Source organism: Nocardioides sp. BP30 (assembly GCF_029873215.1).
Taxonomy (GTDB): domain Bacteria; phylum Actinomycetota; class Actinomycetes; order Propionibacteriales; family Nocardioidaceae; genus Nocardioides.
Genome location: NZ_CP123620.1, coordinates 1,588,020 through 1,701,465, shown reverse-complemented (window position 1 = coordinate 1,701,465; position 113,446 = coordinate 1,588,020). Strand labels below are relative to the sequence as shown.

Genomic DNA, 113,446 nt, shown 5'->3' with positions numbered 1-113,446 from the left:
CGGTGATGGCGAAGGCGCCGATGACGCCGTCGAAGGAGAAGCTGGCGTCGAGTACCTGCAGGTAGACGAACAACGAGAAGGCGGCCGTGCCGGTGGCGAGGGCCAGCTGGGCGCCCTCCCCCACGCCCGCGAAGAGATGCGCGCCGCCGTTCACGACCAGGTAGCACAGCAGGCCGGCGAGGCCGGCGGCGAGGATCTGGCCGTCGTGCTCGCGGTAGATCGCGGCGAACGCGAGCACGACGCCGAGCGCGATCATCACCGCCGCCTTGTCGACCAGACCGAGCCGCTGGATGCCACGCTCGATCGGGCCGAGCCAGTGCAGCGACTTGTGCTGGTCCAGCAGGAAGTCGAGGAAGATCATCAGCAGGAAGACGCCGCCGAAGGCAGCGATCGCCGGATGGGCATCGCGCAACAGGTAGCCGTAGGACCCCGGTTCCTCGGCATCGCCGCGCTCCAGGGCGAGCCGCCAGGCCCGCCACGGCGAGATGTGCGCTGTCGCGCCGACCACCAGCAGGGGGAAGACCAGACGCATCCCGAAGACGGCGATGACCATCCCGAGGGTCAGGAAGAGCCGCTGCCAGTAGGCCGACATCCGCGCCAGGACGCGCGCGTTCACCACGGCGTTGTCGAAGGAGAGCGAGACCTCCAGCACGACCAGGATCGCGGTGATCACCAGCGCGTGGCCGCCGCCGTAGAGCAGCGCCGCCACCAGGCCCGCGATCGTCAGGGCGAAGGACCAGCCGAAGGTGCGCAGGATCACGGGCGAACCCTAACCGGGACCCGGTGATGCTCCCCCACCGCGGCCGGCGGCACGCAGCCTGAACGGACCCTGACGGCGAAGCGGCCGGTCGGCCTCAGTCCAGCAGGGCGCGGGTGCGGTCGACGTCGGCACCCATCTGCGCGATCAGCGCGTCGATCGACTCGAACGCGACCATGCCGCGCAGGTGCTCGGCGAAGGCGACGTCGACCTCGACGCCGTACAGGTCCAGGTCGGTGCGGTCCAACACGTAGGACTCGACGCGACGACCCACCACCCCGTCGAAGGTCGGATTGGTGCCCACGCTGATCGCCGCGGGGAACGTCTCGCCGGTGTCGCGCCGGGTCAGCCACCCGGCGTAGACGCCGTCCGGCGGGACAGCGCATGCCCCGGTGGCCGGCACGTTGGCTGTCGGGTAGCCCAGCTCGCGTCCGCGCTGATCGCCCTTCACGACCACGCCGCGGATGCTGTAGGGCCGGCCGAGCGCCTCGGCCGCACCCGCGACGTCACCCGATGCCAGGCAGGTCCGCACGTACGTCGACGACCACACCTGCGGACCGCCGTCGAGCGCGATGCCCTCCACGACGAAGTCGTGCTGGGCCCCGTAGTCGCTCAGGCACGCCACGTCGCCGGCGGCGCGGTTGCCGTAGCGGAAGTTGGCGCCCACCACCACGACGGCCGCGTGCAGCCGGCTGACCAGGACCCGCTCGGCGAACTCGTCGGGCGTCCAGGCCGCCACGTCCCGATCGAAGGGCAGTGCCAGCACGGCGTCGGCCCCGGCGTCGGCGAGCAGCTCGGCACGCTGCTCCAGGGTGGTCAGCATGACCGGCGCGTGCTCGGGCCGCAGCACGGCCATCGGGTGCGGCGCGAAGGTGACCGCGACCAGGGTCAGGTCCCGCTCGGCAGCCAGCTCGTGGGCGCGCCGTACGACGTGCTGGTGGCCGCGATGGACGCCGTCGAAGTTGCCGATGACGACAGCGGTGCGACCCAGGTCCTCGGGCACCTCGGAGAGGCTTCGCCACAGCTTCACCACGAGGATCACCCTAGACGACCCCGCCAGGCCCGGTTCACCCGCCGTGCCACCGTCGGGACGCCGGCCCGCTCAGACGAAGACGGCCGTCGGCTTCGCCCGTACGGCGCCGGCCGGCTCGTAGAGCGCGAGGAACTCGCCGTCGGGGGCGAACACGGCGCTGAGGTGCTCCAGGCCGAGCTTGAGCGGCCGGCCGTAACGCACCTCCTGCGCCTGCTCCTCGGTGAGCTCGAGCACCGGGAACGCGCGTCGTGCCGCCGCTGCGAGCGGGAGCACGGCGAAGTCCTCCGACAGCTTCTCCAGCGTGTGGGCGACCTCGAGGCCGTAGGGGCCGACGGCCGTACGACGCAGCGCTGTCAGGTGCCCGCCCACGCCGAGGGACTGGCCCACGTCGCGCGCGATCGCACGGATGTAGGTCCCGCTGGAGCAGCGCACCGAGACGTCGACGTCGACGTACAGCTCCCCGCCGGGGCCGCCGCGGTCGCGACGCAGCCGGTGCACCACGAGCTCGTGGACCTTGACCGGCCGTGCCTTCAGCTCCACCTGCTCGCCCTCGCGCACCCGCTGGTAGGCCCGCTTGCCGTCGACCTTGATCGCGCTGACGGCGCTCGGCACCTGCAGCAGGTCACCGACCTGCTCGGCGAACGCGGCCCTGACCTGGTCCTCGTCGAGGGTGGCGGTGCTCCACATCCCGACGAACTCGCCCTCGGCGTCGTCGGTGCTCGTGGTGACGCCGAGGCGCACCGTCGCGTCGTACCTCTTCTCGGTGAGCATGAGGTGCCCGAGGAGCCGGGTCGCCCGCTCCACACCCACGATCAGGACGCCGGTGGCCATCGGGTCGAGCGTGCCGGCGTGGCCGACCTTGCGGGTGCCGGCCAGTCGGCGGACCCGGGCGACCACGTCGTGCGACGTCATCCCGCCGGCCTTGTCGACGACGACCAGGCCGGACTCGGCGGGCATCAGTCGTCGTCCCCCTGGTCGGCCTCATCCCCGTCGTCCCAGTCGTCGAGGTCTTCCTCCTCGCGCGGCTTCTTGTACGGGTCCTCGCCGCCGGCGTAGTCGCTGCCCCGCGATGCCGCCACCGCCTCGTCCTGCGCGCGCGCCTTGGCCAGCACCTCGTCGAGGTGGCGGGCGGTCTCGGGCAGCGCGTCGTGGACGAACTCCAGCGACGGGGCGTGCCGCATCCCCAGCTGCTTGGCGACCTCCGAGCGGATCAGCCCCTTGGCCGACTCCAGTGCTGTGGCCGTCCCGGCGAGCTCGGCGGGAGTGTCAGCGCCCAGGACGGTGTAGAACACGGTCGCCTGCTGGGTGTCCCCCGACACCCGCACGTCGGTGACGGTGGTGAAGCCGAGCCGCGGGTCCTTGATCCGGCGCTCCAGCATCTGCGCGACGATCACCTTGATCCGGTCGGCGATCTTGCGCACGCGCGGGTTGCTCATGTCTCTTCTCCTCGTTGAGAGGTCACTTCTTGCGGGTCGAGAAGTCAGTTTCGGCGCGGCAAGAGGTCAGTTCCTGCAGATCATCGTGGCACTTGGTGACCACTCGACCCACAGAAACTGACCTCTCGGCGTTGATCAGCTCCGCGGAATCTCGACCATCTCGAAGGCCTCGACGACGTCGCCTTCCTTGATGTCCTGGAAGTTGCGCAGCACCAGACCGCACTCGAAGCCCTCGCGGACCTCGGCGGCGTCGTCCTTCTCCCGCTTGAGCGAGGCCAGGTCGAGGTTGTCGGCGACGGTCTTCCCGTCGCGGATGACCCTGACCTTGGCGTTGCGCCGGATGAGGCCGTTGGTGACGTAGCAACCGGCGATGTTGCCGACCCGGGAGCTGCGGAAGATCGCGCGGATCTCCGCCTGGCCCAGGGTCCGCTCCTCGTACTCCGGCTTGAGCATGCCCTTGAGCGCTGCCTCGATCTCCTCGATGGCCTGGTAGATGACGGTGTAGTACCGGATCTCCACGCCCTCCTTCTCGGCCATCTCGGTCGCCTTGCCCTGCGGGCGGACGTTGAAGCCGATGATGATGGCGTCGGAGGCGGCGGCCAGGTCGACGTTGGTCTCGGTGATCGCACCGACACCACGGTCGATGACGCGGATGGAGACCTCGTCGCCGCCCACGTCGATCTTCGACAGGGCGTCCTCGAGCGCCTCGACCGAGCCGGACACATCGCCCTTGAGGATGAGGTTGAGCTCCTGGCTCTCGCCCTTCTCCATGGAGGCCATGAAGTCCTCGAGCGTACGGCGGACGCGGCGCTTGGCCTGCATGGCAGCACGCTCGCGCGCCTCGCGCTTCTCGGCGATCTGGCGGGCCATCCGGTCGTCCTCGACGACCAGGAAGTTCTGCCCCGCACCCGGGACCGCCGACAGGCCCAGCACCATCGCCGGCCGGGCCGGCATGGCCTCGGACAGCTCGTTGCCGTACTCGTCGAGCATCGCTCGGACACGGCCGAAGGCCGGGCCGGCGACGATCGAGTCGCCCACCCGCAGGGTGCCGCGCTGGACCAGCACCGTGGCCACCGGACCGCGACCGCGGTCCAGGTGGGCCTCGATGACCAGACCCTGGGCGTCCTGCGTCGGGTTGGCCCGCAGGTCGAGCGAGGCGTCGGCCGTCAGGACGATGGCCTCGAGGAGCTTGTCGAGGTTGAGGTTCGACTTCGCCGAGACGTCGACGAACATCGCGTCGCCGCCGTACTCCTCGGGCACCAGGCCGTACTCGGTCAGCTGGCCGCGGACCTTGGTGGGGTCCGCCTCCGGCTTGTCGATCTTGTTGACAGCGACCACGATCGGGACGCCGGCGGCCTTGGCGTGGTTGAGCGCCTCGACCGTCTGCGGCATCACGCCGTCGTCCGCCGCGACCACCAGGACCGCGATGTCGGAGGACTGCGAACCGCGGGCACGCATGGCGGTGAACGCCTCGTGACCCGGGGTGTCGATGAAGGTGATCTTGCGGTCCTCGCCACCGACCTCGGTGGTGACCTGGTAGGCACCGATGTGCTGGGTGATGCCACCGGCCTCGCCCGCGACCACGTTCGCGTTGCGCAGCGCGTCGAGCAGCTTGGTCTTACCGTGGTCGACGTGACCCATCACGGTCACGACCGGCGGGCGCACGACCCACTCGGACTCGTCGCCCTCGTCCTCGCCGAACTCGATGTCGAAGGACTCGAGCAGCTCGCGGTCCTCGTCCTCGGGCGAGACGACCTGCACCACGTAGTTGAGCTCCTCGCCGAGCAGCTCGAGGGTCTCGTCGCCCACGGACTGGGTGGCGGTCACCATCTCGCCCAGGCTGAACAGCATCTGGACGAGCTGAGCGGCGTCGACGTTGATCTTCTCGGCGAAGTCGGTCAGCGAGGCGCCGCGCGGCAGGCGAACGGTCTCGCCGTTGCCCTTGCGGACGCGGATGCCGCCGATCGTCGGGGCCTCCATGGCCTCGAACTCCTGGCGACGGGCCCGCTTCGACTTGCGGCCACGGCGCGAGGGACCACCGGGACGACCGAAGGCGCCCTGGGTGGAGCCGCGCTGACCGGGACGGCCACCGCCGCCACCGGGACGACCACCGCCGGCGGGACCACCGGCGCCGGCACCGGCCGGAGCACCGAAGCGGTTACCGCCACCGCCGGGAGCACCACCGCGACCGGGGGCGCCGCCGGGACGACCGGCACCGCCCGGACCCGGGCGACCCGGAGCTCCGGGACGGCCGGGGGCCCCACCGGGGCGGGACCCGAAGGCGGCCGGCGACTTCGGCATCATCGCCGGGTTGGGACGCGGCATGCCCGGACGCGGCGCGGCGCCACCGTCACGAGCCGCCGGCGGACGCGGCGGGCGCTGGTCGCCCGGCGTACCGCTCGTCGGTGCACCGGCACCACCATCACGCGGCCCGGGCGCAGCGGGCCGACGGCCCATGCCCTGGCTGGAGGAGAACGGGTTGTTGCCCGGGCGCGGCGCGCCGGGTCGGCCGACGGGACGCGGGCCCGGCGAGGGAGCCTTCGGGGACGGCGCCTTGGGCGCCGGCCTGGCCGGGCTAGCCGACCCGGCCGACGCGGCGGGCGCCGCCGGCGTGGCCGGGGTGGGCTTGGGTGCCGCAGGCGCGGGGGCCTCGGCGCGAGGGCCCGGCTTGGGGCCCGGGCGCGGGCCTGCCGGGGCGGACGGCGCCGACGGGGCCGCGGCCGCCGGGGCGGACGGCGCCGAAGCGGGCCGCTCGGAGGCCGCGGGGGCCGGTGCCGGCTGCGCCGCCTCAGCGGGCTTGTCGGCAGGCTTGTCGGCGACCTTCTCGGCCGGCTTCTCGGCCGGCGTGGCGGCAGGCGCCGGCGCAGCCTTCGGCTTCTCCGGTGCCTGCTGGGACAGCTCGGCGGCGTACGTCGCCTCGAACTTCTTCACCGCCGGCAGCTCGATGCTGGAGGAGGCAGTCTTGGCGAACTCGCCGATAGCGCTCAGCTTCTCCAGCGCTTCCTTGCTGGTGATGCCGTACTGCTTCGCGAGTTCGGAAACTCGGGTCTTGGCCACAATTCTCCTTCTGGCCTCAAGACCCGGGTCGGGTGTTCCTCGAGACCGTTAGTGGTTGTTGCTGTGTGAACAGCGGAGGGGGCTCATCGCGAGATACTCATCGAGTGCTCATGAGCTGTTGCTCCAGTTCCTGGTCGGATCCATCACGGTCGTCGAGTCGAGGTACTCACCCACGGCCGCCGCACTGATCCCGCCCTCGCACCGCAGTGCTCGGGGGAACGCCTTGCGCCGTACCGCGAGGTCGTAACACTCGGTGCTGGGGTGCAGATGCGCCCCGCGGCCGGGTGCGGTGCCCGTCGGATCAGGGAGGACGGCCTTCCGGCCGCCCACGAGACCCACGCTCACCCGCAACAACTCGCGTTTGGCGGCCCGGACCCGACAACCCACGCACGTCCGGACGGGTCCGGGCATGATCGTGTCGTCAGGGAGTGCCACCGAGGAGAAACTCTACCGCTTCGGGCCAGCCGATACCGAACCGGGACCGCCGTGGCCCCGGTTCGGGGGTGCTGCCGGGGCCGCTCAGGCCCCGGCGCCCTCCTCGTCGCTGCGGATGTCGATGCGCCAACCGGTCAGCCGAGCGGCCAGGCGGGCGTTCTGTCCCTCCTTGCCGATGGCCAGCGAGAGCTGGTAGTCGGGTACGACGACGCGCGCGGACTTGGTGGCCGCATCGACGATCTCGACCGAGTTCACCCGGGCCGGCGAGAGCGCGCTGGCGACCATCGCCGCGGGGTCCTCCGACCAGTCCACGATGTCGATCTTCTCGCCGTGCAGCTCGGTCATGATCTGTCGGACGCGCTGGCCCATGGGACCGATGCAGGCGCCCTTGGCGTTGACGCCCGGTGCGGTGGCCCGCACCGCGATCTTGGTGCGATGGCCGGCCTCGCGCGCGATGGCGGCGATCTCCACCGACCCGTCGGCGATCTCGGGGACCTCGAACGCGAACAGCTTCTTGACCAGGTTGGGGTGGCTGCGCGAGAGCGTGATCTGCGGACCGCGCATGCCCTTGCGCACGCTCATCACCAGGCACTTGATCCGGGTGCCGTGCTCGTAGCGCTCACCGGGGACGCGCTCGCTGACCGGGAGCAGCGCCTCCAGCTTGCCGAGATCGACCATCACGTCGTCGGGGTTGCGGCCCTGCTGGATCACCCCGGAGACGATGTCGCCCTCCTTGCCGGAGAACTCGCCGAACCGCACCTCGTCCTCGGCGTCGCGCAGGCGCTGGAGCACGATCTGCCGCGCCGTGGTGGCGGCGATGCGACCGAAGCCGTCGGGCGTGTCGTCGTACTCGCCGATCTGGTTGCCCTCGTCGTCGAGCTCCGCGGCCAGGACGCGCACGTGCCCGCTCTTGCGGTCCAGCTCGACGCGCGCACGCTGCTGGGCGCCCGCGCTCTTGTGGTAGGCCGTGAGCAGGCCCTGCTCGATCGCCTCGACGAGCACGTCGAAGGAGATCTCGCGCTCCCGCTCCAGCATGCGCAGGATGCTCAGGTCGATGTCCATCAGTCGTCTTCCTCGATCTTCTTGAACTCGATCTGCACCAGCGCCTTCGCGATGTCCGCGTACGCCACCGGCCGCTCCTCACCCTCGATCTCGAGGGTGACCTTGTCCTCGTCGGACCCACCGATCCGGCCGGTCACCGCGCCGCCCTCGACCAGCGTGACCTTGACCAGGCGACCCCGGTTGCGCCGCCAGTGTCGCGGCAGGGTCAGCGGCCGGTCGACGCCGCGCGAGGTCACCTCGAGGGTGTAGGGCAGCTCGCCCATCACGCTCGCGTTGGCCGGGTCGTCGAGGATCTCGTTGATCGTACGGGTCGCGTCCGCGACGTCGTCCAGGGTGAGCCCGCCGTCCTTGTCCACGGCGATCCGCAGCACGCGCCGCTTGCCGGCCGGGGTGAGCTCGATCGCCTCGATGTCGAGGCCCAGGGCTCGCAGCTGGTCGGCGAGGGCGGCTTCGATCCGCGACGGGGTCGCGCCGGGTCCACTCATGGGTCATCCCTCCCGATCCTGTTGTGGGGTGCAGTTGTGAGGCATCACCCTACCGGGTCCGCAGGGGGTGCGACCGCTAGGCTCGACGGCGTGACGCCGCCCCCCTCCGCCCTGTCCCGGCGGGCGACCCTGGGCCTGGCAGCGGCGCCGCTGGCCCTGCTGCTCAGCGGCTGTTCGCGTGACCAGGTCGAGGACCGGCTCGACTCCGGGGCGGACCGGCTGCGGGCTCCGCGCAGCACCCCTCCGGCCCCCGCCAATCCCGACCAGCCCCTCGTCGACGACGCCGTACGGGCGATCGCTGACCTGCGTGCCTCGCTGCTCCCCCATCGGGAGGCCGACCCGCTGATCGCGGATCTGGTCCGCATGCACGCTCGTCACCTGCAGGCGCTCGACGCCGCGTCCGCCGCCGGGTCCGCCGTCGCCCTCGGTGCCGGGCCCCTGCTCGCGGCGGTCGATGCCCGCGAGCGCGCCCTCGCCGCCGCGCTGGTAGCTCGGGCCGCGTCCGCGCAGGACGGCGACCTGGCCCGGCTCCTGGGCGCGATGAGCGCGGCGATCGCGCAACGCACCGCAGGTGCTGCGGCATGAGCGACACCCTGGTCGCGCGGCTGCGCACCGCGCTGGCGGCCGAGCACGCGGCTGTCTACGTGCTCGCCGCCTTGAGCACCCGTACGTCACCCGGCGCGCTCGCCGACGCGCTGCGCGCCTCCTACGACTTCCACCGGGCGGCCCGCGACGCGTTGGCCGAGCGACTGGCGGCCCTGGGTGACATCGCTCCCCCGGGCGCCGCACCCGCCTACGACCTGCCCGCCGGCCTCGGCACGTCGGCCGGGGTCAGCGCGGCGGCGCTCGCCCTCGAGCAGGCCTCGGCTGTCGGGTACGGCGACCTGGTCGCGGCTACCACGGGGTCGGACCGCACCCGGTCGATCGGCTGGCTGAGCGCCACCGCCGTACGGCAACTCGGCTTCGGCGGCAAGCCGTCCGACCTGCCCGGCATCGTCTGAGCGATCGCCGCGCGGCCCACCGATCGGGGCACGAACGCGAGGCTCGCGCGTCGGTTGGCCACGAGGAACTCCCGAGACGTCCCCCGGGGCCAACCGGCGCGCGAGCGCCATCTCAGGCCTGGACACGTGGGCCTGGCGGAGCTCCGCCGACTTCGGAGTGTGGGGGATCTGCGTCGCCCCGCATGCATAATTGTGCAAGGAGCAGCGGTGCCGCGGAAGGGTGCAGCCGGTTCACCTCTGTGCACTGCACAAAGTTGCAAATCCCTCGGCGTCAGCCGAGCGGGGCCGGCGTCAGCCGTTCACCAGGGCGGTGAGTCGTGCGACGGCGTCGGCGGTCGCCACGTCGGTCTTCTCACCGCTGCGCCGGTCCTTGACCTCGATGAGACCGTCGGCCAGGCCGCGCCCCACCGTCACGATGGTGGGCACGCCGATCAGCTCGGCGTCCTTGAACTTCACGCCGGGGCTGACCTTCTCACGGTCGTCGTACAGCACGTCCAGCCCTGCGGCGGTGAGCTCGTCGGCCAGCCGGGCCGCGGCCTCGAAGACCGCCTGGTCCTTGCCGGTCGCGACCAGGTGCAGGTCGTAGGGCGCGATGTGGCGCGGCCAGCACAGCCCGATCTCGTCGAGGGTGCCCTCGGCGATGGCCGCCACCGCGCGGGTGACGCCGATGCCGTAGGAGCCCATCGTGACCGTCTGCAGCTTGCCGTTGACGTCGAGCACCTGCAGGCCGAGAGCCTCGGCGTACTTCTTCCCGAGCTGGAACACGTGGCCCATCTCGATGCCCTTGGCGGTCTCCAGGGTGCCCTCGTCGCAATGCGGGCAGGCATCGCCATCGCGGACGTCGGCCGCCTCGATGGTGCCGTCGGGGCCGAAGTCGCGCCCCACGACCAGGTCGAGCACGTGCTTGCCGGCCTCGTTGGCGCCGGTGACCCAGGCGGTGCCCGTCACGACCCGCGGGTCCACGAGGTAGCGGATCCCACTCGCGGACTCCTCGCCGAGCACCTCGGGGCCGATGTAGCCCTTGACCAGAGCCGGGTGCTTGGCGAACTCCTCCTCGGTCATCGGGGCGACCTCGATCGGCTCGAGCTGCCCCTCCAGCCGCTTGGTGTCGACCTCCCGGTCCCCCGGCAGCCCGATGGCCAGGGGCTCGGTGGTGCCGTCGGGGTGCTTGAGCGTGAGCAGGACGTTCTTCAGGGTGTCACCGGCCGCCCACGGCCGGTCCGCCCGCGGGTGCTTCTCGTTGAGCAGCGCCACCAGCGACTCGATGGTCGGCGTGGACGGGGTGTCCTCGACGTGCGCGGCCGCGAGACCCTCGACGCTGCGTGCCGCAGGAGCCCGGACGGCTACGGCCTCCACGTTGGCCGCGTAGTCGCAGTGCGTGCACCGGACGTAGGTGTCCTCGCCGACGTCCGCCTTGGCGAGGAACTCCTCGGACTTCGAGCCGCCCATCGCGCCGGCCGTGGCCTTGACGATCGCGTAGTCGAAGCCGAGCTGGTCGAAGATCCGGACGTAGGCGTCGCGGTGCGCCTGGTAGGAGGCCTCCAGGCCGGCCGCGTCGATGTCGAAGGAGTAGGAGTCCTTCATGGTGAACTCGCGTCCGCGCAGCAGGCCGGCGCGCGGCCGGGCCTCGTCACGGTACTTGGTCTGGATCTGGTAGAGGCTCAGCGGCAGATCCTTGTAGGAGCTGTACATGTCCTTGACCAGGAGGGTGAACATCTCCTCGTGGGTCGGCCCGAGCAGGTAGTCGGCGTCCTTACGGTCCTTGAGCCGGAAGATGCCGTCGCCGTACTCGGTCCAGCGGTTGGTCGCCTCGTAGGGCTCGCGCGGCAGCAGCGCGGGGAACGAGACCTCCTGGGCACCGATCCGGTCCATCTCCGTGCGGATGATGTCCTCGACCCGGCGCAGCACCCGCAGGCCCAACGGCAGCCAGGTGTAGATGCCGGGCGCGGCGCGGCGGATGTAGCCGGCGCGGACGAGCAGCCGGTGGCTGGGCACCTCGGCGTCGGCCGGGTCCTCCCGCAGGGTCCGCAGGAACAGGGTCGACATCCGGGCCAGCATGGGCAGAAGGCTACTGGCGGCGCCGTACCCCGCGCGAACCGGTTGCCCGCTGCTCAGCGGCCGGCACGCAGGGCGCCGCGGATCAGCGGCAGCTGAAGGGGCAGCCGGGCCACGGTCGCGGCCTGGCGGGCCGGCGTGCCGCGACGGCGGGCGTCGAGCGCCATCTTGACGTTGCCGGGGAAGACGCCGACCAGGAGCGCGGCGCTGGCGTAGCCCGCCCAGCGTCGCGTCGCCGGCAGGGCCAGTCCGGCCGCACAGACCAGCTCGGCGACGCCGCTGGCCACGATGATCTCGCGATGGGCCGGCAGCTGGCGCGGGATCAGCGGCTTGAACACCTCCGGCTTGACCAGGTGGACGATGCCGCTGACGGTGAAGGCACCGAGGACGATCTTGGCGTCGAGGGGGAGGCTCATGTCGTGAGGGTAGCCAGCGCTCGAAGCAGGGCTGCCGCAGCATCGACCGGAGTGGTTCACGGACCGAGGCCCACGGCAGCGCCGGCCCCGCCACCGGCGGCCTCGGAGGATCGCCGGGCGATGCGGGCTCAGAACATCACTGTCGCGAAGGTGGCCGTCTGGCGGAAGCCCACCCGCTCGTACGCCGCCTTGGCCGGTGCGTTCCAGTCGTTGACGTAGAGCGAGACGGCGGGCGCGATCTCGCGCCGCACGATGTCGGCGACAGCTGCCATGCCACGGGTGGCCAGCCCCTCGCCGCGTCGGTCGGGGACCACGAAGACGCCCTGGATCTGGGCCGCGTACGGCGAGGCGCACGCCACCTCGGCCTTGAACACCAGCCGGCCCTCCTCGAACCGCACGAACGACCAGCCGCGGCTGATCAGCTGCAGGACGCGCGCTCGGTACAGCTCTCCCCCGCCGCCGATCTCGGGCGACACCCCGACCTCCTCGGTGTACATGGCGACGCAGGCCGGGTAGAGGTCGTCGAAGTCAGCACGGGTCGAGCGACGTACGAGGCCGTCGGGCTCGACGGCCGGCGGCCCGGCGAGGACCATGTGGGGCTGCACCCAACGCTGCTCCCGAGGACGGCCCCACGAGGCGGCGACGGTGTCCCAGAAGGCGCGCACGGGTGCCGCCGGTCCCACCAGTGTCGACACCGTCCGGCCCCGGGTCAGGGCTCGCTCGGCGAACGCGCGCGCGTCCTCCTCGGTCGCCGCGATCGGCACGAGGTTCGCGCCGACGTGGCAGGCCGCCACCAGGTCGCCGCCGACCCACCGGCCCCAGACCTCACCGCCGAGCCAGCGCGGCTCGAGGCTGGTGGTGCGGGCGCGGTAGTCCGCGAAGACGTTGACCACCGGATCGCCCGAGGTCAGCTCGAGGAACGCGTCCAGGTCGGCCGGACCCAGCGGCCTGATCCCCTGGCGCATGGTGAGCATGCGCCAGACTCTAGCCCGCGCTCACGAGGCGCCGGTGCTGCCCTCGGCTCAGGAGACGCTGACCTGCGCGCCGGCGCCCTCGACCGGCTCCATCTCCTCGGCCAGCCGCATGGCCTCCTCGATCAGGGTCTCGACGATCTTGGACTCCGGGACGGTCTTGATGACCTCGCCCTTGACGAAGATCTGACCCTTGCCGTTGCCCGACGCGACGCCGAGGTCGGCCTCGCGGGCCTCCCCCGGGCCGTTGACGACGCAGCCCATCACGGCGACGCGCAGCGGCACCTCGAGGCCGTCGAGCCCGGCGGTGACCTGCTCGGCGAGGGTGTAGACGTCGACCTGCGCACGACCGCACGAAGGACACGAGACGATCTCGAGGCGGCGGGGGCGCAGGTTGAGCGACTCCAGGATCTGGAGGCCGACCTTGACCTCCTCGACCGGCGGAGCACTCAGCGAGACCCGGATCGTGTCGCCGATGCCCTTGGAGAGCAGCGCACCGAAGGCGGTCGCCGACTTGATCGTGCCCTGGAAGGCCGGGCCGGCCTCGGTGACCCCGAGGTGCAGCGGCCAGTCGCCACGCTCGGCGAGCATCTCATAGGCACGCACCATCACGACCGGGTCGTTGTGCTTGACCGAGATCTTGAAGTCGTGGAAGTCGTGCTCCTCGAACAGGCTCGCCTCCCACACGGCGCTCTCCACGAGCGCCTCGGGCGTGGCCTTGCCGTACTTCTGCAGCAGCCGCTTGTCGAGCGAACCGGCGTTGACGCCGATCCGGATGGACGTGCCGTGGTCGCGCGCGGCCGCCGCGATCTCCTTGACCTGGTCGTCGAAGGCGCGGATGTTGCCCGGGTTGACCCGTACGGCGGCGCAGCCGGCCTCGATCGCGGCGAAGACGTACTTCGGCTGGAAGTGGATGTCGGCGATGACCGGGATCTGCGAGTGCGTCGCGATCTGCGGCAGCGCGTCGGCGTCGTCCTGGCTGGGACAGGCGACGCGCACGATGTCGCAACCGGCGGCGGTGAGCTGGGCGATCTGCTGCAGGGTGCTGTTGACGTCGGAGGTCAACGTCGTGGTCATCGACTGCACCGAGATCGGGTAGTCGCTGCCGACACCGACCTTGCCGACCTTGATCTGACGCGTCTTGCGCCGCGGGGCGAGGACCGGCGCGGGGGCCTCGGGCATGCCCAGGGAAGTCATGTTCGCAGGCTATCCGTTCACTGTGACAGGGGATGAAGCGGGACGACGAGATCGCCGATGATGAGCACCACACCCATCACCAGCAGGAAGCTGGCCACGACGTACGCGACCGGGAGCAGCTTGGCGGCGTCGACGTAGCCGGGATCGGGACGGCGGCGCAGCCGGGCGAAGCCGCGGCGGACCGCCTCCCACAAGGCGGAGGCGATGTGGCCGCCGTCGAGCGGCAGCAGCGGGATGAAGTTGAACAGCCCGATGAACAGGTTGAAGCCGCCCACGAGCATGAGCAGCCCGGCGATCTTGTCGCCGAGCGGGAAGCCCTTGGCGGAGATCTCCTCGCCGGCGATGCGGCCGCCGCCGACGATGCTGACGGGGCTGTCGGCCGCACGCTCCTTGACCCCGACGATGGCCTCGGCCACACCCCAGACCCGGACGGGCAGGTGGACCAGGGAGACCACCGAGTCCTTGGTCATCGTGCCCATCTGGCGCAGCGTGTAGATCGGGCCGCCGTGGGTGACCTGGATGTGGCTGGCCGGCGAGACGCCGAGGAAGCCGACCTGCTTGAGGGTCTGGTCGTCCGGATCGTCACTGCTGGGCCGCGCCTCGACGGTGGTGGTGGTCTGGCCGGTCATCGCGGTGCCGTCGCGGGTGTAGCCGATCACCGCGTGGCCCGACAGGTTGTGCTGGATCAGCGTGCGGAGCTGGGCCCAGTCGGTCACCGCGGTGCCGTTGAAGGAGGTGACCCGGTCCCCCGGCCGCAGTCCGGCCTGGTACGCCGGGGCCACCGGGTCGGTGCTCCTGCACGCGCGGCCCGACTCGGCGTACGGGATGACGCACTTGCTGACGCTGTCGATGACGGGCGGTCCGCCGTCGGCGACCACCTCGTGCGAGCCGTAGATCCCGAAGACGCCGAGGAAGACGAAGAACGCGATCAGGAGGTTGACCGTCGGGCCACCGGCCATCACGATCACCTTCTTCCACCAGGCCAGCCGGTAGAAGAGGCGCGGCGCGTCCTCGGGCTGGATGGTCTCCCACTCCGCCGCGCGGGCGTCGGAGATGAGCTGGGTGAACATCCCGGTGTTGGAGCGGCGCACCATCACCTCGCCGGTCGCAGCGCCCGCGGCAGAACCCGCCGAGCCCGTGCGCGAACCCGCGACGGAGCCCGCGGAGAGGCCGCTGCGAGAGGTCGCGGCGTCGGCCTGCCGAGCGTGGGCCTGACCCTGGCCGGGCCCCGGCGGCAGCATGCCGACGATCTTCACGTAGCCGCCGAGCGGGACGCCCTTGACGCCGTACTCGGTCTCGCCCTTCTTCTTCGACCACACCGTCGGGCCGAAGCCGATGAAGTACTGCGTCACCTTGGCCCCGAACGCCTTCGCCGGGATCATGTGGCCGAGCTCGTGCAGGCCGATCGAGGCCAGGATCGCGGCCACGAACAGGACGACCCCGAGAAGGTAGAAGACGGCGGTCAACAGCGTTCCGATCAGGCTGGGCGGATGAGGTCGGAGGCGGCGGCGCGGGCCCAGGCGTCGGCCGCCAGGACGTCGTCGACGGACAGCGTCCCCCTCGAGGGTACGTCGCCATGCCCAGCGACGACCCTCTCGACGGTGTCCACGATGTCGGTGAAGCGGATCCGGCCGTCGTGGAAGGCGTCCACGCAGACCTCGTTGGCGGCGTTGTAGACGGCCGGGAACGTGCCACCGCGCTCGCCCACGTGACGGGCCAGCCGAACCGCCGGGAAGGCCTCGTCGTCGAGCGGGAAGAACTCCCAGCTCTGCGCCCGGGTCCAGTCGACGCCCGGTGCCGTGTCCGGGACCCGGTCGGGCCAGGCGAGGCCGAGCGCGATCGGCACGAGCATCGTCGGCGGCCCGGCCTGCGCCAGGGTCGAGCCGTCGGTGAACTCGACCATGGAGTGGACGTAGGACGTCGGGTGCACGACCACGTCGATGCGGTCGAAGGGGATGCCGAAGAGCAGGTGCGCCTCGATCACCTCCAGGCCCTTGTTGACCAGCGTGGCGGAGTTGGTGGTGACCACCCGGCCCATGTCCCAGGTCGGGTGCGCGAGCGCCTGCGCCGGGGTGACCTCGTGGAGCTCCTCGCGGCTGCGGCCGCGGAAGGGTCCCCCGCTGGCGGTCAGGACGAGCCTGCGGACCTCGTTCGGCGCACCGCCGCGCAGGCATTGCGCGATCGCCGAGTGCTCGGAGTCCACGGGCACGATCTGTCCGGGCGCGGCGCGCTCGAGGACGATCGGGCCGCCGATGATCAGCGACTCCTTGTTGGCCAGGGCGAGGGTGTTGCCGGCGTCGAGCGCGGCCAGCGTCGGACGCAGCCCGACAGCGCCCGTGATGCCGTTGAGCACCACGTCGGCGGACAGCCCTGCGGCCTCGCTGCTCGCCTCCTCGCCGAGTCCGCTGAAGGTCGGCCGGAACTCGGCGACCTGCCGCTCGAACAGCTCGGGCTGGCCGCCGCCGGCGGTCAGGCCGACGACCCGGAAGCGCTCCGGGTTGCGGCGTACGAGCTCCAGGGCCTGGGTCCCGATCGATCCGGTCGATCCGAGTATCACCACATCGCGCACGCCCGCATCCTTCCAGGCGATGGGGCCGGGGTCGGCCTCGCCATGCCTAGGCTGTCCAGATGGGCGCGTACGTCGACATCCACGGCCATCCGACCTGGCTCCACGATCCGGGCGGCTCCGGGGAGACCGTGCTCCTCCTCCACGGCGGGCTGAGCTGCAGTGACGAGCTCCTCGCCGCGCTGGAGGCACCACTCGCGGCGGACTACCGGGTGGTCGCCTTCGACCGCCGCGGGCACGGCTACACCAGCGACAGTCACGAGCCGTTCCACTACGCCGCGATGGCCGCCGAGGTGACCGGAGTGATCGAGCACCTCGGCGGCCCGGTCCACCTGGTCGGCTGGAGCGACGGCGGGATCGCCGCGCTGCTGGCCAGCCGCGAGCGGCCCGACCTGGTCACCCGTCAGGTGCTGATCGGAGCGAACTTCCACCACGACGGCATCGAGTGGGGCGTGGACCTGGGCGAGGACTCAACGATCGGCCAGGCGACGGCGCGGGCCTACGCCGAGCGCTCCCCCGACGGCCCGGAGCACCTGCCGGTCGTGACCGCCAAGTTCGACACGATGGCGCGCAGCGAGCCGACCCTCACGGTCGAGGACCTGCACGGCGTCACCACCCCCACCCTGGTGCTGGCCGGCGACGACGACATGGTGCGGCTCGACCACACAGCGGCGCTCTACCAGGCCCTGCCCGCCGCCCAGCTCGCCGTCGTGCCCGGCGCCTCGCACGCCGTACCGGTGGAGAAGCCGGCGCTCGTCGCCGGGCTGATCCGCGACTTCCTGGGCGGTCCGGTGCCGCCGCTCACCGCCCTGCCGGTGCGGCGAGCACGCTGCGCCCACTAGGTTTTGACCGGATCCGTCGTCCCCGGCGCTTCCGACCGCTGATCTCGTCGCCGTAGGCTGGATGCACAGCCCGGAACCTCAGAACTGGAGATATCTCGTGAGCACGCAGACACCGCCGTACCAGGTCACCGATCCCGCGACCGGTGAGGTCGTGGAGAGGTTCCCGTTCGCGACCGACGCCGAGGTCGAGCAGGCCGTCGCCGGCGCGACCGCGGCCTACGAGGAGTGGCGCAAGCGGTCGGTCGAGGACCGCGCCGCGATCGTGAAGCGGATCGCCGAGCTCTTCACCGAGCGCGCCGAGGAGTTGGGCAACCTCATCACCACCGAGATGGGCAAGCGCCCCAGCGCCGCGAAGGGCGAGGCCGAGTTCTGCACCGAGATCTTCGGCTACTACGCGGACAACGGCCCCCAGCTCCTGGCCGACAAGCCGCTGCCGGGGCACGACGACGCCCGCATCGAGTACCTGCCTGTCGGCCCGATCGTCGGCGTGATGCCGTGGAACTACCCCTACTACCAGGTGGCCCGCTTCGCCGCACCCAACCTGATCGCCGGCAACGTCGTGCTGCTCAAGCACGCCGAGAACTGCCCGACCTCCGCGCTGGCCATCGCGCAGATCATGAAGGACGCGGGCGTACCCGAGGGTGTCTACACCAACCTGTTCGCCACCCACGAGCAGATCGCCGCGATGATCGCCGACAAGCGCATCCACGGCGTCTCGCTGACCGGCTCGGAGCGGGCCGGCACCGCGGTGGCCGAGCAGGCCGGCCGCAACCTGAAGAAGGTCGTCCTCGAGCTCGGCGGCTCCGACCCCTACATCATCCTCGACACCGCCGACGTGGACGAGGCCGCCGAGACCGCCTGGAACACCCGGATGGAGAACGTCGGCCAGGCCTGCAACTCCAACAAGCGGATGATCGTGATGAACGAGGTGTACGACGACTTCGTCAGCGCGCTGACGAAGCGGGCCAGCGCGATGCGGCCGCGCACCGCCGGCGCCGACGGCGACGACCTCTACTCCCCGATGGTCTCCCGCAAGGCCGCCGAGGGTCTGGCCGCCCAGGTCCAGGACGCGGTCGACAAGGGCGCCACCCTGCACGCCGGCGGCACGCTCGGCGACGGCGCCTACTTCGCCCCGGCCGTCCTCACCGGCGTCACGCCCGAGATGCGCGCCTACTCCGAGGAGCTCTTCGGGCCGGTGGCGGTCGTGTACAAGGTCGACAGCGACGAGGAGGCCGTCGAGCTGGCCAACGCCGTCGAGTTCGGCCTGGGCGGCGCTGTGTGGAGCACCGACGAGGAGCGGGCCGTAAAGGTGGCTCGCCAGCTCGAGGTCGGCATGGCCAACGTCAACACCCCCGCCGGCGAGGGAGCAGACCTGCCCTTCGGCGGCACCAAGCGCTCCGGCTTCGGCCGCGAGCTCGGCCCCCTCGGCATCGACGAGTTCGTCAACAAGCGCCTCTTCTACGTCCAGAAGTAGGCCACGCCTCAGACGGGCTCGACGACCTCGAACGACAGGTCGTCGAGCCCGTGCCGGCGTACCGCTGTGCCCGCCTCGAGAAGGTCCCCGCAGACGTAGCGGCCGGAGTTGCTGCACAGCACCCGGTCGCCGTCGTTGACCACGACGTAGGTTCCCGGCAGCCGCCGCAGGACCGGCAGGAGCTCGCGCTCGGCGGTGACGGCGCGGATGTCGCAGGCGGCGACGCCGACGAAGCGCCCCCCGACGACGACCGGCTGTGAGAACGTCAGCGTGAGGTCCTCGGTGCACAGGTAGTCCACGAACGGCCCGATGACGTGACGCCGCCCGTCGGCCTCGGGCTCGCGGAACCAGCGCGTGGTCGTGTAGTCGTAGAAGCCCAGCTGCGTCGGCTCCATCGGTACCTGGAGTCGCTGCACGGCCGCGCCCTCGCGCACGAACCACTCCAACCACCAGGCGTGGTCCTCGAAGAGGCCGACCGCGGCGACGAATCCGGCGCCGACCACACGAGCACCCGGGGCGCTCAGCCTCTCCTCGAGGACGGCCCGCAGACCGCCGATGGCGCTCGCGCGCGGGCCGACGCCCGCCGGGTGCGCGTCCGTCAGCGCGGCCAGATGCTCGGTGATGAAGGCGTCCACCACAGCCGTCAGGCCGAAAGCCTCCCGCGCCACCGCCTCGATCACCTCCAGCGCCGGGTTCGGGGTGAGCCTCGTCATCGGTCCTCCTTGCTGAGCCGGTGGTCGATCAGTCGAGCCGTCGCGTCGCGCACGCGCCGCTCCGCCGCCCTCCGCGCATCGTCGCTGCGTCGGGCCTCGACGGCGTCGAGGATGTCGGTGCAGCACGCCAGCTCCTCATCGTGGGTGCAGGCGTCGAAGCCCAGCCACAGCAGCGTGCCCACCTCGGCCTGCAGGTCGATCTCGGCACGGTAGAGCCGTGGCGACTGCGCCGCGACGGCGATCAGGACGCGGAAGCGGGCGTCGGCGCGCCGCCAGGCGCCCGCATCGATGGCCGCCGCCAGCTCGTCACGCGTCGCGCGCAGCATCCGGACGTCGTCGTCGGAGGCACGCGCCGCCGCCAGCGCGGCGGCACCCCCGGAGGCGATGGCGTACAGGTCCCCCATGTCGCGCAGCTCCATCACGCTGTGCGCGGCCAACCGGCGGCGCGACAGGTCGCTGGGACCGCCGACGGGCGTCGTGACGAAGCTGCCGCCACCGCGACCTCGCCGGGTGTGGATGAGTCCCATGCGGCGCAGGTCGGCGAGCGCCTCGCGGATGGTGACGGTGGCGACGCCGAAGGTCGCGGCCAGTTCGATCTCACCGGGGAGCTGGCTCCCGTCGGTGAGCAGCTCCAGCTCGATGGCGTCGGCGAGCCTGCGACTGACCAGCTCGGCACGGCCCAACGGCTCCAGCGGCGCGAAGACGACAGCGGTGCCGTGGCCGTAATAGTGCCGCATGAGGGTCACTACGCCCTTCCCCGTCGAAAAGTTCCTGGATTCCGTTGCGGTTTGAAAACTTGTTCCATAGTTTTACGCCATGGCACCCCCCACCACCAGGCCCGCTGATGGATCGGTCACCTTGCGCGGCATCCGCAAGACGTTCGCGAGCACCGTCGCGGTCGACGACGTCGACCTCGAGGTGGCCGACGGTGAGTTCTTCGCGATGCTCGGTCCCTCCGGCTCCGGCAAGACGACCGTGCTGCGGATGATCGCCGGGTTCGAGCAGCCCACCGAGGGCACCGTGCTGCTCGGCGGCTCCGACGTCACCGCGGTGCCCCCGCACCGCCGGGACGTGACCACCGTCTTCCAGGACTACGCGCTCTTCCCGCACATGACGCTGCGCGAGAACGTCGAGTACGGCCTGCGCGCCCGCAACGTCGCCACGGCCGAGCGGCGACGCCGGGCCGGTGATGCCTTGGCCATGGTCCGCCTCGACCACGTCGCCGACCGCAAGCCCGCCCAGCTCTCCGGCGGCCAGCGCCAGCGGGTGGCACTGGCACGCTCCCTGGCCGTGCGCCCGAAGGTGCTGCTCCTCGACGAGCCGCTCGGTGCCCTCGATCTCAAGCTGCGCGAGGAGATGCAGGTCGAGCTCAAGGCGATCCAGCGCGAGGTCGGCATCACCTTCGTCTTCGTCACCCACGACCAGGACGAGGCGCTCACCCTCTGCGACCGCCTGGCGGTGTTCAACGAGGGCCGGATCGAGCAGGTCGGCTCGGCCCGTGCCGTCTACGAGGAGCCGGTGAACCGGTTCGTGGCCGGCTTCGTCGGCACCTCCAACATCCTCTCCGGCGAGACCGCCCAGCAGGTGGTGGGGCGCTCCGGGACCTGGGCCGTGCGCCCCGAGAAGATCGGCGTCCTGGCCGACACGGCTCCCGCACCGGCCGGCGCCACCGTGCGCGAGGGCTCGGTCACCGAGGTCGTCTACGCCGGCGCGAGCACGCGCGTGCTCGCCGACCTCGGACCGGTGACCGTCACCATCACCAGCCTCAACACCGCCGCCGCGAGCATCGTGCAGCGCGGCGACCGCATCCGCCTGGCGTGGACCGACGAGGCCCTGCACCAGCTGACCGACTGACCGCACCGCCCGAACGGCTCGTCACACATCCCGAGGAGACACCCGCATGAAGATCCGCCTCCAGGGCGCCGCCGCGATCGTCGGCGCCGCCGTGCTCGCCCTGAGCGCCTGCTCGTCCTCGACCACCACCACCAGCAGTAACGGCACCCAGGGGGTGAAGCCGCCCAAGATCGCCGAGGCCTCCAAGCTCGGCTCGGGCGAGGGCAAGCTCAACCTCGTCGTCTGGGCCGGCTACGCCGAGGACGGCTCCGACGACAAGTCGGTCGACTGGGTCCACCCCTTCGAGCAGAAGACCGGCTGCCAGGTCAACGCCAAGGTCGCCGGCACGTCCGACGAGATGGTCCAGCTCATGCGGACCGGTCAGTACGACGGCGTCTCCGCCTCCGGCGACGCGACGCTGCGCCTGATCTACGCGGGCAACGTCGCACCGGTCAACACCGACCTGGTGCCGAACTACAAGACCATCTCCGACTTCCTCAAGGACAAGCCCTGGAACTCGGTCGACGGCCAGATGTACGGCGTTCCGCACGGCTGGGGCGCGAACGTGCTGGCCTGGAACAAGGCCGCCGTGAAGACCGCGCCCACGTCGTGGGCCTCGGTGTTCGACGCGAGCTCGCCCTACCACGGCAAGGTCACCGCCTACGACTCCCCGATCTACATCGCCGACGCGGCGCTGTACCTGTCGAAGACCAAGCCCGAGCTCGGCATCAAGGACCCCTACTCCCTGACCGAGAAGCAGCTCGACGCGGCCGTGGCGCTGCTCAAGCAGCAGAACGCCAACGTCGGCGAGTACTGGTCGGACTACACCAAGGCGGTGCAGTCCTTCGAGTCCGGCTCCAGCGTCATCGGCACCTCCTGGCAGGTCATCGCGAACCTGATCAACTCCGACAAGAAGGTCCAGGTGGGCACCACCGTGCCGACCGAGGGCGCCACCGGCTGGTCGGACACCTGGATGCTGGCCGCGAAGGCGGCCCACCCCAACTGCATGTACGAGTGGATGGACTGGATCACCTCGCCGAAGGTGAACGCCGAGGTGGCGGAGTGGTTCGGTGAGGCGCCCGCGCAGACGCTGTCGTGCGCCCAGACCAGCGACAAGGACTTCTGCAACACCTACCACGCGACCGATGCCGCCTACGCCTCGCAGATCCACTACTGGACCACCCCGCAGAAGCAGTGCGTCGACGGCTCCGGCACCACCTGCACCGACTACGCCGAGTGGGTCACCAAGTGGCAGCAGATGAAGGGCTGACGTGACCTCCCTGGTTCCCACGGAGAACCTGCGTGCGGGACGGCGCTCCAACCGCCGTCCCGCACTGCGCGGCTACCTCCTGCTCCTGCCGCCGATGGCGTGGCTGGTCATCGCCTACCTCGGCTCGATGGCGGTGCTGCTGATCAGCGCGTTCTGGAGCGTCGACTCCTTCACCGGCCAGGTCGTCCACGTCACCACGACGGGCAACTTCGGCGCCGTCTTCCACGACTCGCTGTTCCGCACCGTCACCCTGCGCACGGTCGGCGTCGCGCTCGGCGTGACAGTGATCGACGCGGTCCTCGCCGTACCGCTCGCGCTGTTCATGGCGAAGGTGGCCGGCCCGACGATGCGCATCGCCCTCATGGTGGCGGTGACGACGCCGCTGTGGGCGTCCTACCTGGTCAAGGCGTACGCCTGGCGCGGCCTGCTCGCGCCGAACGGTCCCCTGGACTGGATCACCGGTGGGCACAGCATCGGCTACGGCCTGCCGGCCACCGTGATCACGCTGTCCTACCTGTGGCTGCCGTACATGATCCTGCCGGTCTACGCCGCTTTCACCCGGGTCCCGCACTCGATGTGGGAGGCGAGCGCCGACCTCGGTGCCACCAGTGCGACCACGCTGCGCCGCATCGCCGCACCGCTGGCCTTCCCCGGCATCGCGGCCGGCTCGATCTTCACCTTCTCGCTCTCGCTGGGCGACTACATCGCCGTGCAGATCGTCGGCGGCAAGACCCAGCTGCTGGGCAACGTCATCTACGGCCAGCTCGTGACCGCGAACGACCAGCCGCTCGCGGCGGCACTCTCGTTCGTGCCGCTGGTGGTCGTCCTCGTCTACCTGTTCGCCCTGCGGGCGACCGGCTCCCTGGAACAGGAGTCCCGATGAGACTCTCCGCCGGATTCCGGCGCTTCGCCGGCGCCTGGACCGTGCTGGTCCTGGTCTTCCTCTACGTGCCGCTGCTCTTCGTCGTCCTCAACTCGTTCAACTCCTCGCGGACGTTCGCGTTCCCGCCCACCGGTCTGACGCTGAACTGGTGGCAGGCCGCGGCACACAACAGCGGCGCTTGGCACGCCCTGGGCGCCACCGCGATCGTGGGCGTGTGCGCTGCCGCGCTCGCGCTCGTGCTCGGCACCTGCGCCGCCTTCGCCCTGCAGCGCTACCCGGTGTGGGGCAAGCAGCCGATCAGCCTGCTCATCACCATGCCGATCACGCTGCCCGGCATCGTCACCGGCATCGCGATGAACACGACGTTCCACTCGGTGCTCGGCTGGAACCTCAGCCTGCTCACCGTGATCATCGCGCACACGACGTTCTGCGTCGTGGTGGTCTTCAACAACGTGCAGGCGCGGTTGCGGCGCACCGGCACGAACCTGCAGGAGGCGTCGGCCGACCTCGGCGCGAGCGGGTTCCAGACCTTCCGCTGGGTGACCTTCCCGCAGCTGCGGGGTGCGCTGCTGGCCGGCGGCCTGCTGGCCTTCGCGCTGAGCTTCGACGAGATCGTGGTCACCGAGTTCACCGCCGGGTCGACGCGAACGCTGCCGCTGTGGATCTTCGACAACCTGTTCCGCCCCAACCAGGCGCCGGTGATCAACGTGGTCGCCGCCGTGCTCACGGTGGTCGCCGTCGTACCGGTGTGGATCGCGCAGCGCTACGGCGACGACGAGGCCTGAGCCCGCCCTGCGCGCGAAGGGGGTCCAGCCATCCGGCCTGGACCCCTTCGCGTCCACGCCGCCGGCGCGGTGCGCCCTCAGAGCTCCTTGATCCCCCACGGGCTGCCGTAGGCGTTGAGGAGCTCGAGGAAGGGCAGCGCGTCGAAGGCCTCCGGGCCCAGCACGCCGGCGCCCTTCCAGACGCCGGTCGCGAGCAGCTCCAGCGCCACCACCGGGCAGATCGCTGTCTGCCACACGACGCACTGGTGGCCGTACTCCTCCATCGACCACTGGTTGTCCACCACGTGGTAGAGGTACGTCGAGCGCGGCGCGCCGTCCTTGTCCTTGCCGGTGACCCACAGTCCGGCGCAGGTCTTGCCGTGCATCTGCGGTCCCAGCTTGGCCGGGTTGGGCAGCAGCGCGGCGACCACGTCGCGCGGGCTGACCGCGACCGGACCGGTGCTCGAGCGCACCTCGACCGGCTCGGTCCGGTCCAGACCGAGCTTGGAGAGGGTCTTGAGGACGTCGATGAACTCGTCGCCGAGGCCGTACTTGAAGGTCACCTTCTTGGCGTTGACGAACCGCGGCATGAGGAGGACCTCCTCGTGCTCGACGTTCACGCACTCCACCGGCCCGATGCCCTCGGGGAAGTCGAAGACCTCCGCGTCCGAGAACGGCTCGGTGGTGTGCCAGGTGCCGTTCTCCCAGACCACCGGCGGGTTGAGGCACTCCTCGATGGTGGTCCAGATGGAGAACGACGGCGCGAACTCGTAGCCCTCGACGGTGATGTTGGACCCGTCGCGCACGCCGAGCTCGTCGATCTCGCTGAAGAGGTGGTCGGCCGCATAGCGGGCGAACACGTCCGCCAGGCCCGGCTCCACGCCCATGCCCACCAGAGCGAGACGGTCGTTCGCCTGCCACAGGTGGTGCTGGGCGAACTGCTGGTCACCGAGCATCACGCCGGTCTTGGAGTAGGGCTCCTGCGGATGACGCTGGGAGAGCGACATCGCCATGTCGAGATAGTCGGCACCGACGATCCGAGCGGCCTCGAAGACCGGCATCACGAAGCGCGGGTCCACGGCATTCATCACGTGGGTGACGCGATGCTCCCGGGCGATCGCGACCAGCGCGTCGACGTCACCGGCGTCGGCGGTGGCCCAGGTGAACCGGGCGTCGGCCGAGGCAGCCTTCTCCGCACTCTCGGCGTCGAAGTCGACGATCAGCAGGGACTCGTAGAAGTCACGGCGGGCGGCGATCGAGGCGAACGCCGCTCCGACGCCGCCGGCTCCGACCAGGAGGATGCGCATGGGGGCGGGCTGAGATCGCTGAGTGGCCATACCGGACTGTAACGCGACGTACGAAGCGCTCGCTACATGCGCCGCGCAATTGTTCGAGAGCGACCACGGATTCCGTCGTGGATTTCGCTCTTTGCGATGGATCCGCTTGCCGGACCGGCCACGGGCGACCAACATGGGGACATGGCCCTTGACTACGCACACCTCCAGCAGGCAGCAAAGGATCACCTCTGGCTGCATTTCGCCCGGCACTCGGTCTACGACCAGGCCGACATCCCCGTGATGGTCCGCGGCGAGGGCGCCTACCTCTGGGACGCTCAGGGCAAGCGCTACCTCGACGGGCTGGGCGGCCTGTTCACCAGCCAGCTCGGCCACGGCCGGCACGAGCTCGCCGAGGCCGCCGCCGAGCAGGCCAAGCAGCTGGAGTTCATGCCGCTGTGGTCCTACGCCCATCCCGCGGCGATCGAGCTGGCCGAGAAGGTCGCGTCCTACGCCCCCGGCGACCTCAACCGCATCTTCTTCACCACCGGTGGGGGCGAAGCCGTCGAGAGCGCGTGGAAGCTGGCCAAGAACTACTTCAAGCTGGTCGGGAAGCCGGCCAAGCACAAGGTGATCAGCCGCAAGTACGCCTATCACGGCACCACCCAGGGCGCGCTCTCGATCACCGGCCTGCCGGCGTTCAAGGAGCCCTTCGAGCCGCTGGTGCCCTCGACCTTCCGGGTGCCGAACACCAACTTCTACCGCGCCCCCGGGCATGTCGAGGACGACCTCGAAGCGTTCGGTCGCTGGGCGGCGGACCAGATCGCCGAGGCGATCGAGTACGAGGGCCCCGACACCGTCGCCGCGGTCTTCCTGGAGCCGGTGCAGAACGCCGGCGGCTGCTTCCCGCCCCCGCCGGGCTACTTCCAGCGGGTGCGCGAGATCTGCGACGAGTACGACGTCCTGCTGGTCTCCGACGAGGTCATCTGTGCCTTCGGCCGGCTCGGCCACATGTTCGGCGCGGAGCGCTACGGCTACCAGCCCGACATCATCACCTGCGCCAAGGGGCTCTCCTCGGGCTACTCCCCCATCGGCGCGATGATCGCCTCGGACCGCCTGATGGAGCCGTTCCTGCAGGGCACCAACACCTTCTACCACGGCTACACGTTCGGCGGTCACCCCGTCTCTGCCGCGGTGGCGTTGAAGAACCTGCAGATCTTCGAGGACGAGAAGATCCTCGAAGGGGTCAGGGAGCGTGAGGGTGCGTTCCGGGCGGCTCTGGAGTCGCTGCAGGACATCCCGATCGTCGGCGACGTGCGCGGCGACGGGTACTTCTACGGCATCGAGCTCGTCAAGGACCAGAGCACCAAGGAGTCGTTCAGCGACGACGAGGCCGAGCGGCTGCTGCGCGGCTACCTGTCCGGCGCCCTGTACGCCGAGGGCCTCTACTGCCGAGCGGACGACCGCGGCGACCCGGTCATCCAGGTCGCACCGCCGCTCATCTGCGACCAGAGCCACTTCGACGAGATGACACAGATCCTGCGCGTCGTCCTGGAGAAGGGCGTCTCGCTCATCTGACGGGGGGGGCGATGCGGCTGGTCCCGGCTCGGGGGGCCGGGACCAGCCGCGAGGCTCAGCTGTCGAAGCCCAGGCCGACGGCGTCCATCATCCGCAGCCACGGGCCGCGCTTCCCGGTGCGGGTGGCCTTCTCCATGGCGCGCCGGGTCACGGTGATGCCGATCCACTTCAGCGGCTCGGGCGGGAACCGGATCGGCTTCTCCTGCACCATCCTCAGCCGGGTCCGCTCGGTCTGCTCGCCGGCCAGCAGGTCGAGCATCACGTTGGCCCCGAAGCGGGTCGAGGCGACGCCGAGGCCGGTGTAGCCGACCGCGTAGGCGACCTTGCCTCCGTGGGTGGTGCCGTAGAACGCTGTGAATCGGCTGCAGGTATCGATCACGCCGGCCCAGCGATACTCCCAGCGCAGGTCGGCGACCTGCGGGAAGCGGCGCCGGAACAGCTCGGCCAGCCGCTCGTGGACATCGGTGCGGAACTCGTACTCGGGGCCGGTGGTGTTGCCGAAGAAGTACACCGCGTCGTACCCGCCCCACAGGATCCGCCGATCCGGCGTCATCCGGTAGTAGACGAACATCGAGGAGGCGTCCGAGAGGCCTGACCCGTCCTTCCAGCCCAACGCGTCGTACTGCTCGTCGGTGAGCGGCTCGCTCATCAGGACATAGTCGTAGACCGGCACCACCCGGCTCTTGATCGGGCGCACCAGCGCGGAGGCGGCATTGGTGCCGAGCGCGATCCGATCGGCATCGACCAGGCCCTGATCGGTCACCGCCCGGATGCCGGCACCGTGCTCCTTGATCTCGTTGACCCAGGTGTTCTCATAGATCCGGACCCCGAGCTCGAGGCACGCCCTGCGCAGCCCGAACACGAGCCGCGCTGGGTCGACCAGGGCGGAGTCGACCTGCATCATGCCGCCGAGGAAGTGCGCGCCCCGTGCCGCGATCTCGTCCGGCCCGAGCCAACGTACGTCGTGGCCGTGCGCGGCCATCTCCTCGTAGGTCTCGCGCAGACCCTCCAGGTCGGCCTCGGTCTCGGCCACCGACACCTCACCGCCCCAGGAGAAGTCGCAGTCGATGTCGTAGCGGCGGATCGCCGCCTCGATCTCGCGCAGGTTCTGCGCACCCTGGCGGTCCAGCTCGTCGATCTCCTCCGGCCAGCGGGCCAGGCCGTTGTCGAAGCCGTGGGTGAGCGAGGGGTTCATGAAGCCGCCGTTGCGCCCGCTCGCGCCGTCCCCGCACCGGTAGCCCTCGACGAGGATCACCGACCGGTCGGGGTGGCGCTCACGGGCGAGAAGCGCTGTCCACAGTCCGGTGTAACCCCCGCCGACCACGAGCAGGTCGGCCCGGTCCTCCCCCATGAGGGCGGGCAGTGGATCGGGCCGGTCCTCGTCGTCGAGCCAGTAGACCTCGTTGCGCACGTGGGCGAACAGGTCGTCGTCATCGCGGGCCTGAGCCGGCATCGCGCACCTCGTCTCGGTCGTATGAAGCGCTCGCTACATATCATAGACCACGGGAGCTGACAACGGAAAGCGTGGCTCTGATGACCGTTCACAGCAGATTCCGAGAATTCGTCATTCTCCAGGCGGCAAATTCGTTGCAAAAGCCGATCGATGTAGTGACTCCGTAACAATGCCGTGGTTAGGTACCGCACATGTCGCGTCACCGTCCGTTCAAGGGAGCCTGAGATGACCGAAGCAGCAGCGGTCGCACCGGCCGAGGCGGCCGTCTCGATCCGCGGCGTCAGCCGCCGGTTCGGCGATGCCATCGCGGTCAACAACCTCGAACTCGACCTCGCCCCGGGCGAGTTCTTCGCCCTCCTCGGTCCGTCCGGGTGCGGCAAGACCACCACGCTGCGCATGGTCGGCGGCTTCGAGCTTCCCAGCACCGGCGCGATCTTCCTCGACGGTCACGACGTCACGGCCCTGCCCGCGCACCGGCGCGACGTCAACACCGTCTTCCAGTCCTACGCGCTGTTCCCCCACCTGACCGTCCTGGAGAACGTCACCTTCGGCCTGCGCCGCCGCGGTGTGGCCAAGGCCGAGGCCGCCAGGCGCGCGGTGGAGTATCTCGAGCTGGTGGGGCTGGCAGGCTTCGACAAGCGCCGGCCCGCCCAGCTCTCCGGCGGCCAGCAGCAGCGCGTCGCCCTCGCCCGTGCGCTCGTCAACCACCCCAAGGTCCTCCTTCTCGACGAGCCGATGGGGGCCCTGGACGCCCAGATCCGCAAGACGATGCAACACGAGCTCAAGCGGATCCAGCGCGAGGTCGGGATCACCTTCCTCTACGTCACCCACGACCAGTCCGAGGCGATGGCGATGGCCGATCGGCTGGGCGTCATGAACGGCGGGAGGCTGGAGGGCCTCGGCGTACCCGAGCAGGTCTACGACCGGCCGCCGACCCAGTTCGTCGCGGAGTTCCTCGGCGCGTGCAACGTGCTGCCGCTCGAGGTCGGCGGGTCCCTCGCCACGCTGCCCGACGGTACGGCGGTGGAGACGACCGACACCAAGACGGCGACCGGACCGGGGTGGCGCCTCGGCATCCGGCCGGAGAAGCTCCAGCTCACCGCCTCCCCCGACCCGGCGACCGGCCCCAACCGGATCGTCGCGACGGTCTCCGAGGTGGTCTACCTCGGCGCCACCTCCGAGGCCCATCTGGTCACCTCCTGGGGTGCGCAGCTGCACGCCATCCGGCAGAACACGTCGGCGACCCGGATCTCCGCGGGCGAGCGGGTCGAGGTCGCCTGGGACGCATCGCAGTGCTTCCTGCTGCCGCCACCCGGCACCGCCGGCAGTGCGGCCGAGGGCCCCGACCACGGCAAGGAGACGGCGGCATGAACGGCGATCAGGGACGCGACCTGGCCCGGCTCCGCGGGCTGACCCAGCCCCGGATGTCCCGGCGCGGACTCCTGCGGGGCACCGGTGCGCTCGCCGGCGCGGGGGCGCTGGCAGGCTTCCTCAGCGCCTGCGGCATCGCCGGCACCAATGCGGGCGCTGCCACGGCCGCCGCGACCGACTGGACCGCGTGGTGGGCCTCGAAGAAGAAGAATGGTCACTTCAGCTTCGACAACTGGGCGGCCTACATCGACGCCGACAAGCACGGTCGCTACCCCACCCTGGAGAAGTTCACCAAGGACACCGGGATCAAGGTGAACTACAACGATGCCGCGGTGGCCGACACGGCGTCGTACTACGGCAAGATCTCCCCGGCGCTCGCCGCCGGGAAGCCGACCAGCTCCGACCTGTTCGTGATGACCAACGGCTGGGAGTTCACCGAGCTGGTGCAGAAGGGCTGGGTCGCGCAGCTCGACCACTCACGGATGCCGAACTTCCTCAAGAACGCCGTCCCGACCGCGGCCTCGCCGACCTACGACTTCGACGCCCTGCACAGCGCGGTATGGCAGTCGGGCTACACCGGCATCGCCTACCACTCCGACCTCGTCGACGGCGACATCACCAGCTGGGCGGACCTGACCAAGCCGGAGTACAAGAACAAGATCGGCCTGCTCTCCGACCTCGACGAGCTCTCGGTCCCGGCGATGTGCGTCACCGGCTCCACCCCGGAGACCTCCGGCGAGGCCGAGTGGCGCAAGGCGGCCACCTGGCTCACCGACAAGCTGCGACCCAACGTCCGGAAGTTCTACGACCAGGGCTACCTCGATGCCTTCAAGGCCAAGCAGATCCCGATCGTGATGGCCTACTCCGGTGACATCCTCGCCCTCCAGAGCGACTATCCCCATGCCAGGTTCGCCTTCCCGAGCGAGGGCTTCACCGCCTGGCACGACAACATGATGATCCCGATCACCGCCCGCAACCCGCTCGATGCGCTCACCTGGATGGACTATTACTACCAGCCGTCCGTGGCGGCAGTGGTCGAGGACTACATCTGGTACGTCTCGCCGGTCCAGGGCGTACGCGACTACATCGCGAAGCAGCTCGACGACCCGGACTACAGCTCGAGCACCCTTGCCTTCCCGGCGGACTCGGTGATGGCCAAGGCGCACAACTACCCGGTGATGAAGAACCGCGCCGAGCACGACCTCTACACCTCGATCTTCCAGCCGGTGGTGCAGGGCTCGTGACCGCGACGACCGTACCCCTCGGCGCGGCGGCGCCGTCCGCACGCAGGCGGCGGTTCGCCCGCGGGGTGACGCCGTACCTGCTCAGCCTGGTCGGCGTCGCCTGGCTGTCGTTCTTCTTCCTCATCCCGCTGGTCTCGGGCCTGCTGGTCTCCCTGATGACCGGGAACCCCGACGACGGCTACCAGCTGACCTGGCACTGGCACGTCTACGTCCAGCTGTTCACCGGCGACACGCCGTACTGGCGCTACCTGCTCCGCTCGCTCGTCTACGGATGCTCCGCCACCGCGCTGACGATCGTGCTCGCCTACCCGGTCGCCTACTTCATCGCCTTCCGGGCCAAGCCGCGCTGGAAGAGCACCTTGCTCGCCCTGGTGATGGTGACCTTCTTCGTCTCGCTGATCATCCGCACCGACATGTGGTTCTACCTGCTCGGCGGTGACGGGCCGATCACCAAGGTGCTGCAGGACCTGCACCTGCAGGGCAAGGACCAGAGCTTCCTGGCGACGCCGGGCTCGGTCATCGGCGGCATGGTCTACAACGACCTGGCCTTCATGGTGCTGCCCATCTACGTCGCGCTCGAGCGGCTGGACCCGCGGCTGCACGAGGCCTCCTACGACCTCTACGGGCGCGGCCCGACGACCTTCTTCAAGGTCACCGTCCCGCTCTCGCGCTCCGGGGTGTTCTCCGGGATCCTGCTGGTGCTCATCGACACCGTCGGAGACCCGGTGAACTCCTCGATCCTCGGCGGCAAGAACACCTGGACGATCGGGCAGTCGATCCAGTTCGCCTACTTCACCAACCAGCAGTACAACATCGCGGCGGCGCTCTCGACGCTGCTGATGGTGCTGCTCGGTCTCATCCTGTTCCTCTACGCCCGCGTCGTAGGCACCGAGAACATCGAGGATCTGGTCTGACATGAGCGATGTCGTCACCTCCCGGGAGCCGATGTTCGGCCCTGCGCCTCTCGCCCTCGAGGACATCCCCGACCGCAAGCCGAGGCCCCGGCTGGGCCTGCCGATCTTCTACTGCCTCGTGGTGGCGTTCCTGCTGGTCCCGATCGTGGCCATGGTCGTCTACTCGTTCAACGAGGCCTCGCACAACGCGATCAGTCCGGTCTGGAAGGGCTTCACCCTCACCTGGTACGCCCACCTGTTCGACGCCGAAGGCATCACCACCGCCTTCGTCACCTCGATCGTGATCGCGCTGCTGTCCGGAGCGCTCTCGGTGATCCTCGGCCTACCGCTCGCGCTCGCCCTGGCCCGTCACCGCTTCTGGGGCCGAGGGGTCATCAGCAGCCTGCTGTTCCTGGACATCGCCGCACCCTCGATCGTGGTCGGCTCCTCCGCGCTGGCCTTCTTCCTCTCGCTCAACTTCCCGATGGGTTTCACCACGATCCTGATCGTGCACGTGGCCTTCAACATCGCCTATGTCGTCGCCACCCTGCGGGCCCGTCTCTCCGGCACCGGCACCCAGCTCGAACAGGCCGCGAGCGACTTGGGTGCGACCCCGGTGGTGGCGTTCTGGAAGGTCACGCTCCCGATGCTGACGCCCGGGATCGTGGCCGCCTTCCTCCTGGCGCTGGCGATGTCCATCGACGACTACGTGATCACCTCCTTCATCAACGGATCGACCCAGACCTTCCCGCTCTACGCCTACGGGTTCACCAAGAAGGGCATGGCGCCGCAGGTGCTGTGCTTCGGCACGATCATCTTCCTGGTCGCGGCCGCGCTCGCCGTGGCCACCGGCGTGCTCAACCGCCGCCGCCGATGACGCGATGACAAGGTAAGGCCATGACCCGAAAGCGGATCCCCGGTCCTGCGTCCCTCGACGAGGTGAGCAAGGCCATCATCGAGCAGCTGCAGCAGGACGGTCGCCGTTCCTACGCCTCCATCGGCAAGGAGGTGGGGCTCTCCGAGGCAGCCGTGCGTCAGCGGGTGCAGCGCCTCATCGACGGCGGCGTGATGCAGGTCGTCGCGGTCACCGATCCCCTGGAGCTGGGCTTCGCCCGTCAGGCGATGATCGGGATCCGGGTCAACGGCCCCGTCGAGCCGGTCGCGGAGGCGATCGCCGCCGTCGAGGAGGTCGACTACGTGGTGGTGACGGCAGGCACCTACGACCTCCTGGTCGAGGTCGTCGCGGAGAGCGACGAGGATCTGCTCGAGCTCATCTCGGGCACCATCCGCACCGTCCCCGGCGTCGCCGGCACCGAGACCTTCATGTACCTGCGACTGCAGAAGCAGTCCTACGCCTGGGGCGTTCGGTGAGCGCTCCGAGCGCCTACCGTGGCCTCTCGCTGTGGCACGAGACGGCCGGTGACCCGCTCGTGCCGCGGCCCGCGCTGGCCGGCGACGTGACCTGCGACGTCGCCATCGTCGGCGCCGGCTACACCGGGATGTGGACCGCCTACTACCTCGCGCAGGCGCGGCCCGATCTGCGGATCGTCGTGCTCGAGGCGGAGACCGCCGGCTTCGGGGCCTCGGGACGCAACGGCGGCTGGTGCTCGGCACTCTTCCCCGCCTCCTTCGAGAAGCTGGCGGCGATGACCTCCTCGGCGGCCGCGGCCGCGCAGCATCGGGCCATGCGCGCGTCGGTCGACGAGGTGATCCGGGTCGCCGACGCGGAGGGCATCGATGCGGACCTGGCCAAGGGCGGCACCCTCGTCCTCGCCCGGACGCGGCCGCAGCTGGCGCGCGCCCGCGCGGAGGCCGCCGCGGCGACGGCCTCGGGGGCCGACGACGTCACCCTGCTCTCGGCAGCCGAGGCACGGTCGAGGCTGAACGCCACCGGGGTGCTGGGCGCGACGTACACCCCCGACTGCGCGGCGCTGCATCCGGCGAAGCTGGCCCGTGGCCTGGCCGCGACCGTCGAGCGGTACGGCGTGACCATCCACGAGCGCACGAGGGTCACTGCTATCCGGCCGCACCGGGCCGTGACCGAGCGCGGCACCGTCCACGCCGACGTCGTGGTGCGTGCCACCGAGGGCTACACCGCTGCCCTGCCCGGCCTCTCGCGCGCTGTCATCCCCGTCTACTCCCTCATCGTCGCGACCGAGCCGCTGCCCTCCTCGGTCTGGGACGAGATCGGGCTGGCGCGGCGCGAGACCTTCAGCGACCACCGCCACCTCATCGTCTACGGTCAGCGCACCGCAGACGATCGGCTGGTCTTCGGAGGCCGCGGCGCGCCGTACCCGTTCGGCTCGCGGATCGCGCCCCAGCACGAGCGCAACGAGAAGGTCTTCGCCAAGCTGCGCACCACGGTGGTCGAGATGTTCCCGGTGCTGCACGGCACCCGGTTCACCCATGCCTGGGGCGGACCGCTCGGGATCGCGCGGGACTGGTGCGCCTCGGTCGGGCTGGACACCGGCACCGGCCTGGGATGGGCCGGCGGGTACGTCGGCGACGGCGTCTCGACGACCAACCTGGCCGGACGCACCCTCCGCGACCTCGTCCTGGGCGCGAGCTCGGAGCTGACGGCACTGCCCTGGGTCGGTCATCGCTCCCCCGACTGGGAGCCCGAACCGCTGCGCTGGCTGGGCGTCAACGTGGGGCTCAGCGCGATGACGCTGGCCGACGGCGAGGAGCAGCTGACCGGGCGCCCCTCGCTGCTGGCGCGCGCGGTGGCACCGCTGCTGGGCTAGCCGAGCTGATGGCCCGCGCGTGCGGAGCCGCCGCGTCCGCCAAGCCCGTGGGAGCACCCGACGTGGCTCGGCGTACGTTGACGCTCGTGAAGCGCCGTCCCGTCCGCCACCGCCCCGTCCCGCTCGCACCGCCGGTGGCGCGGGCGCCCGTCGATCCGGAGCGCACGACGCTCTACACGCCCGAGGAGCTGTACGACACCCCGGCGTACGTCGACTCCCTCGACGCCCGCGCCTACTCCTGGTCCCGCGAGCAGCACACCCGCGAGCGGGCCCGTGTCCGGGCACTGCACGACTTCGGCATCGACGAGGCCCTGGACGCCTGGGTCGCGGGACGGCATCTGGTCGGGGTGATGGGCGGCCACGCCGCGCAGCGCGGCGACCAGACGTACCGCGCCGCCGCCAGGCTCGGTCATGTGCTGGGCCGGCGGCACGTGGTCGCCACCGGCGGCGGACCGGGCGCGATGGAGGCGGCCAACCTCGGGGCCTGGTTGGCGACCTACCCCCTCGAGGCGGTCACCACCGCGATCGACGGGCTCGCGGAGGTGCCGGGCTTCGCACCCTCGATCCAGGACTGGATGGTGGCGGCGATGACGGTGCGGGCCGGGTACGCCGGTGGCAGGCAGCAGCCGACCTCGCTCGGCATCCCGACCTGGTTCTACGGCCATGAGCCGCCCAACGTGTTCTGCGACGCGGTCGCGAAGTACTTCCGCAACGCCACCCGCGAGGCGATCCTGCTCGAGATCTGCGACGCCGGCATCGTCTTCCTGCCCGGTGCCGCCGGCACCGTCCAGGAGGTCTTCCAGGATGCCTGCGAGAACTACTACGCCACCCCGGATCGGGTCGCCCCCATGATCCTGCTGGGTCGCGCGTACTGGACCGAGGTGCTGCCCGCGTGGCCGCTGCTGCAGGCGCTCGCGGGCGAATCCGTGATGGCCGGCCACGTCCACCTGGTCGACAGCGTCGACGAGGTGGCCGCGCTGGTCAGGCGCTGAGCCGGAACCGGCCGAGCCGGTCGTCGATGACCTCGCGGTAGTGCTCGACGAGCCGACGGTTGATCGCGTGCCAGGACCGACCCTGGACGGCCACCCGGGCCGAGCGGCCCATGGTCCGGCGCAGCACCGGGTCCTCGGCCAGGTAGTCGACGCTGCGGCGCAGGTCCTCGCCGTCGCCGGGGCGGTAGAGCAGGCCCGTCACGCCGTCACTGACGATGTCGACGGGACCGCCCGAGCGCGGCGCCACCACGGGCACGCCGGAGGCCAGCGCCTCCTGCGCTGCCTGGCAGAAGGTCTCATGCCGGCCGGTGTGCACGAAGACGTCCAGGCTGGCGTAGGCGGCGCCGAGCTCCTCGCCGTGGAGCACGCCGAGGAAGTGCGCCCCGGGGAGCAGCCCGCGCAGACGCTGCTCCTCGGGGCCGCCGCCGACGATGACCAGCGCGTAGCGGTCGTCGTGGGCCAGGTGGGCCAGCAGCGGCAGCTCCTTCTCCGCTGCCAGGCGTCCGACGTACCCCACGATCAGCCGACCGTCGGGGGCGATCCGGCGGCGCAGCTCACGGTCGATCCGGGAGGGGTGGAAGCCCTCCACGTCGACGCCGCGCGGCCACAGCACGGTGCGCGGGACGCCGAGCTGGTCGAGCTGGGTGAGGCTGGCGGTGCTGGGGGCGAGCGTCCGGTCGACCTGCAGGTGGACCTTGCGGGTGAGCGCTGCCATGGCACGTGCTCCCCCGCTGAGGCCGTACTTCTGCTCGTAGCGCTGGGCGAAGCCGACCAGGTCGGTCTGGTAGATCGCCACCGTGGGAATGCCCAGGTCCGCGGCGACGCGCGCGGCCTGGTAGCCGAGCGTGGCGGGCGAGGCGATGTGGACGACGTCGGGCCGGAAGCGGTGCATGACCGAGCGGAGACGGCGGCGGGTCTCCAGACCGATCCGGAAGTCGCGGTAGAACCACAGGCTGGCGCCGCGGGCGCGGGTGACCGGGAAGCCGGCGTACGTCGCCGGGCCCGTGGGGGCGACCAGCTCGGCCTCGTGTCCCTCGGCGGCGAGGTGCTCGAGGACGCGTCTCACGGAGTTGGTGACACCGTTGATCTGGGGGAGGAACGACTCGCTGACCACCAGCACGCGAAGGCGGTCGGTCGGGCCCATCCGCAGGGGCAGCTCGGTCACGGTCATGGTTCGACGGTGACGGGTGTGACCGACGTGACGCTGAGGGTCAGATGGCGCGCGGGTGAATGTCGGGTGGCGCTCCGCCGCTGCGCGGGGTCAGGCCTCGGCGGCGGCGAGCTGCCCGCAGGCCCCGTCGATCTCGCGTCCCCGGGTGTCACGCACCGTCGTGGCGACGCCCTTGGCCTCGAGCCGGCGGACGAACTCGCGCTCGTCGGCGGGATCCGAGGCGGTCCACTTCGAGCCCGGCGTCGGATTGAGCGGGATCAGGTTGACGTGGACCCAGCCGCGGCCGCGCTCGTTGAGCACGTCCGCGAGCAGATCCGCACGCCAGGCTTGATCGTTGATGCCGCGCATCATGGCGTACTCGATGGAGACCCGGCGGCCGGTCTTGGTGAAGTATTCGTGGGCGGCGTCGACCGTCTCGGCCACCGAGAAGCGGTTGTTGATCGGCACCAGCTCGTTGCGCAGCTCGTCGTCCGGGGCGTGCAGGCTCAGCGCCAGCGTGACCGGGACACCCTCGTCGGCGAGCTGCTTGATCCGCGGGACCAGGCCGACGGTGGAGACGGTGACGTGCCGTGCGGACAGACCCAGCCCCTCCGGAGCGGGGTCGGTCAAGCGGCGTACGGCGCCCATCACCGCGCGGTAGTTGGCCAGCGGCTCCCCCATGCCCATGAACACGACGTTGGAGAGCCGGCCCGGGCCGCCGGCGACCTCGCCGCGGGCCATCGCGCGGGCACCCACCACGACCTGATGGACGATCTCGGCCGTCGACATGTTGCGCTGCAGGCCGCCCTGGCCGGTCGCACAGAACGGGCAGGCCATCCCGCAGCCGGCCTGGGAGGAGATGCAGATGGTGGCCCGATCGGCGTAGCGCATCAGCACCGACTCGACCAGCGAGCCGTCGAAGAGCTTCCACAGCGTCTTGACGGTGGTGCCGGCGTCAGCGCTCTGGGTGCGCAGCGAGGTCATCAGATCAGGCAGGAACGTAGCGACGAGCTCGGCGCGCTGGGCCGCGGGCAGGTCGGTCATCTGCTCGGGGTCGTGCACCAGCCGCTCGAAGTAGTGCACGGAGACCTGCTTGGCGCGGAAGCCGGGAAGGCCCGCCTCCTTGGCAGCCTCCTGCCGCTCGGCGAGGGTGAGGTCGGCCAGGTGCCGCGGTGGCTTGGCGCGCCCGCGCGGGGCGTCCATCACCAGCGGGAGGGTCCTGGGTGCGTCACTCACCGCACCATCCTCCCACCGCCGCACGACAGACCACGAAACGTGAGCCGGTCAGCGCATCATGTACCAGAAGACGGCGGCGCCGACGCCCAGCACCACCACCGCCGTGCTCACCATGCCCAGCCACATGTAGCGGCCGAAGCGTCGGGTGCGGCGGTTGAGCACGAGCAGCAGCGGAACGACGAGGGTGACCAGCACGAACGGGAACAGGTCCTCGGCCCGGTCCTGCCCGAGGACCGCGGCGAGGATCCCGACGTACAGGCCGGGGACGACGATCGCGAAGATCAGCCCGGCGTAGAAGCCGGCGAGGGCCGCGAACGTCGGATGGTCGCGGTGCCACCAACCGGGCTCGGCGGCGGGTGCGCGCTCCTCGGTGTCCTCGGAGTCCTCGGTGTCCTCGGTCGACATCACACCTCACGGTATCTCGGGAGGGCGAGGAGGACGAGCGACTCGCTCACGGCGGGAGGCCTCAGAAGACGGCGTAGTGCAGCAGCAGCCAGATCGGGGCGATGGTGGCCAGCAGCGAGTCGAGCCGATCCATCAGTCCGCCGTGTCCCGGGATGATCTGGCTCATGTCCTTGATCCCGAGATCTCGCTTGATGACGGACTCGACCAGGTCGCCGAGGACCGCCATCACCACGGCGATCGCGCCGAGGGCGACCCCGATGTACCAGTGGCCGTCGAGCATCCAGACGACGAGCACGATGCCGACGGCGATCGTCGTGACGGCCGAGCCGGCAAAGCCCTCCCAGGACTTCTTCGGCGAGATGACCGGGGCCATCGGGTGCTTGCCGAACAGGACCCCGGCGACGAAGCCGCCGATGTCGGAGGCGATGGTGACCAGCACGAAGGTGAGGATGCCCTTCACGCCGGCGTCCACCCCCGTCTCGTGCCAGGTGCCCCCCTCGCGCAGCATCAACGCGACGAAGGAGCCGAGGAAGGGCAGGTAGACGAGCGCGAAGACCGAGGCCGACGCCGTGCGGACGTAGCCGTCGACGCCACGGTGCAGCAGCCAGAGCATGGTGGCGAGCGCTGTCACAGCAGTGGCCGTCACCAGTGCCGGCGCGCCCCAGAAGTAGGCGACCACCACCATCACCACGCCGCCCAGCATGAGCGGCTGCTCGGGCAGGTCGAGGTCCTTGGCCATCAGGCCTCGGCGCAGCTCCCAGACCCCGGCGATGACGCAGACGGCGACCAGAGCGATGAACGCTGTCTTCCAGAAGAACAGCGTCAGGCCGATGACGACCAGCAGCACGACCGCCGACGCGATCGAGACGGGGACGTTGCGGCCGGCCCGGCCGTAGTCCTTCTTGGGGGGCGGCGGGACGGCGGTACCCGTCGTATCCACCATGTCGGGGCGAGCTCCTCAGACCTCGAGGAGCTCGGCCTCCTTGCTCTTGAGCTGCTCGTCGATGACGTCGGTGTGCTTCTTGGTCAACGCGTCGAGGCGCTTCTCGGCGCCGGTGACGTCGTCCTTGCCGACCTCGCCGTCCTTCTCGAGCCTCTCGAGGTTCTGCTTGGCCTTCTGCCGTACCTGGCGGACCGCCACCCGGCCCTGCTCGGCCTTCTCCTTGGCCTGCTTGATGAACTCCTTGCGGCGCTCCTCGGTCAGCTCCGGGAAGACGGCTCGCAGGATCTTGCCGTCGTTCGAGGGGTTGATGCCGAGATCGGAGTCGCGGATCGCCTTCTCGATCGCCGGCATCGCGGTGATGTCGAAGGGCGCGATGTTGATCACGCGCGGCTCGGGGCTGGTGAACGTCGCGAGCTGCTGCAACGGCGTCGGCGTGCCGTAGTACTCGGCGGTCAGCTTGCTGAACACGCTCGGGGTGATACGGCCGGCGCGGATGGTCGCGAAGTCCTCGCGCGTCGCCTCGACCGACTTACCCATCTTGTCGTCGGCCTCGTCGAGGATGTCGTTGATCGCCATGTCACTCCTGTCGCGTTCTTGTCGCCGGTTCCGCAGGTCAGCCGGCGCTGACGAGCGTACCGATCCTCTCACCCTGCACGACGCGCAGGATGTTGCCCTCCGGCGCCATGCCGAAGACGACCATCGGGAGCTTGTTCTCGCCGCACAGCGCGAACGCCGTCTGGTCCATGATCTGCAGGCCCTCGGTCAGCGCCTGCTCGTAGGTGAGGTCGTCGTACTTCACCGCCGTCGGGTCCTTCTTGGGGTCGGCGGAGTAGACGCCGTCGACGCCCGACTTGGCCACCAGCACGACGTCGCACTTGCTCTCCAGCGCGCGCTGGACGGCGACCGTGTCGGTGGAGAAGTAGGGCATGCCCATGCCGGCGCCGAAGATCACGACCCGGCCCTTCTCCAGGTGGCGGATCGCCTTGCGCGGGATGTAGGGCTCGGCGACCTGACCCATCGTGATGGCGGTCTGGACGCGGGTGTCGACTCCCATCCGCTCCAGGAAGTCCTGCAGCGCCAGGCAGTTCATCACGATGCCGAGCATGCCCATGTAGTCGGCGCGGGCCCGCTCCATGCCGCGCTGCTGCAGCTCGGCGCCCCGGAAGAAGTTGCCGCCGCCGGTCACCACGGCGATCTGCACGCCCGTGTCGGCGACCGCCTTGATCTCTCGGGCGACGTTCTCCACCACGTCGGGGTCGACCCCGACCTTGCCGCCGCCGAACACCTCGCCGGAGAGCTTGAGCAGCACTCGCTTGTAACCGGTCACATGTGATCCTTCCGCCGAGCGGTCCTGTAGGGGGAGCGTACGGCGAAGGCCGGTCCGATGAGCACGTGGTGTGTCACCGGACCGGCCTTCGTCGTCGTACGGGTGATGCTTGACGAACGTGACGTGCGCGCCGAGTGCGTCAGGCGCCGACCTCGAAGCGGGCGAACCGGGTCACGGTCGTGTTGGCCGCGTCCAGGACCTGCTTGACCGACTTCTTCGACTCGAAGACCGACTCCTGGTCGAGCAGGACGATCTCCTTGAAGAAGGCGCCGATGCGACCCTCGACGATCTTGGCGACGGCAGCCTCGGGCTTGCCCTCCTCGAGCGTCTTCTTGGTCAGGACGTCCTTCTCCTTCTCCACGACGTCCGCGGGGACCTCGTCGGAGGTGAGGAACTGGGCCTTCAGCGCTGCCGCCTGCTGGGCCGCCTGCTTCGCGGCCGCCTCGTCGCCCTCGTACTCGACGAGCACGCCGAGCGCCGGCGGAAGGTCGGAGGCCTTCTTGTGCAGGTAGACGGTGGTGTTGCCCTCGAAGTAGGCGACGTCGCCCAGCTCGATCTTCTCGCCGATGGTGCGGGCGAGCTCGTCGACCGTCTCACCGACGGTCTTCTCGCCGAGCGAGACGGCCTTGAGAGCCTCGGCGTCGCCGACCTTGGCGGCGTTCGCGGCGTCGGCGATGGCCTGGGCGGCGGTGATGAAGGCCTCGTTCTTCGCGACGAAGTCGGTCTCGGCCTTGAGGCTGATCAGGGCGCTGCCCGAGGCGGCGACCAGACCGGCCGACGCCTCGCGCTCGGCCGCACGGGCGGCGGCCTTCGCGGCACCCTTGACGCGGAGCAGCTCGACGGCCTTGTCGAAGTCGCCGTCGGTCTCGTCGAGCGCCTTCTTGCAGTCCATCATGCCGGCCTGCGTCAGCTCACGCAGCTTCTTGACGTCGGCAGCGGTGTAAGCCATGTGTTGTCCTTCTGTACGTCGGTGGACGGAACGGATCAGGCCTCGGCCGGAGCCTCGGTCGCCGGAGCCTCGGTCGCCTCGGCGGTCTCGGCGGTCTCGGTCGACGGAGCCTCGGTCGCCTCGGCGGTCTCGGCGGCAACGGGGGTCTCAGCGGACTCGGCGGAGGCCTCGGCGGCGGGCGTCTCGGCGGCGGCAGGGGTCTCGGCACCCTCGGCCGGGGTCGCGAGCAGCTCGCGCTCCCACTCGGCCAGCGGCTCCTCGGCGCCGGCCTCGGCGCCCTCGGTCTTCGCACCCGAACGGGCGATCAGGCCCTCGGCCACAGCGTCGGCGACGACGCGGGTCAGCAGGCCGACCGCGCGGATGGCGTCGTCGTTGCCCGGGATCGGGAAGTCGACGTCGTCGGGGTCGCAGTTGGAGTCGAGGATCGCGATGACCGGGATCTTGAGCTTGCGGGCCTCCTCGACGGCGAGGTGCTCCTTGTTGGTGTCGACGATCCAGACAGCGGTCGGGGTGCGACCCATGTCGCGCAGACCACCGAGGGTCTTCGACAGCTTGTCCTTCTCGCGGCGCATCTGCAGGAGCTCCTTCTTCGTGCGGCCGGAACCGGCCACGTCGTCGAAGTCGATCTCCTCGAGCTCCTTGAGGCGGTTGATCCGCTGGTGCACGGTCGAGAAGTTCGTCAGCATGCCGCCCAGCCAGCGCTGGTTGACGTAGGGCTGACCGACGCGGGTCGCCTGCTCGGCGATGGCCTCCTGAGCCTGCTTCTTGGTGCCGACGAACAGGATGGTGCCGCCCTTGGCGACCGTCTCCTTGATGAAGGCGTAGGAGCGGTCGATGTAGGCCAGCGACTGCTGCAGGTCGATGATGTAGATGCCGTTGCGCTCGGTCATGATGAAGCGCTTCATCTTCGGGTTCCAGCGACGGGTCTGGTGTCCGAAGTGGACGCCGCTCTCAAGGAGCTGGCGCATGGTCACGACTGCCATGATGTCTTCTTCCTTGGTTTCCAGTTCTGCCTGGTGTCCGCGCGCGACCCGACCCTGCGAGAGGGACTGGGGGCCGCGCCCGTGGGCTGACAGGAGGCGGAGCTCCTGCACGGTCTGCGGACACGCGAAGTCAGCCCGGGTGGGCTGCTGTGCTCAGCGTAGTCGCTCCGACGACGGTGGGCGAATCGCTGCCGAGCGGTCCGGCGAGTGCTCGGACCGGTCCCACTTCGACCGGTTCTCGTCCACAGGGCCGCCCTCCTGCGTCGTTCTCCCCAAGACCCTCCGCATCCGCCGCGCGGACTCGACGAGACGCCGACAGTAGGTCGCATGAAGCACTCCACCACCGATGGGATCCGCCTCCCCGGCGTACGCCTCCTCGCCGTCCTGACGATCGTCCTGCTCGCCCTCGCTCCTCTCCGCGGGCGGGCGGCGGTCGCCGGCGACGCCGGGGCGGCGGTTCCGATCGGTCGGTGGCCGCTGCAGCCGACGCCGAGGGTCGTCCGAGCCTTCGATCCGCCCTCGACACCCTGGGGAGCCGGTCATCGGGGCGTCGACCTCGCCGCCGGGGTCGGGCAGGCGGTGCTGGCAGCGCTGCCCGGGCACGTCACCTTCGCCGGGTCGCTCGCCGGCCGTGGTGTCGTGGTGGTCGACCACGGCGCGTTCCGGACCACGTATGAGCCCGTTGCGGCGGGCGTGGCGGTCGGGGATGTGGTCCCTGCGGGCGCGATGATCGGCACCGTGACGCTGCTGCGGTCGCACTGCCTGCCCTCCGCGTGCCTGCACTGGGGCCTGGTGCGGAACAGCGACGGCGCCTACCTCGACCCTCTCCAGATCGTCGGTCTCGGCGAGCCGGTGCGCCTGCTCCCGTGGCAGGGCGGCGACCCGCACGCCTCGGCGATCGACCGGGTGCCTGCGCGGCCGGTGCCGCTCCCCTATGCGACGTGGCGGCCACCGTCGGACCGCATGCCGATCGGGTGACGGGACCGGACCCGAACCTCGTCCTCAGGCGCGGGGATGGGCCTGCTGGTAGGCCCGCCGGAGGCGGTCGGTGCTCACGTGGGTGTAGAGCTGGGTGGTGGCCAGCGAGGCGTGACCGAGCAGTTCCTGGACCGAACGCAGGTCCGCACCACCCTCGAGCAGATGCGTGGCCGCTGTGTGACGCAGACCGTGCGGAGCCAGATCGGGCGCGCCGGGCACCGAGCCGACAGCCTTGTGCACCAGGGTGCGCACCGCACGCTGGTCCAGTCGCGCTCCTCGCGCCCCCAGGAACAGCGCCGGGCCGGAGCCCGGTCGGGCGAGCTGGGGGCGGCCGCTCGCGACCCAGCCGTCCAGCGCCTGCGCGGCGGGTACGCCGAACGGGACGGTGCGCTCCTTGCGGCCCTTGCCGAGCACCCGCACCACGTTGCGCTGCCGATCGACGTCGTCCACGTCGAGACCGACGAGCTCACCCACCCGGATGCCGGTCGCATAGAGCAGCTCGAGGATCGCGACGTCGCGCAGTCCCAGCGGGCCGGTGTCCGCAGCCAGCTCCGTGGTGGCGCGCAGCAACGCCTCCGCCTCGTCCGCGCGGAGCACCGGTGGCAGCGTGCGATGGGCCTTCGGTGAGCGCAGCGCGGCGCCCGCATCCAGCGGCGCCCGGCCGGTGCGTGCCAGCCACGCGGTGAACACGCGGGCCGCCGTTGCCCGACGGGCGATCGTGGTGCGACTGCGCCCCATCGACTGCTGCTTGGCCAGCCAGCTGCGCAGGGTGCGCAGGTCGAGCTGGTCGGGGCTGGCCATGCCGAGTCGCGCGGCGTGGTCGAGCAGCGCGAGGATGTCGCCGACGTAGGCCCGCACGGAATGCGCGCTGAGATCGCGCTCAGCCGCCAGATGCCGCTCGTAGTCGGCCAGCACCTGTGCGAAGGCCTCCGACAACCCCGTCACATCCGCCTCATCCGTCACAACGGCGAGTCTAGGCGGCACGAGCGCCGCGGCGCCGGCACCGGCGGCAGGGCCGCGCCGGGGCGCCCGCGTCGCCACTGACCCGACGATGTCACCGGTTGCTCTCGCTCGCCGCCTGCAGCGCCGCGGCGGTCAGCCGCCAACCGTCGCCGGCGAGCACGGCCAACCCCCGGTCCTCCAGGATCCGCAACGCGTCCTGGACCGCCAGGACGCTCATCCCGGCGGTGAGGGCGATCGAGTCCACCCGAGCGCCCTTGCCGACCGGCACGGCATCGAGGACCTGCTGCTCGCGCAGCGTGACCAGGTCGCGAGGGCGAGCCGGGGCGGACTCCTCCCGGGGCAGGAACTCCCCGGCGGAACCGACCATCTCGAGCACCTCCTCCCCCGAGGTCACCAGCACCGCCTCGCCCGAGCGCAGCATCCGATGGACCCCTTCGGAGGCGGCGCTGGTCACCGGGCCGGGGACGCCCATGAGCGGACGACTCAGCCGGGACGTCCAGCTCGCCGTGTTGCGCGCTCCGCTGCGCCGACCGGCCTCGACGATGACAGTGCCGCGGGCCAGGCCGGCGATGAGCCGGTTGCGGCTCAAGAAGCGCAGTCGGGTCGGAGGCAGGCCCGGTGCGACCTCGGCGACGATCGCCCCCTCCCGGGCGAGGATCTCGAACAGGCGGCGATGGCTGGGCGGATAGACGCGGTCCGCGCCACAGGCGAGCACCGCGACCGTCGGCGTACCGGTGGCGATCGCACCCCGATGCGCCGCGATGTCGATCCCGTACGCGCCGCCCGAGACGACCGTGTAGCCCGCTCGGCCGACGTCGGCAGCCACGGCGGAGGCCACCTCGGCTCCGTAGGTCGTGGCGGCGCGGGCACCGACGATGGCGACCGACCGCTCGAGGGTGTCGAGTCGCACCGGTCCACGGACCCACAGGCCCGGCGGACAGCCCGTCCTCTCGTGGAGCGGTGCGACGTGGTCGAGCGGCTCCAGCTGAGCAGGCCACTCCGGGTCACCCGGCACGACGTAGCGCATCCCGCGCTGCTGGCCCACCTCCAGCTGTCGCATCGGGTCGAGTTGGGCGAGCCGGGCCGCGACGTCGAGCCGGGGCAGGTCGTGCTCCCCGGTGCGCAGCATCTCCAGGAGCCCGATCCCGCCGAGCTGGTGGACCAACCCGGCGATGCGATGGTCGCCGGGCTCGAGGATCTGGCTGAGGGCCAGCCGCGCGAGCCGCTCCTCGTCGCTGACGCTCATCCGGCACGCTCCGTCACGGCGGTGGCGAGGGCATGTCCCTGCCGCAGGTCGAGCGCTGTCTTCACCTCGCACTCGCCCGGGACCTGCCGGCCACCCAGGTCGGCGATCGTCCATGCAAGCCGGTGCACCTTGACCGCCCCACGGCGGGTGAGCTTCCCCGCCCCGATCGCCGCGTCCACCAGGCGCTGCCCGTCCCGTTGCAACGGCGACCGCTCGCGCAGCGCGGCACTGGGGGCCTGGGCGTTGAGCCGCCAGTGGTCCTCCGCGTAGCGCTCGGCCTGTCGGGCACGGGCCTCGCTCACCCGCGCGCGCATCATCGCGCTGCTCTGCGGGACGGCGAGCGGATCGTGGGTGAACAGTGCCGGTCGCATGTGGCGGGTGATGTCGATGCGGTCGGCGATCGGACCGTTCACCCTCTTCTCGTAGTCGCGGACCTGCGCCGAGGTGCAGGTGCAGCTGGTCCGGTTCTGGCCGACGTTGTTCCCGCACGCGCAGGGGTTGGCGGCCAGCACGACCATGCTCCGCGCCGGCAGCGTGATCGCCTCCTCGCCGCGTGCGACGGTGATGTCGCCGTTCTCCAGCGGCTCACGGAGGGCCTCGATGACGTCGGTGCGGAAGAGCGGGAACTCGTCGAGGAAGAGCACGCCCGCATGCGCCAGGCTCAGCTCTCCGGGTCGCACGCGGCCGGCGCCGCCTCCGACGATGCTCGCCTTGCTGGCGTCATGGTGCGGTGCCGAGAACGGCGGCCGGGTCGCCATGCCGAGCGCGGGGTCGAGGACGCCGGCCAGGGACCTGATCGCCATCAGCTCGACCGACTCCGCACCGGTCAGGTCGGGCAGGACGGTCGGGATCCGCTCGGCGACCGAGGTCTTGCCGCACCCCTTCGGCCCGTCGATGAGCAGGTGGTGACCGCCCGCGGCGGCGACCTCGACGGCGTACTTGATCTCGTCGAGGCCGACGAGGTCGGCCATGTCGACCTCCTCGAGGCGCTCCGAGCCGTGCCAGGCGAGGAAGCGCCCGCCCGACAGCGGCGGGACGGGCGGCGCCTCGGGCATCTCGGTGTCGGTCAAGGCGGCCACCACCTGGTTGAGCGAGCGCAGCCCCAACACCGTCATGCCCGGCACCATCGCCGCCTCCCGCGCCTGGGGCTCCGGCACGAAGACCTGCCGGATCCCCCGCTTCGACGCCGCGAGCACCATCGGCAGCACGCCGGTCACCGCCCGCAGGCCGCCGGCCAGCGTGAGCTCCCCGATGAAGGCAGTGCCCTGCAGGCTCCGTGGGTCGACCTCGCCGCTGGCCGCGAGGATGGCCACCGCGATCGCGAGGTCGAAGTGGGCTCCGGACTTGGGCAGGTCAGCGGGTGAGAGCAGCACCGTGACCCGCTTGGTGGTGCCGGGCCAGGTCAGCTCGGAGTTCTCGATCGCCATCCGCACCCGGTCGCGTGCCTCGTGCAGGGCGGCGTCGACACGGCCGACCAGCGTGGTGCCCACCTGCCCGGGCGACACGTCGGCCTGGACGTCCACCAGATGCCCCACGGCTCCTCGCAGCGCGACGCAGTGCGCCGATGCGACGGCCATCAGCCCAGGCCTCGCACGTGCTCGACGTGAGCGGCTCCGCGGCGCGGCCGATGCACGGCGACCAGGTCGATCCGCACCTCGGCCGGGCGCAGGCCGCGGGCGACGACCCAACGCTCGGCGAGCCGCTGCAGTCGCTCCAGCTTGACCGGTGTGACGGCCTGCTGCGGTGTGCCGAAGGCGTCGTCGGACCGCGTCTTCACCTCGCAGACCACCAGGGTGTCTCCGTCGCGCAGGACGAGGTCGATCTCGCCCTCCGCGCAACGCCAGTTGCGGTCGAGCACGACCATGCCCTGAGCGGTCAGATGTCGCTTCGCCACCTCCTCGCCGTAGCGACCCATCGCCTGCTTGCTTGCTGCTGTCGTCGTCATGGAGCCTCCGTCCGAGATCGGATGGTCAGCATCGAACGGTGGGAGGCGCTAAGCCAGGCGCGTGGCCGGGGCTGTGGAGAAGCACTCAGCGGCAGCGGGCTGTGGAGGGAATCTGCGCGGAACCGGTCCTCTCAGTCGTTCAGGCGGGGCGTCCCGCAGCGGGGAGTCGGGAGGGGGGTGTACGTCGAGCCGGCGATGGTCGCACCGATCAACGAGTCGAGCGCCGAGGTCACCGCTGTCAGCAGGGGTGTCACCACGGCGCTCTCGAGGGGGGTGAGCAGGGAGTTGTTGATCGTGCTCGTCACCGAGGCCAGCCCACCGAGCAGGTCACCGACCAGGTACTTCCCGTGGGAGTCCTTCGCGTCGGAGCCGGAGATCACGATCGGTTGGAGCTGGAGGTTGTTCACGGACAGGTTCCCCGACGGCCCGGCGACCCCCTTCCCGTAGTCACCGGGCACGGCCAGCGTGCCGGTCACCGGTTGCGCCGTGCTCGAGGCAGTGCTGATGGTCAGGACCAGCTTGGTCGTGAGGTTCTCCGACTGGGAGCCGAGCACACCCCAGGTGTGCTTGACCGTGACCGTCACCGGGACCGTGATGGTGCTGGGCGCGAGGGCCGACTGCTCGGTCACCGAGATCGCCTGCGGGGTCGCGCCCGAGCAGGTCAGCGACGTGACCCTGCCGGTGGCCTGCGCCAGACTCACCGATGCGGTGATCGGGTCGGGGAAGGTGATCTGCGGGAGCCCGTAGGTGTCGCTTCCGACCACACCGCCGAGCGCTCTCAGGACGCCGGACAGCGTGCTGCCGAGCCCGTTCGCCAGGTTGGTCACGGCGCCGGTGAGCCCGCCGCTGAGGGTCGCGCTCAGGCCCACCGCTGTCTGCGCCATCGTCCTGGTGCCGTCGCCCAGGCACACCGGTGTCGGCCTGCTGCCGACCGTGGCGGCGGCGCTGAGCCCGGTGAGATTGGAGCTGGAGAGCCCCAGGGTGAGCGGACGGGTGCCGTTGGACAGCTGGACCGCGGCGGCGGCCAGGTCCAGCGCATTCAGCGAGGCGCCGAGCGCCGAGGTCCCCCCGGTGCCGATGCCGAGCAGGTCCCCCACGCGCATCGGCGTGGTGGAGGTCGCGTAGACACCGATCTGGGTGGCGAGGGTGTTCGCCGCGGCCGCCGCCGTACCACCCTGTCGGGTGAGCGCCGAGACCTCGGCGGCGATCACCTGGGCCGCGGTGACCTGGGCGTTCAGCACCTGGTCGACGCTGCCGAGGTCGAGTCTGCTCTGCAGGACGCCGAGGAAGTCGAGGACACCGAGGTTGGTCGAGACGAGACCCGAGCTGGTCAGCGCGGCGGCGTCGAGGTTCGTGCCGAGGATCTTCAGCACCGGCCCCAGCACGGCCGCGTTCCCGGTCGCGAGCTGCGCGGCGTAGGAGTCCATCATCGCGCAGGCGCCGAGCGAGGCGCTGGAGACGGCGGAGCGGCAGGCCCCACCCCGCGTCACCCCGACGATGCCCGCGAGGCCGAAGTCGGTCTCGCCGTGCACCACGACCAGGACGGCGTTGGCCTTGCCGCTGGGTGCGGGGTAGGTGAAGTACGCGTTCGCATACACGCCGCCGCAGCCCAGCGACTGGTCCGAGGTCCAGGTCGCCGACGGGTCGATGTACCCGACCTTGGCCACGACCGAGGTCACGGAGCCGACGGTGCCGGTGTCCGAGCCCGCGCTGAGCTTCGCCGACGCCGTCACCGACGCGTCGGTCGAGGTGCTGGTCATCGAGCGTGCGGCATCGAGGGCGGCGGTGTCGGCGACCGCCTGGAGGTCGCCGCGGTTGATGCGCTGCTGCCCGATGTCGACGGCCAGGGCACCCAACGGCAGGATCACACCGGCGGTGACCAGCGCCAGGACGAGGGCGGCAGCTCCGCGCTCCTGCCACCGGTGCCGGTCGGCGAGCCGCGCGAGCAGCGCGACCGCTGCTGCGAGCATCAGCTGACCTGCACGACGGAGGAGAAGGCGAGGGTCGTCGGAAGCGTGAACCCGAGACCCGGCACCGTCGGCAGCAGCGAGTGCGCCCGGTAGGGATAGCTCACCTGCACCTGCACGCACGAGTGCGTGGAGGGACAGCTCGCCCCGGTCGCGCTCGTCCCGGTGAAGGGCGCGCTGATGACGCACGTCAGATAGTTGACGCCGCACGACATGTCGTAGCCCGACAGCGACGCCGAGACCGCCGCGGCCGCCGCGCTCTGCGCCGGACAGGACGTGCCGGCGTACGGCGAGGACAACGCCGCAGCGCAGGTCGTGGGCGCCCCCACGGCCGCGCGCGCACCCTCCGCCGCGGCCTGGGAGAGTGCCTGGCGGAAGCTGAACATGTAGGCGTAGGCGATGATGCCGAACACCAGCAGCAGGATCACCGGCACCAGGATCGCGAACTCGAGCGCTGCAGCACCGCGCTCGATCCGGCGTACCTTCGACATCGCCACTCCTGCCCCCATGCGAGCGCGGTCAGGCGCTCACCCCATGCCAGATCCGATGGTAGGACCGGGGCGGGGTGCCTGCCAGGACTTCAGGCGCACTGGTGCGCCGTCCTCCCGGCGCGCTCAGTCCTTCGGCAGGTCGAGCTCGGAGGGACTCAGCTCCTCCACGTTGACGTCCTTGAACGTGAGCACCTTGACGTTCTTGGCGAAGCGGGCGGGCCGGTACATGTCCCACACCCACGCATCGCTCATCGAGACCTCGAAGAAGACGTCCCCGGCCTCGGTCCGCGCCTTCACGTCGACCTGGTTGCACAGGTAGAAACGCCTGTCGGTCTCCACCACGTACTTGAAGATGCCGACCACATCGCGGTACTCGCGGTAGAGGGTCAGCTCCATCTCGGTCTCGTACTTCTCGAGATCCTCCGCGCTCATGCCAGGATCCTAGAGCCACCCCGGGTACGGCGCCGCGTGACCTCGGATCAGCCGGAGCCACGGGGACGACGACCCAGCCGCTCAGCCGGCCACCGAGACCCCGGGCAGGCTCCACGAGCGCCGATGGTGGACACAGGGGCCGTGCTCGGCGAGAGCAGCGATGTGCGCGGGCGCCGAGTAGCCCTTGTTCTCCGCCCACAGGTAGGCCGGGAACTCCTCGTGCAGCTGCGACATCAGCGCATCGCGGGTGGTCTTCGCCAGGATCGACGCGGCCGCTACCCCGGCGCACTTCATGTCCGCCTTGATCATCGTGGTGACAGGCGGCACCGAGCCGATGCCGCCGACCGGCTCGGCGGGCGGTGCCGCCATCTCGAAGAGAGCGTCCTGCACCGGCGCGCTCAGGTAATCGTGGTTGCCGTCCAGCAGCACCGCGTCGGGCACGACGCTCAGCTGGGCGAGCGCGCGACGACCGGCGAGCCGGAGGGCGGCGATGATGCCGTAGGAGTCGATCTCGGCGGGGCTGGCGTGGCCCACGGCGTGGCTGAGCGCCCAGCGGCGCACCTTCGGGGCGAGCCGCTCGCGCGCCTCCGGCGTGAGCAGCTTGGAGTCGCGCACGCCCTGGGGCGCGGTCCTGGTCTGGGCGGAGATCACCACCATGCCGATGGTGACCGGCCCGGAGAGCGCGCCGCGGCCGACCTCGTCGGCGCAGGCCAGGTGGACCACCCCGTCGCGCAGCAGGGCCCGCTCGAACCGGAGGGTCGGCGCGGTGCTCATGGCCGTGGGACGGTGGCGAAGTCGGCCGGCCGGTGGATGATGTGCGCTCGGCCCAGCGGCCAGACCAGCGAGACGACCTTGCCCACCACGTCGTCGACCGGCACCCACGGCGACTGCGAGCAGTCGGTCTCCGCGTCGGTGCACAGGTGATAGCTGGAGTCGGCGGAGTTGTCCCGGTTGTCCCCCATCACGAACAGGTAGCCGGCCGGGACGGGGCCCGCCTTCCAGTGCGCGGTGCGCGCCATCGGGCCGTAGCAGACCCCCGCGCCGGCGGTGTCGGCGCAGCTGCGCGAGGCCGGTTTCGCATAGCCGGTCTCGTCCAGGGCCTTGCCGTTGACCTCGATCCGCCCCTGCTTGTCGCAGCAGACGATGGTGTCCCCGGCGACGCCGATCACCCGCTTGACCAGGTGGCCACCGGTGGGGAAGAGCCCGATCCGGGCCAGCAGCTTGGAGACCGGATTCGTCGCCTGGGTGTCCTCCTCGGCGCTGAGCCATCCGCCCGGGTCGGAGAAGACGACGATGTCGCCGCGCTGCGGCGTACCGCTCCCCCAGTACGACGGCTTCTCCACCAGCACCCGGTCGTCGGAGGCGATGCCGGGGCCACCCTGCAGCCCGGGCTCCATCGAGGCCGAGGGGATGTAGAACGCCTGGACGAAGAACGACTTGATCACCAGCGCGATGACCACCGCCAGGACGAGCAGGAGGATGGACTCCTGCCACACCGGGAGGCTGCGAGGATTCCTGCCCTTGCGTCCGCCACCGTCCTGGGAAGCAGAAGACCGCGACCCCTCCTGTTCCTCGTCGAGGAAGAGGGAGAGATCGCGGTCTTCGGAAGTCACGCGCAGAGCCTAGAACAGGCCCACGGGAGCTCAGGCCTCGCGGCGCTCCTTGATCTTGGCCTTCTTGCCGCGCAGGTTGCGCAGGTAGTAGAGCTTGGCGCGACGCACGTCACCACGGCTGACGATCTCGATCTGCTCGAAGATCGGCGAGTGCAGCGGGAAGGTGCGCTCGACACCGACGCTGAAGGAGACCTTGCGGACGGTGAAGCTGCGGGAGATGCCGGCGCCCTGCAGGGCGATCACGACGCCCTGGAAGACCTGGACGCGCGAGCGGTTGCCCTCGACGACCTTGACGTGCACCTTGACGGTGTCGCCGGCCTTGAAGTCGGGCACGTCGGTGCGCTTGGCGGCGTTGCCGATCTCGGCAAGCAGGTTGTTGCTCATGGTTGCTCCTCACGGATGCCACAGGTCGGCCGCGGGTGTTCGGATCTTCAGCTGGACGGTCCTCGTGCTGTGGCCGGCGGCGTCAGGCTCCCCCTGTGGCAGGTGCCCGTCGCGGACCCTCCGCGTGCTTTCGCGGAGCTGCCCTTCGGCCGACGATGACCAAGTAGGGATTGTGCCACAGGGCCGACGACCGGCGGAAATCACTCCGGACGGCGACGCTTCGTCAGCACCACCGTGCCCGGGATGCTGGCGAGATCGGGTCGCAGACGGAAGCCGGCCCGCTTGTAGAGCCGCTGGTTGCGGTGCGCGTTGGCCCCGGTGAAGAGCCAGTACGCCGTGGCCTGCGGCGCAGCGACGCGCTCGATGTGCTCCAGGAGCGCGCGACCCAGACCACGGCCCTGCAGATCGGGAGCCACGCACAGCCGTCCGATGTCCCACCAGCGGCCCTCACCGTCGGGTGCGTCGATGAGCCGCCCGCGCACCGATCCGACGAGGCGACCACCCGCGCGCACGACGTAGGTCTCCCAGGACCCGAGGTCGGCCACCACCTGTTCGTAGGACTCGTGCAGCGCCGGGATCTCCAGCGACTCCTCCTCGAGGGCGACCTGCGACCAGCAGGCGCGCATCAGCGTCATGAGCTCGCCGGCGTCCCCTCGGCCGGCGCGCTCGATCTGCCACTCGGTCGCGGCGGCGCTGGGGTGGAGGAGGTCGGGACGCCGCTCGGCGGTCCGCTCCAGCCGGCGCTGGTGGCGCCAGGCGGCGATCCGGCCGTGGTCGCCCGACAGCAGCACGGGCGGCACCTCGTGTCCGCGCCACTGCTGCGGCTTGGTGTAGACCGGGTATTCCAGCAGGCCGTCCTCGTGCGACTCCTCCACCAGCGAGGCTGCGTTGCCCATGAAGCCCGGCAGCAGCCGCACCACCGCCTCGGTGATCGCCAGGGCGGCGACCTCTCCCCCGTTGAGCACGTAGTCGCCGAGGCTGATCTCCCGGACCTCGGTGCGCTCCCGGGTGTGGTCGATCACCCGCTGGTCGATGCCCTCGTAGCGGCCGATGAGGAACAGCAGGCGCGAGCGGGTCGCCAGCTCGCGGGCCAGCGGCTGGGTGAGCGGCTCACCGCTCGGCGAGGTCACGATCACGGTGGTGTCCTCGAGGCCGAGCTCGTCGAAGGCGGCGCCGTACGGCTCGGGCCTCATCACCATGCCGGCGCCACCGCCGTACGGCGTGTCGTCCACGGTCCGGTGCCGGTCGTGGGTCCACGTCCGCAGGTCGTGCACGTGCAGCTCGAGCAGGCCCGAGGCGATCGCCTTGCCCGGCAGGCTCAGCTGCAGCGGCGCCAGGTAGTCCGGGAAGATCGTGAGGTAGTCGAGCCGCATCAGGCCTCGTCCAGATCCGGCTCCAACAGGCCAGGACGGTCCGCGACGACGATCCGGCGTCCCGCCAGATCGACCTCGGGCACCAGCGCCGCCACGAACGGCACGAGAACGTCGCGGCGCGTCGGCGTCGTGATGCTCAACAGGTCCTGCGCCCCGCCGTGCACCACCGCGGCGACCTCGCCGCGCAGGGCGCCGTCGGTGTCGTGGACGGCCAGACCGACGAGCTGGTGGTCGTAGAACTCCTCCGGGTCCTCGGGGCGGGCATCGGCGTCGATGTCGGCGTAGAGCAGCACGCCCCTGACGGTCTCGGCGGCGTTGCGGTCGGGCACCTCCTCGAACAGGACGTGCAGCACGCCCTGGTGCCAGCGGGTGCCCTCGACGGTCAGCTCGCCGAGACGCAGCGCGGAGCCCTGGGGCGGGACCGCCCGCAGCCGGGCTCCGGTGGCGAAGCGGCGCTCGGGCTCGTCGGTGCGGACGTCGACCGTCACGTGGCCGCGGATCCCGTGCGGCTTGCCGATCCGACCGACCAGGACCTCGATGGAGTCACTCATGATGGCTGCAGGCTATCGGCTCTCGCACCCGGCGCAGAACGCGAGCACGCCCCGACTGCCAGGCAGTCGGGGCGTGCTGTCGCGTGGTGTCGGCGTCCGGCTAGCGCCTCCGGTCGACGTCGACGCTGCGCCGGATGCTTCGTCTCCGCCGACCTCCGGCTAGCGCCTCCGGTCGACGTCGACGAAGTCGACCCGGGCACCGCCCTTGCCGGCCAGCGCACTGACGACCGTGCGGAAGGCCGTAGCGGTGCGACCGTTGCGGCCGATCACCTTGCCGAGGTCGTCGGGGTGCACCCGGACCTCGAGCACGGAGCCGCGTCGCAGCTGCTTGTCGCGCACGACGACGTCGTCGGGGTGGTCGACCACGCCTCGGACGAGATGCTCGAGAGCCTCGGCGAGCACGCTCAGGCCTCGGCCTCAGCCTCGGCCGGAGCCTCGGTCGTCTCGGCGGCGGCCTCGGCCGGAGCCTCGGCGACCTTCTCCTCGGCCTTCTTGCTCTTCTTGGTGACGGCCTCGGCGGACGGCGCCGAGTGAGCCTCGGCCAGCGCCTTGTTGAACAGCTCGAGCTTGTCGGGCTTGGCCGCGGCGGTCTTCAGGGTGCCCTCGGCGCCCGGGAGACCCTTGAACTTCTGCCAGTCGCCGGTCACCTTGAGGATGGCCTCGACGGCCTCGGACGGCTGCGCGCCGACGCCGAGCCAGTACTGGGCGCGGTCGGAGGTCACCGAGATGAAGGAGGGCTCCTCCTTCGGCCGGTAGTGACCGATCTCCTCGATGACGCGACCGTCGCGCTTGGTGCGCGAGTCGACGACGACGATGCGGTACTGCGGAACCCGGATCTTGCCCAGGCGCTTCAGGCGGATCTTGACGGCCACGGTTGTGGTGTCTCCTTGACGTTCGATAAGTGGGTGAGACGCCGTCGCCAGGTGGGGAACACCGGTCCCGGACTCTCGATGAACACTGCAGCACCCGGTGAGAGGGTCCGGAATGCGCAGGACTCAGCGGGCAAGTCTGCCAGAGCGGACCCGTCTGGAGAAATCCCCAGCAGCGGCGCTCAACCCCGCACGACGCTGCCCCGCAGGACGACAGCCGTGGGCCGCTCGAGCACACCGAGATCGGCCCGCGGATCGGCATCGTAGACGACGAAGTCCGCCGAGGCACCCTCCTCGATCCCGGCGACACCCAGCCAGGCCCGCGCCTGCCATGAGGCGGCGCCCAGGGCGTAGCCGGGCGGCAGGCCCATCTCGACCATCGCCCGGATCTCGCCGGGGAGATTGCCATGCCGTCGGGCACCTCCGCCGTCGGTGCCGGCGTACAGCGGGACGCCGGCCTCGAAGGCTGTCATGATCGTCTCGCGACGGCGTTCGTAGAGGTCGCTCATGGTGGACGCGTACGCCGGGAACCGCGCACCGCCCTGCTCGGCGAAGACCGGGAAGTTCTCGGTCTGCATCACCGTCGGCACCACCGCGACGCCCTTCTCGGCGACCAGCGCGACCAGGTCGGGGGTCAGTCCGGTGCCGTGCTCGATGCAGTCGATGCCGTGCTCGATCAGCCCGGGCAGCACGTCGCTACCGAAGCAGTGGGCCGTCACCCTCGCACCGTGGTTGTGGGCGACCTTGATCGCCTCGGCGAAGTCGTCCACCGAGAACGAGGGCCGCAGGTCACCCTCCTCGCGCGAGATCCAGTCGCCCACCAGCTTCACCCAGCCGTCGCCGCGCTCGGCCTCCCGAGCGACCGCCTCGGCCAGGCCGACCGGCTCCACCTCGTCGGCGTACCCCCGCATGTAGCGCCTGGTGCGCGCGATGTGCCGTCCCATCCGGATCAGCCGGGGAAGGTCCGCACGCTCCTGGATCCATCGGGTGTCGATCGGCGAGCCGCAGTCGCGGATCAGCAGCGCCCCCGCATCGCGGTCCTCGCGGGCCGTGCGCTCGGTCTCCTCGACGCTGATCGCTCCCTCCTCACCGAGGCCGAGGTGGCAGTGCGCGTCGACCAGGCCGGGGACGATCCAGCCCGTGGCAGCGGTCTCGGCGCCGGATTGCGGCTCGAAGGTCACCCGACCGTCGACGACGTAGAGGTCGGCCGTCTCGCCGTCGGGCAGCACCGGTCCGTGGAAGCGCAGCGCGGTCATGGCCCGGACGTTACCCCGGGCCATGACCACGCGACCCCGTGCTCGCCCGTCAGTCCCGCAGGCCGTAGCCGTAGCGGAACAGCGGGTCGTAACCCGGATCACCGACGTTGACCGGCTCCTGGGCGACCGTGCGCGGCCAGGACACCGGGAGCTTGCCGGTGAAGCGGTGATGGCCGAACAGGTCGTCGGCCACACCGATGCCCTCGCTTCCCGGGAGCCAGCCGGCCACCAGCGAGTCGATCTGCCCGAGCAGGTCGGGCGGGATGATCATCGGCCGGCCCGAGACGACGACGACGGTGCAGCTGCGCGCCGCGGCACAGACCGTCTTGATGGCCTGGGTGTCGGCGGCCGAGAGCATCATCGTCTTGGCCGGACGCGGCACGTTGTTGTCACCGGGGTCGTAGGCCCACTGTGGGCCACCCACGTCGCCGTAGCCCTCGGCGTACGGCGTCTCGCCGACCACGACGATGCCGTCGGCACCTGCCGGGACAGGTGCGGAGGCGTCGACGCTGTAGGTCACCGGTGCGCTCGCCTCGGCCCTGATCCCGTCCAGGATGGTGGTGCCCGGGATGACGTTGGTCGAGCCGCCCTGCCAGGTCAGCGTCCAGCCGCCCGCCTGGTTGCCGATGTTGTCGGCGTTGCTGCCGGCGACGTAGACGGGGTGACGGCCGGGCTGCAGCGGCAGCGTGTGGTGCCTGTTGGTGAGCAGCACCTGAGACTCGGCAGCGGCCTGCCGGGCGACCCGGTGGTGCGCGCTGTCGCCGATCGTGTGGGCCAGCGAGCGGTTGGTGTAGGGATGCTCGAAGAGGCCGAGCTCGAACTTCACCCGCAGGATCCGGGAGACCGCGTCGTCGATCCGGCTCTGCGCGACCGTGCCGTTCTGGACCAGGGAGGTCAGCGTGGCCTCGAACTCGGGGGCGCCGGTGGTGCTTCCGGAGTAGGGCTCCATGAACATGTCGATGCCGGCGTTGACGCCCGTCGCCACCTGGTCGGAGTAGGTCCCGGGCAGCTGCCGGATGGCCTGCCAGTCGGAGATCACCAGGCCCTTGAACCGCTGCTGGTCCTTCAGCCATCCGGTGATGAGCGCCTTGTTCGCACTCATCTTGACCGGGTTGCCGAGACCGTCGTCGGTGAAGTCCACACTGGAGAAGGAGGGCATCACCGCCTGCACGTGGTGCTCCTTGACCGCCGGCACGTAGGGCGCCAGCGCCAGCTGGCGGAACGTCGCCCGGCTGACCTGATCGACGCCCTGGTCGATCGGGTAGGCGCCGGTGCCGGCCTTGGACGCGTCGTAGGTGGTCAGGCCGTCGCCGGCGAAGTGCTTGGCGGTGGCGAGCACGTGATCGGGCCGGGCCAGGTCCTTGGTGGAGGTTCCCTGGAAGCCGTCGATGGCGGTCTCCATCCGCTCCACCAGCTTCGGGCTCTCCCCGAACGACTCGTAGGTGCGACCCCAGCGGTCGTCACGGGCGACGCAGAGGCACGGCGCGAACGCCCACTGCGGCCCTGATGCCCGGGTCTCGATGGCGGTGATGTGCTCGACCTTCTCGACGAGCTTCGGATCCCGGGTCGCCCCGAGGCCGATGTTGTGCGGGAACACGGTGGACCCACCGATGTTGCCGTCGCCGTGGACGGCGTCGATGCCGTACAGGATCGGGATGTGCAGCCGGGTGCTCAGGGCAGCCGTCTGGAAGGTGTCGACCATGTCCGCGAAGGCGGCCGGCGTGTTCGGGGTGGGGACCGAGCCGCCGCCCGACAGCACGCTGCCGAGCTTCCAGGTCGCGACGTTCGTCGGATCGGTGAGGTCGAGCCGTTCGGCCTGGGTCATCTGGCCGATCTTCTCCGCCAGCGTCATCCGGGAGAGCAGGTCGGCCACCCGTACCTTGATCGGCAGGCGGGGGTTCTCGTACGCCGGAGTGCGGCTGCCGTGCTGCCCGGCGTGCTGTCCCGAGTGGTGACCGGACGCGTGCCCGTCCGGGTGGGGCGTCGGTCGTGCGTGAGCCGGCGAGGCGGCCACGAGGACGCCGAGAGCGAGGACGCCGGCGGCTCCGGCCGCGATGCCTCGGCCCGGCGTGGGGATGTGGTGTGGCACAGGGGTCTCCTTGCCCGAGAGGGTCACCCGACGTCCACGCGCCGCCGGCCCGAGGTGGCACCGGCGACGTGTCGCCGGGCTGCGCGTGTGCGCACTTGTCAACGTAAGGATGTGATGCAGATCACGTCAACGTCGAAGGGGACCGAATTCCGCGATCCGGTGGGAGCGCTCCCCCATCTGGGTGATCAGACCTGGTCCAGCAGCCAGCCCGGGCTCATCGTCTGCCCCCAGGCTCCGGCCCGGGCCTGCAGCATCCGATCCGCCGTGACGACGGTGACCCGGGCCCCACGCTCGGCCGCTGCCTTCGTCTCGGCGACGATGGTGGCATCCCCGTCCCTGGGTGCGTGCACGGTGCGGACGTGGCCGTCGCGGCCCGCTCGGACACCCGCCTTCGCAGCGCCCTCGAGCACCAGCACGATCTGGTCGTACGGCGTGTCGGCCACGAGCAACCGCTCGTGGAGCCGACGGGCCGCGCCCGGGCGGTCCTTCCACCATCCGTCGGGACGCGCACCGACCACGTTGGCGCCGTCGACGACCAGCACGGTGCTCACGACGAGCCTCCCGGACGAGCCATCACTTCAGGTACTTGCTGAAGTCCTTCGGCAGGTTGAGCTGCGCGGCCGCTGCCTCGTAATCGATGTCCTCGCCCCCGGGCTGGGCGAACGGGTTCGGCTTCGGCTTGGCGGCCTCCACCTCGGCGGCGGCCTTGGCCTGCTGGGCCGCCTTGGCCGGGTTGCCCGACCGGCGCGCGCCCTTGCCCTTCTTCTGCTGCGGAGCCTGGCGCGCCGCCGCCCGCTTGCCGAAGCCGGCGCCGGGCATCCCGGGCATGCCCGGCATCCCGCCGCCGTTGGCCAGTGACTGCATCATCTTGCGGGCCTCGGTGAACCGGTCGACCAGCTGGTTGACGTCGGAGACCTGGCGGCCCGATCCCTTGGCGATCCGCAGACGCCGCGAGCCGTCGATGATCTTGGGGTTGGCCCGCTCGGCCGGCGTCATCGACTGGATGATCGCCTGGATCCGGTCGACCTCACGCTCGTCGAAGTTCGCGATCTGGTCGCGGAACTGGCCCATCCCGGGCAGCATCCCCATCAGCTTCGACATCGAGCCGAGCTTGCGGATCTGCTGCATCTGCTTGAGGAAGTCGTCGAGGGTGAAGTCACCACCGGCGAGCTTCTCCGCCGCCTTGGCGGACTCCTCGGCGTCGAACGCCTTCTCGGCCTGCTCGATCAGGGTGAGCACGTCGCCCATGTCGAGGATGCGCGAGGCCATCCGGTCGGGGTGGAACAGGTCGAAGTCGGTCATCTTCTCGCCGTTGGAGGCGAAGATGACCGGCTTCCCGGTCAGGCTGACGATCGAGAGGGCGGCGCCACCACGGGCGTCACCGTCGAGCTTGGTGAGGACGACACCGTCGTACCCGACGCCGTCGAGGAACGCCTGGGCGGTGGTGACGGCGTCCTGACCGATCATCGCGTCGACGACGAAGAGCACCTCGTCGGGCTGGACGGCGTCGCGGATGTCCGCGGCCTGCTGCATCAGCTCCTGGTCGATGCCGAGGCGGCCGGCGGTGTCGACGATGACGACGTCGTGCAGCTTGCGCTTGGCCTCCTCGATCGAGGACTGCGCCACCTGCACCGGGTTCCCGATCCCGTTGCCGGGCTCCGGCGCGAAGACGGGCACGCCGACGCGTTCGCCGTTGACCTGGAGCTGGTTGACGGCGTTGGGGCGCTGGAGGTCGCAGGCGACCAGCAGCGGGCTCTTGCCCTGCTCCTTGAGCCACAGCGCCAGCTTGGCCGCGAGCGTGGTCTTGCCTGCACCCTGGAGACCGGCAAGCATGATCACGGTCGGGCCGGACTTGGCGTAGCGCAGCCGGCGCGTCTCGCCGCCGAGGATGGCGACGAGCTCCTCGTTGACGATCTTGACGATCTGCTGGGCCGGGTTGAGCGCCTGGCTCACCTCGGCGCCGCGCGCACGCTCCTTGACCTTCGCGACGAACTCGCGCACGACCGGGAGCGCTACGTCTGCCTCCAGCAGCGCGATCCGGATCTCGCGGGCGGTGGCGTCGATGTCGGCTTCGGAGAGCCGACCCTTCCCCCGCAGGTTCTTGAAGGTGTCGGCGAGCCGGTCGGAGAGGGTGGCGAACATCAGGTCCTTCTCGAGCAGGTGGATCGTCGCGGGCAAGCCTAACCGGCCGTGCCCGCTACTCCCCCGCCAGCGCCGCCCTGACCGCTGCGGCGGCGATGGCGGCGCGCTCCTCGCCGAGCTCTCCGGCCGAGGCCTCCTGGAGGTAGAAGACGTCGACCGCCTGCGGACCCAGGGTGTCCACGTGGGCGCTGCGCACCGTGATGTCGAGGGCGGCCAAGGCGGCGGCGACCAGGTAGACGACCCCCGGCCGGTCGGTGGTGCGCACCTCGAGCACCGTGGCGCGCGTGCCCGCGTCCGGTCGGACCACGACCGACGGTGCCAGCGAACCCGCTGCGACCCGCCGCAGCCGGTCCGACGGGTCGATGCGACCGTCGCTGACAGCCTCGAAGCGCTCCCGGAGGACGCGCGCGTCCAGTGCAGGCTCGGCCACCTCCCAGACGGTGATGCCGTAGGGCTCCTGCAGCCAGACCCGTGCCGAGCGCACCGCGACGCGCTGCAGGCCGAAGGTCGCCGCCATGTCGGCCAGCAGGCCGACGCGATCCTGGGCGACCACCGTCACGCGAGAGCCGTCGGGCACGGACTCGACCTCGATCGACAGGCCACGCTTGCGTGCCTCGCGCGGGATCTCGAGGTGCTCGTGGGAGACGTCCGCCGCGCGGCTGCCGCGGCCGACCTCGAGCTGGCGCTGTGCCCGGGCGGCCAGGCCGAGGATCAGGCCCGAGCGCCACGACGACCAGGCCTTGGGGCTCGTGGCCCGCGAGTCCGCCTCGGTGAGGGCGGTGAGCAGGCTCAGGGCCTCCGGATCGTCCATCCGGTCCAGGACCACCTCGACCGTCGCCGGATCCTCCGGGTCCCGGGTCGTGGCGGTCATCGCCAGGAGCAGGTGCCAGCGCACCAGGGTGGCGATCAGGTCGACCGAGCGCTGCTCGAAGCCCATCCGCTCGGCGATCGCCCGCGCGATCGGCGCGCCCGCCACCGAATGCTCGGTCAGCTCCCCCTTGCCGATGTCGTGCAGGAGCGCTGTCACCAGCAGCACGTCGGGCCGGCCCACCGAACGGATCAGGCTGGCCGCCTCGATGCAGGTCTCCACCGAGTGCCTGTCCACGGTGAAGCGGTGAATCACCGAGGCGTGCGGGAGGAGCCGGATCCGCTCCCACTCCGGCAGGATCCGGGCCAGTGCCCCGGTCTCGTCGAGGGTGTCCCAGACATCGCGCAGGCCGCGGCCGGCGGCGAGCAGCCGCACCAGCAGGTGGCGCGCCTCCTCCGGCCAGGGCACGGGCAGCGGAGCGCAGTCGCGGGCCAGCCGCGCGGCGGTGGCCGGGGCGAGCACGACGTCGTGCTCGGCGGCCTCCGCGGCTGCCCGCAGCAGGAGGAGCGGATCGCGGTCGGGGCGCGCGGACCGGTCGAGGACGACCTCGTCGTAGGCCAGCGCGACACCGGGGGCGAGCGGGGTCAGCTGCGGGCGACGCGGCGAGCCCACCCTGCGCTGGCGGAAGTAGGCGTCCACCCGGCGCCAGGTCAGCCGGGACAGGTGGGTGATGCGCCGGCCGAGCTCACGCACGAAGGCCTGGGCGGTCCGGGGGTCGGCCAGGTCGAGGCGAGCGGCCAGCTCCTCCCACATCTCGGGGGCGATCCGGTCGACGGCGCGGCCGGCCAGCTCCTGCACGACGTCACGGACGTCGAGCAGCGCGAGCCGGCAGCGCTCCAGCTCCACGTGGGGCACGTCCACCAGCCAGGTGGCCACCACCGCGTTGAGCACGGTGGCGTCGCGCAGGCCGCCCGCCATCTCCTTGAGGTCCGGCACGCTGGCGTGGGCCAGCTCGCCGAGCAACTCGTGACGGGAGAAGGTCAGCTCCCGGAGCGCGGGCAGCTGCTGGACGGCGTTCTTGCGCCAGTGCGCCAGCATCGTGGTCCGCAGGCGCAGCGTGAGGTTGGGATCGCCTGCCAGGTGACGCACGTCGAGCAGGCCGAGCGCGACCCGTGGATCCCCGTCGGCGGCCTCGAGCATCTCGGGCAGGGAGCGCACCGAGTGGTCGATCTTGGCCCCGTGGTCCCACAGCGGGTACCAGAGCTTGACGGCCGTCTCGCCCAGGTCGACGCCCTCGTCGTGGACGAGCACGACGTCCCAGTCCGAGTACGGCGCGAGCTCCCCGCGGCCGTAGCCGCCGACGGCGACCAGCGCCACCCCGCTGTCGGGGCCTCCGGCGTCGGTGTAGGCGCGAGCGCAGAGCTCGTCGGCCTCCGCCGTACGTGTGCTGCGGTCGGTGGCGCTCACAGGAATCCGGTCGGCGGGCTCTAGATGGCCGCGTCGTCGCGGTCGCCGGTGCGGACCCGGACGACTGTCTCGAGCGGTGAGACCCAGATCTTGCCGTCCCCGATCCGCTCGGTGCGGGCGGAGGACTCGATCGCGCCCACCACCACCTCCACGTCCTCGTCGGGCACCGCGATCTCGAGCCGGATCTTCGGGACGAGCGTGACGTCGTACTCCGCACCGCGGTAGACCTCGGTGTGGCCCTTCTGCCGGCCGTAGCCGCTGACCTCGGAGACGGTCATGCCGGTGATGCCGTTGGTCTCCAGGGCGACGCGGACGTCCTCCCACTTGTGTGGCTTGATGACTGCGGTGACGAGCTTCATTTCTCTCCTCCGAGGACTGGGTGCGTCCCGATCATGCCGCACCCGGCCTGCGGCTGTGCGGCTGACCGGCAGCGGGGCCGGCCAGGTGTGCGGCGGCCCGGCCCCCCGCCGGGGGACCGGGCCGTCGCGTCCGAGATGGTGCGGTGGTGCGGTGTGGTTCTGCGGCTGTGCCGGGGCCGGCTACAGGGCGGCCGCGTCGCGGTCGCCGGTGCGGACCCGCACCACGACGTCGACAGGGCTGACCCACACCTTGCCGTCACCGATCCGACCGGTCTGGGCGGCCTTCACGATCAGCGCCACCACGTCGTCGGCGTCGCCGTCCTCGACCACGATCTCGATCCGGATCTTGGGCACCAGGGCGATGTCGTACTCCGCGCCGCGGTAGACCTCGGTGTGGCCCTTCTGCCGGCCGTAGCCGCTGACCTCCGAGACCGTCATCCCTGTCACGCCGAAGGTCTCGAGCGCCTCGCGGACGTCTTCCCACTTGTGCGGCTTGATGACTGCTGTCACGAGCTTCATGCCAGGATCCCCGTTCCGGTAGCAAGGTCGTAGGCGGACTCGCCGTGCTGGTCGCCGTCGATGCCCTCGACCTCGGCCTCGTCGGTGATCCGCCACCCGATCGTGTACTTGATGGCCAGCGCGATGACGGTGGTGAGGACGCCGGTCCACACGATCGTGAACAGCGCCGCGATCAGCTGGTGACCCAGCGAGCTCAGGCCGCCGCCGTAGAAGAGCCCGTCGATGCCGCCGGGGGCCGACGAGGTGGACAGGAAGCCGATCAGCAGGGTGCCGACCAGACCCCCGACCAGGTGGACGCCCACCACGTCGAGGGAGTCGTCGAGGCCCAGCTTGAACTTGAGGCCGACGGCGACGGCGCACAGGCCGCCGGCGACGATGCCCACGATGATCGCGCCGGTCAGGCTCACCGCGCCACAGGCGGGGGTGATCGCGACCAGGCCGGCGACGATGCCCGACGCGGCGCCCAGCGAGGTGGCCTTGCCGTGCACGATCCGCTCGACCAGGAGCCAGGCGAGCATCGCCGAGGCGGTGGCGACGGTGGTGTTGAGGAACGTGACGCCGGTCTCGGTCATGAACTGGTGCGTGTCCTTGGCACCGCCGTCACCGGCCACGAAGACGATCGAGCCGACGTTGAAGCCGTACCAGCCGAACCACAGCAGACCGGCACCGATCATGGTAAGCGTCAGGTTGTGCGGGCGACCGGTGTCGCGGGGCCAGCCGACGCGCTTGCCGACGACCAGGGCCAGGACGCCGCCGGCCACGCCGGCGTTGATGTGGACGACAGTGCCGCCGGCGTAGTCCTGGGCGAGCCAGTGGCTCGCCAGCCAGCCGCCGCCCCACACGTTGTGGGCGATCGGGAAGTAGCACAGGGTCAGCCAGACCGGGACGAAGACGACCCAGGCCGAGAGCTTGACGCGGTCGGCGATCGAGCCGCTGGCCAGGGCGATGGTGATCGCCGCGAAGGTCAGCTGGAACAGGACGAACACGTAGTTGCCCCACGTGACGCCGTGCAGGCCCCACATGTGGAACGGGTTGGCGATCAGCTTGCCGTTGCCGTTGCCGACGCCGTCGCCACCCCAGCCCTCGGACCATCCCCACAGAACGAAGACGAGTGTCGCGATACCGAACGCGACGAACGACAGCATCATCATGTTGAGAACCGACTTCGACCGCGTCATACCGCCGTAGAACAGCGCCAGCGCGGGAACGGTCATCACCAGGACGAAGGCCGTCGCCACCAACATGAAGGCGTAGTAGCCGTCCACTGGACCTCCAGGATCACATCTCGGGAGACGGGTGGCCCTGCGACACCGCTGTCGCGCAGGTCCCCGCCTTGATTTCATGCAACCTTCGGGGGCGGACATTTCCGACCGTGCCGATCATCATTTCGTGCATGTAACGTGTCGGCCGCCTTTGTTACAGCTGGACTCGCAGCGGCGACCGGCCGGTGTACCGCCGCCTGCGTGACAGTGCTGGGGACGGGTAGATTGCGCCGTACGCCGCGACCGTGTCGGCGTCGCCGAGACGAGGACGAGGACACCAGGAACGTGTCGTACGACGGAGCAGTGCCCGCGACCGGGCCGGCCGAACTGGCGCAGTCCTGGGCCGTGGCATTGATCGGACACGCCGAGCGGATGCTCGAGATCTCGAGCCGGAGCGGGCCGGGGCCGGCCGACCTCGCCGGGTTGGCCGAGCGGGAGGCGGGGAGCTACGACGTCGTCCTCCTCGACGACGTCCTCGCCACCCCCCTCGATCCCGCCGTCGTCGTCCGCCAGGCGGTGGACCTGCTGCGACCCGACGGCCGGCTGGTCGTCTCCGTCCCCAACATCGGGCACGGTTCGGTTCGCCTGGCCGTCCTCCAGGGTGGCGCGTCGCCCGCACAGCTCGCCGGCTTCCACTCGCGTCGCGGTCTGATCCGGCTGCTGGAGGACTGCGACCTGGTGGCGGAGGAGCTGTCCGGCTCGCTCGCCGATCCGTTGGGCGATCCGTGGGGCGCGGCGGACAGCGTCGGCGTCGTTGTCGACCCGGACCGACTGCCGCCGCACGTCGTGGAGTGGGTCCGCGACCAGGAGGACGCCTTCGTGTACCGGTTCCACGTCCGCGCGCGCCGGCGAGCCGACCCGAGCGAGACGTCGGTCTCCGCGATGGCCTCGGCCGTCTCGCTCGACGCCGTACGCCTGCACGACCGCTTCACCGAGGAGCGGATCCGCGACGAGCGGGATGCGCTGCGACGGCGCGACCATGTGCTGGGCCTGCAGGTCAAGACCACCACCGCGCAACTCAGGGCGGAGAAGGCGGTCGAACGGGCGAACGCGTTGCGGCAGCGTACCGCCGCCCTGCGCGAGCGGCTGGCGAACAAGGACAGGCGTATCGCCGAGCTCGAGCACGAGGTCGCCGCCCTGAAGCACGAGGTCGTCGTGGCGAGCGCCGGCTGGGCGGGACTCGCGCGTTCGGCTGCGCGCCGACTCCGGCGGCGCTGACTCAGCGCACCACGGCGGTGTAGAGCTCGGGTTGGCGGAAGGTGCCCCAGCGCTCGATCAACGTCCGGCGCTCCCAGCCGTGGATGACCGGCACCCGGGTGGTCGACTCGAAATGGAACAGCTCGACGGCGTGCAACCACACCAGCCGGTGGCCCAGCCGGCGGACCTTGAGGGAGAGGTCGACGTCGTTGTAGTTCAACGGCAACGACTCCACGAAGCCGCCGATCTCGCGGAAGAGGTCGGCACGGATCGCGATACACGCGCCCGTCAGGGCGGATACCTCGCGGTTGATCCACAGATCGCCGAGAGTGCCCGTGTCCTCGGGCCCTGCTCGGTAGTAGCTGTGGAAGACGTCGCCGTCGCCGTAGTTGACGCCCGCATGCTGGATCCTGAGGTCCTCGAAGAGGAGCTTGGGGCCGGTCATGCCCACGCCCTCCTCGCGCAGCGGGGCGATCAGGTTCTCGACCACGCCCGGGGTGCGCGCCTCGGTGTCGTCGTTGAGGAAGACCAGCACCTCACCGGTCGCCAACGCCGCCCCGACATTGCACTTGACGCTGAAGTTGAACTCCTCGCGGAACGGCACCAGGCGGACCCGAGCGCGCAGCGCGCGCAGCTCGTCGAGCACCTCGGCGGGTGTCGGCTCGTCGTAGACCACCACGAACTCGACGTCGCGGTGGCCTGAGCCCACCAGGAGGGACCGGATCGCCTCGACGACGAAGGTGCGACGCTCGCCGAAGGCGGTGCCGCGACTGCCGATCGTCGGGATGATGACACTCACCGACGTGTCGACGTCGGGCTGCCGCTCCACGCTCACCGATCCGGGCACCTGTCCGGGGCGCGCGGTGGCAGCGATGCCGACGCGGTCCAGGTGGCTCTGGACGACGGCGACGTGGGCCGGCGTGGCGACCGGGTCGAGCAGACGCCCCGACCCCGCACGCGCGTGGTGCAGCACCTCGGGAAGGTGGACGACGCGGCGCGCCCGCTCCCCCGCGCGAAGGGCGAGGTCATGGCTGGTCACGGCGTCCTGACGGCCGTCGAGGTCGCCGAGGCCCTGCATCAGCGTTCGCCGGATCGCCAGGAAGCAGCCCGGGTACGCGAGGTGGCGCAGGCGCTCGGGTGACCAGTCCGGCTTCAGGTAGGTGCCGCGACCTGTGGCTCCGTCGCCGGCGACGGTGTCCTCGTCGCCGTAGACGAGGTCGACGTCGTCGTGCCCGTCGACAGCCCTGCCGATCGCCTCGAGCGCCGTCGGCAGCGGGACGTCGGTCGACGCAAGGAGTACGACGAAGTCGCCGCGCGCCGCGCCGAGCGCGCGCGAGACCGGGGCCTGGTCGCGATCGCCGCGTTGCTCGGGGCCAGTGACCACGCGCACCACGCGGGAGTCGAGCGCCGTCAGCTCGGCGAGTCGATCACTCAACCAGGCGTCCTCGCGCACAGCTCCGGCAGCGGGCGGTTCGACCAGGAGGAGCCACTCCCAGTCACCGCGGACCTGGCCCAGCACGGCGGCGACCGTCTGCTCGAATGCCTCGCGCGCCGGCGTGCCGTCCACCGTCAGGAGGGAGAAACGGGGCGCTGGCATGCCCGCACTATAGGGCTCGCTCACGAGCGCCCCCGCTCGTGCAGCACCGCTCGACCGAGCTCCACGAGGACCCCTGCGCGAGCGGCGAAGGAGTGCTCGTGGCCGATCCGGCGAGCGGTGGCGATGCGCGCCTCCCGGTCGCCGAAGACCTGCTCCCGCGGCGCATCTTGGAACAACCGGCGCAGGTCGTCGACGTCGCGGTAGACCTGCACGGAGCCGCCGAACAGATCTCCGAGACCCGACACGTCGTCGGTGATCACCCGGGCACCGCTGGCGACCGCGTCGAAGAGCCGGTTGGAGAGGAAGCCCTCGCGGCGCATGTCCTCGAAGTGATCGTTGAGCACCACCCCGGCGGCCGCATAGGCGAGGCCGACCTCGTCGTTGGGCAGGTAGGTACCGACGAGGTGAGCGGGCGGGATCAGGTGCTCCCAGTTCGCGCCGTAGACGCTCAGCGGCAGACCCGCCTCGATCGCGTCCCGGACGATCGCGCGGTACTCACCGCGCGAGCTGCCGACGAAGAGCAGCTCCGCACCCGAGTCCGGCCGCGCGCGTTCCGGGTTGAACAGGTCGGGGTCGGTGGCCTGCAGCAGCGGCTCGATGCCGATCCCCCAATCGACGGACCGCCGTCGTGCCCAGGGGACGCTGGCAGCCACGACCGCGTCGTAGCGGTGTGCCTCCTCCTCGGTGACGGTCTCCGGATGGCTGATCACCCAGGCGATCGAGGGGTGTTCGGGCGTCGGGTCGAACGGGTGCGGGCCACGCAGCACCAGATCGATGTCGTCGTGCCGCGCCGTACGCCGCTCCCAGGCACCGTGGTGATCGATGACCGCCTCGTGACCCAGACCGCGCAACGCGCGAGCCAGCGCCCGGGCGAAGTGGGTGTCTCCCCACCGTTCGTCGGGGTTGCTCGGCGCCGGGTTCTTGATCGCCCAGCGCAACGGCCGCGGTACCTCGGTGATCTGGAGGCGGCTCTCACGGACCACGACCGGCTCGACCAGCCCCAGCCGACGCGGCAGTCCGGTGCCGGGCGGTTGCACCTCGTGACCGATGAGCCGGTAGCCGCAGGCCGACCAGATGCGCTGCTCGTCGGCACCGGAGGGCCGGCTCTGGCCGAGATCGGCGAAGCGCGCTCGAGCGTCCAGGTCCACCGGGTGCGGCCGGTGTCTGACGCGCGACTCGGTGACCAAGCGGAACCGGCCCGGCCGCGTCGCAGCCAGCCGCCGGCACAGGTCCGTCTCGGTGAGATCGCCGAGACCGTCGCGCACACCGAGGTCGGCGAGGTCGTCGCGCCGCAGCGCGAGCGCCCCGCCGGTGAGCGCGGGCAGACGCAGGGCCCCGAGCGCTCCGGCGTCCTCCGCGGGGAAGTCGGCGAGCAACCGGTAGGGCAACCCGCCCGGCGCCGGGTAGACGGCCCCGGCGGACTCGATCGCCCCCGAGGGGGCGACCAGCAGCGGCGACGCTGCGAGCACCGCCGGCGCCTCGAGGGCTCCGAGGAGAGGGGTCAGCCAGCCGCGCTCGGGAACCGCATCGTCGTGCAGCAGCACGACCAGCTCCGCCGCCGGATCCGCGCCGGCGCGCGAGACCCGCACGCCGGGGAGCCCGAGCAGCGCGTCCAGCACGATCCCGTCGGCCGGGGAGCCGGTGGCATCGACCAGGAGGATCTCGGCCGCCACGTCCGCCCCCGATGCCGTCTCTGCGGCGGCGCGCGCGGCCACGAGCGCGTGCTCGGGTGCCGCGACGCACGTGATGAGTACCGTCACCACCGGCTCGGACACCGGCGATCCGCTCGGCTGCTGCGGCCAGGCCGCGTACCGCTGCTCGATCCAGGTGGCCAGGTCACCCTGGACGAGCCCCGCGGCGCGCGCGGCGAGCAGGGGGTGGGTGGGCAGCTCGAGCTCGTGCCGGATGACGAACGTCAGCGGGTCCCCCTCGCCGAGCCGGGCCCGCCTCCTGGGACCCAGACGCCGACGGACGTAGCCCGGATCGAAGAGCGGATGGGGGGCGATGCCGAGGCCGACGCCGTGGTCGAGGTAGTGCCGCACGGCCTCGCCCCGGTCGAGCCGTACGCCGGCACGCTCGCCGTACCACCGCTCGTCGAAGAGCTCCGAGTCGAGCAGCAGCTGCTCCTGCTCGCTCGGCCGCCTGCGCAGACGCACCCGCCGGCTCCTGGTCAGCTCAGCAGTGCGTCGACGAACGCCTCGGGACTGAACGGCGCGAGGTCGTCGGGACCCTCGCCGAGGCCGACCAGCTTGACCGGTACGCCGAGCTCGCGCTGCACCTGCACGACGATGCCGCCCTTGGCGGATCCGTCGAGCTTGGTCAGCACGATGCCGGTGACGTCGACAGCCTCGCTGAAGACCCGGGCCTGGATGAGACCGTTCTGCCCGGTCGTGGCGTCGAGCACGAGCAGGACCTCGGTGACCGGCGCCTGCTTCTCGATCACGCGCTTGACCTTGCCGAGCTCGTCCATCAGGCCCTGCTTGTTCTGCAGCCGGCCGGCGGTGTCGACGATGACGGTGCTCGCCTGCTTCTCGGCGCCGGCCTTGACCGCGTCGAACGCCACGCTGGCGGGATCGCCGCCCTCGGGTCCGCGAACGACCTCGACGCCGACGCGCTCACCCCAGGTGGCCAGCTGCTCGGTGGCAGCGGCCCGGAAGGTGTCGGCCGCACCGAGGACGACGGCGCGGTCCTCGGCGACGAGGATGCGCGCGATCTTGCCGACGGTGGTGGTCTTGCCGGCGCCGTTCACGCCCACGACGAGCACGACGCCCGGGTTGCCCTCGGAGCCGGTGACCTGCAGCCGGCGGTCCATGGTCGGGTCGACGAGCTTCACCAGCTCCTCGCGGAGCACCGTACGGGCGTCAGCGCTGCCCTCGACCCGCAGCCGGGTACGCAGGCTCTCCACCAGCTCCTGGGTGGGAGCGACCCCGATGTCCGAGGTCAGCAGGACGTCCTCGATGCCCTCCCAGGTGTCCTCGTCGAGCTTGTCGCGCGAGATCAGGGCGAGCAGGCCACGGCCCAGTGCGTTGTTGGAGCCGGCCAAGCGCTGTCGTAGCCGGACCAGCCGCGAGGCAGTCGGCTCCGGCCTCTCCAGCACCGGCCCGGCGGCGGGCTGCTCCGGCGCCTCCGGCACCTCCGCCTCGGGAGCCTCGACGCCGGGCTGGGGCCGCGGCGGCGCCGGGATCGGCGTCTGCGGTGCGGACGGCGGCGGCGCCTGTCGGGTACGGCGGCCGAGCAGGCCGACGGTCGAGACGACCACGACCAGCGCGACGACGGCGATGGCGACGATGATGAGGAACAGCAGCGTCATGGGTTCATCCAACCAGAGGCCGAGCCTCGACCCGGAGTCGACCGAGACATCAGGCGGGGCACACGGTGGTCCGGCCTTCGGGCAGGTAGACCCGCAGCCGTACGTCGGCCTTGCTCGCCCCGACGTAGAGTGGCCGGCCAGCCGCTGCCTCCCACGCCTGCGGGACGCTCGCGTGGGCCCCGTCGATCAGCTGCGTCTGGACCTGTGCCACCGGCAGGGTGACCTGCACCTGGCCGCCTTCGGCGCCGGTGCGGAACGTGAGCCAGGTCCCGGTCGGGGCATCGACCTCGGTGCATCCGGACAGCGTTGCCTGCTGCCCGGTCGCGCTGCCGCCGGCATGAACGTCGACCGCGCTGAAGGACGGGACGGGGAACCTCGTGCCGCTCACGCCGACTTGGAGCGTCGAGGCCACCTGCAGACGCGTCTTCGCCGAAGGCCGGACGGCCGGAAGGGTGGAGGCCACCGACGAGCTGGCCAGCTTGTCGATGAGGATGTCCGGGTTGGGCGTCGGGTCGGGCCGGTCGGAGAGCAGCACCGCACCGCTGTTCTTCAACTGCACCGCGGCGACGAGACGCTGCCTCATGTCGCCGATCTGCGCCTCGCGCTTGCCGGCGTACAGGCTCAGCTGCCCCAACCCGACGGAGGCTGCGACGCCGCCCAGCAGGATCCAGCCCACCGGCCGGATCCACATCCGGTCGCGCAGTCGCACGCTCAGGGCGGACAGGCCCGAGGCGATCGCCGGGCCGCAGAACAGCACCCCGAAGTAGAGATACCGAGAGGTCTGGGTGCTGGTCAGGCCCAGCCCGGACCGGGTGAAGCCGAAGAGCGCATAGGCCAGGACCAGCGCGATGAGCCCGGAGGCGGCGAGGGCGAAGAACCGCAGCCCGTGGCGCGGCAGTGCGACCGCCGCCACGAGCGCGATCAGCACCGCCGGGCCGGCGCCCGCCATGTCGAGGGCACCGGACCACACGTAGGCCAGGCCGCCCATCAGGGCCAGCGGTGCGATGGTGAGGTTCGCCGGCGGGGCACCGCTGTGCCCGTGCCCGAACGACAGGTACCACACCACGTACACGACCACCGGCACGATGCCGACGTACACCGCCGCGAGAAGTCCGCGGCGCAGGAGCGTCGCTGGGCAGGCCCAGGCGACCATGAGCAGGCCGATCCCCGAGCAGAGCAGGGAGAGCACCAGCGCGGCCACCCCGAGGGGGCGCCACCACCGGCCCTCGCCGTCCTGCTGGAGCAGCAACAGCGCGAGGAGGCCGAAGAACCCTGATCCGAGGAGACCGATCTGGAAGTCCCACAAGGTGTTCTGCGCGCCCGCTCCGCCGGCGATGAAGGCGACGATCAGCGTCGAGAGCGAGGCGACCCAGGCGGGCACCGCTGCACCGCGCAGCACGGCGTACAGCAGGACGGCGATGGCCAGGTGAGCCGCGATCGGCATCAGGGCGTAGGGCAGGTAGTGCCCGAGACCGAACAGACCGAACATCATCCGGAAGGCGATGACCGGCAACGTCGACCAGTGCTCGTTGTGCGGCACGAGCAACGCGTGCACCGGGTCGTGGGTCAGGCTGCGGCGAAGCAGGAAGTCGTAGTCGTCGCCGTAGAACCACAGCGTGCGCGCGTGCCGCACCAAGGCCACGGCCTGGATCAGCAGACCCAGGCCGAGGAGGGCGACCGGGCCGGAGCGCATACCCCGGCGTTCGAGCGCGGTGCGATCGATCACTACAGGCGACCGTCGGCGACGGCCTGCGTCACCCACGGGATGACCTCGTCGAGCATGACGTCGAGCGACGTCGAGCACTCGAAGCCCAGGACCTCCTTGGCCTTCGAGACGTCGGGGACGCGCTTCTGCACGTCGTACTCGTAGGCGGGGTCGCTGACGATCGTGAGCGGGGCGTCGCCCTTGATCTTGCGCCAGATGACGTCAGCGAGCTCGCGTACCGAGGTGGACTCCGGCGTCGAGATGTTGAAGTCGTTGTTGTACGCGGCGTCCTGCTCCATGCACTCGACGATGCCCTTCGCGAGGTCGCCGCCGTAGGTGTAGTGCCGGATCTGGTTGCCCTCGCCGAGGATGTGCAGCGGGTCCTGGCCCTTGACGATCTTCTGCACGATGTCGGGGACGACGTGGCTCATGGCGAGCTTGACGTTGCCCGAGTCGATCTCGACGTCGCCGAGAGCGCGGCCCTCACCGATGCCCACGCAGTTGAACGGCCGGACGATGGTGTAGGGCAGCTCGTACTGGTCCCACGCGGCCTTCGCGAAGTACTCCACGGCCAGCTTCTGGAAGCCGTACGACGACAGCGGCGGCGCGATCCGGCGCTCGTCGCCCTCCTTCGAGGGCCAGTGCTCGGTCGACTCGAACACCATCGAGCTCGACATGTAGGTGACCTTCTTGAGCTTCCCGTGCTTGTGCGCCTCGATCGCCGCGTCACAGGAGGAGGCCATGATCCGCTCGTTGGTGGCCAGGAGGTCGTAGGCGTAGGCGTGGAAGTAGGAGATGCCACCGATCAGTGCCGCGCCCGCGATGAAGTGGTCGCAGTCCATGAGCAGCTTGGTCATGAGGTCGGTGTTGCGGACGTCGTCCTCGTAGAACTCGTAGTCCGGGTGGTTGTCGTAGGACTTCTCGACCTTGCCGTACTTCGAGTAGTTGTCGATGCCGACGACCTTGTAGCCGCGGTTGAGGAGCTCCTCGACGACGTAGCCGCCGATGAATCCGGCCGAGCCGGAGACGAGGACCTTCTGCTGATCGGTCATGGGTGTGCTCTCCATGTGCTTCGTTTTCGTTCCAGGGACGTTCTTACTCAGGACTTCTGGTTGAGTCGTGCGATGCGCTCGGCCTCGACGGTGAGTTGCTCGAGCGTCAGCTGCGGACCGAAGGCGAACCGGTACCAGCGCAGGTACTTCGGGATCCACTGCTTGAGCTTGAAGTTCGACTCGCCGAAGTCACGATCGAGCCAGATCGTCGGGAGCTCCGCGACCGGCCGACGGAGCCGTCGCGCCTTGGCGGTCAGCTCGAGGCCGATCTCGAAGCCGCTGCGGCTGTGGATGCCGACCTCACGGACGAAGTCCGTCGAGTATGCCTTGAAGCTGTTGGTCGCGTCGTGCGTGCCGACCCGGCCGAGAAGTCCGAGCGACTTGCCGGCGTTGCGCGAGAGCAGGCCTTTGAGCAGCGGACCCCCGACCTGCTGGCCGCCGGGGCTGTAGCGCGAAGCGGCCGCCACGACGACGCCTCGCTCGACCAGACGAGCGAGGTCGTCGATCTGACGGGGGTCGTCGCTGCCGTCGGCCATCGTGACCACGACGACGGGCGTGGTCGCCTGGTCGATGCCGTACCGGATGGCGTTGGCGGGGCCACGGCCGTAGGTGGAGACCACCGTCCGCACGTGCGGATGATCGACGGAGAACTTCTCGACGACCGGCACGGTGGTGTCCTCGGGGAAGTCGACGACGACCAGGACGGTGACGTCGGACTCCACCCCCGTGACGATCCGCTCGAGGACCGCGACGATGTGTTCACCCTCGTTGTACGCGGGGACGACGACCGTTACTGCCAGAGTCATACCGTGCTGCCCTGCCCCAGGAAGTTCCAGATGTCCACGATCGGCAGGTTCGGATCGAGGTCGGCGTACGTCTTGTGGGGGGCGGCGAGGATCAGCAGGTCACTGCGCTCGATGACCTCCTCGAGCGGGAGCAGGCTGTCGTCCACGGTGACGTAGGGGTCGGTGGTCAGCACCTGCTTGGTGCGGAACTCCAGGATGCGCTTGAGCTTGTAGGACAGGCTGGAGCGGATGTCGTCGCTCTCCCCCTTGAACGCCATCCCGAGGATGCCGACGGTCATGGCGGACAGGTCGTGCTTCTTCTCCAGATGCGTGACCAGGTAGAGCGGCAGCCCCTCGTTCACGAGCATGGCCGAGTGACCGAGCACGAACGAGTTGTCGGTGAACGCGGCCAGCTGCATCGTGTCCTTGAACAGGCACGGACCGGCCGCGAAGCCAGCACCCGGGATGTCCTGGGCGCGCGGGTAGTCCTGCGCGAGCGCCCGGCGGATGCGGTCGTAGTCCAGGCCGTGGTCGTTGGCCATCATGTAGAACTGGTTGGCTGCCGCGAACTTGATGTAGCGCCAGGTGTTGGTGAACAGCTTGGCCAGCTCGGCCTCCTCCGGCTCGAGCTCCACGACACTGTCGGTCAGGTGGCCGAACAGCTTCGCGGCACGGTCACGGACGCCCTGGCTGCGGCCCGAGACGATCTGCGGCAGGGAGAACAGCTCCTCCATCGCCTTGCCTTCCGCGATCCGCTCCGGGCAGAAGGCGACGTCCAGACTCAGCCCGGCTGCGACGACGTCCCGCTCCACGGCACCTGTCACTCCCGGGTAGACGGTGCTCCGCAGCACCAGGAGCTGCCCGTCGCGCAGGTGCGGCACCAGGTCGGCGATCGCTCTCGTCACCGCTCGCGGGTCCGGGTTCAGGTGCTCGTCCACCGGCGTGCCCACCACGACGACGACCGCGTCCGCGTCCGCGACGGTGGCGACGTCGGTCGAGGCGTGCAGCCGTCCCTCTCCGAGCACCCGCTGCAGCACCTCGTGCGCGCCGTTCTCCTGGAACGGCAGCTCGCCGGCATTGACCAGGTCCACGGCCGCCTGATTGATGTCGTAGATCCCGACCTTGAGGCCGCGCGAGGCGAACCCGATCGCAAGCGGAAGGCCGACGTGGCCGCAGCCGCCGACGACCACGACATCGACCTGTCGAGCCGTGTCCGGTGAAGTCATACGTGCATACCTCCGCGTGCGCGTTCCTGGAAGGGGCCGCGCGCAACCGCGGCGCGCGCCTCCGAACCTTAATCTATGAAACTCGACGCGCGAACTCGGGAGGCGCGACGTCGCGGGGGTCGGTCATCGCGCCGATCCGGCAGCCGGACGGACCGAGGCCGCCCGCGCTCGCTACGCCTGTTGTACATTGTCTGTTTTGCACGAGTCCGCTCGCCCGACGTACCGGCCTCGTCCGCTCCCGCCCCCACGACTTCGAAGTTGGAGCCTCCATGTCGCACTACGCGGTCGAGATCGATCCTTCGCGCCTCAACTCCAGCCACGCCCAGGTCATCGACCTCGTCGGCACGGCCGCGCGGGTACTCGACGTCGGATGTTGGACCGGTGACCTCGGCCGGATCCTGATCGAGCGGGGCGCGACGGTCACCGGCTTCGAGATGGACGAGGAGGCCGCCACGATCGCCGCCGAACGGCTGAACCGCGTCGTCCGCGGCGACCTCGAGGCAACGCCGCTCAGTGAGCACTTCGAGCCCGGCAGCTTCGACGCGATCATCTTCGCCGATGTGCTCGAGCACCTGCTTGACCCGCCCGCCGTCCTGCGCGACGCCGCCACCCTGTTGGCGCCCGGCGGCCGGATCGTGATCTCCATCCCGAACGTTGCGCACGGCTCGCTGCGGCTCGCCCTGCTCCAGGGCCGGTGGAAGACCACACCCACCGGCCTGCTCGACCACACCCACATCAGGTTCTTCAACCGCGCGTCGCTGATCGAGCTCGTCCAGGGGGCCGGCCTGGTCGTCGACGATCTTCGCGGAGCCTTGGCCGATCCCCTGCGCACGGAGGTCGAGATCGACCAATGGGGCCTGCCGGACCACATCGTGGAGTGGGTACGGGACCAGCCCGACGCGCTCGTCCGCCAGTTCCAGCTCGCGGTACGCCCGCTGCAGGAGGGCGAGGAGCCGGGAGTGGTGCCCGATCTGGTTCCCGGTGCCGACCCGGCCGAGGTACGAGGCTCCGACCGACACACCGTCGCCCTGGAGCGGTCCCTCAAGGCACGTGCGTGGATCGAGTCCGAACGAGAGCGGCTCCAGGCGCTCTCCACTCGCCAGTCCGAGCGCGTCAAGCACCTGCGAGAGCGCCTCGAGCGCCGTACCGCGCGGACCGAGCGACTCAAGGCCAGGAGCAAGGCCGATGCCGTCGAGATCGAGCGCCTGCGCGCGGAGGTCGAGCGTCTGCGGCTGAGCGGGCTGTCAGGTCTCGCGCGGCGGGTCAAGCGCCGGCTGGCGCGCTGACCCTCCCGTCCCCGGGAGGGTCCAGCCTCACCGCTGGGCGGGCGTCGCCACCACGAGGGTCTGATAGCCGAAGAGCCTCGGCAGCAGACGCGCGAAGAACATGTTGACGCGGTGGAGCAGCCGAGGGACCCGCAGCGAGCTGACCTGCTCGACGATCTCGATCGGGGCAGGGGTCACGCCGACCTGGGTGATCTCGAACCCGTGCTGCCGTACCAGCTCCTGGATCGTGGACCGGGTGAAGAACCGCAGGTGAGTGCGGTCCAGCGGCCCTCGGTCCTGATAGGTGAACGACCCGGCGAGCAGCCCGAGTCGTACGCTCAGGAACGCGATGTTCGGCACTGAGAGAACCAGCCGGCCGCCAGGGGCGAGGATGCTGCGGAGATGGTCGAGTGCAGCGCCGGGATCGGCCATGTGCTCGATCACGTCGGCGGCGACGATGACGTCGAACGCACGGTCGATCTGGTCCCGCGCCTCCTCGACGGTGCCCACGATCACCTCGAGTCCACGCCTGTGCGCCTCGGCGGCGTCGACGGGGTCCGGCTCGATCCCCACGGCCTGCCAGCCGCGGGCGGCCATCAGGGCGAGCATGTCGCCCTGGGCGCACCCCACGTCGAGGAGCGTGCCGGGACCGTCTCCGACCAGGGCGGGCACCTGGGCGTGACTGGAGAACGGTCCGTTCTTGTTGGGGTAGCGCTTACTTGGCCGCATGGTCCGCCATCCGATCGCGTGTCGTGGGCTCGAGCTCCAGGCGCGGATCGCGTCGGATCCTCGCGCGATGGAGCCCGTAGCGGATGATCGCCGAGAGGCCGCCGAAGCCGTAGCGCATGCTGCGGCGGAAGTTGATCGACGATGCCTCCTCCATGTACCGGACGGGCACCGGTACGTCGCCGATCTTGAAGCGGCCGGCGACTGCCTGGACCAGGAGCTCCTGGTCGAAGGCGAAGTCGTCGTCGTTCTCCTCGAACGGGATCGTCGTGAGCAACTCACGGGAATAGGCCCGGAAGCCGGAGTGGAAGTCGCCGATCGACTGACCGAGCAGGAAGTTCTCGACCAGCGTCGAGGCTCGGTTGAGCACGTACTTCCAGACCGGCATGCCGCCGCCCAATGCCTCGCGGCGCGTGCGGATCCGGTTGCCCAGGACCATGTCGCAGGTCCCGAGCTCGATGATCTTCGCTGCCACGTCGACCATGCGGGCGTCGTACTGGTAGTCCGGGTGCAGCATGACGATGATGTCGGCACCGCCGTCCAGCGCCGTGCGGTAGCACGTCTTCTGGTTGCCGCCGTAGCCCTTGTTCGTCTCGTGCTCGACGACCTGGATCCCGAGGCCCCGCGCGATCTCGACCGTCGCGTCGCTCGAGCAGTCGTCGACCAGCAGGACATTGGTGCGCAGACTCGGCGGGATGTCCTCGTAGGTTCGCTGCACCGTCTCAGCCGCGTTGTAGGCCGGCATGACGATCCACACGCTCGGGTCAGGCATAGCCAGCGACCGTACTGGGAGGCACTCGGGACGGCAAGTTCGCACCCGACTGCGGCACCGTAAGGCCTCGTACAGGTCTGCTAGTGTCCGCCGCTGTGCTGCGCTCCCCGGACGAAACCGCGTCATCTCGCTGGCCGATGCGCTGGCTCGGGCGTCTGAGGGACTCGACGCGACGCATCATCCCCTCGGATCTCCTCCTGAGTCTGGTCCTCATCGCCGACGCGATCTTCATCGTGCAGCTGTGGCTCGCCCACTACACGAATCTGCCCGCTTGGGACGAGATCTCCGCACCGGCCAACGACGGCTCGTGCTGGGCCGGCGCCGACACCGTCACCTCGGGATCCCACTTCGGCATCGGCGTGCACTGCTTCTTCGACTACGGGTTGAACGCCGCCGCGGCCGTCTCGCCGGATCCGTGGGGAGTGCACTCCCCCATCGCCGTGAATCCCTACCCCGGGCTGAGCACCGCCTTCTTCCTACCCTTCGTCTACATCGGCCGCCTGTTCAACTCCGCCCAGGTCAGCCTCTTCGTCTACCTGGCGCTGATGTTCGTGGCGCTGATGGTGCCGATCATCTGGGCGACCCGTGGCCGTCCGTTCGTGTACCGCCTCACCGCGGCACTGGCACTCGGGCCGCTCAGCATCCCCGGCATCATCACGCTCGACCGTGGCAACAGTGCAGGCTTCCTCCCCATCGGCGTGTGGTTGGCCTGCATGGGTATTGCCAAGGACCGCAAGGCGATGACAGTCGTCGGGATCGTGCTGGCGGTCGCGATCAAGCCCCAGATGGCCGGCATCGTGCTGATCCTCCTCCTGCTGCGCCGTTGGGGGCAGGCGGCGGTGACGATCGCCATCATCGGGCTCGCCGAGCTGGCGTCGTACGCGTTGATCTGGCACGACAGCTTCCCCGACAACCTGAAGGAGTCGTGGAAGGTGATCACCAGCTTCGGTGACGTCACCCGCCCCGACCGCCTCGGCGCGAGCGTCTCTCTCAGGAGGGTGGTCGACCTGGGTGTGCTGACGCTGCGCAAGCTGTTCGGCGATCACGCGATCTTCGATCGGCTCGCCACGCATGCGATGTCGACCGGTCCCGCGCTCCTGGTCCTGCTGGTCGCGCTCCTGGTCCTCGCAGCTCTGATGCGCCGTGGCTTCTCGCCGCTCGTGGGCGTCGTCTACCTCGCCGTCCTCGGCGCCATCAGCCCCGGCTGGGCGCCGGGCTACTACGGCGCCATCGGCGTCGCCGCGGCAGCCGTCGTGATGCGCGACGAGCCGTGGGCGTGGCGGCGACGACCGAGCGACTCCGCCGTGTCCGAGGGTGCGCCGCGTGTGGTGACCTACGCGGTGGTGATCGCGACGGCGGCCACCCTCACGCGCCTGCTGTATCCCTATGCGCTGACCACCACCGGCCTGCCGCAGGGCGGCTTCGTGAAGTCGACAGCGTGGGCGACTCCCGTCGCGTGGACGGCGGCACTTCTCGTGCTCATCGTCGCCAGTGCGATGTCGATGCTGCGGCGCAGCCGAGATCCGGAGCCCTATCAGGCGCAGCATCGCGGCCAGACCGACGCGACCGGGTACGACCACGAGCAGCCCCGGCCGTAGAGTTGCCACCTGCGACCGCACACCAGCGAGGAGGACAACGGGCTGTGAGGATCATCGGCACGATGATGGTGCGCGACGAGATCGACATCGTCGCCGCGATGGTCGAACACCACCTGGCCCAAGGGGTCGACCTCCTCATCGTCACCGACAACGCGTCGATCGACGGCACCACCGAGGTCCTCGAGGAGTACGCCCGCACCGGACGGGTGGAGCTCCACCACGATCCCCTCCACCTCAAGCAGCAGAGCCGGGTCGTCACCGCGATGGCCCGACGCGCGCGTACCGAGCACCGCGCCGACTGGGTGTTGAATCTTGACGCCGACGAGTTCCTCGTGCCGATGGACCGGTCCTTGACCGTGCGCGCGGCACTGGAGCGCACGCCGCTGAGCCTCAACGCCTTCACCGCTCCCGTCACGAACCTGGTCGGGCCGCCCGCATGGTCCGGCAGCGGTATCGGTCGCCTCGAGTGGCGCGACCTCCGGACCGATGCGCAGCTGCAGGAGATCGGCATCTTCGCCCAGCCGACACCGAACGCCATCCACCGCGGCGAGTCCGACGTCGTCGTCGCACAGGGCAACCACTTCGTGTCGCTACGCAGCAACGGCCAGCCCCCCGCCGACGTCGCCCTGGAGGTGCTGCACCTGCCGTGGCGTTCCTGGGCGCAGCTGGAACGCAAGGTGGTCAACGCCGGGCGCTCCTATGAGAACAACCCGGAGCTACGACCCAGTCCCAACCACCACGGCATGCGCGACTACCGCCGCTACCGCGAGGGCCGGCTCCAGGCCGCCTACCTGGCGCGTACGCCGACCCGTGCCGACCTCGTGGAAGGGGCATCGTCGGGCCACTACCGGCACGACGACTGGCTGACCGGTCATCTGCGTGCTCTCGCCGAGCACGCGCTGGTGCCCCACCTGCTGCACGCTGTCGTCGATCCCGAGAACGACCACCCGGTCCCCGACGGCGAACACGTGGAGGGCGCAGCCGTGGGCCGCGCGCAGCTGGCGGCCGAAGAGCCGGTCCCCGCGCGGGCCTGACCCGATCCCGTCTCGAGCACAACCGGAGGAATCAACGTGGTGGACCTACGCAAGACGCTCGCGACGGCACTCCAGAGCGCGGGGTTCGAGCGCTCCGGCACATCGGACCGCCTGCGCGACCGGATCCGCGCACTGGAGAAGCGCAACGCCAAGCTGGTCGAGCGGGTGGAACGCCTGCGCAAGCGTCGGGAGGCCATCGAGCGCCAGGTCGAGGACATGCGCCGCAGGGCCGAGCCGACGGCCGTCGTCGAGGAGCCGGGAGTCTCGCGTCTCGACCTCCGCCGACGCTGCGCCCTCGCCGACTCGGCGGAGTCTCCCTCGATCCTCGAGATCGGACCGGCGCACAACGCGATCTTCCCGAAGCGCGACGGGTTCCGCACCAGGACGGTCGACTATCTCGACCGCGACGGCCTCATCAAGCGCTACGAGGACTTCGCGCAGTACTCACCCGACGACATCGAGGAGGTCGACTACGTCCTCGCACCGGGTGCGGCCATGGCCGACGTGATCCCCGACCGGTTCGACGTGGTGATGGCCTCCCACGTCATCGAGCACACCACCTCGCTGATCGACTTCCTCAACGAGTGCACGAAGCTGCTCGCCCCCGGAGGCGTGCTGGCCCTGGTCGTGCCAGATCACCGGTACTGCTTCGACCGGTTCCGGGAGCGCGCCTCGCTGGCGCGGGTCATCGACGCCTCGCTGGCTCCCCCGGCGGTGCACACGCCCGGGACGGTCATCGAGGAACGGCTCAACGCCGTCTCCCACCGCGGCACCACGGCCTGGGCACCCGGCCATCGGGGCCGGTACCGGTTCGTGCACGACCTCGAGCATGCCAAGGGCCTCGGCGAGGAGGCGCGCAGGGCCGACCGCTACATCGACACGCACAACTGGATCTTCACGCCCCACCACCTACGGCTGCTGCTGCGTGACCTGCACGCGTTGGGCCTCATCACTCTGCGCGAGACCAGCTTCCACGACACCGTGAAGCACGAGTTCTTCCTGAACCTCTCGGTGGACGGCCCTGGGCCAGGACTGCTGCGCGAGGAGCTGACGGCGCTCGCCGACGACGAGCGCCGTACCCTCGACGCCGCCGAGTTCGAGGAGCCGTCGGCCTAACGGCCGAGCACCCCGTTCGTCGAGCTCAGGCGAACCCCCGGCGCCGCCGCTCCTCCACCGCGATCTCGAGCAGCTGACGCCCCCGAGCGAGGAACGAGTGCTCGCGGTGGATGGTCGCAGCGGCTGCCCGGCGCTCCTCGTCGCTGCCGAACACGGCGTCCGGGTCGGCCAGCGAGCTCAGTCGGGTCAGGTCCTCCGGAGTCCGGTAGACCTGCACCGAGCTGCCGAAGACGTCGCGGAGACCGGCGACGTCATCGGTGATGACGCGCGCACCGGACGCCACCGCGTCGAAGAGGCGGTTGGACAAGAAGCCCTGCTCCCGCATCTCCTGCCAGTGATCGTTGAGCACCACACCGGCGCGCCGGTAGAACTCGCCGAGCTCGGCGTTGGGCAGGTACTCGGCCTTGATGAAGCGCTTGTCGATGAACGGGCGCCAGCCGTGCCCGTAGACCGACAGGGGCAGACGGGCCGCGGCGGCGTCGGTGACGATCGGCCGAGCGACGTCGCGCGATCCGCCCACGAAGATCACCGGGTGGCCGCTGTCGGGGATCCCGCGGTCAGGGTGGAAGCTGGTGGGATCGGTCGCCTGCAGCAGCGGGTCGACCCGGATCCCCCAGCGGCGCGAGGTGTCCTCCGCCCAGGGGACGCTGGCCGCCACGAGGCGGTCGTAGGAGCTCGCCTCCGACCAGGACAGCATCTCCGGGTGGGAGATGACCCAGCCGATGCTGACCTGCTCGTACGACGGCATGAACGGCGCCAGCCCGCGCAGCACGAGCGCCACGTCGTCGTGGCGCGAGGTCGAGCGGTCGAACTCACCGCGTGCGTCGATCACGACCTCCTGGTCGAGCTCGCGCAGCGCTGCTGCCACGGCTCGGGCGAAGTGCGTGTCGCCCCAGTGCTCCCCGTCCTTGCCGGCGGGCGCCGGATTCTTGATCGCCCAGCGCAGGCGTGGCGCCGACTCGCGCACGAGCAGCTTCGACTCACGTACCAATACGGGCCGCGGCTCCAGCGTGTCGCGCCGCGCGCCGGGGGCCGCCTGCGGGAGCTCGTGATCGATGACGCGGAACCCGCGGGAGGCCCACAGCCGGACGTCGTCGCGCGGCTCGGCGACACCTGCCCAGCGGTCGAGGTAGAGCCGTCGGTTCAGCAGGTGGCTGTCGTAGCGGCCCTGGCTGCGGGACTCGTGGTGCACGACCGGTGAGCCGCCTGCCACCCGGAAGGTGCCGTTGCGCAGCTCCCGCAGCCGCAGGCACAGGTCGACGTCCTCCATGCCGTTGCGGAAGATCGGGTCGAACCCGTGCAGGGCCACCACGTCCGCGTGGCGCAGCGCCAGCGCCGCACCCGTGAGCGCCGCGAACTCCAACTGCTCGATCCCACGCGCGTCCTCGACGGGGAACCCTCGCAGGAACGCATGCGGGATCCCGCCCGTGCTGGGGAAGGCCACCCCTCCCGACTGGACGGCGCCGGTCGGGTAGATCAGCAGCGACTGCGCCGCCAGGACCCCGGGATCGGCGAGCATCTCTCGAAGCGGCAGCAGCCAGTCCGGCTCGACAGTGGTGTCGTTGTTGAGGAACACCACGGTGGCACCCACGGCGTACGGCAGGGCAAGGTTGTTGCCCAGGGCGAAGCCATGGTTGACGGGGCTGTGTACGAGCACGATCTCGGGGAAGCGGATCTTCAACGCATCCAGCTCGGCGGAGACCGTGGCGACCGAGCCGTTGTCCCAGACGATGCACTGGACGCGGATCCCACCAACCCCGTCCGAGGCGAGGACCGACTCGACGGCGCCGGCGGTCATCCGACCGTCGTGGAAGGTGGGGATGATGACCGAGACCGTCTCGGGGTCCTGCTCCCGCCCGGCGAGTTCCGCCCAGTCGATCAGGCGCCGGTTCAGGGCGACGTCAGCCCAGGTGGGAACGCCGGCCGGGTCGACCGGTGGACGGAGTGCAGGCGGCAGCCGGTGCGCCGTGACGCGGATGCCTCGCTCACGCTCCACGCCGATCACCGGGATCAGTCGGACCTTCGCGGCCTGCGAGGCGCGGAGCACGAGGTCGAAATCCCACTCCCCGGGGATCGCAGGGTCGAAGGTCCCCACCTCATCGAGCAGCGCCCGGCTGAACAGGAGACGGGCCAGGTCGATGGCGTGACGGGAGGACAGGGCACCGGCGGGATGGCCGTCGACGGCGTACCGGCGTGCGCCTCCCTCCGGTGACGTGCGTGCCAGCACGTCGGCGACCAGCGGAGCGCTCTCGCGCTCGGCCACCGCCGCCATCAGTCGCAGCCTGCCGGGGGACCAGATGTCGCCGGATCGCACGAAGGCGACGAAGCGACCCGATGCGGTGTCGACAGCGCGGTTGAGGGCCTCGGGGAGGTCGTCGTCGACGGCCTCGACCACGCTGGCACCGGGCGCGTGCTCGGCCAGTGCCTCGGCCAGCGTCGAGAGCCGCCCGCGGTCCACGACGACCAGCTCCCAGGTCACGTCGTCCTGCCGCGCCACGCTGGACAGCGTCGCGGCGAAGGCGGCGTCGTCGAGGCCGGCGTCCAGGATCACCGAGACCGTCGGGCGGTCCGGATCCCGCGGCACCGAGACATCGGCCCACGTCTGGGTGAACCTCTCGGCTTGCGCGTCGTCGAAACGTCGTCGCCACACTGTCGGGATGTCGGCGGCGCGCTTCGCCCACTCCTCGTGCCGATCGGCGAGCCAGGCGCGGAGATCGGGGAACCGTCCCTCGGCATCCGCGGCGAGCCAGTCGTTGGGCTGGAGTCCGGCCGGCACGCCGACGGCGGCGTAGTGTGCCAGCGCGCCGCCGGCGTACTGGCGGGCGTCCTTGTTGCGGCGCAGGTAACCCTTGGTGTCGAACAGCGGATGGGTGACCCGCCGCCAGGTGCGACGCCGCAGGTAGAAGACGAACGGATCCGTCTCGTCCATCGCCTCGACGAGGTCGTCGGGAAGGGCGTCGGCGTAGAACTCGGGATCGAACAACGGGTGCGGGTGGGCCCGCAGCACGCCACGCGGCTCGGCGAGGTAGTGCCTCGCCGACGCCTCACGCGAGCGTTGCACGCCGGTCTGGCGCGCGTACCACTCGTGGTCGAAGAGTGAGGACTCGACCAGGGTCGCGACATCCGGCTCCAGCGGTGGTCGCGGAACGTCGGAGGTGACGCCCAGACGACGCCTCAGCGCCCGCTTGCCACGTCCGGCCAGACGTCGGATCGAGCTGCGCGGCTCGCCTGTCATTCTCACTCCTCCTGCTGCCCACCGGGGCACGTCAGTCTAGGGGCGCACCCGGTCCCGATGACGGCGGCCCCGGGCGACACCGTAGCGGCGCGTGCCTCGGTGCACGTCAGCGGCGCAGGGACCAGTCCCGCTGCTCCTCCGACTCCACCGTCGGCAGCGCATCGGCGGCCTTCTCCATCGCCTCGCCCAGCCAGGGCGCGTACGGCGTCCGCTGCCCGCGGCCCGGATAGGCCGCATAGACGACCACGAGTCCGGCGAGCAGCAGGATGACGAGCATGGCGACGACGATGAAAAGCACGGGCGGCCCTCCCCGAGTAGGCGGTCACGATCCCCCTACCCTGCCATCCGCGCCAAGCCGGATGGCGGACCTCAGCGCAGGAGCTTGGTCACAGCTTCGCGGATGGCCTCCGGCATCGGCGTGACCGGACGGGCAGGGTCGAGGTTGTCGACGTAGACGTGGACGAACCGGCCCTCGGCCGCGGCCTCGTCGCCGGCGCCCTGGAAGAGGCCGATCCGGTAGACGATGGAGGAGGTGCCGACCTTGTCCACCACCAGGCCCACCTCGACCGGCTCCGGGAAGCCGATCTCGCGCAGGTAGCGACACGAGGTCTCGGCGACCACGCCGATCTGGGGCAGCAGACGCACGTTGGTCCCGGTCGCCTCGAAGAGGTAGGCGTTGACGGCTGTGTCGAAGAACTCGTAGTAGGTCGCGTTGTTCAGGTGCCCGTACGCGTCGTCGTCGCGCCATCGGGTGGTGATGGTCCGCCAGTGGACGTAGTCGGCGCGGGTGGGAACGGACCGGTCAGGGGTGCTAGGCACTCTCTGCCTCTCGGAGTCGTTGGGAGATGACCGTGGAGACACCGTCGCCACGCATGGTCACACCGTAGAGGGCGTCGCCGACCTCCATGGTCCGCTTCTGGTGGGTGATCACCAGCAGCTGGGACGCCTCACGCAACTCCTCGTAGATCTCCAGCAGCCGACCGAGGTTGGTGTCGTCGAGCGCTGCCTCGACCTCGTCCAGGATGTAGAACGGGCTCGGCCGGGCCTTGAACAGCGCGACGAGGAACGCGACCGCGACCAGGGAGCGCTCGCCGCCCGAGAGCAGGGAGAGCCGTTTGACCTTCTTGCCCGGCGGGCGCGCCTCCACCTCGATGCCGGTGGTGAGCATGTCGTCGGGGTTGGTCAGGATCAACCGGCCCTCGCCCCCGGGGAAGAGCCGGGAGAAGACGTGGTCGAAGGCCACGCGCACGTCCTGCCAAGCCTCGGTGAAGACCTGCTCTACGCGGGCGTCCACCTCCTTGACGATGTCGAGCAGGTCCTTGCGCGTGCTGCGCAGGTCCTCCAGCTGCTCGGTGAGGAACTTGTGCCGCTCCTCCATCGCGCTGAACTCCTCCAGCGCGAGCGGGTTGACCCGCCCGAGCTGGCTCAGGGCCCGCTCGGCGGACCTCAGGCGCTTGGCCTGCTCCTCGCGGTCGTAGGGCAGCGGTTCCTGCTCGGTGCCGTCCTCAGCGGGAGGCTGCGGCACCGGCACGTCGGGACCGTACTCGGCGATCAGCGCGCCCGGCTCGGTGCCGAGCTCCTCGATCGCCTTCTCCTCCAGCTGCTCGATCCGCATCCGCTGCTGGGCCCTGGCCATCTCGTCGCGGTGGACCGAGCTGACCAGCTCCTCCAGCTCCTTGGCCCGATCGCGCAACGAGGCACGTACGGCGACCAGCTGCTCCTCCCGGCCGCGCCGGGCGAGCTCGATCTCGGTGCGGGCGGCCGCGGCGCGCTCGATCGAGGTCTCCAGCCGGGTGAGCACGTGCGCCACCGCGACCCCGACCGCCTCGGCGGCGTGAGCCTCGCGCCGCAGCCGCTCGCGCCGAGCCGCGGCCTTGGCCCGTGCCTCGCGCTCCTGCTGAGCGGCGCGGCGCAGCGAGTCGGCCCGGCCGTGCAGCGCCCGGGAGCGCTCCTCGGCCGTGCGCAGCGAGAGCCGCGCCTCCATCTCGGTCTGGCGGGCGGTCCTGGCCACCTCGGTCAGCCGCTCCTGCTCGGCACCGTCGGGTTCCTCGTCGGGCGCATCCTCGGCGCGGGCGAGCCGCTCCTCCAGCTCCGCGAGGCCTGCGACCGCCTGCTCCCGGGCCTCCTGGGCCTTCTGGATGGCGGCCGTCAGCCGCTCCGCCTCGCCGCGGGCCGCGCGGGCCTGGGCGCCGTACTGTCCGAGCTCCTCGGCCACCGCCGCCAGGGTCGCGTCGGACTCGTGCAGCTTGGCCAGCGCGACGTCGACGCGCTTCTGCGTCTCCAGCCGCTCGGCCTCGAGCCGGGAGATCTCGAAGGTGGCGCGCTCCGAGGCGGCGATCGCCTGGGCCAGCTGATCGGCGGCCTCGTCCACCGCCGCCTGGATCTCGATCAGGCTGGGGGCGCTGGACGACCCGCCGGCCGCGGCGTGGGCGCCGAGCACGTCGCCGCCGCGGGTGACGGCGGTGAGGGTCGGGTGGGCGTCGACGAGTCGGCGAGCGGCCGCGAGGTCCGCCACCACCACCACGTCGAGGAGCAACCGCTCGACCGCCGGCCGAAGCGCCTCGGGGCACTCGATCACCTCGACGGCGTAGATCCCGGCCGGCGGTGCGGGCCGAGCACCGTCCTGGGCCGGGCCGCCGCCGACCAGGAAGCCGGCACGGCCGAGGTCCTCGGAGCGCAGGCGCTCGATCGCCGCGACGGCACTGTCGGCATCGCCGACGACCACGGCATCGGCCGCACTGCCGAGCGCGGCCGCCACAGCGGTCTCGAAGCCGGGCTGTACGGCGAGCAGGGCTGCCACCGAGCCGAGGACCCCGGAGACCGTGCCCTCCGCCGAGGCGCCCAGCAGGGCGCCGGCGCCGTCCTTGCGGTTGAGCCCCAGCTCGAGCGCCTCCTTGCGCGCGGCGAGTGCCGAGCGGTCCCGGTCGGCCTGGGCGGTCTGCGCCCGCACCTTGGCGAGCCGCTCCTCGATGTCCTCCAAGGCCACCGACGCGGCCTCGTGCTCGGCGTCGAGCCCCTCCTCGCCCGCGTCGAGCCCGGCGACGCGGGTCTCCAGGGCGGTGAAGTCGCGCTGGGCACGCTCTGCGCGCGCCACCGCGTCGGCCCGGGCCTGGGTGAGGCGGCCGACCTCCTCGTCGGCCGCCGCCGCCCGCGAGCGGAGCGCGTGGACCTGTCCGGCGAGCCGCGCCACACCCTCACGGCGGTCAGCGGCGGCGCGCCGCAGGGCGGTGATCCGCCGCTCCTCCTCGGCGGCGGCGTCCTCGGCCGCCTTGCGGAGGTTGACCGCCTCCTCGAGCGCCCTGCGGTGGGTCTCGACCTCGGCCTCGATAGCGCGCTCCTGCTCCTGGGCGCGCTCGGCCTCCGCCTCGAGGTGCTCGGGATCGCGGCCGGTGCGCACCTCGGCCTCGTTGCCGGCGGACGCGTTGCGCAACCTCTCCGCGGCCAGCGACTGGGTGCCGCGGAAGCGCTCGCGAAGACCCGAGAGCGCGAACCAGGTCTCCTGCGCCTGGGTCAGCGCCGGCAGGTCCTCGCGCAGGGCGGCCTCGAGGACCGCCTCGTGCTCGCGACCGGTCTCGATCGCCGACTCGACCTCGGCACGCCGGGTCAGCAGCACGGACTCGTCGGCCAGCTCCTGCTCCAGCGTGCTGCGGGCGGTGACCAGGTCGTCGGCGAGCAGGCGCGCCTTCGCATCGCGGACGTCGGCCTGCACCGTGGCGGCACGGCGGGCCACCTCGGCCTGGCGGCCGAGCGGCTTGAGCTGGCGGCGGATCTCGACCAGCAGGTCGCTGAGCCGGTTGAGATTGCCCTCGGTGGAGTCCAGCTTGCGCAGCGCCTTCTCCTTGCGCTTGCGGTGCTTGAGGACGCCGGCCGCCTCCTCCACGAAGCCGCGCCGGTCCTCGGGGGTCGCGTGCAGGATGGTGTCGAGCTGGCCCTGACCCACGATCACGTGCATCTCGCGGCCGATGCCGGAGTCGGAGAGCAGCTCCTGGACGTCGAGCAGCCGGCAGGACTGACCGTTGATCGCGTACTCCGAGCCGCCGGAGCGGAACATCGTGCGCGAGATCGTGACCTCGGCGTACTCGATCGGGAGCGCGCCGTCGGCGTTGTCGATCGTCAGGACGACCTCGGCGCGGCCCAGCGGCGGCCGGCCGGACGTCCCGGCGAAGATCACGTCCTCCATCTTGCCGCCGCGCAGCGACTTGGCGCCCTGCTCCCCCATCACCCAGGCGAGCGCGTCGACGACGTTGGACTTGCCGGAGCCGTTGGGACCGACGATGCAGGTGATGCCCGGCTCGAGCTGGAGCGTCGTGGCGGACGCGAAGGACTTGAACCCCTTGAGGGTCAGGCTCTTCAGGTACAACGCAGCTCCCTAGGTCCGTGGATGGGACGCGCAGATCCTGTCAGAGGGCACTGACAGGCTCACTCGCGCGGGGGAAGCTCGGCCAGACACACCCTAACAAGCCCGTACGCCGCGACGGCCCTCATCCGCTCGCGCGCGGCGAGACGGCCTCAGCCCTCGACGCGAGCGCGATCCCCGCACTCCCACCGCTCCTGTGTGCCGGGACGCCCGACAGCACGAGAGCCGCCTCCGACATCGGGTCGGGGGCGGCTCTGCCGGTGACGGGCACGGAGTCCGTCAGGCGGGCTGCATCTCCTGGATCGAGGACTCGAGCAGCTCGGCGTGCGCCTTGAGCAGCGAGTCGTTCTCCGTCTTGAGGTTCAGCACCAACTGCTCGAGCTCCTGGACACGCGCACGCAGCCGAGCGTTCTCGGCCGTGAGGTGGTGCGGTGTCCGGAGGTCGCTGTGCATGTAGCCGATCAGCGCCTTGGCCATGAGGAGGATTTCCTTCGTCGGATCGCGGTGGGCCCGGACGGGCCGTCTACCAGAGTCCCACCGATCAGCCGCAGGGTCAATCTGCCGAGGCGCCCGCGAGCTCGGCCCGGTAGTCGCGTACGATCGTCTCGACGATCCGGGCGCCCGCACCGAGGTCGGGCAGCGCTCCCCGGGGCGCCTGCGGGGCCGGCCGCACCCGGTCGAGGAAGTCGGTCAGCCCCGGTACGGCGTCGATGATCGTGGTGCCGTCCAGCCACGTCCGGTCCTCGTTGAACGCGAGGTCGGGGCTCGGGCGCAGCAGCGCGATCGGGCGTTCGAGGACGTGGTACTCGGCGATGAGCGAGCTCAGGTCGCTGACCATCGCGTCCGCCGCCAGCATCGCCACGGTGGCGTCCATCGACTCGTCGAGCATCACGTTCGGCAGCCGCTCGCACCTCGCGCGGAAGTCAGCCACGTGCTCCAGCAGGCCGGAGAAGAGGTACTCGGGGACCAACCGGGGGTGCGGGCGCACCAGCAGCCCCAGCTCCGGGTGGCTCGCGGCGTACCCGAGGATCGGCTCGGCGAGCTCCTGGAACGTGCTCAGCGCGCGGTCGCCGACGAAGTGCGGGTTCCACAGCACCACCCGCTCGGTCCCCAGGCGCGCTCGCACGTCGCGCGCCTGCACGGCGGCCTCCTGATCGGCCAGGAGGCGCTCCCGCTTCACGCTGCCGAGGTACCGGACGTGGGCGGTGCCGGCGCCACCGTGGCGGGCATAGTTCGCCACCGCCCCCTCGCTGGGCGCGAAGAGCCGCCACGCCAGCCGGTGGAACGGGTGGTCGTGCATCAGCCTGAGATTGACCGGGTCGCCCGAGAGCGCCTGGGCGTACGGCGCGAGCACCAGCCGGACCCCCGCCTCGGCCACCTCCTGCGGACTCAGGCCGGGCGGGGTGTTCCAGCGGGCGAGGTAGGGGTCGGGCACGATCAGGACGTCCAGCTCGGTGAGCCGGCCACGGAGCCACTCCGGATCACGCAGCGGCACGCCCCGCTCGGCCACGTACGCCGCCACCTCCTCGCGCGGGTGCTGCTGGAAGCTCCCGCTCGCGTCGGGCATCAGCACCACGTCGAGCCGGACCTCGGCGCTGTCCCGCGCAGCCCGCACGATCGAGTCCACGGCACTCCAGACCTGGATGTGCTGAAGCATCACCACGATCCGGACCGGGTCGCAGGGCGCCCGACCGGATCGCTGCTGGCGGCGGCGGGCGGCCGCGTCCAGCTCGAGGCGGATCAGGTCGGTCCGTCCACGAAGCCAGCCGGACCCGCCGTACGCCGAGCCGAGGTTGCGGCCCACGCTGCCGAGCATGAGGACCGCGGTGGCGTCACCGATGGGGTCACCGGTCACCACGATCCGGGCGAACACCTGCAGCGTCGCTGCCTCGACCGCCTCCACGACGCGCATCCTCGGCGCCTGGCCGAGTCGCGCGATGAGCTCGCCCCACAGGTCACCCAGTTCCGCCACAGCGGCCTCCCCGGGCATGCCCTCGGCGGCCGAGAGGACCAGCTCGACCGGGTCGTCGGCGTCGAACAGGGTCAGGGCCGCTGCCAGCACAGCGGTCCCGGAGCGCACGTCGTGGAAGGGATAGGCCAGATGGATGGTGGTCACGCCGGGCGTGCTGGCCGCCGCCGCGGAGGTCACGGCCGGGCGCGCCGGGGCGCCGGCTGGCACACCGGGCAGAAGAAGGAGGAGCGGTTCATGAACGCCACCCGCCGGATGGGCGTGCCGCAGCGCCGGCACGGTTCGCCCACGCGCCCGTACGCGGCCAGGGACCGGTCGAAGTAGCCGGACTGGCCGTTGACGTTGACGTAGAGGGCGTCGAAGGAGGTGCCGCCCTGGGCCAGGGCGTCGTTCATGACCGCGCGGATGTGCCCGAGCAGCTCGAGCACCTGCGTGCGGGTGAGCCGGTCCCCCGGACGCTCGCCGTGCAGCCGGCTGCGCCACAGCGCCTCGTCGGCGTAGATGTTACCGACGCCGCTGATCACGGTCTGGGTGAGCAGGATCCGCTTGATCCCGCTGCTGGAGCGCCGCACCCGGGCGACGAAGCGGTCCTCGTCGAAGAGCTCGTCGAGCGGGTCGGGCGCGATGTGGGCGATCTCGGGCGGCAGCACGGCTCCCCCCGGCGAGAGGGCGAGGCCGCCGAACATCCGCTGGTCGACGAAGCGCAGCTCGCGATCGTCCCCGGCGAGGGTGAACCGAACCCGCAGGTGCCGCTCGTCGGGTGCGCCGACCGGCTGCACCAGCATCTGGCCGCTCATCCCCAGGTGCGCCATCAGGGCGTCCCCGCTCTCCAGCGGCAGCCACAGGTACTTGCCGCGACGGCGGGCGGCGGTGAACGTCCGGCCGGTCAGCGCCGAGGCGAAGTCGGACGGGCCCGGCACGTGCCGGCGTACGGGCCGGGGGTGCAGGACCTCGACGGCCGCGACGGTGGCGCCCACGACGTGGCGCTCGAGCCCGGCCCGGACGACCTCGACCTCGGGCAGCTCCGGCAACGCGGGCCTACTCGGCCCGGGTCGGCGCGGCCTGCTCGGCCTGCGCTGTCAGCTCCAGGTAGGCGGTCTCCGCGGCGGCCTGCTCGGCCTCCTTCTTGGAGCGCCCGACGCCGTTGCCGTAGAGCGTGTCTCCCACCCGCACCTTGGCGGTGAAGACCTTCATGTGGTCGGGACCCTCGGCGCTGATCACGTAGTCGGGCACGCCGAGCCCCCGCTCAGCGGTGATCTCCTGCAGCGAGGTCTTCCAGTCCAGCCCGGCGCCCAGCGCCGACGCCTGCTCGATGAGCGGGTCGAAAAGCCGGTGCACCACCGCGGCGGAGACCTCGATGCCGCCGCTGAGGTGGATCGCGCCGATGACCGCCTCGACGGTGTCGGAGACGATGGAGGCCTTGTCGCGCCCCCCGGTGGCCTCCTCGCCGCGGCCCAGCTTGATGTGCTCGCCCAGACCGATGCCCCGACCGACCCCGGCCAGGGCGCGCGCGTTCACGACGGCCGCCCGCAGCTTGGCCAGCCGACCCTCGGAGAGATCGGGGTGCCTGCGGTAGAGCGTCTCGGTCACCACCACGCCCAGCACGGAGTCCCCCAGGAACTCCAGCCGCTCGTTGGTGGGGATGCCACCGTTCTCATAGGCGAAGGAACGGTGCGTCAACGCAAGCTCGAGCAGCCCGGGGTCCAGGATCGGATCCCCGAGCAGCGCTCGAAGCTCAGCGTAGTTCGACAGGAGACCAGGAGAAGTCAGAGGACCTGACGACGGTCGGCGCGGGCGCCGTACTGACCGCACGTGCCACAGGCGCGGTGCGGCAGGTGCTTGGCACCGCAGGCGGGGTTCGCGCAGGTGACCAGCGTCGGCGCGACGGCCTTCCAGGCCGAACGACGGTGCCGGGTGTTGCTGCGCGACATCTTCCGCTTCGGGACAGCCACTGTTATCTCCTCGTGAAAAAAAGTCCGAACGCCCTTGCGGGCAACCCGGGAAGTCTAACGGGATCGGGGGGCCAGGCTCCAATCGGCCGACCGCGGCGGCGCCGTACGCCTCAGGCCTCGCCCCGATCAGCGTCGGCCTGGAGCGAGGCCAGGCCCGCCCAGCGGGGGTCGATGACCGCCCCGTGGGTGTGGCCCGGGTCCTCCTTGAGGGAGGCACCGCACTCCTGGCACAGCCCGGGGCAGTCCTCGGAGCACAGCGGCTGGAAGGGGATCTCCAGGACGATCGCGTTGCGGATCGCCGTCTCAAGGTCGATGTGCTCCTCGACGACCACGCTGAGATCGTCGTCCTCCTCGTCCTCGGACTCGGGGGCGTCGTAGAGGAACAGCTCCTGGAAGTGAGCCTCGACCTCGTCCTGGATCGGGTCCAGGCAGCGCACGCACTCGCCCTTCAGCTCCGCGAGAGCGCTGCCCGTGGCCAGCACACCGTCCACGACGGCCTCGAGCCGCACCTCCACATCGACCGGGTCGCCCTCGGGGACGGCGAAGACGTCGATGCCGAGCTCGGCCGGAGCCGGCACGGTCAGCGTGTACTCGCGCTGGCTGCCGGCTCGGCGGCCCAGGTCGCGGGTGTCGAGGACGAAGGGACCACGCAGGTCGATGGTGCTCACCTCTCCATTCTACGAGCGCGGCGGGAGCTTCTCCCCCAACGCCGCGAGCACGTACGGCGGCACGAACGCCGCCACGTCCCCACCGAAGGAGGCGACCTCCTTGATGAGGCTGGAGGAGACGAACACGTTGCCGGTCGCCCCGGCCAGGAACACCGTCTCGACGCCGGTCAGGTGCACGTTCATCTGCGCCATCGGCAGCTCATACTCGTAGTCGGTCGCCCCGCGGATGCCCTTGACGATCGCGACCGCGTCGATCGCACGGCAGAAGTCGACGATCAGCCCGGTGAAGCCCTCCACCCGCACGTTCGGCAGGTCGGCGGTCGCCTCGCGCAGCATCGCCATCCGCTCCTCGGGCGAGAACAGCCGGCTCTTGGAGATGTTGGTGCCGGTGGCGACCACCACCTCGTCGAAGAGCCGCGACGCGCGCCGGAAGATGTCGATGTGCCCGTTGGTCACCGGGTCGAACGAGCCCGGGCAGACGGCACGGCGCATCTCACACCTCCACAGGTCGGGGTCAGGATCCGGCGTGACCGTACCAAAGCGTCGACTCGCCGTACTTCCTGCTCCGGACGTCCTCGAAGGTCGCCGGCCAGGTCGGCTCGGGGCTGCGCGCGGACCGCTCCACGACCACGAGCGCGCCCGGCACCAGCCAGCCGTTCTCGGCCAGGGCGGCGAGGTCGCTCGCCAGCGCGTCCTCGGCCAGCGGGTAGGGCGGGTCGGAGAACACGATGTCGTACGGCGCCGCGGGCGGCTTGGCCAGCGCGGTCGCCACCGCCGAGGTGACCACGTTGGCGCGCCCGAAGCCGAGCGTGGCGGCGTTGCCGGTGATGATCGCCGCGGTCCGCCGGTCCTGCTCGACCAGCGTCACCACGCCGGCGCCGCGCGACCACGCCTCCAGGCCGACGGCGCCGCTGCCGGCGTACAGGTCCAGGAAGCGCAGGCCCTGCAGGGAGCCGCACCACGACTCGATCGCGGAGAAGAGCGCCTCGCGCACCCGGTCGCTGGTGGGCCGGGTCTGCGCACCGCGGGGCGTGCTGAGGCGCCGGCCGCCAGCGGTTCCGCCGATGATCCGGGTCACGGCTCAGCCCTTCTCGATGTAGTCGGCTCGCACCGAGCTCTCGATCTCCGCGACCTCGCGCGCGAGCAGCGGTGCCTGCTGCAGGTCCACATCCTCGTCCAACAGCGCGTTCGCCGCTGCCCGGGCCTCCTCGATGGTGTCCTCGTCGCGCAGCACCCGCAGGTTCTGCAGACTGGAGCGCCTGCCGGACTGGGAGGCGCCCAGGACGTCGCCCTCGCGGCGCTGCTCGAGGTCGACCCGCGAGAGGGCGAACCCGTCGGTCGTGCTCGCGACCGCCTCCAGCCGCTCGCGCGCCGGCGTACCGGCCTCCGCGTGCGAGACCAGCAGGCACAGTCCCGGCAGGCCGCCGCGTCCGACCCGACCGCGCAGCTGGTGCAGCTGGGAGACGCCGAAGCGCTCGGCGTCCACGATCACCATCGCGGTGGCGTTCGCGACGTCCACGCCGACCTCGATCACGGTGGTGGAGACGAGCACGTCGATCTCGCCGGCAGCGAAGGCGCGCATGGTGCGGTCCTTCTCCTCCGCCGGCAACCGGCCGTGCAGAACGGCGATGCGGACCCCCACCAGCGGACCACCCCCGAGCTGCTCGGCGAGGTCGACGACCGACGCGAGCTGGCCGGACGGCGACTTGATCGGATTGCCGTCCTCGTCGAGGTCGACCGCATCGGTCTCGCCCTGCTCCGTGTCGTCCCCGCTGATCCGCGGCGCGACCACGTAGGCCTGGTGGCCCTTGCCGACCTCCTCCCGCACGCGCTCCCAGACCCGCTCGATCCAGCCGGGTCGCTCGGCCAGCGGGACCAGGTTGGTCTGAATCGGCGCCCTGCCCGCCGGCAGCTCGGTGAGGGTCGAGACCTCGAGGTCGCCGAAGACGGTCATCGCCACGGTCCGCGGGATGGGGGTCGCCGTCATGACCAGCACGTGCGGGGGCGTCCCGGCCTTGTCGGTGAGCGCGGCGCGCTGCTCGACCCCGAACCGGTGCTGCTCGTCGACCACGACCAGGCCGAGGTCGTCGAACATGACCTGGTCCTGCAGCAGCGCGTGGGTGCCGACGACGATGCCGGACTCGCCCACGGCGATCCGGCTCAGCGGCTCCTTGCGCTGGGACTTGGTCATCGAGCCGGTGAGCAGCTCGACCGCCGTACCGCCCCCGAAGAGACCGCCCCCGGCGGTGCTGCCGCCGTTGAGCGGGGCGAGCAGGGTGCTGATCGAGCGGTAGTGCTGCTGGGCCAGCACCTCGGTGGGGGCCAGCAGCGCTGCCTGGCCGCCGGAGTCGACGACCCGCAGCATCGCCCGGAACGCGACCAGGGTCTTGCCGGAGCCCACCTCGCCCTGGAGCAGCCGGTTCATCGGGTGCGGCTGGGCCAGGTCGTGCTCCAGCTGCCGACCGACCTCCCGTTGGCCGACGGTGAGCTCGAAGGGGAGGGTGGCGTCGAACCGCTCCAGCAGGCTCTCGCCCGCCGGGTGGCTGCCCCCGGTGCGGGCTTGGGCACCCTGCGCCATCAGCGCGCGACGACGCCTGCCCAGCACCAGCTGGAGCGTCAGCGCCTCGGCGAACCGGAACCGCCGCTGCGCCTCCTCGACCTCCTCGAAGCTCGCCGGCTGGTGGATCTGGTCGAAGGCCGTGCGCAGGTCGATGATCTGGTGCCGATGGCGGACCGGGTCAGGCAGCGCGTCCTCGATCCCGGTGACCACCTCGCGGGCGAACCGCACCGCGCGCTGCAGATCCCAGGAGAGCACGCCGGCGGTCAACGGATAGATCGGGAAGACGTCGGTGAGCGCCTCGATGGTCATCGCGGCATCGTCGGGGACCCCGTCGGCACCGGCGTCGGTGGCATCGCCGAAGAGCACCATCTGCGGGTTGGTCAGCTGCCACTGGTTGCGGAAGGACCCTGCCTTGCCGATGAAGACGCCGCGCGTCCCGGGCGCGAGGCGCGCCGCATTCCACTCCGCGATGTGCTTGCGCTTGGCGAAGAACGTCATCGACAGGCGCGGCCCGTCGGTCTGCAGCACGGTCTCCACCCGGTACGCCGGCCGGCCCGTGCGTCGATCGGTGTAGCTGGCCATCCGGGTGCTGACGATCTCACCGAGCACGGTGAGCATCAGCCCCTCCTGCAACTCCGAGACCTGGGTCAGCCTCGCCGTGTTGAGGTAGCGCCGCGGGAAGTGGTGCAGCAGGTCGCCGACCGTGCGCAGGCCCAGCCCGCTCACGATCTTCTCCGCCTTCTTGTGATCGCCCAGGACGGCCTGGACGGGCGAGTCCAGCGTGATCACTCGACCGCCACCAGCAGCGGGTAGCGGGCCTGTCCGCCGGCGTAGCAGACGACGTCGACGCTGGGGTGGCGCTCCTCCACCCACCCGCGGGCCGCCTCGGCCAGGGCGCCCTCCGCGTCGTCGGCCCCGGAGACCAGCGTGACCATCTCGCCGCCACCGCCGATGAGCCGGCTGAGCACGTCGACGGCGACCTCCTCGAGGGCACCGCCCACGCGGACGAACTCACCGTCGATGACACCCAGCGTGTCGCCGGGCTCGCACGGGCCCGCCAGCGTGAGCGCACGCCTGTCGGCGACGGTGACGGCTCCGTGACGGGCGTGCCGCGCGGTCGCCGTCATCTCGAGCACGTCCCTGCCGAACGGTGCCGCGGGGTCGTGCACGGCCATCGCTGCCAGGCCCTGGACCTGCGCCGTGCTGGGGATGACCGCCACCCGCAGTCCGTGGTCCTGTTCGACGGTGCGTGCGGCGGCCTCGGCGTACCGCATGGTGCGGAAGTCGTTGGGCAGCACGACCACCTCCGCCGCACCCGTCGCCACCAGCGCCGAGACCAGCTCGGCGGTGGTGGGTCGGGCCTGCAGCACGACGGCCCCGGCCGCCTCGAACAGGGCGCGCAGGCCCGGTCCGCTCGCGGCCGCCACCACGGCGCGACCGGTACGGGCAGCGGTCGCGCTCGGGGCGCCCGGCCGGATGCTCTGCTCCAGGAAGTGGGTCACCCGCACCCGGTGCGGACGCCCCGCCGCGATGCCCGCCTCGATCGCCGCACCCACGTCGTCGACATGCACGTGCACGTTCCACAGTCCCTCGCCGCCCACGACCACCAATGAGTCGCCGAGCGCGCCGAGGGTGCTGCGCAGCGTCGGGATGGAGGCGTCCTCCGCGTCGAGCAGGAACATCACCTCGTACGCCGGGCCGTCCTCGGTGAGGTGGGGCCCCGGCTCGCCCTGCGCCTCCGGGGCGGCCTCCGGGGCGGCTTCGGGGCCGGCCGTCGGCCGGGTCCGCACCGCGACCTCGGTCGGGCGCCGTCCCGTCAGCGCTCGGTCGACCGCGTCGAAGATGACGCTGACCCCGCGGCCACCGGCGTCGACCACCCCCGCCTCGGCGAGACGACCGAGCTGCTCGGGAGTGCGCTGGAGCGCCTCGCGGGCACCGTCGGCGGCCGCAGCCACCACGTCGCGGGTCTGCGCGGTCGGTTCCTCGGCACGCGCCAGGCCCGCCTCCGCGGCCGCCCGGCAGACGGTCAGCATGGTGCCCTCGACCGGGCTCCCCACCGCTGCGTACGCCGCCTCGCTGGCCAGGCGGAGGGCGTCGGCGAAGACCGTCGCCCGGCGCTCGCCGTCATCGGCAGCCACCAGGCGGCGCAGCGCCGCCCCCAGCATCTCCGCCAGAATCACCCCGGAGTTGCCCCGGGCGCCGAGGAGCGCGCCGCGGGCGTAGGCCGCCAGCGCCTCCCGCGCGTCGCCGCCGTCGACCTCGCAGAGCGCGTCGCGCGCCGAGGTGGCGGTGAGGTAGAGGTTGGTGCCGGTGTCGGCGTCGGGGACGGGATAGACGTTGAGACCGTCGATCTCCTCACGGTGCGCACCGAGCGCGTCGGCCGCCAGGTCGGCGAACCGGTGGATCACCGACAGGTCCAGCAGCATCACCGACCACCTCCTTCCGGCCCGACCGCGGACGAGGCGCCGGTTCGGTGTCGGCCGCGCCTCTCGATACCCTCAGAAGGCCTCAGAGTAGTGGGGCCACCGGCGATTTCCGCCGGAGCCCACAGATCGGCTACTCTCGTTCGGTTGCCAGCGCTGGATCCGGGTGTCCTGCACTCGGAGCGCGAGGCGACACGAGACCTAGACACACGATTTTTCAGGAGTTCACGGTGGCTGCCGTCTGCGACATCTGCGCCAAGAAGCCGGGCTTCGGCAACAACCGGCCGTGGTCCCGCAAGATCACGAAGCGCCGCTTCGACCCCAACATCCAGCGCGTGCGCGCCGTCGTGAACGGCACCGCCAAGCGCCTCAACGTCTGCACCGGCTGCCTCAAGGCCGGCAAGGTCTCCCGCTGACCTGTCGCTGACCTCCGCGAAGGCCGCTGCCCCTCGGGCGGCGGCCTTCGTGCTTTCCCGGCGTTTCCGCCCCCGATCCCGCCGCGGGCCCCTACGCTCACGCCGTGAGCGAAGCACCTGCCGGCTGGTACCCCGATCCCGCCGCCTCGCCCGGCCTCCCGGACCTGCGCTACTGGGACGGGCTGCGCTGGACCGAGCACGTGCACCGGTACGACGCCGTGGCGCCGACGTACCGGCCGACGACGCCGGACGGCGAGCCGCTCGCCGGGTGGTGGCACCGCGTCGGCGCGAGCGCCATCGACGGCATCTTCGGAGCGATCGTGGCGGTGGTCGTCACGCTGCCGGGCCAGGTCGCCATGCAGCGCGACCAGCGGTCGTTGAACGAGGAGTTCACCCGCCGGGTCGACGCCGGCGAGCCCGGCGCACTGTCCTGGTACCTGCGCCACCTCGTGCATCTCTACGGCGACCACGCCTGGCTCTACCTGGCGGCCGCCGTGATCCTGGTCCTGGTGCACACCGTGTTCCTCCGGCTCTGGGGCGGCACGCCCGGACAGCTCGTCACCGGTCTGCGCACACGCCTGCGCTCCAGGCCCGGTCCGCTGTCCTGGGGGCGAGCCCTCGTCAGGGTGCTCGTCTACAGCGGCCTCCTCGCGATCCTCGAGGAACTGGCCCTGCTGTCCGGATCGCTCACCGCCGTGGGTGTCGTCCTGCTGGTCGGAGGCGTGTGGACCGCCCTCAATCCCCTCTGGGCGGCCTGGGACGGCAAGAAGCAGGCGCTGCACGACAAGATCGTCGGCTCGAACGTGGTGCGCACCCGCCCCTAGCGCCTCGGCGCGCTCAGAAGTGCGTCCAGCCGGTGGCGCCCCCGTAGGCGGCACCGTCGACCGTGACCCCCGAGCCCTCGGCCACGGCGCCGATGGCCCGGAAGCCCGCCGGCAGCGGCGTACCCGCGGGGAAGGTGGCCAGCAGGGCGTGATCGTCTCCCCCGCCGAGGACGAAGCTGATCGGGTCGGCACCGGTGGCCGCAGCCACCGCGTGCAGCGGCTCGGGGACGTCGAGGTCGGCGGTGCGGACGTCGATCGCGACGCCCGACGCGGCCGCCAGGTGGCCGCACTCGGCCAGGAGGCCGTCGGAGACGTCGATCATCGCGCGCGCGCCGGCGGCGGCGGCCAGCGCGCCCGCCTCGTACGGCGGCTCGGGGCGGCGGTAGGCCTCGACCAGCGCCCGCGGCGAGCGGAACCCGCGGCTGAGCACGGCGAGACCGCCGGCGGCCCAGCCCTGCCGGCCCGCCAGCGCGAGGACGTCCCCGGGACCGGCCCCGCTGCGCAGCACCGGCGCCTGGGCGATGGCTCCCAGCACCGTCACCGCGACCACCACCTCCTCGGCCCGGGTCAGGTCGCCACCGACCACTGACGCGCCGACCAGCGCGCACTCCTCGGCGAAACCGGTGGCCAGGTCGAGCGCCCAGGCCACCGGAAGGTCGGCAGGAGCCGCCAGCCCGATCGTGAGCGAGTGGGCCCGACCGCCCATGGCGTTGATGTCGGACAGGTTCTGCGCGGCAGCGCGGCGGCCGACGTCGTACCCGCTGGCCCAGTCGCGCCGGAAGTGCCGACCCTCGACCATGAGGTCGCTGGAGACGACCACGTGGCCCTGCTTGATCCGCAGCAGCGCGGCGTCGTCGCCGGGGCCGACCAGGACGTGCTCGCCCTGCGGGAAGCGCTCCACCAGCTGGGCGATCAGCCCGAACTCACCGACGTCCGCGAGGGTCTGCTCCGAGGTCATGGCCCCATCCAACCGCGCGGGGCCCGCTGGGCGGCCACCGCCGTCCGCCTACCGGCTCGTTCAGCGCGCGGTATAGGTTGAGCGACGGACCGGCGACGAGGCCGGAACGACGTGAGGAGAGCGCGATGGTCGTCCAGGCCTACATCCTGATCCAGACCGATGTCGGCAGGGCCGCCGACGTGGCCGCGCAGATCGCCCAGGTCAAGGGCGTGACCCAGGCCGAGGACGTGACCGGCCCCTACGACGTGATCGTCCGCGCCGAGGCCAAGAACGTCGACGAGCTCGGCAAGCTGGTCGTCGCCAAGATCCAGACGCTCGAGGGCATCACCCGCACGCTGACGTGCCCCGTCGTGCACATCTGATCCACCCCCAACCTGAGCTGGAGCTGTCCCATGAGCGGTCTGGTCGCCGTCATCGCCGGTGGTCTCTCCCACGAGCGCGACGTCTCGCTGGCGTCGGGTCGCAACCTGGTGCGCGAGCTGCGCGCCGAGGGTGTCGACGTGGCGGCCTACGACTTCGACCGCAACCTGCTCCACAACCTCGAGCGGGACAAGGCCACCGTCGCGCTGCCGGCGCTGCACGGGCAGTTCGGCGAGGACGGCGAGATCCAGACCCTGCTCGAGCTGATCGACCTGCCCTACGTAGGAAGCACCTCGCGCGCCTGCCGGGTCGCCTTCGACAAGGGCAGTGCCCGCGAGCTGCTGCGCCGCGCCGACATCCCGGTCCCCGACAGCGTGGGTCTCTCCGCGCAGACGTTCCGCGACATCGGCCCGACGGCGCTGATGGAGCACGTCCTGGACCGGCTCGGCGAGCGGGTGGTGGTCAAGCCCGCCCGGGGCGGCTCGGCGCTGGGCGTCAGCGGCGTGGACGGGCTCGCGGAGCTCCCCTCGGCGCTGGTCGGCACCTACGCCTACCACGACGACGCGCTCATCGAGCGGTTCTACCAGGGCATCGACGTCTCGGTGGTGGTGCTCGAGGACGCCGAGGGGCTGCGCTCGCTGGACCCGATCGCCATCGACTTCACCAAGGGCCACGAGTTCGACTTCGCCGCGCGCTACACCGCCGAGTTCGTCGGCCTCGCCGTACCGGACCTGCCGGCCGACCTGCTCGACCAGCTCGGCGAGACGGCGCGCACCGCGCACCGGGTCCTCGGGCTGCGCGACCTCTCGCGGTCGGACTTCATCGTCTCCCCCGACGGCTCGTTCGTGCTGCTGGAGACCGCCATCACCCCGGGCACGACGGAGACGTCGGTCTTCCCCTTCGCCTGCACCGCCGGCGGCACCACCTTGGGGCGGGTCGCCCACGCGCTGGTGACGCAGGCCCTCGACCGTTGAGTCGGGCCTCCGTCCGGGTTGAGTCGGGCCTCCGTCCGGGTTGAGTCGGGCCTCCGTCCGGGTTGAGACCGACGTCTCGATTGCTAAGAAGCGACGTCTCGACCGTCAAAGACTGACGCCTCGCGCCATCTCGAGCTCGTGGCCGGCCGCGAGCGGCACGGTGACTCCGGTAGCGGCGAACCCCAGCTTGCGGTACGCCGCCTGCGCGCGGGCGTTGTCCTCGTGCACGAGCAGCCGTAGCCGGTCCACGCCGTGCTCCCCGGCCCAGTCCCCGACGGCACCGACCAGCCGGCCCAGCACACCGGAGCCGCGGTGGTCGGGACGGACCCAGACCCCTACCACGTGCACCTGCAGCCGCTCGATCGGCTGCCCCGCCCAGTCCCGCGCGCCGGCCTCCTCGCGCAGGCCGGTGACGCTGCCCACCCACGCCCCGTCCCCGGCGACGGCGACGAACTGGGCCGCCCCGGTGCCCCGCGCCGCACCCGCGGCGCGCTCCTGCCAGAAGGAGTCCGGCCGGGCAGCGGCCTCCTCGTAGGTGTCGAGGAACGCGATCGCGGCGGCCTCGTCCCGCAGCGCCTCGAGGCGCATCGCGCGGATCGAGGGCCACTCATCCGCGCCGATCCGGCGTACGGCGGGGACCGGTGCCCGATGCGAGGACGACGGATCCGACACGCGACTCAGCGCAGCCCGGTCGGGCGCTCGAGCGCCAGCTGGATGAGCTCGTCGATCAGCTCGGGGTAGGACAGCCCGGTCGCCTCCCACATCTTCGGATACATCGAGATGGGGGTGAAGCCGGGCAGGGTGTTGATCTCGTTGATCACGACCTCGCCGTCGGGGCTGACGAAGACGTCGACGCGGGAGATGCCCTCGCCGCCGATCGCCTCGAACGCGCGCACCGCGAGGTCGCGCACCCTTGCTGTCACCTCGTCAGGCAGGTCGGCCGGCGCCTGGGTGCGAGCGTGCGAGGTGGCGGAGTACTTCTCCTCGAAGTCGTAGAAGTCAGCAGAGCCGTGGTCGACCACGATCTCGCCGGGCACGGACGCGCGCGGAGCCGAGCCGTCCCGACCGCCCAGCACGGCGCACTCGATCTCGCGACCCACCAATCCCTGCTCGACCAGCACCTTGGGGTCGTGGAAGCGAGCCTCCTCGATCGCCTCGGCCAGGCCGGAGATGTCGTCGACCCTGGTCACGCCGAGCGAGGAGCCGGCCCGGGCGGGCTTGACGAAGACGGGGAACGCCAGCTCCTGGCTGACCCGCGCGACCACCTCGGCCTGGCGCTGGTCCCAGTCGCGGGGATGCACCACGACGTAGGGGCCGACCGGCAGGCCGTGACCGGCGAAGACGAGCTTCATGTAGTGCTTGTCCATCCCGACCGCCGAGGCCAGCACTCCGCACCCGACGTAGCGGACGTCGGCCAGCTCCAGCAGCCCCTGGATGGTGCCGTCCTCGCCGAACGGGCCGTGCAGGACCGGGAAGACCACGTCGACCTCGCCGACGTCGCTGAGCCCGACCACCTGCCGGCCCGACTCGGTCGTCACCTCCGGCAGCCGACCGGCGGTGAGCTCGAAGCGCGACGGATCGCCGCCGGTGAGCACCCACTGACCCTCACGGGTGATCCCGACGGGGAGTACGTCGTACTTCTCGGTGTCGATCGCCTGCATCACGCCGGCCGCCGTGGCCGCCGAGATCGCGTGCTCCCCCGAGCGTCCGCCGAAGAGCAGGGCGACCCGGATCTTGCGGCCCGGTACGGGCTCCGCGACCTCGGTGGGGTTGGGCTGGGCTGCGTCGACCATGGGGCGAGAGTCTAGAGAAGCGACTGTGCGACCTCGTACAGGCGCGCCCCGTTGGAGGCCTTGAAGAGGACCGCGTCACCGCCGCCGAGGTGCGCACGGACCCAGTCGGTGACGGCGGCGTTGTCGGTGAGCAGCACTGTCGCCGTACCGCCCTCGCGCGCCCCCGTAGCGATCCCGCGGGCCGCCTCCCCCACCACCACGACCTGGTCGATGCCGTGCTCGGCCGCGTAGCGCCCGATCGCGACGTGCTCCTGCTCGGCATCGGGGCCGAGCTCCCTCATCTCCCCGAGGACGGCGACGGTCCGGGCGACCGCCTCGTCGGCACCGATCGTCGCGAGCGCGTCGATACCGGCGCGCATCGAGTCGGGATTGGCGTTGTAGGCGTCGTTGAGCACGATCGTGCCGTCGGGGAGCTCGTGCAGCTCCATCCGCCACTTCGACAGCGTCGTGACGCCGTCGAGTGCTGCGCCGACCTGCGCGAGGGTGAGTCCCGCCGCCATCGCGGCGGTGGCGGCTGCGGCCGCGTTGAGCGCCTGGTGGGCGCCCACCAGCTGCAAGGTCACGGACACCGCCGCCTCTGCTGTCGCCAGGGTGAAGGAGGGCCGACCGAGCCGGTCCAGCTTCAGGTCCCGCACCAGCACGTCCGCCTGATCCTCCTGCCCGAAGGTCAGCACCCGCGCGTGGGTGCGGGCCGCCATCGCTATCACGCGCTCGTCGTCGGCGTTGAGCACCGCCACCCCTGTCGTGGCCTCGACCAGCTCGCCCTTGGCGTCCGCGATCGCCTCCCGCGAGCCGAACTCGCCGAGGTGCGCGAACCCCACGTTGAGCACCACGCCGATGTCGGGCGGGACCAGCCCGGCGAGCTCCGCGATGTGGCCCTTGCCGCGTGCTCCCATCTCCAGGACCAGGAACCGGGTGGCGGTGTCGACCCGCAGCGCTGTCAGCGGCATCCCGATCTCGTTGTTGTAGGACCCGCGGGTGGCCACCGTCGGCGCGGCCTGGCCGAGGACGGCGCCGAGCAGATCCTTGACCGAGGTCTTGCCCTGCGAGCCGGTGATGCCGACCACCGTCAGGCCTCCTGCGGAACGGACCCGCGCGACGACCGCCTGCGCGAGCTGCTGCAACGCCCGCTGGACGTCGTCGACCACGACCGTCGGCAGCTCGGTGGGTCGGCTGCCGAGGACGGCGACGGCACCGGCCGCCGCCGCCTGCGGGACGTGCAGGTGACCGTCGGTGTGCTCCCCGGCGAACGCGACGAACAGGCTGCCGGGACCTGCCTCGCGACCGTCGATCACGACCGGTCCCTCCACCACGACGGGCTGCTCGGCACCGGCGATCGAGCCGCCCGTGAGGGCCGCGATCTCGGCGAGGGTGAGGGCGATCATGGTGTCCGAGCGTAGTGGGCCCAGGCTCTAGTCTGTGCACATGGCCGACCACACCAAGCCTGCGACCCGCGCCGTCCATGCCGGCCGGCCGGCACACGAGCCCGACCAGCCGTTGAACGTGCCCATCACGATGGCCTCGACGTACGTCGGAGGCGGCGAGAAGGAGTACGGCCGCTACACCAACGACGCCTGGGTGGCCTTCGAGACGGCGCTCGGTGAGCTGGAGGGCGGCAAGGCACTCACGTTCAGCAGCGGGTTGGCGGCGATCGCGACGCTGCTCGACCTGGTCAGCGACTCCGTCGTGGTCGCCGGGCAGTCCTACCTCGGCACGGTGGGCCAGCTCGCCGATCTCGAGGCCCGCGGCCGGCTGACCACGCGGCTGGTCGACGTCACCGACACCGCCGCCGTCGTCAAGGCGCTGGACGAGGACGTCGCCCTGCTGTGGCTGGAGTCGCCCACCAATCCCGGCATGGCGGTCGCCGACCTGCCGGCCCTGATCAGCGCTGCCCACGCCGTCGGCGCCCGGGTCGTCGTCGACAACACCTTCGCCACTCCCCTGCTGCAGCAGCCGCTGGCGCTGGGCGCCGACGTGGTGGTGCACTCGGCCACCAAGTATCTGGCCGGGCACTCCGACGCGGTGATGGGCGCCATCGTCGTGCCCGACGACGACGCCGGACGTGCCCTGTGGGACGTGCTCAAGGGCCGCCGCGACCTCATCGGCGCCATCCCGGGCACGCTGGAGGCCTGGCTCGCGCTTCGCGGCCTGCGCACGCTGGCGCTGCGGGTCGAGCGGGCCTCGGCCAACGCCGCGGTGCTGGTGGAGCGGCTCGAGGAGCATCCTGCCGTCAGCGAGGTGCTCTATCCGGGCTTCGGCGGCATGCTCGCGATCGTGCTCCCCACCAGCGAGGCGGCCGACGCGGTGACCCACGCGACCTCCCTGTGGGTGCACTGCACCTCCCTGGGCGGCGTGGAGTCGACCTTCGAACGGCGGCGCCGCTGGAAGGGCGAGGACAAGGAGGTCCCCGAGGGCCTGATCCGGCTCAGCGTCGGCATCGAGGACGTCGACGACCTCTGGGCCGATCTGGCCGGCGCGCTCAACGGGCTGTGAGGATCCGCTGAACCAGCTCACGGTCCGCCGCGCCACCTCCGGGGACCTGCCGGCGCTGCTGGCGATGGTCGCGGTCTTCTACGTCGAGGACGGGCACCCGTACGACGAGGTCCGGGTCCGCCGCGCCCTCGGTCCCCTCCTGGCCGACGACACCCACGGCCAGGTGTGGCTGCTGCAGCCGGACGAACCCGGCGCCGACGCTGCGGGCTACGCCGTCCTCACCTGGGGCTGGAGCCTGGAGTCGGGCGGTCGTGAAGGGCTCCTCGACGAGCTCTACGTCGCGGCCGGGTGGCGCCGCAGCGGGTGGGGAGGCCTGCTGATCGAGCAGGTGATCGCCCAGGCCCGGGCGGCAGGCTGCGGAGCGCTGTTCCTGGAGACGGTGCGGCCGAACGACAGGGCCCGGGCGTTCTACCGGAGGCACGGGCTGGTGGGTCAGGACTCGATCTGGATGCGCCGCGAGCTGGGGTAGTCCGGGGCGCAGATCATGCCTGCAGCCCGACAACCCCTGCATTGCGCCCCGGACTACCCCGACGGTAGGTCCGGCGACCGCTCAGTCCGTCTCGGCCTTCGTGGGTCGCCCGAGCATCGCGTCCATCGTCGCCGTGGCCGTCATCCGACCGGCGACGACCTCGTCGACGTACTGGGCCAGGGGGGCGTCCACGCCGTGCCGCGCGGCGAGCTCGCGCAGCGAGTGGCAGGACTTCACGCCCTCCGCCACCTGGTGGGTGCCGCCGGTGATCTCCTCGACCGAGAGGCCGCGGCCGAGCTTCTCGCCGAAGGTGCGGTTGCGGGACAGCGGCGAGGAGCAGGTCGCGACCAGGTCTCCCAGTCCGGCCAGGCCCATGAGGGTCATGGGGTCGGCACCCATCTTGATCGCCAGCCGTGCCGTCTCGGCCAGCCCACGGGTGATCACCGAGGCGGTCGAGTTGTCACCGAAGCCGAGCCCGACGGCCATCCCGACGGCGAGGCCGACGACGTTCTTGTAGGCACCGCCGAGCTCGCAACCCAGCACATCGGTGGAGGTGTAGGGCCGGAAGGCGGGGGTGTGGATGATCGCCTGCAGTTGCTTGGCGACCTCCTCGTCGGCGCAGGCGACCACCGCGGCGGCCGGCTCGCGCCGCGCGATCTCCGGTGAGAGGTTCGGGCCGCTGATCACAGCGATCCGGCCCTCGTCCGCGCCGGTCTCCTGGGCGATCACCTCGCTCATCCGGTTGAGGGTGCCGAGCTCGACACCCTTCATCAGCGAGACGAGCGGTGCCCGGCTCGGGAGGTGGGGGGCCCACGCCGAGAGGTTGGCGCGCAGGGTCTGCGACGGCGTGGCCAGGACGACCACGTCGGCATCGCTCGCCGCCTCCTCCACGTCGTGAGTGGCCCTGATGCGAGGCGAGAGCTCGACGTCGGGGTGGTACTCGGCGTTGCGACGGCTCTGGTTGATCCCCGCCGCCACCTCCTCACGGCGTGCCCAGATCGTCACATCGTTGCCGGCGTCGGCCAGCACGATGGAGAACGCCGTACCCCACGACCCGGCCCCGAAGACCGCTACCTTCGTCATTGCGCAGCCTTCTTGTGGAGGTTCGGATTGCCGGTGGAGTTCAGGCCGTGCTTGCGCGGGTCGAACCGCTCGTCGGGCGCCTCCTCGCCGCGGATCTCCTCGACCAGGTCCACGATCGCCGCCATGATCCGGTCGGTGGCCTGCCGCACGGCTGCGGCGGTGGGCCGCTGCTCGCGCAGGTCGTCGAGCTCCACCGGGTCGCCGACGCGCATGGTGATCGTCTTGCGGCCGACCAGATGGGGTCGCCTGGAGTACGCCGGCAGGAGCGCCTGGGCGCCCCACTGGCCCACCGGGATGACCGGCGCCCCGGTCGCCAGGGCGATCCGGGCTGCACCCGACTTGGGCACCATCGGCCAACCGGCCGGGTCCTTGGTGATCGAGCCCTCGATGTAGACGACCACCACCTCACCGGCGTTGACGGCCGCGACGGCTTCCTTGAAGGCGTCGGCGCCCGCCGACCGGTCGACCGGGATCTGGCCCGCCGCGCGCAGGAACCTGCCCAGCTGGGCGTTCTTGAACAGACTGGACTTGGCCAGGTAGCGCGACTCGCGACCGTAGTCCCAGACGAGGTGGGCGGCGGTGAGCGGATCGACGTGCGAGACGTGGTTGAGCGCGATGATGGCGCCGCCGCGTGCCGGGATCTTGTCCCCGCCGGTCCAGTCCTGCTTCGTCGTCGCCAGCAGGAGCGGCTTGAGGATGCCGACGGCGGCCGTCCATGCCCAGCCTCGCTCGCCCTGCAGCTTCCTGTACTTGCCCACGAACGAGCAGGCTACCTGCCGCGCGCCCGGCAAGGGCGGGGTGATGCGGAGCCGCCGGTCGGCGTGTTGGGAAGATGGTCGCGATGTCCTTCGCCGTCCTGCTCCCGGTCAAGCCTCCTGCGCGTGGCAAGTCGCGCCTCGTCGGCCTGCCCGGCGCTGCCCTCTCCGATCCCGGTCGGGTCGCGCTGGCGACGGCGTTCGCCCTCGACACCGCCACCGCGTGCTTGGCGGCAGCCTCGGTGGGCGCCGTACTGGCGGTCACCGACGACGCCCTCTTCGCCAGCTCGCTGACGGCGCTGGGCTGCTCGGCGATCCCCGACGGCGTGACCGATGACCTCAACGGGTCGCTGCGGCTGGCGGCCGCCGAGGCGGCTCGCCGCTGGCCGGCCCTGCGGCCGGTGGCGCTCTGCGGGGATCTGCCCGCGTTGCGGTCCGCCGACCTCGACGCGGCCCTGGCCGCAGCACTCACGACCGCTCCGCAGGGCGCCTGCTTCGTCGCCGATGCCGCGGGCACCGGGACCACGCTCTACTCGGCGCCGCTGCCGTCGTTCGACCCGTCGTACGGCGTGGACTCGGCGCGGCTGCACGTCGCCGGCGGCGCCGTCGCGCTGAGCGGCGAGCTGGTCTCGCTGCGGCACGACGTCGACACGCTCGAGGACCTGCGCGCAGCCGTGCCCCTCGGGCTGGGTGTCAGGACGACGCTGGCGGCCGCCGAGCTGGGGCTGCTGGGCTGAGGGGACGCCGGCTCGCCGAGGTGCGCAGCCGAGCCGACACATCCCGCGGTGAGCTCCGCGGGAGAGGTGCGGGCCGAGTGGTGTCCCTCGACGAACCGACAGGCCCGTACGACGCTAGCTGTCAGGACTCGGCCGGCGGCGTCGCCGGCGCGGTCTGTGTCGGCGCGGCAGGCGGAGTCTGGGTGGGGGCCGCCGGGGTCGCCTGGGTGGGCGCCGCCGGAGAGGACTGGGTCGGTCCCGGCGGCGGCGTCTGGGTGGGTGCGGGGCTGGTCGCGGAGCCGGTGGCCGGGGATGGCGAGGCCTGTCCTGCGCTGGACGGGGTTCGCTTGGCCGGGGTGCGCTTGGCCGGGGTGCGCTTGGCTGGCGTCTTGGTGGCTGGCGTCTTGGTGGCTGGCGTCTTGCTCGCCGCGGTCTTGCTCGCCGCGGTCTTGCTCGTCGCGGTCTTGCTCGTCGCGGTCTTGCTCGCCGCGGTCTTGCTCGCCGCGGCAGGCGCCGATGTCGCCGCCGGAGCCTTCTTCGCCGCCGGAGCCTTTTTCGCCGCGGCAGTCTTCGACGCCGCCGCGCTCGACGCCGCCTTCGTCGACGCCGCCTTCGTCGCCGGCGCCTTCGTCGCCGTCGCCTTGCGGATCGGTGTCACCTTCGTCGCGGTGGCCTTCTTCACCGGCGGCGCCTTCGCGACGCTGGCCTGCGCGGCAGCGGCGGTCGTGGCCGACTTCTTCACCGGTGCCTTGGTCGGCCTCTCCACCGGAGACGCGGTGGAACCGGCCCGCGCCTCGACGGCCTCCTGGACCTGGTCGACGACCCTCTTCACGCTCGCGGAGCTGGGCAGCTTGGGCAGCTTGATCGCGCCCGAGACGACGCCGCTGAGCTCCTTGGCGGCCTTGAACTGCGGGACGAAGGAACGCTTCGCGGCCTTCTTCGCCTTCTTGCCCTTGCTCGACCCCTTGACCTCGGACTTGCGAGGCAACACCTTCTCGAAGGTGCCGAAGCCCTTGATCACCACCTTCTCGCCGCGGACGACCTCGCGGGTGACGGTATCGACCACGGCGTCGAGCGCCTCGGCGGCGAGCTTCTTGTTCCCCTCGAACCGCGCAGCGAGCGCGTCGATGAGCTGAGACCTCTTCACGATCAACCTTTCGCGTGCCACAGGCCGAGCCGGCTGCTCGACGACTCCTGCCACCCTAGAGATACCCCGGGTACGGGCACCATGGCCGTTGCTCAAATCGCTCCCGCGATAGCCCAACCCTGCGAAGCTCAGCGGGATCGGGCGCGTGCGGCGCGGCCGATCTGAGCGTTCGGGACCCACAGGGTCACAGCCGTCCCGACGATCCGGTCCGCCTCGCAACCGATGGGTCCGCGCGAACGCGGGCGTGGCTGCCGCGACGACGCCCGCTGGGCCGTTTGCGAGGTCTGCGCCGTGGCGGAGCCCTCGCAGGAGAGGACGCGAAGGGCCGGCGTCACAGCTGTGACGCCGGCCCTCCCGGGTGAACTGCGGGATCTCAGGCGTGCTGCGTGACCGGCTTCCAGCTCGGCCGGGTGCCCTCGAAGGCGGCGATGTCGCTCTCGTTGCGCAGCGTCAGGCTGATGTCGTCCAGGCCGTTGAGCAGGCGCCACTTGGTGTAGGGGTCGACGTCGAAGGAGTCGATCACCGAGCCGTCGGCGGTGCTGACGGTCTGCGTCTCCAGGTCGACGGTGATCTCGCCGCCCGGGTTGTCGTCAAGGTAGTCCCACAGCCGCTGGACGACCTTCTCGTCGACCTGCCCGGTCAGCAGGCCGGCCTTGCCCGAGTTGCCGCGGAAGATATCGGCGAAGCGCGAGGAGAGCACGACCTTGAAGCCGTAGTTCTGCAGCGCCCACACGGCGTGCTCACGCGAGGAGCCGGTGCCGAAGTCGGGGCCGGCGATCAGCACGGTGCCGGCGCGGTAGGGCTCCTGGTTGAGGATGAACTCCGGGTCGTTGCGCCAGGCGGCGAACAGACCGTCCTCGAAGCCCGAGCGGGTGACCCGCTTGAGGTAGACGGCCGGGATGATCTGGTCGGTGTCGACGTTGCTGCGCTTGAGCGGGACGCCGACGCCGGTGTGAGACGTGAATGCTTCCATGGTGTGCCTTCTTCTGGTTCAGTCTGCGCGCGGGAGTCGGTCGACGTCAGGCGTTGGCCGGCACGAGGTCGGCCGGGGCGGAGAGGGTGCCGCGGACGGCGGTGGCGGCGGCGACCGGCACCGAGACCAGGTGCGTACGACCACCCTTGCCCTGTCGACCCTCGAAGTTGCGGTTGGAGGTGGAGGCCGAGCGCTCACCCGGAGCCAAGGTGTCGGGGTTCATGCCCAGGCACATCGAGCAGCCCGCGCCGCGCCATTCCGCACCAGCCTCGAGGAAGACCTTGTCCAGACCCTCCTCCTGCGCCTGCAGGCGGACCTTGACCGAACCCGGTACGACGAGCAGCCGGGTGCCGTCGGCGACCTTGTGGCCCTTGATCGTCTCGGCGGCGAGGCGCAGGTCCTCGATCCGGCCGTTGGTGCACGAGCCGATGA

The 113,446-nt window shown here is 71.0% G+C and carries 109 protein-coding genes (2 of these 109 only partly in view); 29 read left to right on the top strand and 80 right to left on the bottom strand.

Annotated features, from left to right (window positions below):
* From P5P86_RS07995 to rimP, 8 genes are all read right to left on the bottom strand, one after another.
* Positions 1-760: the 5' portion of a DUF475 domain-containing protein gene (locus P5P86_RS07995; RefSeq protein ID WP_280610790.1), read on the bottom strand. The gene continues 266 nt to the left of window position 1, outside the view; only the first 760 of its 1,026 coding nucleotides appear in the window; it begins with the start codon at positions 758-760; its stop codon lies off the left edge, out of view.
* A 94-nt stretch (positions 761-854) separates the two neighbouring features.
* Entirely contained in the window at positions 855-1,787 is a 933-nt protein-coding gene (locus P5P86_RS07990) for a bifunctional riboflavin kinase/FAD synthetase (RefSeq protein WP_280611226.1), read from the bottom strand.
* Between the two features lie 72 nt (positions 1,788-1,859).
* Complete coding sequence (gene truB / locus P5P86_RS07985) at positions 1,860-2,747, bottom strand: tRNA pseudouridine(55) synthase TruB (RefSeq protein WP_280610789.1); 888 nt, start codon at positions 2,745-2,747, stop codon at positions 1,860-1,862.
* Entirely contained in the window at positions 2,747-3,226 is a 480-nt protein-coding gene (gene rbfA / locus P5P86_RS07980; RefSeq protein ID WP_280610788.1) for a 30S ribosome-binding factor RbfA, read from the bottom strand. Before rbfA ends, truB begins: the two co-directional genes overlap by 1 nt.
* A gap of 135 nt (positions 3,227-3,361) precedes the next feature.
* Complete coding sequence (infB, locus tag P5P86_RS07975; protein WP_280610787.1) at positions 3,362-6,283, bottom strand: translation initiation factor IF-2; 2,922 nt, start codon at positions 6,281-6,283, stop codon at positions 3,362-3,364.
* Positions 6,284-6,391: 108 nt separating this feature from the next.
* Positions 6,392-6,694 (bottom strand): YlxR family protein, encoded by a 303-nt coding sequence (locus tag P5P86_RS07970; RefSeq protein ID WP_280611225.1) that lies wholly within the window; start codon positions 6,692-6,694, stop codon positions 6,392-6,394.
* Positions 6,695-6,802: 108 nt separating this feature from the next.
* Positions 6,803-7,780, bottom strand: coding sequence for a transcription termination factor NusA (gene nusA, locus P5P86_RS07965; RefSeq protein ID WP_280610786.1), 978 nt, complete (start codon positions 7,778-7,780; stop codon positions 6,803-6,805).
* On the bottom strand, positions 7,780-8,265 hold the full coding sequence (gene rimP, locus P5P86_RS07960; protein ID WP_280610785.1) for a ribosome maturation factor RimP: 486 nt from the start codon (positions 8,263-8,265) through the stop codon (positions 7,780-7,782). Before rimP ends, nusA begins: the two co-directional genes overlap by 1 nt.
* 90 nt (positions 8,266-8,355) lie before the next feature.
* Here rimP and P5P86_RS07955 point away from each other — a divergent pair, with 90 nt between their 5' ends.
* Complete coding sequence (locus tag P5P86_RS07955; protein WP_280610784.1) at positions 8,356-8,850, top strand: hypothetical protein; 495 nt, start codon at positions 8,356-8,358, stop codon at positions 8,848-8,850.
* Positions 8,847-9,266 (top strand): DUF4439 domain-containing protein, encoded by a 420-nt coding sequence (locus tag P5P86_RS07950; protein WP_280610783.1) that lies wholly within the window; start codon positions 8,847-8,849, stop codon positions 9,264-9,266. The genes P5P86_RS07955 and P5P86_RS07950 overlap by 4 nt, the downstream gene beginning before the upstream one ends.
* A 291-nt stretch (positions 9,267-9,557) precedes the next feature.
* Here P5P86_RS07950 and P5P86_RS07945 read toward each other — a convergent pair whose 3' ends face one another.
* From P5P86_RS07945 to P5P86_RS07920, 6 genes are all read right to left on the bottom strand, one after another.
* Complete coding sequence (locus P5P86_RS07945; protein WP_280610782.1) at positions 9,558-11,324, bottom strand: proline--tRNA ligase; 1,767 nt, start codon at positions 11,322-11,324, stop codon at positions 9,558-9,560.
* A gap of 53 nt (positions 11,325-11,377) precedes the next feature.
* The gene (locus P5P86_RS07940; protein WP_280610781.1) at positions 11,378-11,737 is read right to left on the bottom strand and encodes a DoxX family protein; all 360 of its coding nucleotides are present in this window, start codon (positions 11,735-11,737) and stop codon (positions 11,378-11,380) included.
* Between the two features lie 128 nt (positions 11,738-11,865).
* The gene (locus tag P5P86_RS07935; RefSeq protein ID WP_280610779.1) at positions 11,866-12,711 is read right to left on the bottom strand and encodes a GNAT family N-acetyltransferase; all 846 of its coding nucleotides are present in this window, start codon (positions 12,709-12,711) and stop codon (positions 11,866-11,868) included.
* A 48-nt stretch (positions 12,712-12,759) separates the two neighbouring features.
* Positions 12,760-13,905, bottom strand: a complete 1,146-nt coding sequence (ispG, locus tag P5P86_RS07930; RefSeq protein WP_280610778.1) for a flavodoxin-dependent (E)-4-hydroxy-3-methylbut-2-enyl-diphosphate synthase — start codon at positions 13,903-13,905, stop codon at positions 12,760-12,762.
* A 17-nt stretch (positions 13,906-13,922) separates the two neighbouring features.
* Complete coding sequence (locus P5P86_RS07925; RefSeq protein WP_280610777.1) at positions 13,923-15,371, bottom strand: M50 family metallopeptidase; 1,449 nt, start codon at positions 15,369-15,371, stop codon at positions 13,923-13,925.
* A gap of 11 nt (positions 15,372-15,382) precedes the next feature.
* Positions 15,383-16,474 carry a 1-deoxy-D-xylulose-5-phosphate reductoisomerase gene (locus P5P86_RS07920; RefSeq protein ID WP_280610776.1) on the bottom strand — a complete coding sequence of 364 codons (1,092 nt, stop codon included), beginning with the start codon at positions 16,472-16,474 and terminating at the stop codon, positions 15,383-15,385.
* A 59-nt stretch (positions 16,475-16,533) separates the two neighbouring features.
* On the opposite strand from P5P86_RS07920, the gene P5P86_RS07915 reads away from it, so the two are divergent.
* Positions 16,534-17,313, top strand: a complete 780-nt coding sequence (locus tag P5P86_RS07915) for an alpha/beta fold hydrolase (protein ID WP_280610775.1) — start codon at positions 16,534-16,536, stop codon at positions 17,311-17,313.
* 97 nt (positions 17,314-17,410) lie between these two features.
* Entirely contained in the window at positions 17,411-18,787 is a 1,377-nt protein-coding gene (locus tag P5P86_RS07910) for an NAD-dependent succinate-semialdehyde dehydrogenase (RefSeq protein WP_280610774.1), read from the top strand.
* A gap of 8 nt (positions 18,788-18,795) precedes the next feature.
* Here P5P86_RS07910 and P5P86_RS07905 read toward each other — a convergent pair whose 3' ends face one another.
* Together P5P86_RS07905 and P5P86_RS07900 are read right to left on the bottom strand one after the other, a co-directional pair.
* Positions 18,796-19,500 carry a PDC sensor domain-containing protein gene (locus P5P86_RS07905; RefSeq protein ID WP_280610773.1) on the bottom strand — a complete coding sequence of 235 codons (705 nt, stop codon included), beginning with the start codon at positions 19,498-19,500 and terminating at the stop codon, positions 18,796-18,798.
* Positions 19,497-20,237 (bottom strand): FadR/GntR family transcriptional regulator, encoded by a 741-nt coding sequence (locus P5P86_RS07900; protein ID WP_280611224.1) that lies wholly within the window; start codon positions 20,235-20,237, stop codon positions 19,497-19,499. Before P5P86_RS07900 ends, P5P86_RS07905 begins: the two co-directional genes overlap by 4 nt.
* Before the next feature lie 79 nt (positions 20,238-20,316).
* Here P5P86_RS07900 and P5P86_RS07895 point away from each other — a divergent pair, with 79 nt between their 5' ends.
* The 4 genes from P5P86_RS07895 to P5P86_RS07880 are packed head-to-tail and all read left to right on the top strand — an operon-like array spanning position 20,317 to position 24,271.
* Positions 20,317-21,354, top strand: coding sequence for an ABC transporter ATP-binding protein (locus tag P5P86_RS07895; protein WP_280610771.1), 1,038 nt, complete (start codon positions 20,317-20,319; stop codon positions 21,352-21,354).
* A gap of 46 nt (positions 21,355-21,400) precedes the next feature.
* A complete protein-coding gene (locus P5P86_RS07890) occupies positions 21,401-22,603 on the top strand; it encodes an ABC transporter substrate-binding protein (RefSeq protein ID WP_280610770.1) in 1,203 nt (400 codons plus the stop codon).
* A gap of 1 nt (position 22,604) precedes the next feature.
* Positions 22,605-23,486: an ABC transporter permease gene (locus tag P5P86_RS07885; RefSeq protein WP_280610769.1), complete on the top strand. Its 882-nt coding sequence runs from the start codon at positions 22,605-22,607 to the stop codon at positions 23,484-23,486.
* On the top strand, positions 23,483-24,271 hold the full coding sequence (locus P5P86_RS07880) for an ABC transporter permease (protein ID WP_280610768.1): 789 nt from the start codon (positions 23,483-23,485) through the stop codon (positions 24,269-24,271). The genes P5P86_RS07885 and P5P86_RS07880 overlap by 4 nt, the downstream gene beginning before the upstream one ends.
* A gap of 77 nt (positions 24,272-24,348) precedes the next feature.
* Here the strand turns inward: P5P86_RS07880 and P5P86_RS07875 are convergent, their stop codons facing one another.
* Entirely contained in the window at positions 24,349-25,557 is a 1,209-nt protein-coding gene (locus tag P5P86_RS07875; RefSeq protein ID WP_280610767.1) for a saccharopine dehydrogenase family protein, read from the bottom strand.
* Between the two features lie 171 nt (positions 25,558-25,728).
* Here P5P86_RS07875 and P5P86_RS07870 point away from each other — a divergent pair, with 171 nt between their 5' ends.
* Positions 25,729-27,102 (top strand): aspartate aminotransferase family protein, encoded by a 1,374-nt coding sequence (locus P5P86_RS07870; protein ID WP_280610766.1) that lies wholly within the window; start codon positions 25,729-25,731, stop codon positions 27,100-27,102.
* Positions 27,103-27,157: 55 nt separating this feature from the next.
* Here P5P86_RS07870 and P5P86_RS07865 read toward each other — a convergent pair whose 3' ends face one another.
* Positions 27,158-28,555, bottom strand: coding sequence for an NAD(P)/FAD-dependent oxidoreductase (locus tag P5P86_RS07865; protein ID WP_280610765.1), 1,398 nt, complete (start codon positions 28,553-28,555; stop codon positions 27,158-27,160).
* A gap of 225 nt (positions 28,556-28,780) precedes the next feature.
* On the opposite strand from P5P86_RS07865, the gene P5P86_RS07860 reads away from it, so the two are divergent.
* The 7 genes from P5P86_RS07860 (at position 28,781) to P5P86_RS07830 (ending at position 35,799) form a co-directional block, all read left to right on the top strand.
* Positions 28,781-29,926 carry an ABC transporter ATP-binding protein gene (locus tag P5P86_RS07860; RefSeq protein WP_280610764.1) on the top strand — a complete coding sequence of 382 codons (1,146 nt, stop codon included), beginning with the start codon at positions 28,781-28,783 and terminating at the stop codon, positions 29,924-29,926.
* A complete protein-coding gene (locus P5P86_RS07855) occupies positions 29,923-31,170 on the top strand; it encodes a polyamine ABC transporter substrate-binding protein (RefSeq protein ID WP_280610763.1) in 1,248 nt (415 codons plus the stop codon). Before P5P86_RS07860 ends, P5P86_RS07855 begins: the two co-directional genes overlap by 4 nt.
* Positions 31,167-32,084 carry an ABC transporter permease gene (locus P5P86_RS07850; protein WP_280610762.1) on the top strand — a complete coding sequence of 306 codons (918 nt, stop codon included), beginning with the start codon at positions 31,167-31,169 and terminating at the stop codon, positions 32,082-32,084. Before P5P86_RS07855 ends, P5P86_RS07850 begins: the two co-directional genes overlap by 4 nt.
* Before the next feature lies 1 nt (position 32,085).
* Positions 32,086-32,940: an ABC transporter permease gene (locus tag P5P86_RS07845; protein WP_280610761.1), complete on the top strand. Its 855-nt coding sequence runs from the start codon at positions 32,086-32,088 to the stop codon at positions 32,938-32,940.
* 20 nt (positions 32,941-32,960) lie between these two features.
* Positions 32,961-33,434: an Lrp/AsnC family transcriptional regulator gene (locus tag P5P86_RS07840; protein WP_280610760.1), complete on the top strand. Its 474-nt coding sequence runs from the start codon at positions 32,961-32,963 to the stop codon at positions 33,432-33,434.
* Complete coding sequence (locus tag P5P86_RS07835; protein WP_280610759.1) at positions 33,431-34,807, top strand: NAD(P)/FAD-dependent oxidoreductase; 1,377 nt, start codon at positions 33,431-33,433, stop codon at positions 34,805-34,807. The genes P5P86_RS07840 and P5P86_RS07835 overlap by 4 nt, the downstream gene beginning before the upstream one ends.
* A gap of 86 nt (positions 34,808-34,893) precedes the next feature.
* Positions 34,894-35,799 carry an LOG family protein gene (locus P5P86_RS07830; protein ID WP_280610758.1) on the top strand — a complete coding sequence of 302 codons (906 nt, stop codon included), beginning with the start codon at positions 34,894-34,896 and terminating at the stop codon, positions 35,797-35,799.
* Here the strand turns inward: P5P86_RS07830 and P5P86_RS07825 are convergent.
* From P5P86_RS07825 to rpsB, 8 genes are all read right to left on the bottom strand, one after another.
* Positions 35,789-36,970: a glycosyltransferase family 4 protein gene (locus P5P86_RS07825; RefSeq protein ID WP_280610757.1), complete on the bottom strand. Its 1,182-nt coding sequence runs from the start codon at positions 36,968-36,970 to the stop codon at positions 35,789-35,791. The genes P5P86_RS07830 and P5P86_RS07825 overlap by 11 nt on opposite strands.
* A 90-nt stretch (positions 36,971-37,060) precedes the next feature.
* Positions 37,061-38,152, bottom strand: coding sequence for a dual-specificity RNA methyltransferase RlmN (gene rlmN, locus P5P86_RS07820; RefSeq protein ID WP_348537915.1), 1,092 nt, complete (start codon positions 38,150-38,152; stop codon positions 37,061-37,063).
* Positions 38,153-38,233: 81 nt separating this feature from the next.
* Positions 38,234-38,590, bottom strand: a complete 357-nt coding sequence (locus P5P86_RS07815; RefSeq protein WP_280610755.1) for a hypothetical protein — start codon at positions 38,588-38,590, stop codon at positions 38,234-38,236.
* A gap of 61 nt (positions 38,591-38,651) precedes the next feature.
* Positions 38,652-39,533 (bottom strand): phosphatidate cytidylyltransferase, encoded by an 882-nt coding sequence (locus P5P86_RS07810; protein WP_280610754.1) that lies wholly within the window; start codon positions 39,531-39,533, stop codon positions 38,652-38,654.
* Between the two features lie 15 nt (positions 39,534-39,548).
* On the bottom strand, positions 39,549-40,103 hold the full coding sequence (gene frr / locus P5P86_RS07805) for a ribosome recycling factor (RefSeq protein ID WP_280611223.1): 555 nt from the start codon (positions 40,101-40,103) through the stop codon (positions 39,549-39,551).
* Positions 40,104-40,146: 43 nt separating this feature from the next.
* A complete protein-coding gene (gene pyrH, locus P5P86_RS07800) occupies positions 40,147-40,860 on the bottom strand; it encodes a UMP kinase (RefSeq protein WP_280610753.1) in 714 nt (237 codons plus the stop codon).
* 139 nt (positions 40,861-40,999) lie between these two features.
* Positions 41,000-41,809 carry a translation elongation factor Ts gene (gene tsf, locus P5P86_RS07795; protein ID WP_280610752.1) on the bottom strand — a complete coding sequence of 270 codons (810 nt, stop codon included), beginning with the start codon at positions 41,807-41,809 and terminating at the stop codon, positions 41,000-41,002.
* 35 nt (positions 41,810-41,844) lie between these two features.
* Entirely contained in the window at positions 41,845-42,792 is a 948-nt protein-coding gene (gene rpsB / locus P5P86_RS07790; protein ID WP_280610751.1) for a 30S ribosomal protein S2, read from the bottom strand.
* Between the two features lie 327 nt (positions 42,793-43,119).
* Here rpsB and P5P86_RS07785 point away from each other — a divergent pair, with 327 nt between their 5' ends.
* A complete protein-coding gene (locus tag P5P86_RS07785) occupies positions 43,120-43,770 on the top strand; it encodes a murein hydrolase activator EnvC family protein (RefSeq protein ID WP_280610750.1) in 651 nt (216 codons plus the stop codon).
* Positions 43,771-43,794: 24 nt separating this feature from the next.
* Here the strand turns inward: P5P86_RS07785 and P5P86_RS07780 are convergent, their stop codons facing one another.
* From P5P86_RS07780 to P5P86_RS07675, 22 genes are all read right to left on the bottom strand, one after another.
* Complete coding sequence (locus P5P86_RS07780; RefSeq protein WP_280610749.1) at positions 43,795-44,715, bottom strand: tyrosine recombinase XerC; 921 nt, start codon at positions 44,713-44,715, stop codon at positions 43,795-43,797.
* Between the two features lie 109 nt (positions 44,716-44,824).
* Positions 44,825-45,979, bottom strand: coding sequence for a DNA-processing protein DprA (gene dprA, locus P5P86_RS07775; protein WP_280610748.1), 1,155 nt, complete (start codon positions 45,977-45,979; stop codon positions 44,825-44,827).
* Positions 45,976-47,556, bottom strand: a complete 1,581-nt coding sequence (locus P5P86_RS07770; protein ID WP_280610747.1) for a YifB family Mg chelatase-like AAA ATPase — start codon at positions 47,554-47,556, stop codon at positions 45,976-45,978. The genes dprA and P5P86_RS07770 overlap by 4 nt, the downstream gene beginning before the upstream one ends.
* The gene (locus tag P5P86_RS07765) at positions 47,556-47,924 is read right to left on the bottom strand and encodes a YraN family protein (protein ID WP_280610746.1); all 369 of its coding nucleotides are present in this window, start codon (positions 47,922-47,924) and stop codon (positions 47,556-47,558) included. The genes P5P86_RS07770 and P5P86_RS07765 overlap by 1 nt, the downstream gene beginning before the upstream one ends.
* Positions 47,925-48,055: 131 nt before the next feature.
* Complete coding sequence (locus P5P86_RS07760; RefSeq protein ID WP_280610745.1) at positions 48,056-49,894, bottom strand: pilus assembly protein TadG-related protein; 1,839 nt, start codon at positions 49,892-49,894, stop codon at positions 48,056-48,058.
* On the bottom strand, positions 49,894-50,382 hold the full coding sequence (locus P5P86_RS07755; protein ID WP_280610744.1) for a TadE/TadG family type IV pilus assembly protein: 489 nt from the start codon (positions 50,380-50,382) through the stop codon (positions 49,894-49,896). The genes P5P86_RS07760 and P5P86_RS07755 overlap by 1 nt, the downstream gene beginning before the upstream one ends.
* 123 nt (positions 50,383-50,505) lie before the next feature.
* Entirely contained in the window at positions 50,506-50,814 is a 309-nt protein-coding gene (locus P5P86_RS07750; protein ID WP_280610743.1) for a DUF2469 domain-containing protein, read from the bottom strand.
* A gap of 81 nt (positions 50,815-50,895) precedes the next feature.
* Positions 50,896-51,588: a ribonuclease HII gene (gene rnhB, locus P5P86_RS07745; RefSeq protein WP_280610742.1), complete on the bottom strand. Its 693-nt coding sequence runs from the start codon at positions 51,586-51,588 to the stop codon at positions 50,896-50,898.
* Positions 51,585-52,427 carry a signal peptidase I gene (lepB, locus tag P5P86_RS07740; RefSeq protein ID WP_280610741.1) on the bottom strand — a complete coding sequence of 281 codons (843 nt, stop codon included), beginning with the start codon at positions 52,425-52,427 and terminating at the stop codon, positions 51,585-51,587. The genes rnhB and lepB overlap by 4 nt, the downstream gene beginning before the upstream one ends.
* Positions 52,428-52,457: 30 nt before the next feature.
* Positions 52,458-52,811 carry a 50S ribosomal protein L19 gene (gene rplS / locus P5P86_RS07735; RefSeq protein ID WP_280610740.1) on the bottom strand — a complete coding sequence of 118 codons (354 nt, stop codon included), beginning with the start codon at positions 52,809-52,811 and terminating at the stop codon, positions 52,458-52,460.
* A 200-nt stretch (positions 52,812-53,011) separates the two neighbouring features.
* Positions 53,012-54,184: a tRNA (guanosine(37)-N1)-methyltransferase TrmD gene (gene trmD, locus P5P86_RS07730; protein ID WP_280610739.1), complete on the bottom strand. Its 1,173-nt coding sequence runs from the start codon at positions 54,182-54,184 to the stop codon at positions 53,012-53,014.
* A complete protein-coding gene (gene rimM, locus P5P86_RS07725) occupies positions 54,184-54,735 on the bottom strand; it encodes a ribosome maturation factor RimM (RefSeq protein WP_280610738.1) in 552 nt (183 codons plus the stop codon). Before rimM ends, trmD begins: the two co-directional genes overlap by 1 nt.
* A 159-nt stretch (positions 54,736-54,894) precedes the next feature.
* A complete protein-coding gene (locus tag P5P86_RS07720; protein WP_280610737.1) occupies positions 54,895-55,137 on the bottom strand; it encodes an RNA-binding protein in 243 nt (80 codons plus the stop codon).
* Between the two features lie 2 nt (positions 55,138-55,139).
* Positions 55,140-55,607: a 30S ribosomal protein S16 gene (rpsP, locus tag P5P86_RS07715; RefSeq protein ID WP_280610736.1), complete on the bottom strand. Its 468-nt coding sequence runs from the start codon at positions 55,605-55,607 to the stop codon at positions 55,140-55,142.
* Positions 55,608-55,786: 179 nt separating this feature from the next.
* Positions 55,787-56,860 (bottom strand): amidohydrolase family protein, encoded by a 1,074-nt coding sequence (locus P5P86_RS07710; RefSeq protein ID WP_280610735.1) that lies wholly within the window; start codon positions 56,858-56,860, stop codon positions 55,787-55,789.
* Positions 56,861-56,909: 49 nt separating this feature from the next.
* Positions 56,910-58,949, bottom strand: coding sequence for a glycoside hydrolase family 3 protein (locus tag P5P86_RS07705; protein ID WP_280610734.1), 2,040 nt, complete (start codon positions 58,947-58,949; stop codon positions 56,910-56,912).
* Between the two features lie 185 nt (positions 58,950-59,134).
* Positions 59,135-59,500: a hypothetical protein gene (locus P5P86_RS07700; protein ID WP_280610733.1), complete on the bottom strand. Its 366-nt coding sequence runs from the start codon at positions 59,498-59,500 to the stop codon at positions 59,135-59,137.
* 22 nt (positions 59,501-59,522) lie between these two features.
* Entirely contained in the window at positions 59,523-61,091 is a 1,569-nt protein-coding gene (gene ffh / locus P5P86_RS07695; protein ID WP_280611222.1) for a signal recognition particle protein, read from the bottom strand.
* Between the two features lie 55 nt (positions 61,092-61,146).
* A complete protein-coding gene (locus tag P5P86_RS07690) occupies positions 61,147-63,366 on the bottom strand; it encodes a [protein-PII] uridylyltransferase (protein WP_280610732.1) in 2,220 nt (739 codons plus the stop codon).
* A 20-nt stretch (positions 63,367-63,386) separates the two neighbouring features.
* Positions 63,387-63,725, bottom strand: coding sequence for a P-II family nitrogen regulator (locus tag P5P86_RS07685; RefSeq protein WP_280610731.1), 339 nt, complete (start codon positions 63,723-63,725; stop codon positions 63,387-63,389).
* 180 nt (positions 63,726-63,905) lie between these two features.
* On the bottom strand, positions 63,906-64,244 hold the full coding sequence (locus P5P86_RS07680) for a P-II family nitrogen regulator (RefSeq protein ID WP_280610729.1): 339 nt from the start codon (positions 64,242-64,244) through the stop codon (positions 63,906-63,908).
* Positions 64,241-65,509 carry an ammonium transporter gene (locus P5P86_RS07675; protein ID WP_280610728.1) on the bottom strand — a complete coding sequence of 423 codons (1,269 nt, stop codon included), beginning with the start codon at positions 65,507-65,509 and terminating at the stop codon, positions 64,241-64,243. The genes P5P86_RS07680 and P5P86_RS07675 overlap by 4 nt, the downstream gene beginning before the upstream one ends.
* Positions 65,510-65,851: 342 nt before the next feature.
* On the opposite strand from P5P86_RS07675, the gene P5P86_RS07670 reads away from it, so the two are divergent.
* Complete coding sequence (locus P5P86_RS07670; protein ID WP_280610726.1) at positions 65,852-66,724, top strand: methyltransferase domain-containing protein; 873 nt, start codon at positions 65,852-65,854, stop codon at positions 66,722-66,724.
* 1 nt (position 66,725) lies between these two features.
* Here P5P86_RS07670 and P5P86_RS07665 read toward each other — a convergent pair whose 3' ends face one another.
* The 7 genes from P5P86_RS07665 to P5P86_RS07635 are packed head-to-tail and all read right to left on the bottom strand — an operon-like array spanning position 66,726 to position 76,378.
* Entirely contained in the window at positions 66,726-68,300 is a 1,575-nt protein-coding gene (locus P5P86_RS07665) for a glycosyltransferase family 2 protein (protein WP_280610725.1), read from the bottom strand.
* A 20-nt stretch (positions 68,301-68,320) separates the two neighbouring features.
* Positions 68,321-70,456 (bottom strand): glycosyltransferase family protein, encoded by a 2,136-nt coding sequence (locus P5P86_RS07660; RefSeq protein WP_280610724.1) that lies wholly within the window; start codon positions 70,454-70,456, stop codon positions 68,321-68,323.
* Between the two features lie 14 nt (positions 70,457-70,470).
* A complete protein-coding gene (ftsY, locus tag P5P86_RS07655) occupies positions 70,471-71,610 on the bottom strand; it encodes a signal recognition particle-docking protein FtsY (protein WP_280610723.1) in 1,140 nt (379 codons plus the stop codon).
* A 49-nt stretch (positions 71,611-71,659) separates the two neighbouring features.
* Complete coding sequence (locus P5P86_RS07650) at positions 71,660-73,336, bottom strand: hypothetical protein (protein ID WP_280610722.1); 1,677 nt, start codon at positions 73,334-73,336, stop codon at positions 71,660-71,662.
* Positions 73,336-74,367 carry an NAD-dependent epimerase/dehydratase family protein gene (locus P5P86_RS07645; protein WP_280610721.1) on the bottom strand — a complete coding sequence of 344 codons (1,032 nt, stop codon included), beginning with the start codon at positions 74,365-74,367 and terminating at the stop codon, positions 73,336-73,338. The genes P5P86_RS07650 and P5P86_RS07645 overlap by 1 nt, the downstream gene beginning before the upstream one ends.
* A gap of 47 nt (positions 74,368-74,414) precedes the next feature.
* On the bottom strand, positions 74,415-75,173 hold the full coding sequence (locus tag P5P86_RS07640) for a glycosyltransferase family 2 protein (protein WP_280610720.1): 759 nt from the start codon (positions 75,171-75,173) through the stop codon (positions 74,415-74,417).
* Entirely contained in the window at positions 75,170-76,378 is a 1,209-nt protein-coding gene (locus P5P86_RS07635; RefSeq protein WP_280610719.1) for a nucleotide sugar dehydrogenase, read from the bottom strand. Before P5P86_RS07635 ends, P5P86_RS07640 begins: the two co-directional genes overlap by 4 nt.
* 269 nt (positions 76,379-76,647) lie before the next feature.
* On the opposite strand from P5P86_RS07635, the gene P5P86_RS07630 reads away from it, so the two are divergent.
* Entirely contained in the window at positions 76,648-77,664 is a 1,017-nt protein-coding gene (locus P5P86_RS07630) for a class I SAM-dependent methyltransferase (protein ID WP_280610718.1), read from the top strand.
* Between the two features lie 27 nt (positions 77,665-77,691).
* Here the strand turns inward: P5P86_RS07630 and P5P86_RS07625 are convergent, their stop codons facing one another.
* A complete protein-coding gene (locus P5P86_RS07625; RefSeq protein WP_280610717.1) occupies positions 77,692-78,372 on the bottom strand; it encodes a class I SAM-dependent methyltransferase in 681 nt (226 codons plus the stop codon).
* Complete coding sequence (locus P5P86_RS07620) at positions 78,359-79,141, bottom strand: glycosyltransferase family 2 protein (RefSeq protein WP_280610716.1); 783 nt, start codon at positions 79,139-79,141, stop codon at positions 78,359-78,361. Before P5P86_RS07620 ends, P5P86_RS07625 begins: the two co-directional genes overlap by 14 nt.
* Before the next feature lie 137 nt (positions 79,142-79,278).
* Between P5P86_RS07620 and P5P86_RS07615 the strand changes: the two genes are divergently transcribed.
* Genes P5P86_RS07615 through P5P86_RS07605 form a run of 3 tightly spaced genes read left to right on the top strand, consistent with a single transcriptional unit; the run spans position 79,279 to position 82,889 of the window.
* Positions 79,279-80,739 carry a glycosyltransferase family 87 protein gene (locus P5P86_RS07615; protein WP_280610715.1) on the top strand — a complete coding sequence of 487 codons (1,461 nt, stop codon included), beginning with the start codon at positions 79,279-79,281 and terminating at the stop codon, positions 80,737-80,739.
* A 44-nt stretch (positions 80,740-80,783) separates the two neighbouring features.
* On the top strand, positions 80,784-81,773 hold the full coding sequence (locus tag P5P86_RS07610; RefSeq protein WP_280610714.1) for a glycosyltransferase family 2 protein: 990 nt from the start codon (positions 80,784-80,786) through the stop codon (positions 81,771-81,773).
* A 39-nt stretch (positions 81,774-81,812) separates the two neighbouring features.
* The gene (locus P5P86_RS07605; RefSeq protein ID WP_280610713.1) at positions 81,813-82,889 is read left to right on the top strand and encodes a class I SAM-dependent methyltransferase; all 1,077 of its coding nucleotides are present in this window, start codon (positions 81,813-81,815) and stop codon (positions 82,887-82,889) included.
* A gap of 25 nt (positions 82,890-82,914) precedes the next feature.
* Here the strand turns inward: P5P86_RS07605 and P5P86_RS07600 are convergent, their stop codons facing one another.
* The 14 genes from P5P86_RS07600 to P5P86_RS07535 form a co-directional block, all read right to left on the bottom strand.
* Positions 82,915-86,124: a glycosyltransferase gene (locus tag P5P86_RS07600; protein ID WP_280610712.1), complete on the bottom strand. Its 3,210-nt coding sequence runs from the start codon at positions 86,122-86,124 to the stop codon at positions 82,915-82,917.
* Between the two features lie 106 nt (positions 86,125-86,230).
* On the bottom strand, positions 86,231-86,422 hold the full coding sequence (locus P5P86_RS07595) for a hypothetical protein (protein WP_280610711.1): 192 nt from the start codon (positions 86,420-86,422) through the stop codon (positions 86,231-86,233).
* A gap of 71 nt (positions 86,423-86,493) precedes the next feature.
* Positions 86,494-86,943 (bottom strand): acyl-CoA thioesterase, encoded by a 450-nt coding sequence (locus P5P86_RS07590; RefSeq protein ID WP_280610709.1) that lies wholly within the window; start codon positions 86,941-86,943, stop codon positions 86,494-86,496.
* The gene (smc, locus tag P5P86_RS07585) at positions 86,936-90,484 is read right to left on the bottom strand and encodes a chromosome segregation protein SMC (RefSeq protein WP_280610708.1); all 3,549 of its coding nucleotides are present in this window, start codon (positions 90,482-90,484) and stop codon (positions 86,936-86,938) included. Before smc ends, P5P86_RS07590 begins: the two co-directional genes overlap by 8 nt.
* 276 nt (positions 90,485-90,760) lie before the next feature.
* Positions 90,761-90,958, bottom strand: a complete 198-nt coding sequence (locus P5P86_RS07580) for a hypothetical protein (protein ID WP_280610707.1) — start codon at positions 90,956-90,958, stop codon at positions 90,761-90,763.
* A 76-nt stretch (positions 90,959-91,034) separates the two neighbouring features.
* Positions 91,035-92,597: a CDP-glycerol glycerophosphotransferase family protein gene (locus P5P86_RS07575; RefSeq protein ID WP_280610706.1), complete on the bottom strand. Its 1,563-nt coding sequence runs from the start codon at positions 92,595-92,597 to the stop codon at positions 91,035-91,037.
* Between the two features lie 29 nt (positions 92,598-92,626).
* Complete coding sequence (gene mutM / locus P5P86_RS07570; RefSeq protein WP_280610705.1) at positions 92,627-93,481, bottom strand: bifunctional DNA-formamidopyrimidine glycosylase/DNA-(apurinic or apyrimidinic site) lyase; 855 nt, start codon at positions 93,479-93,481, stop codon at positions 92,627-92,629.
* A 7-nt stretch (positions 93,482-93,488) separates the two neighbouring features.
* Positions 93,489-94,220, bottom strand: a complete 732-nt coding sequence (gene rnc / locus P5P86_RS07565) for a ribonuclease III (protein WP_446724934.1) — start codon at positions 94,218-94,220, stop codon at positions 93,489-93,491.
* Positions 94,217-94,402, bottom strand: coding sequence for a 50S ribosomal protein L32 (rpmF, locus tag P5P86_RS07560; RefSeq protein WP_085871165.1), 186 nt, complete (start codon positions 94,400-94,402; stop codon positions 94,217-94,219). The genes rnc and rpmF overlap by 4 nt, the downstream gene beginning before the upstream one ends.
* A gap of 110 nt (positions 94,403-94,512) precedes the next feature.
* The gene (locus tag P5P86_RS07555) at positions 94,513-95,070 is read right to left on the bottom strand and encodes a YceD family protein (protein WP_280610704.1); all 558 of its coding nucleotides are present in this window, start codon (positions 95,068-95,070) and stop codon (positions 94,513-94,515) included.
* 9 nt (positions 95,071-95,079) lie between these two features.
* A complete protein-coding gene (gene coaD, locus P5P86_RS07550; RefSeq protein WP_280610703.1) occupies positions 95,080-95,562 on the bottom strand; it encodes a pantetheine-phosphate adenylyltransferase in 483 nt (160 codons plus the stop codon).
* A 22-nt stretch (positions 95,563-95,584) separates the two neighbouring features.
* Entirely contained in the window at positions 95,585-96,148 is a 564-nt protein-coding gene (gene rsmD, locus P5P86_RS07545) for a 16S rRNA (guanine(966)-N(2))-methyltransferase RsmD (RefSeq protein ID WP_280610702.1), read from the bottom strand.
* Between the two features lie 3 nt (positions 96,149-96,151).
* The gene (locus tag P5P86_RS07540) at positions 96,152-98,419 is read right to left on the bottom strand and encodes an ATP-dependent DNA helicase RecG (protein WP_280610701.1); all 2,268 of its coding nucleotides are present in this window, start codon (positions 98,417-98,419) and stop codon (positions 96,152-96,154) included.
* A complete protein-coding gene (locus P5P86_RS07535; RefSeq protein ID WP_280611220.1) occupies positions 98,416-100,056 on the bottom strand; it encodes a fatty acid kinase ATP-binding subunit FakA in 1,641 nt (546 codons plus the stop codon). The genes P5P86_RS07540 and P5P86_RS07535 overlap by 4 nt, the downstream gene beginning before the upstream one ends.
* A gap of 227 nt (positions 100,057-100,283) precedes the next feature.
* Between P5P86_RS07535 and rpmB the strand changes: the two genes are divergently transcribed.
* A complete protein-coding gene (rpmB, locus tag P5P86_RS07530; RefSeq protein ID WP_280610700.1) occupies positions 100,284-100,469 on the top strand; it encodes a 50S ribosomal protein L28 in 186 nt (61 codons plus the stop codon).
* Between the two features lie 104 nt (positions 100,470-100,573).
* Positions 100,574-101,293, top strand: coding sequence for an RDD family protein (locus tag P5P86_RS07525; protein WP_280610699.1), 720 nt, complete (start codon positions 100,574-100,576; stop codon positions 101,291-101,293).
* A gap of 13 nt (positions 101,294-101,306) precedes the next feature.
* Here the strand turns inward: P5P86_RS07525 and P5P86_RS07520 are convergent, their stop codons facing one another.
* Positions 101,307-102,251, bottom strand: coding sequence for a thiamine-phosphate kinase (locus P5P86_RS07520; protein ID WP_280610698.1), 945 nt, complete (start codon positions 102,249-102,251; stop codon positions 101,307-101,309).
* 125 nt (positions 102,252-102,376) lie between these two features.
* Here P5P86_RS07520 and P5P86_RS07515 point away from each other — a divergent pair, with 125 nt between their 5' ends.
* Together P5P86_RS07515 and P5P86_RS07510 are read left to right on the top strand one after the other, a co-directional pair.
* Positions 102,377-102,613 (top strand): Lrp/AsnC family transcriptional regulator, encoded by a 237-nt coding sequence (locus P5P86_RS07515; protein WP_280610697.1) that lies wholly within the window; start codon positions 102,377-102,379, stop codon positions 102,611-102,613.
* Between the two features lie 30 nt (positions 102,614-102,643).
* On the top strand, positions 102,644-103,585 hold the full coding sequence (locus tag P5P86_RS07510) for a D-alanine--D-alanine ligase family protein (protein ID WP_280610696.1): 942 nt from the start codon (positions 102,644-102,646) through the stop codon (positions 103,583-103,585).
* A 105-nt stretch (positions 103,586-103,690) separates the two neighbouring features.
* On the opposite strand, the gene P5P86_RS07505 is transcribed toward P5P86_RS07510, so the two are convergent.
* From P5P86_RS07505 to P5P86_RS07495, 3 genes are read right to left on the bottom strand one after another with little or no spacing between them, the layout of a single operon-like run.
* A complete protein-coding gene (locus P5P86_RS07505; RefSeq protein ID WP_280610695.1) occupies positions 103,691-104,257 on the bottom strand; it encodes a GNAT family N-acetyltransferase in 567 nt (188 codons plus the stop codon).
* Between the two features lie 5 nt (positions 104,258-104,262).
* Positions 104,263-105,378 (bottom strand): D-alanine--D-alanine ligase family protein, encoded by a 1,116-nt coding sequence (locus P5P86_RS07500; RefSeq protein WP_280610694.1) that lies wholly within the window; start codon positions 105,376-105,378, stop codon positions 104,263-104,265.
* Between the two features lie 11 nt (positions 105,379-105,389).
* On the bottom strand, positions 105,390-106,763 hold the full coding sequence (locus tag P5P86_RS07495; RefSeq protein ID WP_280610693.1) for a UDP-N-acetylmuramoyl-tripeptide--D-alanyl-D-alanine ligase: 1,374 nt from the start codon (positions 106,761-106,763) through the stop codon (positions 105,390-105,392).
* A gap of 40 nt (positions 106,764-106,803) precedes the next feature.
* Between P5P86_RS07495 and P5P86_RS07490 the strand changes: the two genes are divergently transcribed.
* Positions 106,804-107,871, top strand: a complete 1,068-nt coding sequence (locus tag P5P86_RS07490; RefSeq protein WP_280610692.1) for a trans-sulfuration enzyme family protein — start codon at positions 106,804-106,806, stop codon at positions 107,869-107,871.
* Positions 107,872-107,935: 64 nt separating this feature from the next.
* Positions 107,936-108,340, top strand: coding sequence for a GNAT family N-acetyltransferase (locus P5P86_RS07485; protein ID WP_280610691.1), 405 nt, complete (start codon positions 107,936-107,938; stop codon positions 108,338-108,340).
* A gap of 81 nt (positions 108,341-108,421) precedes the next feature.
* Here the strand turns inward: P5P86_RS07485 and P5P86_RS07480 are convergent, their stop codons facing one another.
* Positions 108,422-109,423: an NAD(P)H-dependent glycerol-3-phosphate dehydrogenase gene (locus P5P86_RS07480; RefSeq protein ID WP_280610690.1), complete on the bottom strand. Its 1,002-nt coding sequence runs from the start codon at positions 109,421-109,423 to the stop codon at positions 108,422-108,424.
* Positions 109,420-110,181, bottom strand: coding sequence for a lysophospholipid acyltransferase family protein (locus tag P5P86_RS07475; RefSeq protein ID WP_280610689.1), 762 nt, complete (start codon positions 110,179-110,181; stop codon positions 109,420-109,422). The genes P5P86_RS07480 and P5P86_RS07475 overlap by 4 nt, the downstream gene beginning before the upstream one ends.
* 83 nt (positions 110,182-110,264) lie before the next feature.
* Between P5P86_RS07475 and P5P86_RS07470 the strand changes: the two genes are divergently transcribed.
* Positions 110,265-110,915 (top strand): 2-phospho-L-lactate guanylyltransferase, encoded by a 651-nt coding sequence (locus P5P86_RS07470; RefSeq protein WP_280610688.1) that lies wholly within the window; start codon positions 110,265-110,267, stop codon positions 110,913-110,915.
* Between the two features lie 121 nt (positions 110,916-111,036).
* On the opposite strand, the gene P5P86_RS07465 is transcribed toward P5P86_RS07470, so the two are convergent.
* From P5P86_RS07465 to leuC, 3 genes are all read right to left on the bottom strand, one after another.
* Positions 111,037-112,041 (bottom strand): HU family DNA-binding protein, encoded by a 1,005-nt coding sequence (locus tag P5P86_RS07465; protein WP_280610687.1) that lies wholly within the window; start codon positions 112,039-112,041, stop codon positions 111,037-111,039.
* A 373-nt stretch (positions 112,042-112,414) separates the two neighbouring features.
* Positions 112,415-113,014: a 3-isopropylmalate dehydratase small subunit gene (gene leuD / locus P5P86_RS07460; RefSeq protein WP_280610686.1), complete on the bottom strand. Its 600-nt coding sequence runs from the start codon at positions 113,012-113,014 to the stop codon at positions 112,415-112,417.
* A gap of 46 nt (positions 113,015-113,060) precedes the next feature.
* Positions 113,061-113,446: the end of a 3-isopropylmalate dehydratase large subunit gene (leuC, locus tag P5P86_RS07455; protein WP_280610685.1), read on the bottom strand. The gene runs 1,027 nt beyond the window's last position; only the last 386 of its 1,413 coding nucleotides appear in the window; its start codon lies beyond the right edge, outside the window; its stop codon occupies positions 113,061-113,063.

Coding starts and splice junctions, on each gene's coding strand:
- truB (WP_280610789.1), bottom strand. CDS start 2,747: ATGCCCGCCGAGTCCGGCCTGGTCGTCGTCGACAAGGCCGGCGGGATG.
- rbfA (WP_280610788.1), bottom strand. CDS start 3,226: ATGAGCAACCCGCGCGTGCGCAAGATCGCCGACCGGATCAAGGTGATC.
- P5P86_RS07970 (WP_280611225.1), bottom strand. CDS start 6,694: ATGCCCGGACCCGTCCGGACGTGCGTGGGTTGTCGGGTCCGGGCCGCC.
- nusA (WP_280610786.1), bottom strand. CDS start 7,780: ATGGACATCGACCTGAGCATCCTGCGCATGCTGGAGCGGGAGCGCGAG.
- rimP (WP_280610785.1), bottom strand. CDS start 8,265: ATGAGTGGACCCGGCGCGACCCCGTCGCGGATCGAAGCCGCCCTCGCC.
- P5P86_RS07950 (WP_280610783.1), top strand. CDS start 8,847: ATGAGCGACACCCTGGTCGCGCGGCTGCGCACCGCGCTGGCGGCCGAG.
- P5P86_RS07945 (WP_280610782.1), bottom strand. CDS start 11,324: ATGCTGGCCCGGATGTCGACCCTGTTCCTGCGGACCCTGCGGGAGGAC.
- P5P86_RS07940 (WP_280610781.1), bottom strand. CDS start 11,737: ATGAGCCTCCCCCTCGACGCCAAGATCGTCCTCGGTGCCTTCACCGTC.
- P5P86_RS07935 (WP_280610779.1), bottom strand. CDS start 12,711: ATGCTCACCATGCGCCAGGGGATCAGGCCGCTGGGTCCGGCCGACCTG.
- ispG (WP_280610778.1), bottom strand. CDS start 13,905: ATGACTTCCCTGGGCATGCCCGAGGCCCCCGCGCCGGTCCTCGCCCCG.
- P5P86_RS07915 (WP_280610775.1), top strand. CDS start 16,534: ATGGGCGCGTACGTCGACATCCACGGCCATCCGACCTGGCTCCACGAT.
- P5P86_RS07905 (WP_280610773.1), bottom strand. CDS start 19,500: ATGACGAGGCTCACCCCGAACCCGGCGCTGGAGGTGATCGAGGCGGTG.
- P5P86_RS07900 (WP_280611224.1), bottom strand. CDS start 20,237: ATGCGGCACTATTACGGCCACGGCACCGCTGTCGTCTTCGCGCCGCTG.
- P5P86_RS07895 (WP_280610771.1), top strand. CDS start 20,317: ATGGCACCCCCCACCACCAGGCCCGCTGATGGATCGGTCACCTTGCGC.
- P5P86_RS07890 (WP_280610770.1), top strand. CDS start 21,401: ATGAAGATCCGCCTCCAGGGCGCCGCCGCGATCGTCGGCGCCGCCGTG.
- P5P86_RS07880 (WP_280610768.1), top strand. CDS start 23,483: ATGAGACTCTCCGCCGGATTCCGGCGCTTCGCCGGCGCCTGGACCGTG.
- P5P86_RS07875 (WP_280610767.1), bottom strand. CDS start 25,557: ATGCGCATCCTCCTGGTCGGAGCCGGCGGCGTCGGAGCGGCGTTCGCC.
- P5P86_RS07870 (WP_280610766.1), top strand. CDS start 25,729: ATGGCCCTTGACTACGCACACCTCCAGCAGGCAGCAAAGGATCACCTC.
- P5P86_RS07865 (WP_280610765.1), bottom strand. CDS start 28,555: ATGCCGGCTCAGGCCCGCGATGACGACGACCTGTTCGCCCACGTGCGC.
- P5P86_RS07860 (WP_280610764.1), top strand. CDS start 28,781: ATGACCGAAGCAGCAGCGGTCGCACCGGCCGAGGCGGCCGTCTCGATC.
- P5P86_RS07855 (WP_280610763.1), top strand. CDS start 29,923: ATGAACGGCGATCAGGGACGCGACCTGGCCCGGCTCCGCGGGCTGACC.
- P5P86_RS07845 (WP_280610761.1), top strand. CDS start 32,086: ATGAGCGATGTCGTCACCTCCCGGGAGCCGATGTTCGGCCCTGCGCCT.
- P5P86_RS07840 (WP_280610760.1), top strand. CDS start 32,961: ATGACCCGAAAGCGGATCCCCGGTCCTGCGTCCCTCGACGAGGTGAGC.
- P5P86_RS07825 (WP_280610757.1), bottom strand. CDS start 36,970: ATGACCGTGACCGAGCTGCCCCTGCGGATGGGCCCGACCGACCGCCTT.
- rlmN (WP_348537915.1), bottom strand. CDS start 38,152: ATGGACGCCCCGCGCGGGCGCGCCAAGCCACCGCGGCACCTGGCCGAC.
- P5P86_RS07815 (WP_280610755.1), bottom strand. CDS start 38,590: ATGTCGACCGAGGACACCGAGGACTCCGAGGACACCGAGGAGCGCGCA.
- P5P86_RS07810 (WP_280610754.1), bottom strand. CDS start 39,533: ATGGTGGATACGACGGGTACCGCCGTCCCGCCGCCCCCCAAGAAGGAC.
- tsf (WP_280610752.1), bottom strand. CDS start 41,809: ATGGCTTACACCGCTGCCGACGTCAAGAAGCTGCGTGAGCTGACGCAG.
- rpsB (WP_280610751.1), bottom strand. CDS start 42,792: ATGGCAGTCGTGACCATGCGCCAGCTCCTTGAGAGCGGCGTCCACTTC.
- P5P86_RS07785 (WP_280610750.1), top strand. CDS start 43,120: ATGAAGCACTCCACCACCGATGGGATCCGCCTCCCCGGCGTACGCCTC.
- dprA (WP_280610748.1), bottom strand. CDS start 45,979: ATGAGCGTCAGCGACGAGGAGCGGCTCGCGCGGCTGGCCCTCAGCCAG.
- P5P86_RS07770 (WP_280610747.1), bottom strand. CDS start 47,556: ATGGCCGTCGCATCGGCGCACTGCGTCGCGCTGCGAGGAGCCGTGGGG.
- P5P86_RS07765 (WP_280610746.1), bottom strand. CDS start 47,924: ATGACGACGACAGCAGCAAGCAAGCAGGCGATGGGTCGCTACGGCGAG.
- P5P86_RS07760 (WP_280610745.1), bottom strand. CDS start 49,894: ATGCTCGCAGCAGCGGTCGCGCTGCTCGCGCGGCTCGCCGACCGGCAC.
- P5P86_RS07755 (WP_280610744.1), bottom strand. CDS start 50,382: ATGTCGAAGGTACGCCGGATCGAGCGCGGTGCTGCAGCGCTCGAGTTC.
- P5P86_RS07750 (WP_280610743.1), bottom strand. CDS start 50,814: ATGAGCGCGGAGGATCTCGAGAAGTACGAGACCGAGATGGAGCTGACC.
- rnhB (WP_280610742.1), bottom strand. CDS start 51,588: ATGAGCACCGCGCCGACCCTCCGGTTCGAGCGGGCCCTGCTGCGCGAC.
- rplS (WP_280610740.1), bottom strand. CDS start 52,811: ATGAGCAACAACCTGCTTGCCGAGATCGGCAACGCCGCCAAGCGCACC.
- trmD (WP_280610739.1), bottom strand. CDS start 54,184: ATGCGGCTCGACTACCTCACGATCTTCCCGGACTACCTGGCGCCGCTG.
- rimM (WP_280610738.1), bottom strand. CDS start 54,735: ATGAGTGACTCCATCGAGGTCCTGGTCGGTCGGATCGGCAAGCCGCAC.
- P5P86_RS07710 (WP_280610735.1), bottom strand. CDS start 56,860: ATGACCGCGCTGCGCTTCCACGGACCGGTGCTGCCCGACGGCGAGACG.
- ffh (WP_280611222.1), bottom strand. CDS start 61,091: ATGTTCGCCACCCTCTCCGACCGGCTCGCCGACACCTTCAAGAACCTG.
- P5P86_RS07685 (WP_280610731.1), bottom strand. CDS start 63,725: ATGAAGCTCGTCACCGCAGTCATCAAGCCACACAAGTGGGAGGACGTC.
- P5P86_RS07680 (WP_280610729.1), bottom strand. CDS start 64,244: ATGAAGCTCGTGACAGCAGTCATCAAGCCGCACAAGTGGGAAGACGTC.
- P5P86_RS07665 (WP_280610725.1), bottom strand. CDS start 68,300: ATGCCAGCGCCCCGTTTCTCCCTCCTGACGGTGGACGGCACGCCGGCG.
- ftsY (WP_280610723.1), bottom strand. CDS start 71,610: ATGACGCTGCTGTTCCTCATCATCGTCGCCATCGCCGTCGTCGCGCTG.
- P5P86_RS07645 (WP_280610721.1), bottom strand. CDS start 74,367: ATGACCGATCAGCAGAAGGTCCTCGTCTCCGGCTCGGCCGGATTCATC.
- P5P86_RS07640 (WP_280610720.1), bottom strand. CDS start 75,173: ATGACTCTGGCAGTAACGGTCGTCGTCCCCGCGTACAACGAGGGTGAA.
- P5P86_RS07635 (WP_280610719.1), bottom strand. CDS start 76,378: ATGACTTCACCGGACACGGCTCGACAGGTCGATGTCGTGGTCGTCGGC.
- P5P86_RS07630 (WP_280610718.1), top strand. CDS start 76,648: ATGTCGCACTACGCGGTCGAGATCGATCCTTCGCGCCTCAACTCCAGC.
- P5P86_RS07625 (WP_280610717.1), bottom strand. CDS start 78,372: ATGCGGCCAAGTAAGCGCTACCCCAACAAGAACGGACCGTTCTCCAGT.
- P5P86_RS07620 (WP_280610716.1), bottom strand. CDS start 79,141: ATGCCTGACCCGAGCGTGTGGATCGTCATGCCGGCCTACAACGCGGCT.
- P5P86_RS07615 (WP_280610715.1), top strand. CDS start 79,279: ATGCGCTGGCTCGGGCGTCTGAGGGACTCGACGCGACGCATCATCCCC.
- P5P86_RS07600 (WP_280610712.1), bottom strand. CDS start 86,124: ATGACAGGCGAGCCGCGCAGCTCGATCCGACGTCTGGCCGGACGTGGC.
- P5P86_RS07580 (WP_280610707.1), bottom strand. CDS start 90,958: ATGGCCAAGGCGCTGATCGGCTACATGCACAGCGACCTCCGGACACCG.
- coaD (WP_280610703.1), bottom strand. CDS start 95,562: ATGCGCCGTGCCGTCTGCCCGGGCTCGTTCGACCCGGTGACCAACGGG.
- P5P86_RS07535 (WP_280611220.1), bottom strand. CDS start 100,056: ATGCTGCTGGACCTGTCGGTGATCCACCGGTTCGCCGACCTGGCGGCC.
- P5P86_RS07520 (WP_280610698.1), bottom strand. CDS start 102,251: ATGACCTCGGAGCAGACCCTCGCGGACGTCGGTGAGTTCGGGCTGATC.
- P5P86_RS07515 (WP_280610697.1), top strand. CDS start 102,377: ATGGTCGTCCAGGCCTACATCCTGATCCAGACCGATGTCGGCAGGGCC.
- P5P86_RS07510 (WP_280610696.1), top strand. CDS start 102,644: ATGAGCGGTCTGGTCGCCGTCATCGCCGGTGGTCTCTCCCACGAGCGC.
- P5P86_RS07500 (WP_280610694.1), bottom strand. CDS start 105,378: ATGGTCGACGCAGCCCAGCCCAACCCCACCGAGGTCGCGGAGCCCGTA.
- P5P86_RS07495 (WP_280610693.1), bottom strand. CDS start 106,763: ATGATCGCCCTCACCCTCGCCGAGATCGCGGCCCTCACGGGCGGCTCG.
- P5P86_RS07490 (WP_280610692.1), top strand. CDS start 106,804: ATGGCCGACCACACCAAGCCTGCGACCCGCGCCGTCCATGCCGGCCGG.
- P5P86_RS07485 (WP_280610691.1), top strand. CDS start 107,936: ATGGTCGCGGTCTTCTACGTCGAGGACGGGCACCCGTACGACGAGGTC.
- P5P86_RS07480 (WP_280610690.1), bottom strand. CDS start 109,423: ATGACGAAGGTAGCGGTCTTCGGGGCCGGGTCGTGGGGTACGGCGTTC.
- P5P86_RS07470 (WP_280610688.1), top strand. CDS start 110,265: ATGTCCTTCGCCGTCCTGCTCCCGGTCAAGCCTCCTGCGCGTGGCAAG.
- leuD (WP_280610686.1), bottom strand. CDS start 113,014: ATGGAAGCATTCACGTCTCACACCGGCGTCGGCGTCCCGCTCAAGCGC.